The sequence below is a fragment of the Kangiella japonica genome (assembly GCF_039523535.1).
GTDB classification, from domain to species: Bacteria; Pseudomonadota; Gammaproteobacteria; order Enterobacterales; family Kangiellaceae; genus Kangiella; species Kangiella japonica.
This window is the reverse complement of record NZ_BAAAFM010000003.1, coordinates 173,015-288,357: the sequence shown is the minus strand read 5'-3', so window position 1 is coordinate 288,357 and position 115,343 is coordinate 173,015. Positions and strand designations below refer to the sequence as shown.

The 115,343-nt window shown below is 42.8% G+C and carries 98 protein-coding genes, 6 tRNA genes and 1 other RNA gene (2 of these 105 running past the window's edge); 66 read left to right on the top strand and 39 right to left on the bottom strand.

Annotation, left to right across the window (positions count from 1 at the left end; genetic code table 11):
- The 5 genes from asnB to ABD128_RS04735 all read left to right on the top strand — a co-directional run.
- Positions 1-886: the final stretch of an asparagine synthase (glutamine-hydrolyzing) gene (gene asnB, locus ABD128_RS04755; protein ID WP_343987288.1), read on the top strand. It extends 1,127 nt beyond the left edge of the window; only the last 886 of its 2,013 coding nucleotides appear in the window; the start codon falls outside the window, past its left edge; it ends in the stop codon at positions 884-886.
- Between the two features lie 188 nt (positions 887-1,074).
- Positions 1,075-2,979, top strand: coding sequence for a M12 family metallo-peptidase (locus tag ABD128_RS04750; protein WP_343987285.1), 1,905 nt, complete (start codon positions 1,075-1,077; stop codon positions 2,977-2,979).
- Positions 2,980-3,222: 243 nt separating this feature from the next.
- Positions 3,223-3,885 (top strand): 2OG-Fe(II) oxygenase, encoded by a 663-nt coding sequence (locus tag ABD128_RS04745; RefSeq protein ID WP_343987283.1) that lies wholly within the window; start codon positions 3,223-3,225, stop codon positions 3,883-3,885.
- A 229-nt stretch (positions 3,886-4,114) separates the two neighbouring features.
- Positions 4,115-4,597 (top strand): 5-(carboxyamino)imidazole ribonucleotide mutase, encoded by a 483-nt coding sequence (gene purE / locus ABD128_RS04740; RefSeq protein WP_343987280.1) that lies wholly within the window; start codon positions 4,115-4,117, stop codon positions 4,595-4,597.
- A gap of 11 nt (positions 4,598-4,608) precedes the next feature.
- Positions 4,609-5,748 (top strand): 5-(carboxyamino)imidazole ribonucleotide synthase, encoded by a 1,140-nt coding sequence (locus ABD128_RS04735; protein WP_343987277.1) that lies wholly within the window; start codon positions 4,609-4,611, stop codon positions 5,746-5,748.
- Between the two features lie 436 nt (positions 5,749-6,184).
- Here the strand turns inward: ABD128_RS04735 and ABD128_RS04730 are convergent, their stop codons facing one another.
- Genes ABD128_RS04730 through ABD128_RS04720 form a run of 3 tightly spaced genes read right to left on the bottom strand, consistent with a single transcriptional unit; the run spans position 6,185 to position 8,607 of the window.
- Positions 6,185-7,447 (bottom strand): Y-family DNA polymerase, encoded by a 1,263-nt coding sequence (locus ABD128_RS04730; protein WP_343987274.1) that lies wholly within the window; start codon positions 7,445-7,447, stop codon positions 6,185-6,187.
- Positions 7,447-7,863, bottom strand: coding sequence for a LexA family protein (locus ABD128_RS04725; protein ID WP_343987271.1), 417 nt, complete (start codon positions 7,861-7,863; stop codon positions 7,447-7,449). The genes ABD128_RS04730 and ABD128_RS04725 overlap by 1 nt, the downstream gene beginning before the upstream one ends.
- 60 nt (positions 7,864-7,923) lie before the next feature.
- Complete coding sequence (locus tag ABD128_RS04720) at positions 7,924-8,607, bottom strand: SOS response-associated peptidase family protein (RefSeq protein WP_343987268.1); 684 nt, start codon at positions 8,605-8,607, stop codon at positions 7,924-7,926.
- A 153-nt stretch (positions 8,608-8,760) separates the two neighbouring features.
- Between ABD128_RS04720 and ABD128_RS04715 the strand changes: the two genes are divergently transcribed.
- Positions 8,761-11,898, top strand: a complete 3,138-nt coding sequence (locus tag ABD128_RS04715; RefSeq protein ID WP_343987265.1) for a type ISP restriction/modification enzyme — start codon at positions 8,761-8,763, stop codon at positions 11,896-11,898.
- Between the two features lie 120 nt (positions 11,899-12,018).
- On the opposite strand, the gene ABD128_RS04710 is transcribed toward ABD128_RS04715, so the two are convergent.
- Positions 12,019-13,362, bottom strand: a complete 1,344-nt coding sequence (locus ABD128_RS04710) for a hypothetical protein (protein ID WP_343987262.1) — start codon at positions 13,360-13,362, stop codon at positions 12,019-12,021.
- A 649-nt stretch (positions 13,363-14,011) separates the two neighbouring features.
- Between ABD128_RS04710 and ABD128_RS04705 the strand changes: the two genes are divergently transcribed.
- From ABD128_RS04705 to ABD128_RS04695, 3 genes are all read left to right on the top strand, one after another.
- A complete protein-coding gene (locus tag ABD128_RS04705) occupies positions 14,012-14,575 on the top strand; it encodes a recombinase family protein (RefSeq protein WP_343987259.1) in 564 nt (187 codons plus the stop codon).
- A gap of 198 nt (positions 14,576-14,773) precedes the next feature.
- The gene (locus ABD128_RS04700) at positions 14,774-15,331 is read left to right on the top strand and encodes a hypothetical protein (protein ID WP_343987256.1); all 558 of its coding nucleotides are present in this window, start codon (positions 14,774-14,776) and stop codon (positions 15,329-15,331) included.
- Positions 15,324-16,268, top strand: a complete 945-nt coding sequence (locus ABD128_RS04695; protein ID WP_343987253.1) for a DNA-processing protein DprA — start codon at positions 15,324-15,326, stop codon at positions 16,266-16,268. Before ABD128_RS04700 ends, ABD128_RS04695 begins: the two co-directional genes overlap by 8 nt.
- Before the next feature lie 111 nt (positions 16,269-16,379).
- Here ABD128_RS04695 and ABD128_RS04690 read toward each other — a convergent pair whose 3' ends face one another.
- Positions 16,380-17,978, bottom strand: coding sequence for a site-specific integrase (locus ABD128_RS04690; protein WP_425545674.1), 1,599 nt, complete (start codon positions 17,976-17,978; stop codon positions 16,380-16,382).
- Positions 17,979-18,227: 249 nt separating this feature from the next.
- Positions 18,228-18,579, bottom strand: a transfer-messenger RNA (tmRNA) gene (ssrA, locus tag ABD128_RS04685).
- A gap of 140 nt (positions 18,580-18,719) precedes the next feature.
- On the opposite strand from ssrA, the gene ABD128_RS04680 reads away from it, so the two are divergent.
- From ABD128_RS04680 to ABD128_RS04670, 3 genes are read left to right on the top strand one after another with little or no spacing between them, the layout of a single operon-like run.
- The gene (locus ABD128_RS04680; RefSeq protein ID WP_343987248.1) at positions 18,720-19,511 is read left to right on the top strand and encodes a PP2C family protein-serine/threonine phosphatase; all 792 of its coding nucleotides are present in this window, start codon (positions 18,720-18,722) and stop codon (positions 19,509-19,511) included.
- Positions 19,512-19,523: 12 nt separating this feature from the next.
- Complete coding sequence (locus ABD128_RS04675) at positions 19,524-20,078, top strand: FHA domain-containing protein (RefSeq protein WP_343987245.1); 555 nt, start codon at positions 19,524-19,526, stop codon at positions 20,076-20,078.
- A gap of 11 nt (positions 20,079-20,089) precedes the next feature.
- A complete protein-coding gene (locus ABD128_RS04670; RefSeq protein WP_343987242.1) occupies positions 20,090-21,787 on the top strand; it encodes a serine/threonine protein kinase in 1,698 nt (565 codons plus the stop codon).
- Between the two features lie 2 nt (positions 21,788-21,789).
- Here the strand turns inward: ABD128_RS04670 and ABD128_RS04665 are convergent, their stop codons facing one another.
- Both ABD128_RS04665 and smpB read right to left on the bottom strand, forming a co-directional pair.
- Positions 21,790-22,803, bottom strand: a complete 1,014-nt coding sequence (locus tag ABD128_RS04665; protein ID WP_343987239.1) for a LysM peptidoglycan-binding domain-containing protein — start codon at positions 22,801-22,803, stop codon at positions 21,790-21,792.
- A gap of 82 nt (positions 22,804-22,885) precedes the next feature.
- Positions 22,886-23,365, bottom strand: coding sequence for an SsrA-binding protein SmpB (gene smpB, locus ABD128_RS04660; RefSeq protein ID WP_343987237.1), 480 nt, complete (start codon positions 23,363-23,365; stop codon positions 22,886-22,888).
- Positions 23,366-23,502: 137 nt separating this feature from the next.
- Between smpB and ABD128_RS04655 the strand changes: the two genes are divergently transcribed.
- The 3 genes from ABD128_RS04655 to waaA are packed head-to-tail and all read left to right on the top strand — an operon-like array spanning position 23,503 to position 25,540.
- On the top strand, positions 23,503-23,934 hold the full coding sequence (locus ABD128_RS04655) for a type II toxin-antitoxin system RatA family toxin (RefSeq protein ID WP_343987234.1): 432 nt from the start codon (positions 23,503-23,505) through the stop codon (positions 23,932-23,934).
- Positions 23,935-23,968: 34 nt separating this feature from the next.
- The gene (locus ABD128_RS04650; RefSeq protein ID WP_343987231.1) at positions 23,969-24,283 is read left to right on the top strand and encodes an RnfH family protein; all 315 of its coding nucleotides are present in this window, start codon (positions 23,969-23,971) and stop codon (positions 24,281-24,283) included.
- A complete protein-coding gene (waaA, locus tag ABD128_RS04645) occupies positions 24,284-25,540 on the top strand; it encodes a lipid IV(A) 3-deoxy-D-manno-octulosonic acid transferase (protein ID WP_343987228.1) in 1,257 nt (418 codons plus the stop codon).
- A gap of 42 nt (positions 25,541-25,582) precedes the next feature.
- Here waaA and ABD128_RS04640 read toward each other — a convergent pair whose 3' ends face one another.
- Both ABD128_RS04640 and ABD128_RS04635 read right to left on the bottom strand, forming a co-directional pair.
- Positions 25,583-26,956, bottom strand: a complete 1,374-nt coding sequence (locus ABD128_RS04640; protein ID WP_343987225.1) for a TolC family outer membrane protein — start codon at positions 26,954-26,956, stop codon at positions 25,583-25,585.
- A gap of 43 nt (positions 26,957-26,999) precedes the next feature.
- Positions 27,000-27,668, bottom strand: coding sequence for a protein-L-isoaspartate O-methyltransferase family protein (locus tag ABD128_RS04635; protein WP_343987222.1), 669 nt, complete (start codon positions 27,666-27,668; stop codon positions 27,000-27,002).
- Positions 27,669-27,883: 215 nt separating this feature from the next.
- Here ABD128_RS04635 and ABD128_RS04630 point away from each other — a divergent pair, with 215 nt between their 5' ends.
- The 5 genes from ABD128_RS04630 to parC all read left to right on the top strand — a co-directional run bounded on the left by ABD128_RS04630 (position 27,884) and on the right by parC (position 34,134).
- Positions 27,884-28,483: an NUDIX domain-containing protein gene (locus ABD128_RS04630; RefSeq protein WP_343987219.1), complete on the top strand. Its 600-nt coding sequence runs from the start codon at positions 27,884-27,886 to the stop codon at positions 28,481-28,483.
- Positions 28,484-28,488: 5 nt separating this feature from the next.
- Positions 28,489-28,944, top strand: a complete 456-nt coding sequence (locus tag ABD128_RS04625; RefSeq protein WP_343987217.1) for a DUF1249 domain-containing protein — start codon at positions 28,489-28,491, stop codon at positions 28,942-28,944.
- Positions 28,945-28,974: 30 nt separating this feature from the next.
- A complete protein-coding gene (gene cpdA, locus ABD128_RS04620; RefSeq protein ID WP_343987214.1) occupies positions 28,975-29,811 on the top strand; it encodes a 3',5'-cyclic-AMP phosphodiesterase in 837 nt (278 codons plus the stop codon).
- A gap of 157 nt (positions 29,812-29,968) precedes the next feature.
- Positions 29,969-31,864 (top strand): DNA topoisomerase IV subunit B, encoded by a 1,896-nt coding sequence (gene parE, locus ABD128_RS04615; RefSeq protein WP_343987211.1) that lies wholly within the window; start codon positions 29,969-29,971, stop codon positions 31,862-31,864.
- Between the two features lie 17 nt (positions 31,865-31,881).
- The gene (gene parC / locus ABD128_RS04610) at positions 31,882-34,134 is read left to right on the top strand and encodes a DNA topoisomerase IV subunit A (protein WP_425545673.1); all 2,253 of its coding nucleotides are present in this window, start codon (positions 31,882-31,884) and stop codon (positions 34,132-34,134) included.
- Position 34,135: 1 nt separating this feature from the next.
- Here parC and ABD128_RS04605 read toward each other — a convergent pair whose 3' ends face one another.
- Complete coding sequence (locus ABD128_RS04605) at positions 34,136-35,251, bottom strand: hypothetical protein (protein WP_343987207.1); 1,116 nt, start codon at positions 35,249-35,251, stop codon at positions 34,136-34,138.
- A 93-nt stretch (positions 35,252-35,344) separates the two neighbouring features.
- On the opposite strand from ABD128_RS04605, the gene serB reads away from it, so the two are divergent.
- Complete coding sequence (gene serB, locus ABD128_RS04600) at positions 35,345-36,277, top strand: phosphoserine phosphatase SerB (RefSeq protein WP_343987204.1); 933 nt, start codon at positions 35,345-35,347, stop codon at positions 36,275-36,277.
- Between the two features lie 59 nt (positions 36,278-36,336).
- On the opposite strand, the gene ABD128_RS04595 is transcribed toward serB, so the two are convergent.
- From ABD128_RS04595 to epmB, 3 genes are all read right to left on the bottom strand, one after another.
- Entirely contained in the window at positions 36,337-38,373 is a 2,037-nt protein-coding gene (locus ABD128_RS04595) for an EAL domain-containing protein (protein ID WP_343987201.1), read from the bottom strand.
- 173 nt (positions 38,374-38,546) lie between these two features.
- Positions 38,547-40,277 (bottom strand): hypothetical protein, encoded by a 1,731-nt coding sequence (locus ABD128_RS04590; protein ID WP_343989353.1) that lies wholly within the window; start codon positions 40,275-40,277, stop codon positions 38,547-38,549.
- A 138-nt stretch (positions 40,278-40,415) separates the two neighbouring features.
- A complete protein-coding gene (gene epmB / locus ABD128_RS04585; protein ID WP_343987198.1) occupies positions 40,416-41,456 on the bottom strand; it encodes an EF-P beta-lysylation protein EpmB in 1,041 nt (346 codons plus the stop codon).
- A 26-nt stretch (positions 41,457-41,482) separates the two neighbouring features.
- Here epmB and efp point away from each other — a divergent pair, with 26 nt between their 5' ends.
- The 3 genes from efp to epmA all read left to right on the top strand — a co-directional run bounded on the left by efp (position 41,483) and on the right by epmA (position 44,307).
- A complete protein-coding gene (gene efp, locus ABD128_RS04580; RefSeq protein WP_343987195.1) occupies positions 41,483-42,046 on the top strand; it encodes an elongation factor P in 564 nt (187 codons plus the stop codon).
- A gap of 379 nt (positions 42,047-42,425) precedes the next feature.
- Positions 42,426-43,361, top strand: a complete 936-nt coding sequence (gene pip, locus ABD128_RS04575; RefSeq protein ID WP_343987192.1) for a prolyl aminopeptidase — start codon at positions 42,426-42,428, stop codon at positions 43,359-43,361.
- Complete coding sequence (gene epmA, locus ABD128_RS04570; protein ID WP_343987190.1) at positions 43,345-44,307, top strand: EF-P lysine aminoacylase EpmA; 963 nt, start codon at positions 43,345-43,347, stop codon at positions 44,305-44,307. The genes pip and epmA overlap by 17 nt, the downstream gene beginning before the upstream one ends.
- 6 nt (positions 44,308-44,313) lie before the next feature.
- Here the strand turns inward: epmA and ABD128_RS04565 are convergent, their stop codons facing one another.
- The 4 genes from ABD128_RS04565 to ABD128_RS04550 form a co-directional block, all read right to left on the bottom strand.
- The gene (locus tag ABD128_RS04565; RefSeq protein WP_343987187.1) at positions 44,314-44,667 is read right to left on the bottom strand and encodes a hypothetical protein; all 354 of its coding nucleotides are present in this window, start codon (positions 44,665-44,667) and stop codon (positions 44,314-44,316) included.
- A gap of 242 nt (positions 44,668-44,909) precedes the next feature.
- Positions 44,910-45,287: a hypothetical protein gene (locus tag ABD128_RS04560; protein ID WP_343987184.1), complete on the bottom strand. Its 378-nt coding sequence runs from the start codon at positions 45,285-45,287 to the stop codon at positions 44,910-44,912.
- A gap of 159 nt (positions 45,288-45,446) precedes the next feature.
- Complete coding sequence (gene nudC, locus ABD128_RS04555; RefSeq protein WP_343987181.1) at positions 45,447-46,373, bottom strand: NAD(+) diphosphatase; 927 nt, start codon at positions 46,371-46,373, stop codon at positions 45,447-45,449.
- 17 nt (positions 46,374-46,390) lie between these two features.
- Positions 46,391-47,335, bottom strand: a complete 945-nt coding sequence (locus ABD128_RS04550) for a YeiH family protein (RefSeq protein WP_343987179.1) — start codon at positions 47,333-47,335, stop codon at positions 46,391-46,393.
- 254 nt (positions 47,336-47,589) lie between these two features.
- Here ABD128_RS04550 and ABD128_RS04545 point away from each other — a divergent pair, with 254 nt between their 5' ends.
- Genes ABD128_RS04545 through ABD128_RS04530 form a run of 4 tightly spaced genes read left to right on the top strand, consistent with a single transcriptional unit; the run spans position 47,590 to position 50,021 of the window.
- A complete protein-coding gene (locus ABD128_RS04545) occupies positions 47,590-47,964 on the top strand; it encodes a GntR family transcriptional regulator (RefSeq protein ID WP_110199154.1) in 375 nt (124 codons plus the stop codon).
- Positions 47,957-48,844 (top strand): ABC transporter ATP-binding protein, encoded by an 888-nt coding sequence (locus ABD128_RS04540; protein WP_343987175.1) that lies wholly within the window; start codon positions 47,957-47,959, stop codon positions 48,842-48,844. Before ABD128_RS04545 ends, ABD128_RS04540 begins: the two co-directional genes overlap by 8 nt.
- On the top strand, positions 48,841-49,800 hold the full coding sequence (locus ABD128_RS04535) for a hypothetical protein (protein WP_343987172.1): 960 nt from the start codon (positions 48,841-48,843) through the stop codon (positions 49,798-49,800). The genes ABD128_RS04540 and ABD128_RS04535 overlap by 4 nt, the downstream gene beginning before the upstream one ends.
- Before the next feature lie 32 nt (positions 49,801-49,832).
- Positions 49,833-50,021: a hypothetical protein gene (locus ABD128_RS04530; protein ID WP_343987169.1), complete on the top strand. Its 189-nt coding sequence runs from the start codon at positions 49,833-49,835 to the stop codon at positions 50,019-50,021.
- Position 50,022: 1 nt separating this feature from the next.
- Here the strand turns inward: ABD128_RS04530 and ABD128_RS04525 are convergent, their stop codons facing one another.
- Positions 50,023-50,418, bottom strand: a complete 396-nt coding sequence (locus ABD128_RS04525; protein ID WP_343987166.1) for a TetR/AcrR family transcriptional regulator C-terminal domain-containing protein — start codon at positions 50,416-50,418, stop codon at positions 50,023-50,025.
- A gap of 22 nt (positions 50,419-50,440) precedes the next feature.
- On the opposite strand from ABD128_RS04525, the gene ABD128_RS04520 reads away from it, so the two are divergent.
- From ABD128_RS04520 to ABD128_RS04470, 11 genes are all read left to right on the top strand, one after another.
- Positions 50,441-51,115, top strand: coding sequence for an MMPL family transporter (locus tag ABD128_RS04520; protein WP_343987163.1), 675 nt, complete (start codon positions 50,441-50,443; stop codon positions 51,113-51,115).
- 11 nt (positions 51,116-51,126) lie between these two features.
- Positions 51,127-51,912 carry a fatty acid desaturase family protein gene (locus ABD128_RS04515; RefSeq protein ID WP_343987160.1) on the top strand — a complete coding sequence of 262 codons (786 nt, stop codon included), beginning with the start codon at positions 51,127-51,129 and terminating at the stop codon, positions 51,910-51,912.
- Between the two features lie 18 nt (positions 51,913-51,930).
- Positions 51,931-52,311: a fatty acid desaturase gene (locus tag ABD128_RS04510; protein WP_343989351.1), complete on the top strand. Its 381-nt coding sequence runs from the start codon at positions 51,931-51,933 to the stop codon at positions 52,309-52,311.
- Between the two features lie 20 nt (positions 52,312-52,331).
- Entirely contained in the window at positions 52,332-53,117 is a 786-nt protein-coding gene (locus tag ABD128_RS04505; protein ID WP_343987157.1) for an outer membrane lipoprotein-sorting protein, read from the top strand.
- A 23-nt stretch (positions 53,118-53,140) separates the two neighbouring features.
- Positions 53,141-54,109 (top strand): beta-ketoacyl-ACP synthase III, encoded by a 969-nt coding sequence (locus tag ABD128_RS04500; RefSeq protein WP_343987154.1) that lies wholly within the window; start codon positions 53,141-53,143, stop codon positions 54,107-54,109.
- A 261-nt stretch (positions 54,110-54,370) separates the two neighbouring features.
- A complete protein-coding gene (locus ABD128_RS04495; protein ID WP_343987151.1) occupies positions 54,371-56,284 on the top strand; it encodes a DUF1302 domain-containing protein in 1,914 nt (637 codons plus the stop codon).
- An 18-nt stretch (positions 56,285-56,302) separates the two neighbouring features.
- Positions 56,303-57,679, top strand: a complete 1,377-nt coding sequence (locus ABD128_RS04490; RefSeq protein WP_343987147.1) for a DUF1329 domain-containing protein — start codon at positions 56,303-56,305, stop codon at positions 57,677-57,679.
- A gap of 63 nt (positions 57,680-57,742) precedes the next feature.
- The gene (locus ABD128_RS04485) at positions 57,743-58,756 is read left to right on the top strand and encodes a YCF48-related protein (protein WP_343987144.1); all 1,014 of its coding nucleotides are present in this window, start codon (positions 57,743-57,745) and stop codon (positions 58,754-58,756) included.
- A 12-nt stretch (positions 58,757-58,768) separates the two neighbouring features.
- Positions 58,769-61,381 (top strand): efflux RND transporter permease subunit, encoded by a 2,613-nt coding sequence (locus ABD128_RS04480; protein WP_343987141.1) that lies wholly within the window; start codon positions 58,769-58,771, stop codon positions 61,379-61,381.
- Positions 61,382-61,522: 141 nt separating this feature from the next.
- Positions 61,523-66,364 carry an NAD-glutamate dehydrogenase gene (locus ABD128_RS04475; RefSeq protein WP_343987138.1) on the top strand — a complete coding sequence of 1,614 codons (4,842 nt, stop codon included), beginning with the start codon at positions 61,523-61,525 and terminating at the stop codon, positions 66,362-66,364.
- A gap of 186 nt (positions 66,365-66,550) precedes the next feature.
- Positions 66,551-66,718: a hypothetical protein gene (locus ABD128_RS04470; RefSeq protein WP_343987135.1), complete on the top strand. Its 168-nt coding sequence runs from the start codon at positions 66,551-66,553 to the stop codon at positions 66,716-66,718.
- A gap of 41 nt (positions 66,719-66,759) precedes the next feature.
- Here ABD128_RS04470 and ABD128_RS04465 read toward each other — a convergent pair whose 3' ends face one another.
- From ABD128_RS04465 to ABD128_RS04435, 7 genes are all read right to left on the bottom strand, one after another.
- Complete coding sequence (locus ABD128_RS04465; protein WP_343987132.1) at positions 66,760-67,518, bottom strand: SDR family NAD(P)-dependent oxidoreductase; 759 nt, start codon at positions 67,516-67,518, stop codon at positions 66,760-66,762.
- A gap of 77 nt (positions 67,519-67,595) precedes the next feature.
- Positions 67,596-69,338 (bottom strand): BatD family protein, encoded by a 1,743-nt coding sequence (locus ABD128_RS04460; protein ID WP_343987129.1) that lies wholly within the window; start codon positions 69,336-69,338, stop codon positions 67,596-67,598.
- Between the two features lie 15 nt (positions 69,339-69,353).
- Positions 69,354-71,099, bottom strand: a complete 1,746-nt coding sequence (locus ABD128_RS04455; protein ID WP_343987126.1) for a tetratricopeptide repeat protein — start codon at positions 71,097-71,099, stop codon at positions 69,354-69,356.
- On the bottom strand, positions 71,092-72,102 hold the full coding sequence (locus ABD128_RS04450; protein ID WP_343987123.1) for a vWA domain-containing protein: 1,011 nt from the start codon (positions 72,100-72,102) through the stop codon (positions 71,092-71,094). The genes ABD128_RS04455 and ABD128_RS04450 overlap by 8 nt, the downstream gene beginning before the upstream one ends.
- Positions 72,095-72,709 carry a DUF4381 domain-containing protein gene (locus tag ABD128_RS04445; protein ID WP_343987120.1) on the bottom strand — a complete coding sequence of 205 codons (615 nt, stop codon included), beginning with the start codon at positions 72,707-72,709 and terminating at the stop codon, positions 72,095-72,097. The genes ABD128_RS04450 and ABD128_RS04445 overlap by 8 nt, the downstream gene beginning before the upstream one ends.
- A gap of 3 nt (positions 72,710-72,712) precedes the next feature.
- Positions 72,713-73,720 carry a DUF58 domain-containing protein gene (locus ABD128_RS04440; protein WP_343987117.1) on the bottom strand — a complete coding sequence of 336 codons (1,008 nt, stop codon included), beginning with the start codon at positions 73,718-73,720 and terminating at the stop codon, positions 72,713-72,715.
- Between the two features lie 15 nt (positions 73,721-73,735).
- Complete coding sequence (locus ABD128_RS04435; protein ID WP_110199125.1) at positions 73,736-74,695, bottom strand: AAA family ATPase; 960 nt, start codon at positions 74,693-74,695, stop codon at positions 73,736-73,738.
- 458 nt (positions 74,696-75,153) lie between these two features.
- On the opposite strand from ABD128_RS04435, the gene ABD128_RS04430 reads away from it, so the two are divergent.
- The 3 genes from ABD128_RS04430 (at position 75,154) to fadJ (ending at position 81,532) form a co-directional block, all read left to right on the top strand.
- Positions 75,154-77,817, top strand: coding sequence for a TrlF family AAA-like ATPase (locus ABD128_RS04430; protein WP_343987113.1), 2,664 nt, complete (start codon positions 75,154-75,156; stop codon positions 77,815-77,817).
- A gap of 215 nt (positions 77,818-78,032) precedes the next feature.
- A complete protein-coding gene (gene fadI, locus ABD128_RS04425) occupies positions 78,033-79,382 on the top strand; it encodes an acetyl-CoA C-acyltransferase FadI (RefSeq protein ID WP_343987111.1) in 1,350 nt (449 codons plus the stop codon).
- Positions 79,382-81,532: a fatty acid oxidation complex subunit alpha FadJ gene (gene fadJ / locus ABD128_RS04420; RefSeq protein ID WP_343987109.1), complete on the top strand. Its 2,151-nt coding sequence runs from the start codon at positions 79,382-79,384 to the stop codon at positions 81,530-81,532. Before fadI ends, fadJ begins: the two co-directional genes overlap by 1 nt.
- 164 nt (positions 81,533-81,696) lie before the next feature.
- Here the strand turns inward: fadJ and ABD128_RS04415 are convergent, their stop codons facing one another.
- The 3 genes from ABD128_RS04415 to ABD128_RS04405 form a co-directional block, all read right to left on the bottom strand.
- Positions 81,697-81,855, bottom strand: coding sequence for a hypothetical protein (locus tag ABD128_RS04415; RefSeq protein ID WP_343987106.1), 159 nt, complete (start codon positions 81,853-81,855; stop codon positions 81,697-81,699).
- A gap of 219 nt (positions 81,856-82,074) precedes the next feature.
- Positions 82,075-82,707, bottom strand: a complete 633-nt coding sequence (locus tag ABD128_RS04410; RefSeq protein WP_343987103.1) for a hypothetical protein — start codon at positions 82,705-82,707, stop codon at positions 82,075-82,077.
- A 180-nt stretch (positions 82,708-82,887) separates the two neighbouring features.
- Complete coding sequence (locus ABD128_RS04405) at positions 82,888-83,424, bottom strand: hypothetical protein (protein ID WP_343987100.1); 537 nt, start codon at positions 83,422-83,424, stop codon at positions 82,888-82,890.
- A 139-nt stretch (positions 83,425-83,563) separates the two neighbouring features.
- On the opposite strand from ABD128_RS04405, the gene ABD128_RS04400 reads away from it, so the two are divergent.
- The 7 genes from ABD128_RS04400 (at position 83,564) to ABD128_RS04370 (ending at position 91,139) form a co-directional block, all read left to right on the top strand.
- Positions 83,564-84,481 (top strand): AAA family ATPase, encoded by a 918-nt coding sequence (locus ABD128_RS04400; RefSeq protein WP_343987097.1) that lies wholly within the window; start codon positions 83,564-83,566, stop codon positions 84,479-84,481.
- Complete coding sequence (locus tag ABD128_RS04395; protein WP_343987094.1) at positions 84,481-85,422, top strand: DUF58 domain-containing protein; 942 nt, start codon at positions 84,481-84,483, stop codon at positions 85,420-85,422. Before ABD128_RS04400 ends, ABD128_RS04395 begins: the two co-directional genes overlap by 1 nt.
- 21 nt (positions 85,423-85,443) lie before the next feature.
- Positions 85,444-87,408, top strand: coding sequence for a transglutaminase TgpA family protein (locus tag ABD128_RS04390; protein ID WP_343987091.1), 1,965 nt, complete (start codon positions 85,444-85,446; stop codon positions 87,406-87,408).
- Between the two features lie 70 nt (positions 87,409-87,478).
- On the top strand, positions 87,479-88,144 hold the full coding sequence (locus tag ABD128_RS04385; protein WP_343987088.1) for a MiaE family protein: 666 nt from the start codon (positions 87,479-87,481) through the stop codon (positions 88,142-88,144).
- A 10-nt stretch (positions 88,145-88,154) separates the two neighbouring features.
- Positions 88,155-88,868, top strand: a complete 714-nt coding sequence (gene pepE, locus ABD128_RS04380) for a dipeptidase PepE (RefSeq protein ID WP_343987086.1) — start codon at positions 88,155-88,157, stop codon at positions 88,866-88,868.
- A gap of 144 nt (positions 88,869-89,012) precedes the next feature.
- Positions 89,013-90,563, top strand: coding sequence for a hypothetical protein (locus ABD128_RS04375; protein WP_343987083.1), 1,551 nt, complete (start codon positions 89,013-89,015; stop codon positions 90,561-90,563).
- Positions 90,564-90,572: 9 nt separating this feature from the next.
- Complete coding sequence (locus tag ABD128_RS04370; protein WP_343987080.1) at positions 90,573-91,139, top strand: DUF924 family protein; 567 nt, start codon at positions 90,573-90,575, stop codon at positions 91,137-91,139.
- Here the strand turns inward: ABD128_RS04370 and ABD128_RS04365 are convergent.
- The 3 genes from ABD128_RS04365 to ABD128_RS04355 all read right to left on the bottom strand — a co-directional run bounded on the left by ABD128_RS04365 (position 91,136) and on the right by ABD128_RS04355 (position 93,196).
- On the bottom strand, positions 91,136-91,852 hold the full coding sequence (locus ABD128_RS04365) for a Clp protease/crotonase-like domain-containing protein (protein WP_343987077.1): 717 nt from the start codon (positions 91,850-91,852) through the stop codon (positions 91,136-91,138). The genes ABD128_RS04370 and ABD128_RS04365 overlap by 4 nt on opposite strands.
- 34 nt (positions 91,853-91,886) lie before the next feature.
- The gene (locus ABD128_RS04360; protein ID WP_343987073.1) at positions 91,887-92,606 is read right to left on the bottom strand and encodes a UDP-2,3-diacylglucosamine diphosphatase; all 720 of its coding nucleotides are present in this window, start codon (positions 92,604-92,606) and stop codon (positions 91,887-91,889) included.
- An 83-nt stretch (positions 92,607-92,689) separates the two neighbouring features.
- The gene (locus ABD128_RS04355) at positions 92,690-93,196 is read right to left on the bottom strand and encodes a peptidylprolyl isomerase (protein WP_343987071.1); all 507 of its coding nucleotides are present in this window, start codon (positions 93,194-93,196) and stop codon (positions 92,690-92,692) included.
- A 182-nt stretch (positions 93,197-93,378) separates the two neighbouring features.
- Between ABD128_RS04355 and cysS the strand changes: the two genes are divergently transcribed.
- Positions 93,379-94,776, top strand: a complete 1,398-nt coding sequence (gene cysS, locus ABD128_RS04350; RefSeq protein WP_343987068.1) for a cysteine--tRNA ligase — start codon at positions 93,379-93,381, stop codon at positions 94,774-94,776.
- Positions 94,777-95,043: 267 nt separating this feature from the next.
- On the opposite strand, the gene ABD128_RS04345 is transcribed toward cysS, so the two are convergent.
- Positions 95,044-95,778, bottom strand: a complete 735-nt coding sequence (locus ABD128_RS04345) for a helix-turn-helix domain-containing protein (RefSeq protein WP_343987065.1) — start codon at positions 95,776-95,778, stop codon at positions 95,044-95,046.
- 130 nt (positions 95,779-95,908) lie between these two features.
- On the opposite strand from ABD128_RS04345, the gene ABD128_RS04340 reads away from it, so the two are divergent.
- From ABD128_RS04340 to ABD128_RS04330, 3 genes are read left to right on the top strand one after another with little or no spacing between them, the layout of a single operon-like run.
- The gene (locus ABD128_RS04340; RefSeq protein ID WP_343987062.1) at positions 95,909-96,529 is read left to right on the top strand and encodes a CDP-alcohol phosphatidyltransferase family protein; all 621 of its coding nucleotides are present in this window, start codon (positions 95,909-95,911) and stop codon (positions 96,527-96,529) included.
- Positions 96,530-96,557: 28 nt separating this feature from the next.
- Positions 96,558-97,517 (top strand): phosphatidate cytidylyltransferase, encoded by a 960-nt coding sequence (locus ABD128_RS04335; RefSeq protein WP_343987059.1) that lies wholly within the window; start codon positions 96,558-96,560, stop codon positions 97,515-97,517.
- Between the two features lie 10 nt (positions 97,518-97,527).
- Complete coding sequence (locus tag ABD128_RS04330; RefSeq protein ID WP_343987056.1) at positions 97,528-98,181, top strand: lysophospholipid acyltransferase family protein; 654 nt, start codon at positions 97,528-97,530, stop codon at positions 98,179-98,181.
- A 46-nt stretch (positions 98,182-98,227) separates the two neighbouring features.
- Here the strand turns inward: ABD128_RS04330 and ABD128_RS04325 are convergent, their stop codons facing one another.
- Positions 98,228-98,638 (bottom strand): hypothetical protein, encoded by a 411-nt coding sequence (locus ABD128_RS04325; RefSeq protein WP_343987053.1) that lies wholly within the window; start codon positions 98,636-98,638, stop codon positions 98,228-98,230.
- Positions 98,639-98,791: 153 nt separating this feature from the next.
- Positions 98,792-99,646 carry a bifunctional methylenetetrahydrofolate dehydrogenase/methenyltetrahydrofolate cyclohydrolase FolD gene (folD, locus tag ABD128_RS04320; RefSeq protein WP_343987051.1) on the bottom strand — a complete coding sequence of 285 codons (855 nt, stop codon included), beginning with the start codon at positions 99,644-99,646 and terminating at the stop codon, positions 98,792-98,794.
- Between the two features lie 178 nt (positions 99,647-99,824).
- Here folD and ABD128_RS04315 point away from each other — a divergent pair.
- The 7 genes from ABD128_RS04315 (at position 99,825) to ABD128_RS04285 (ending at position 104,289) form a co-directional block, all read left to right on the top strand.
- Positions 99,825-99,901, top strand: a tRNA-Pro gene (locus ABD128_RS04315).
- A 32-nt stretch (positions 99,902-99,933) separates the two neighbouring features.
- Positions 99,934-100,010: transfer RNA gene (locus ABD128_RS04310), tRNA-Arg, on the top strand.
- Between the two features lie 65 nt (positions 100,011-100,075).
- Positions 100,076-100,151: transfer RNA gene (locus ABD128_RS04305), tRNA-His, on the top strand.
- 78 nt (positions 100,152-100,229) lie between these two features.
- Positions 100,230-100,314, top strand: a tRNA-Leu gene (locus tag ABD128_RS04300).
- Positions 100,315-100,436: 122 nt separating this feature from the next.
- Positions 100,437-101,729: a trigger factor gene (tig, locus tag ABD128_RS04295; protein WP_343987048.1), complete on the top strand. Its 1,293-nt coding sequence runs from the start codon at positions 100,437-100,439 to the stop codon at positions 101,727-101,729.
- Between the two features lie 105 nt (positions 101,730-101,834).
- Entirely contained in the window at positions 101,835-102,452 is a 618-nt protein-coding gene (gene clpP, locus ABD128_RS04290) for an ATP-dependent Clp endopeptidase proteolytic subunit ClpP (protein WP_343987046.1), read from the top strand.
- Positions 102,453-102,657: 205 nt separating this feature from the next.
- Positions 102,658-104,289 (top strand): ATP translocase, encoded by a 1,632-nt coding sequence (locus ABD128_RS04285; RefSeq protein WP_343987043.1) that lies wholly within the window; start codon positions 102,658-102,660, stop codon positions 104,287-104,289.
- Positions 104,290-104,291: 2 nt separating this feature from the next.
- Here ABD128_RS04285 and ABD128_RS04280 read toward each other — a convergent pair whose 3' ends face one another.
- Complete coding sequence (locus ABD128_RS04280) at positions 104,292-106,172, bottom strand: metallophosphoesterase (protein WP_343987040.1); 1,881 nt, start codon at positions 106,170-106,172, stop codon at positions 104,292-104,294.
- Between the two features lie 348 nt (positions 106,173-106,520).
- Between ABD128_RS04280 and clpX the strand changes: the two genes are divergently transcribed.
- The 6 genes from clpX to ABD128_RS04250 all read left to right on the top strand — a co-directional run bounded on the left by clpX (position 106,521) and on the right by ABD128_RS04250 (position 112,943).
- A complete protein-coding gene (gene clpX / locus ABD128_RS04275) occupies positions 106,521-107,789 on the top strand; it encodes an ATP-dependent Clp protease ATP-binding subunit ClpX (RefSeq protein ID WP_343987037.1) in 1,269 nt (422 codons plus the stop codon).
- A gap of 78 nt (positions 107,790-107,867) precedes the next feature.
- Positions 107,868-110,270 (top strand): endopeptidase La, encoded by a 2,403-nt coding sequence (gene lon, locus ABD128_RS04270; protein ID WP_343987035.1) that lies wholly within the window; start codon positions 107,868-107,870, stop codon positions 110,268-110,270.
- A 169-nt stretch (positions 110,271-110,439) separates the two neighbouring features.
- Entirely contained in the window at positions 110,440-110,712 is a 273-nt protein-coding gene (locus ABD128_RS04265; protein ID WP_110199061.1) for an HU family DNA-binding protein, read from the top strand.
- Positions 110,713-110,724: 12 nt separating this feature from the next.
- A tRNA-Val gene (locus ABD128_RS04260) sits at positions 110,725-110,800 on the top strand.
- A 55-nt stretch (positions 110,801-110,855) separates the two neighbouring features.
- Positions 110,856-110,932: transfer RNA gene (locus ABD128_RS04255), tRNA-Asp, on the top strand.
- A 97-nt stretch (positions 110,933-111,029) separates the two neighbouring features.
- Positions 111,030-112,943: a SurA N-terminal domain-containing protein gene (locus tag ABD128_RS04250; protein WP_343987029.1), complete on the top strand. Its 1,914-nt coding sequence runs from the start codon at positions 111,030-111,032 to the stop codon at positions 112,941-112,943.
- A gap of 145 nt (positions 112,944-113,088) precedes the next feature.
- Here the strand turns inward: ABD128_RS04250 and ABD128_RS04245 are convergent, their stop codons facing one another.
- The 3 genes in view from ABD128_RS04245 to ABD128_RS04235 are tightly spaced (at most 13 nt apart) and all read right to left on the bottom strand, a layout consistent with a single transcriptional unit that may run on beyond the window.
- Positions 113,089-113,874: an ABC transporter ATP-binding protein gene (locus tag ABD128_RS04245; RefSeq protein ID WP_343987026.1), complete on the bottom strand. Its 786-nt coding sequence runs from the start codon at positions 113,872-113,874 to the stop codon at positions 113,089-113,091.
- Positions 113,874-114,851: an ABC transporter ATP-binding protein gene (locus tag ABD128_RS04240; protein WP_343987024.1), complete on the bottom strand. Its 978-nt coding sequence runs from the start codon at positions 114,849-114,851 to the stop codon at positions 113,874-113,876. Before ABD128_RS04240 ends, ABD128_RS04245 begins: the two co-directional genes overlap by 1 nt.
- 13 nt (positions 114,852-114,864) lie before the next feature.
- On the bottom strand, positions 114,865-115,343 hold the 3' portion of the coding sequence (locus tag ABD128_RS04235) for an ABC transporter permease subunit (RefSeq protein WP_343987021.1). It continues 397 nt past the right edge of the window; the window shows 479 of its 876 coding nt (coding positions 398-876); its start codon lies off the right edge, out of view — the gene reads right to left on this strand; its stop codon occupies positions 114,865-114,867.

Here is a 115,343-nt window from a genome sequence, read left to right as displayed (position 1 = left end):
GGGCAGTGATGAGTTGTTTGCGGGGTATCCTGCTTTCCGTAAAGATATGTTTCTTTATGGCTTATCCGACTTACCTGACAACTTAAGAAGTGAGTTGCAGTCTACTTTGGCCGAATCAAATGAACTTTTTAAAGGCGCTATGTTACCCCGGGAAGAATTTAAGTCCGAAGCCATTAACCAAAAAGTCGGCTTTACTCCAACCTGTATTCAAAGCTGGATGGGATGCGACGGCTTTGCGCGTAACTTAATGAATAAAGATCATCAAGCAAACATTAAGAGCTATGATGCTGGTAGCGCGATAGCTGAGCAATTTGATGAGACTCAGCTAGAAGGGCGCCATCCTCTCGATAAAGCCCAGTATGTTTGGATTAAAACAATGCTGGAAGGTCAGATTCTTACTTGGGGCGGAGATCGAGTGGACATGGCAAATTCGATGGAAGCGCGCCCTCCATTCCTAGATCACTACCTAGCAGATTACGCGGTGAATATTCCGCCACAGATGCGGATTAAAGGGCCGGTAGAAAAGTACGTTCTTAAAGAAGCGATGAAAGGGTTGCTTCCAGAAACACTTTATAAACGCCAAAAGTTTGCCTTTATGGCGCCACCGGCACACACCGACGAAAAGAAGTGGAATGCTTTAATGGAGCTGATGGAAGAGTTCGCCAGCGAGCAAAAGATTAAAGAAGCGGGGCTCATCGATTATGACGCCTTGAAGCAGATGATCGATAGCCATGCTGATCCCAGTGTGCCACGAGATCATAAAGTGCAGATGGATGCACTTTTGAACCATGTTTTGGGCGTCCAACTGTTGCACCATCATTTTGTAGAGCAAGATATTCCTAAAAAGGCTGCTGCAAAGGCTCATGAGTTGGGCTGGGCTGCGTAAATTTGAAGCTACTGTAAAAAACAAATCTTCGAAACTACAAACCAGCGCACACAATAAGGAAATAGTTAGTGCGCTGCGCTTTATTTGAATAAATCTGAGATGATCTTGAGGTCCCTTCGTTTATAATAAACAGTGCATAGGCGCAGATTTTTTGCTTTTGCTTATTACAATAAATTGAGGGGTAAATTATGAAAAAATTAATATTTGTCAGTGGCTTATTGGCGGCAGTCAATGTGCAAGCTGCCGACTTATTCGAGCCGATAGATTATCATCAACACAGTACTGTTTTTGCTGATGATCAAAAGTCACACGTCAAAAGCCATGCCGCGATGACTGTTAGAGTGGACATGTCATTCCTTGACCAACAGTATCAAACCATCCAAAACTCAGAAATGAGTACGGCCAACCAGCAGACGGTTGAGTTTCAAGTCAGCCTACCAGACGGTAGCATCCACGACATCGTCATTAATCGAGCGAATGATAATTTCGGTGAAAGTTATTCATTATTTGGTCACGTCAAAGGTCAGCCAGACTACCAAGTCGCTTTTAATACCGCAGACAGTAAAGCCTTTGCTGGAACGATTATGCTCGGTGAGACAAGCTATAAAATCACGCCAAAAAGTGATGGTGTCTCGATAGTAGAGCCTATTCTTGGCCGTGAATATGCGTGCGGTGGTGGAAAGGACAGCGGACTAGAGTATGAGCATGATTTCTCTTCGCAACTTGACTCGCAGTTTGATACTGCTGATTCCGTGAACGCTACGAGTAATGTAGATGTGATGTTGATTTATACATCGGCTGCCAAATATGGTGCTGGCTCAGAGAGTAACATTAGAGCGCTAGCACAGCAGTCAGTCGATCAAATGAACCTTTCTTTATCCAATAGCCAAGTTGATGCGAATGTAACTTTGGTCTATACCGGCGAAGTGGCTTATACAGAAACGGGTAGTGGTTATACCGATCTTGACTGGGTAACGAACAACTCAGGAGTTGCTAGTCTTAGAAACCAGTATGGCGCGGACTTGGTCGGTTTTCTCGTTGAAAACCCAGGGAATTTATGTGGTTTAGGTTGGTACATGGCGAACCCAAGCCCTAATTTTGCATCGCGCGGATTCCAAGTAACACGTCGTAACTGTATGGGCGGTTGGACTGTGGCCCATGAGTTTGGTCACAACATGGGGCTTCAACATGATGAGGCGAATGCTGGTGGAACACCTGGACCATACCAGTACAACTATGGACATATCTTAAGTAATAATTATCACACCATTATGGCTTACGGAAGCTCGTGTAACTGGTGTCCAGTGATTAATAACTTTTCAAATCCTGATATTACCTATCGAGGCGTTCCAACGGGCACAGCCTATCACAACAATGCACGTCGTTTGAACGACACCCGAGCCATTGTTGCCGGCTTCCGTGATGGTGGTGATGATGATGATCCAGTTGAGGTCATTGAACTTGAAAAAGGGCAATCAAAAAACCTAGCAATACTTGAAGCCGGTAAATCCCAAGCTTATAAAATAGTTGTTCCAAATAACGATAAAAACTTAACCATCAGTACTTCTGGCGGTAGCGGTGATGTCAGTTTATATGTCACCTACGAAGGCCGAGCTGATCAAAATAACCATGATTGTGCTAGTGAAAGTGCAGGTAGCAATAGTGAAACCTGTAGCTTTGCTGATGCTATGCGAGGCACCTATTACATAATGCTCCACGCAGAAACGACTAGCAGAAATGTGAGTATTATCGCGGATTATGGAGAAGACGATGGTGGTGACGATTATGACTACACAGAGTCGGCCTATGTGTATAGCCGTTACAGCACTATTTTCCCAAGAAACAATTACGGCTATTACTACTCACAAGCAGGAATTCATAAAGCAAAGCTAAGTAGCAGTAGCAGCAATACTGACTTTGACCTCTACTTCCAGAAATGGAATGGTCGTCAGTGGGTAACTGTAGACTCGAGCTACACGCCAAGTAACGATGAAACCATTGAGTACAATGGCTCTGCGGGATATTACCGTTGGTACGTGTATAGTTACAGTGGTTCAGCAACAGCGACACTGCAATACAGCATTCCAAAATAACGAGTTTTGACCTTAAAACTGCAAGGGTACTCCTGCTCTTGCAGTTTTATCATCCCCAGTTCAATTCTCAAGCTCCATTCTCAAGCTCCATACTGAGATCTGCCCTTGGAATCACCACTTTTTATATAATTCTTCTAAATTAAACTATAAAATAAGCAGTTCTAATTAAAGCTCATTCTCGGCACGAATCGCACTTAAGATCTTGCCGTGAGTTAACCGTTGCGAGTATTACTATTGAGCCCTGTGGATTCTAAAGCCCCAGTAAAAAGTGATTCATCTAGTGAATCCTTATACGAAACCATCACCGATGATTTGGTGCGTCAAGGTTATAGCATTAATCCCGAGGCATTACCGCCAAGCTTAGCAAATGCGCTTTATCAGCAGGTCTTAGAGCTAAATCAAGCAGAGTTTGATACCGCAGGTATTGGACGTCAGCTAGCACATACCGTGGATACTCAAGTCAGAACTGATGAAATCTGCTGGATAAACGGAAGTACCGATACCGGGCAGAACTGGCTAAATTGGGCCGGCGGCTTACGTGAATACATTAACTCTCAACTGTTTCTTGGGCTTTTTTCCTTTGAAAGCCACTTCGCGCACTACGGACCTGGTGATTTTTATAAGCGTCATCTCGATGCTTTCAAAGGTGAGTCTAACCGGTTGTTATCTTTAGTCGTTTATTTAAATCCAGACTGGAAAGAAGAAGATAAAGGCGAGCTGGTTCTTTATCGAGACGAGCATGATATGACAGGCATCAAAGTAAGTCCGACCTTTGGCACCGTTGTTGCTTTTCTCAGCGAAGATTTTCCTCATGAAGTATTGCCTGCTAAACGTGATCGATACTCGATTGCGGGTTGGTATCGGCTCAACAATAGCATCGGCAACCGAATCGACCCACCGCGGTAAAACTTTGGTATTGTGAGTCGAAACTCTTACTGACTGCATAAAAAAACAGAGATGTTTGACTCGATGGTGACTTATAAACACACAACTTCTTCATGCTTTTTATCTGGGATTTTTGTATAATGCGCAACAATTTCTTCAGCGATACCAAAATCGCTGCCGTGGCAACCCCTCGATGGACTGCCATCGCGCTGCGCTATTTTAATTTGTATTTTTCTAAAGAGGAGAGGCAATGAAAGTAGGTATTATAATGGGCTCAAAGTCAGACTGGCCTACCATGCAGCATGCAGCAGACATGCTTGATAAATTTGGCGTAGAGTATGAAACCAAAGTCGTTTCAGCACATCGCACTCCTCAATTACTCGCTGATTACGCTTCCTCTGCTGCAGAGCGCGGTATTAAAGTCATCATCGCCGGTGCTGGCGGTGCCGCACACCTTCCGGGCATGGCGGCAGCCTTTACTTCGCTGCCTGTGCTTGGTGTTCCAGTTAAGTCTAAAGCCTTAAATGGAATCGACTCATTGCTATCTATTTGTCAAATGCCAAAAGGCGTAGCGGTGGGTACACTAGCCATTGGTGATGCTGGCGCGGCAAACGCAGGCTTACTAGCAGCACAAATTTTAGGTTGCCAGCAGCCACAATTGTTAGCAAAAATCGACCAATTCCGTAGCGAGCAAACGGAAACTATTTTGGCCAACCCTAACCCAGCTGAATAGCGAGCATTAATATGCAAATGTTAGTACTTGGAGCAGGGCAGCTAGCGCGCATGATGGCGCTTGTGGCTGCCCCTTTAGATATTCATATTCGAGCTTACGACGTTACTACTAAGCAAGTATTGCATCCGGTGACCGGAGAGCGCTATGAGCAAAGCTTAGAGCAAGCTATCGAAGCGAGCGATCGTATAACAGCGGAATTTGAGCATGTGCCAACTGATGTATTGGCGCTTTGCGAGCAAAGCGGTAAATTATTCCCAAGTAAAAAAGCCATCGAGTGTGGTGGTGACCGTGCTAAAGAAAAAGCCTTGCTGGATGCCGCAGGTGTTCCAAGTGCCCCTTATGTACTAGTCACCGAGCGTCGTCACCTAGAACAGGCTATCAGCGAGCTAGGGCTGCCTTTGGTGATTAAAACCTGTCAGGCGGGATACGACGGTAAGGGCCAATGGCGCTTAAAGTCTGCCGAGCAAACTGACGACATTTGGCAGGAAATGCAGGCGTTTTTGGATAAAGATGTCGCACACAGTATTATTTGTGAAAAGATGATTCCTTTTGATCGCGAAGTGTCAGTCATTGGGGCTCGTGATATTCAAGGCAATGTAAAGGTATATCCCGTCACAGAAAATGAACACACTAATGGCGTCTTAACACTGTCAGTAGCAGGAATTGTAAATCAAGATATTCAAGCTCAAGCAGTTGATGCATACTATAAAGTTGCCGAAGCTCTGGATTATGTTGGCGTATTGGCAATCGAGTTTTTCGAAGTTAATGGCGAGTTACTGGTGAATGAAATTGCGCCAAGAGTTCATAATTCTGGTCATTGGACACAGCAGGGCACTTATTGTTGTCAGTTCGAGAATCATGTACGAGCAGTCGCAGGCTTACCAATGGGTAGCACTGATTTGTTATACCCAAGTGCGATGATTAATGTGCTTGGGCAGGACGCTATTCCTCATCAAATATTAGCAACGACAGGTGTTCGTAGCCACTGGTACGGCAAGAAAGTGAAACCCGGTCGTAAAATGGGCCACATCAATGTTAGTGCTGGTACGCTACACGAACTAGGAAAGCGTCTTAACGAACTTAGCGAGCATCTTAGTGAGCAAGATTATCCCGGTGTTAAAGCGAGAGCTAAACAGTTAGTGAGTATTTAAATCAGGCAGCAGCTTATAGTTATAATTTGCTATAGCCACAAAAAAGGTCACTAATAAGTGACCTTTTTTGTTTATTTGGTGGAGGCGGCGGGAGTCGAACCCCTTACACCTATATCCTTTAAAATCAGTCCCTTAGAGAAAGCTCTTGCTTACCTCGGGTTTAACTTGTACCAATAATTGTACCAACTTAGTACCTTCCTAACAATTGAGACAAATACTGATAACCTGTTGACACTACAAATAGGAAAACTCTATTTAACGGAATGCTATAAGGAGATATACAAGGAGAAGAACCGCACTAGTTCCGTATCTGTAGGCTTCAGCACTCTTCTTGGTAGCACCTTTCCAAACAGCAACAATGCCAACTACACTACCAGCTAGTATTATCCCTATTAGCCATAGTATGTGTGGGAGCAGTATTTCTATACCATTCATCCTATTTCACCTTAACAATATCATTCCAATTTGATGTAAAGTCCTTGCTCCGTCTCTCACTCTTCATTGACCACTTCTGGTTGAAGCCTTGAAGAGCAAACTTAGCAGTTCCCTTACCGTATTTTGCATTAATAGAGTCTACTGCCTGCATTAATTCAGGGGAAGACTTAACACTCATAAAGAAGTCCTTCTGGTGCCCCTCAGCAGTCGATAAGTCATTCAGCATGATACCAACCTTCTTGTAGAGGAACCCTTTCTTATAGATCTCCTGAAGGCCTCTCATGGCACTCTTTAAGAACACCCCAGTATGGTCTGTAGCTTCAGGTAGTGACAGCGTAATGGACTGGCAGTATTGCTTGTCTTGAGCTGAGAAAGGATTCGTTCTAATGCCTACTGTCATCGACTTAGCGAGTGAGCCTTGCTTTCTTAGTGTCTCACAGCCTCTAGTGACATGGTAAGCAATAGCCTCTCGTATTAGCTGTAGGTCATCAGTCTTATTAGAGAATGAGCGTGAACAGACAATTTGTTTCTTTGGTGGTGGACTATCCTCTAATGCAATGCAGGACTTTCCCCTTAGCTCCAATACAGTCCTCTCCATGTTCACAGAGAACATACGTTGGAGAGTCTTATAGTCAGCGTTGCGTAACTGCAAGGCGGTATGTATGCCAACCTTGTTGAGCTTCTCTGAGAGTCTACGACCTACGCCCCATATCTCACTTACAGGAAGATTCTCAAGGGCATTCTTTACCGTGTACCTAGAGTTCAACTCTAAGACCCCATTAGGCACAGCCAGAGACTTAGCGTAGTGGTTCGCTATCTTGGCTAGAGTCTTAGAGGGTGCTAAACCAATGCAGATAGGAAGCCCTAACCACTGTTGAACGGTCTTAACAATCTCTTGGTTATGCTCAATGAGGTTGGTGTGCTTAAAGCCTTCATAGAGAAGGAAGCTTTCATCAATGGAGTATTGCTCTACTTGGTCGCAGGAACGCTCAAGCACTGACACAAAGCGGTTAGACAAGTCACCATAGAGAGCGTAGTTAGACGATAACACCTGCACGTTATGCTTACGGACAATATCCTGAATCTTATGCAGAGGCGCACCCATCTTAATCCCTATAGCTTTAGCTTCATTAGAGCGAGCTACCGCACAGCCATCATTGTTGCTAAGGACAATGACAGGTCGATTTCTTAAAGCTGGGTTAAACAATCTCTCACAGGAGACATAGAAGTTATTGACGTCACAAAGGGCAAACATCTTAGACATTACAGCTTCCTGCTAATGCCAGTGACAACACCCCATACGGTTAAGTCCATCTCACCTGTAATTCTTATAGGCTCATAGTCGGGGTTGTCTGATACCAGTGTAAGTCCATCATTCATGTTGAGTCGCTTCACCGTAAACTCATTGTTAACGATGGCCACTACAACAGATCCGTGCTTAGGGCTAACTGAGCGGTCTACCACTAGGATATCATCAGGGAATATCGTGGTAGTCATAGACTCACCTTGCACACGGGCAAAGAATGTAGCCGTAGGGTTATCCACCATGATTTGGTTCAGGTCTAAGGTATCGCCTAGATACTCTTCCGCTGGGCTAGGAAAGCCAGCAGGAACCTTAGAGGTAACGATTGGTAGCTCTAATGGTGAGTTCGTAGGTGTCAGGATGGATACTTTAGCCATGCTCAAAGGTGTCTGTGAATAGACCTACTATCTTAGCAGAGTCGAGGCTAGTTTGTGGAGCTAATCAGCATCAATTATGTATGGCGTCTCAGCAGGTGTTAGGTCTCTTGCACCGTGTAGCTTCGTGGCCTCTATAGGAGTTCTTAGGGTTGGCTCTAGCAGGTCATTAAAAGCATCTATCTCAGTGAAGCCCCTATCAAGCCAAGCACTAAGGGTGTCGGGCTGGTCTAAGGGAAGCATCAGAGGTAGTGACTTCTTATGGATATTCTCTAACTTGGGATTGCCGTCAAGAGTAATGATCGATGCTGAGTAGTGAACCTCATCATTGATATACCACTCCTTGAACAAACCACCAAAAGCGATAGCTTGGCCTTCAGGTTGTAGGTAGTGATATTTCTTGTCTTGGCCTTCGATGAAGCCCGTGGCTGGAATGATACAACGAGACTCTCTGTAAGGTTTCTTAGTCAGTCTGCTTTCTCTTAGGCGAGCACTCTTGGAGTTAAACGTCTTCCACTTATAGTCGGCCTTAAGCTCACCATCGACATTCTTGAGGAGTAACCACCACTTAGCATCGACTAACTGGCGAGTACCTTCAGATGACTCATTGATGATCTGTATGCTGGAAGCTGGTACACGTATCCCTCTGGTTTCTATAGGTTCATCTATGCCTAACTGGTCTGCCAGCTTGTCAGTGAATGGACTGTTAATGACGTTGTAAGCACCGCACATAAAGTATGACTTCATCAAAGGTATACTAAGAGGTTAGCAATAGTAGCCGTAAATGTTAAATAAAAAGACTAGATGAGATGACTGAGTAAATGAAATTGAATAATACTACTTACTTCAATAATATAGACTCACATAAACAAGATATAACTAAAACTAACAGGGATATACATGTCTAACCATATTAGTGAATACATTGAAATAGTAAGAAATAGGTATAATCTAGGCCAATCGAGTGAGCATACTTTCCGTGGTGACTTAGAGCAGCTAATTAGAAGTTTAGTACCTAACGTCGATATTACTAATGAGCCTAGTAAGGTGACAGACTGCGGCAACCCAGACTATGTAATTAGTAAAGGTAAAATACCTATAGGCTTCATTGAAGCAAAAGATATAGGGAAGGACTTAAATTCAAAGGTCTACAAAGAGCAGTTCGATAGATATAAAAATGCTTTAGATAACCTAGTTATCACTGATTACCTACACTTCCAGTTTTTCCAGAATGGCTCACTCGTCCACGAAGTTAGTATTGCAGAGTTGGTTGATGGCGAGATTAAAGCATTAGAAGAAAACTTTATTCAGTTTACCAACCTGATAAGAGACTTTTGTGCCTTTATTAGTCAAACTATCAAGTCAGCAAAACGCTTAGCTGAACTTATGGCGGGCAAAGCCAGATTATTAGAGAATACTTTGGAGAATGCTGTAAGCTCTGATGATGATAACCATCAAAATACAGAGCTAAGAAGACAGTTTGAAATATTCAAGGATGTACTGATTCATGACTTAACGCCAAAGGGATTTGCGGATATCTACGCACAAACACTAGCATATGGAATGTTCGCTGCCAGACTACATGATACAAGCTTAAATGACTTTAGCAGGCAGGAAGCCTCTGAATTAATACCTAAAACGAACCCCTTTTTAAGAAGGTTATTTGAATATGTGGCAGGAGCAAATATTGATGACCGCATAAGGACAACGGTTGATAACTTAGCAGATGTGTTTAGAGCGACTAATGTAGCAGAGATTTTGAAAGATTTTGGAAAGTCAACTCAAACACAAGACCCAATAATACACTTTTATGAAACATTCCTAGCTGAATACAATCCAGCTGTAAGAAAGCAGAGAGGTGTTTGGTACACACCAGAGCCAGTTGTGAAGTTCATAATTAGAGCTGTCGATGAAATATTAAAAAAAGAATTCGAAATAAGCGATGGCTTGGCAGACACTCAAAAGACTACTATTGAAGTTGATACCCAAAACCGTGATAGAAGGACAAAAACAGGCTACGTACGAGGAGAAAAGCAGGTACATAGGGTTCAAATACTAGACCCTGCTACAGGTACAGGAACTTTCTTAGCTGAAGTTGTTAGGTTCATTTACCAAAGCAAATTTAACTCCATGGGAGGGATGTGGAGTAGCTATGTTGAAAATGAATTAATCCCTAGGTTAAATGGGTTTGAGTTGTTAATGGCTTCATATGCTATGGCACACTTAAAGTTAGACTTACTTCTAACAGATACAGGTTATATCCCTAATAACGAGAGGAGGTTTAACGTCTTTTTGACTAACTCTTTAGAGGAATACCATCCGGACACAGGGAAGCTCTTTGCAGACTGGCTGAGTAGCGAAGCAAAGGAAGCAAACTATATTAAAAGGGACACCCCTGTAATGGTTGTTGTTGGTAATCCTCCATACGCTGTAAGTAGTGTAAATAAAGGCGAATGGATTCAAGGGTTAATAGCGGATTATAAGAAGAATCTTAATGAGCGAAAAATTAACTTAGATGACGACTATATTAAGTTTATTCGTTACGGACAGCATTACATAGAAAAAAATGGAGCAGGCATACTAGCTTATATCACAAATAATAGTTTTCTTGATGGCGTAACTCATAGGCAAATGAGAAAAGACCTGCTAGAAGGCTTTGATAAGATTTATATATTAGATTTGCACGGGAACTCCCGTAAGTTAGAAACGAGTCCTGATGGCTCTGTAGATCAAAATGTATTTGATATTATGGCTGGAGTCTCGATTAATATATTCGTTAAAACTGGGGCTAAAAAGAAAAATGAACTTGGAGAAGTGTATGTTTACGATCTTTACGGAAAGCGAGATTTTAAATATGAAACACTCTCGAATGAGAATTTTAGTTCAATACGATTCGAAAAATTAGCTCCTACACCCCCCTATTATTTTTTTGTAAAAAAAGATTTCGGGAAAGCAGAGCAATATAATAACGGATTTAAACTTGATGAGTTAATGACATTTAATAACTCAGGTTTTGAGACTGCAAAAGATAAGTTTCTGGTGAAATTCACAGAAAAGGAAGCTAGAGACTTAACAGCCGACATCAATAATTTATCATTAGAGGAGTTATCTAGTAAGCATAATTTAAAATTATCTAAGGCAGAAGAGGTAAAGACAGATATAGGCAATGCCTATAATATAAAAGCCTTATACAGGCCATTTGATATTAGGTCGACTTTAATATCCCCTAATAGTAAAGGAGTAATGTTTAGACCTAGGTTCGATACAGTGAGACACCTATTAGAAGATAATATAGCCCTCCTATGTTGCAAAAGGCAGACATCATTTGATTTTCAACATATTTTTATTACAACTAATGCAGTTGAGCGATGTGCCGTTTCCCTGCAAACAGGAGAAGTGAGTTATGTATTTCCGTTATACTTGTATGAAAATAGGGCAGATAATCTCTCAGAGGAAAAGATAAAGAAGAAAATTCTAAATTTGAAATCAGATGTTACTGACAAAATATCTGAAGAGTTAGGGTTGGAGCTTTGCTCTCAAAGTAACCAAAAAATGAAATCATATACACCTTTAGACCTTATTGACTATATTTATGCAGTTTTACACTCACGTGCTTACCGTGATCAATATAAAGAGTTTTTAAAAATTGACTTCCCTAAGATACCGTACCCGAAAGATCAGCTTGTATTTTGGAGGTTAGTGAAAATTGGTAGCGCTCTACGCAAGGCTCATCTACTTGACGAAGTTTCAGTCTACTCTTTAGATATAATGTATCCAGTAAGTGGAAATAATATTGTTGAAAAAATCACTTTCAAAGAAGGTAAGGTGTATATAAACAGCACTCAGTATTTCAGTGATATACCACAGATGACTTGGGAGTTTTATATAGGTGGTTATCAGCCTGCTATAAAGTGGCTCAAAGATCGCAAAGGACGAGAGTTGAGTTTTGACGAGGTTCTGCACTACCAAAAGATAATTAAAGCACTTTCTGAAACTCAAAGGTTAATGGATGAAATCGAAAAGATAGACTTTATGTAGAGTATTTAAAAAGACAGATTAAGGCAAGTGGATACGCAGATAACCCAAAGTTCAACCTCAAGTTATCTGCTGTTCTCTAGTCAGCGATTAAAGCTACAATTATTCCAACAATGGTACTTACTAAAAGTGCGGCCACTCTTCCTCCTGTTTGTAGTTTCGTTTAAGTTTATTACTGTTGCGCTTTTTACCCATAGTACCTACAGATACTCCTAACCAAGTCTTGAATAACTCCCTCATGCGTTTACTAGGGATATAGACCGTCATTGGTTCACCTTTGCGAATACAACCTCTCCAGAGCCACTGAATCAACTGTGACAAAGCGTAGTTATCTTGAAGCGTCTTAAGTTCATCCTCTTCAAACATGCAAGAATCTCTTAGTAGGTTTATTACAGGCGGTTTCATGTAGGTATTTACCATGTAAGCCATGAACCTTTTATGTGCAAAGTCATTAGACCCTCTCATGTTCTGAGGCAACAGAGTGACCAGTTCCATTTCCTCAGGGCTCAGCTTGTTACGATCTGGCCCATGATACTTCCTGTTAATCACTTTATTGGAAAATGACTGGTGGTGGAATGTGTCTTTTAGACAGCCGTGGACAGTATATGCAATGTGTAGTTTTCTGTAGCAACTGTTATCAACTACCTGCCTAAGTTGTTTCATTGCTTTCTTTAGGTTCGCCTCTCGCTTATACCAGTTTTTACTGTAACTAGAGTCACTTCTTTGGCCATTATGTTTCCCTTCATAAATAGTTATCAGCTCCGAGAACTGTGATCCGCTAGGTTCTTTATGTGGTACTGGTTTACCATCTAATATCGAAAGTAATTGGTACTTAATGCCATGTAGTTTGAAGTAAGCCCACATCAAGCTACCTTCGAAAAGATAGGTCAAAACAGTTACCTTCTTAAACGAGGTTATAAAGTCAGGTTTTGGAGCTTCAATGAGAATACCTGTTGAGCTGAGGTAGCAATCTTTATTGCGGATAGTCCGTTCGTATTTCTGGTATCTATCAAGGAAAGGCCTTACTACCTCAACTTTATCAAGCGAACCTTGTGTATTAACTACAAGCTTACCTTCTTCAATCAACTTTGAAACGTCACGCTTTGAGATGCTCATAGGCTCTAGGATTCCCGATAGAGTCTCATCAAGGTATAACTCATAACCATATTCTCTAACATAGGCTTTAACTGCTTCATCCCACAAAGCCATGAGCTGATGAGTTGAAATGATAGACTTCCTCTCAGCCAGACAATTCTTAAGTAGCTCCAACATTGGCTTCTTAGAGCTTTTCTTTAAGTCAGATAGTGCAACTGCACCTTTGATACCTTGAGCTAATCTATCTACCTCTGATTGTCGCTCCACGCATATAATGAAAGGTGTTTTAACGCTGTTTAGATGCTCAATGATAAAAGTTGATTTACCGCTACCCATTACTGAGTCGTAAATTGATACACGTTTACTATTCAAGATAATGCTCCAAATGATTTATGTGATTTTAGTGAACACAAAGCACCTGCTTTTCACTTAAGAAAGGTCAATAAGCTTGGGGTAGGTCGTTAGAAAGGTGCTTTTGGTTTGCTACTTAAATTAAACTCGGCAAAAAAACTGCCGAAAATCCATATAAAGCATTTAGAATCAATAGCTTACAGATTGCCCCCTTAAAGAAAGAGGAACACTTCAAGTGACAACCATAAGAGAATATTAAGCTCTACTTTAAGTTGACTGTAAGTTATCTATATATTCATCTACCAAAAAGAGGAAAAGAACTAATGTTCAATACTTAAAGTCACACTTAAAGATATCTACTTATAACTATCTACCTAGAAATAACTTGTGTAGATGAACTCTAAGTTACTTCTTTAAGATGCTTATGTAGACTCAGTTATCACTAACTAAAGTTGCTTCTATGGGATAGTGGGGGTTAATTAATTTAAGGGGATAATGTGTGTTAATTAACTCTAAGAGGAGCTTTAAGTGTACTTTAAGAAAACTGCAAGTAGTCTCATTAGACTTTTGACCTATAGAGATTTTGCTGATCTAATGTAAATGAGACTGTTTTGAGACAGTTAATTAGGTGTATCAATAGAGTGTACTTAATTGAGATTATAGGAGCATTATGGAAACATTAGTTGGTTATGGTCGAGTATCTACTAAAGACCAATCGTTAGAGATTCAACAAGAAGCACTGAAAGAGTATGGGTGTACAAAGCTTTTCTTAGAGCAGAAATCAGGTGGTGCATTAAGTGACAGAGTTGAGCTTGAGAAAGCATTAGAGTACGTAAGGGAAGGTGATACTTTAGTTGTCTTTAAGCTAGACCGTTTAGCTCGCTCTATCGTGGACTTACATAACATATTAAGTCGATTAGATGAGAAAGGTGTTAAGTTCAAAAGTATCAAGGATAGCTCAGTAGATACCGCAAGTGCTCATGGTAAGTTAATGATGAATATCTTAGGATCATTCGCTGAGTTTGAGCGTGAACTAATAAGGGAAAGGCAGGCTCTAGGGATCGCTAAAGCTAAGAAGAAAGGGAAATATAATGGTAGAAAGAAATCTCTTAGTGAGGGGCGTATTAAACAGCTTAGAGATCGTTTTAAGAATAAGGCTGAGGATGAATCGGCACAGGACATAGCCAGAGAATTTGGAATCAGTAGAGCTAGCCTGTACCGTTATGTTTCTTAGTTACGGAAGAGGTTAGACTGTTCTATAAGTATTATAATCTGATCGACATAGTTCATATCATATGGGCACGGGGGAATGTAACCGTACTTTGCCCTCGGGGTGGTACTTCAGATTTTTTTGGGAAAATTCAAGTTGATAGTTCTCATAAATCATAATAGGGTTATATAAAAGAAAATAATTAGGGAAGTTACGGTAAGGATGAGAGACAGTGAACTATTGATTTACTTGCACGACTACCATAAGTACAAAGTTGGAACTCCGAAGAAGGTGAACCCAAAGTTCAGGGGCGTATCACAGCAAATCTTGAACTTCAAAGACCCTGACCACCGTCTGCACAGGCAGGCCGTTGATAAGTTTTATAGTGAGATTGAGAGTAAGCTAACAGCAGAAATCACTCCCTTTCAAAACTTTTCATTAGCAATTGTGCCTTCTCATGAAAGAAATGTGACGTCGGCTGCGATGGAGGAAATATGTAGAAGCTTGGCCACTTCCCATAAAAATATGCACTATCATGGGAACCCTTTAGTGAGGACAAGAACAATACCTAAGTTAGCAACAGGAGGCGATAGGAGTCTATTCAATCATTTAGCTTCACTGGATACACATGAGCATATCATAAGTCTTAAATTTCCATACGTTATTTTGGATGATATTGTTACAAGTGGGAATTCATTGGCAGCTTGCAAAGCTAAAATAGAGCAAGCTGGAGCAAGTATTTTAAAGGTTTTGGCTATCGGGAAAACAGTTGATGAATGATCTCTCAAAAATTAATCAAACTCTTGAAGTGCTATACCTCGCCCTTAGATCTGTTAAGCGTACTAAGCCAAGCATTATTTCTGGAGTGTTTAGAGCTATAAGTAAAGATATTTCTTCTTTAACAGAAGTGAACGACACACTTGAGAATATGGAGCTAGGTGGACACATCCTTAGTGATTATGACTGGGAAAGAGCTTTAAACATACTTCACGAACATGAATCTAGCGGCATTAGAGTTATTACCTTAAAGGATATCCTATATCCGCAATCACTGAGAGTAATAAAGGATGCCCCAACTGCAATATTCCTTAAGGGTAACGTTGAAACATTAACAAATATTCCCGGAATGGCTATTGTGGGTACAAGAAAAGCTTCAAGCAATGGCAAAGCAATAGCTCGGAGAGTTTCAGAGTTCCTAAGTGAGTGTGGTTGGACTATTGTCAGTGGACTTGCTTTAGGCATAGATGCAGAAGCACACAGAGGCTGTCTTAATAAAAATGGAGAGACCATAGCAGTATTAGCTGGGGGGTTAGACAAACCGACTCCTGCATCTAATTCGAAGCTCGGCTATGAGATTTTGGATAAAGGAGGTGCATGGTTATCCGAACACCCACTGGGGGTTCCTACCAAAAGAGAGTTCTTTGTACCTAGAAATCGGATACAGATAGGACTGTCTGTTGGCTCTCTCATTGTAGAGGCTGAAATTAAAAGTGGCTCTACTAGCCAAGCGAACTTCTGTACTGGGCAAGGTAGAGCCCTTTTTGCGATTGTACCCCACGAAGACAATAATCCTCTAAAGTTGAACTGTGCAGGGACACAAGATTTAGTAAAGAATAAAGGTGCCATACCAATCAGAACACGTGGTGACTACGAAAGACTGCTAAAGGTAATGAATAGTCACCTTGAGGAATTGGGAGGTAAAGTCAGCCAAGACTAAATTGACTTAAATTCGTTAATTGTTCCTCAACGTTTAAAACTTATTCGTACTTCTTTTTTAATGGATGCTAGGGCTATTAATCACCTCCTAGCCTACTTGCATCTCTGCAGTTTATTTAAACGGCTTGATTTCGGGGAGGTATTTCTTAAAGTCAATCTTCTCATAAACTTCAGTTAGATATTTTAAGTTAATCTCTTGACCATATGTTCCAAACGTAACATCATCTGATGAATGACCAAGGATACGTTTTAACTTATAGCCGAACTCACCCACACCGTTTGATACCATGTCTTGCAAGGTATGTCGAAATGAGTGAAAGCACTCTTTTTCCTTTTCAAAACCTAGTTTATCTTTAAGACGGTTAAACCACTTGCTAGAAGGGTCGGAACGAGTACTTTTCCCGACGGTAATATCATGAAGTAAGTAAACTTTTCCTTCCTGTTTAAGTTGGTCTATATAATCTAACAAACCCAGCTCTATAAGATGTTGGTGTATTGGTATTTCTCTTTCAGAACTTTCCGTTTTAAGCTCTAAATCCTTTAGAGAAAAAGCATAAACAGTACGGTCATTTATATGATATTCCTTTACATCACTAATTTTAAGCTGGCAAAGCTCATCTATCCTAGCACCTGTGTATAGGCCTAAAAGAGGAAGCCAGTAATGGAAATCCTTTTTGTACTCAAGTTTTGTCCAGATTGGTTGGCTAAAAAGTAAGTTTAGTTTCTCTGGGGTGAAAACCTTTCGTTTAGATTTTTTACTAACCCTTTCTTTCAACTTGAGATCTTGGAATGGGTTTTGACTTAGCTCGATTTTATCGTGCCTGATTGCCCACTGAGTAAATGAACCAAAGATTCTTAAATACTTATTAATGGTGGTGACAGACATCAAGTGATCTTTAGGAATATCTTCCAGTTGTATTATTTCCTCTATGGACAGCTCTCTGTATTCTTTGCGTTTATGCATATTAGACGGCAATTTTTGGAGTTTGTCTTTGATATCTAAAGCCGATCTCTTAGTAATAGTTTGATTTCTGTTTAGTTGGATCAGAAGCTTTAATGACTCTTTGTATCCTTCTAGAGTTTTGGCAGAACAACTTTCCTCTCTTTCCTTAGAAGCAAGAAACTCGTCAACAAGCTGCTCAAGGTCAACTTTTTGAGCAATTAAGGCTTGAGGGGGAGAGGTAGGTTGAACTGAGGAGTTAGAACTCTCAACAGTTTTACGGATTCTATTAACTAAATCTACAGCGGATTTATGATTCTCTGGTCCTCCAGCATATCTTCTAAACTTGATGTTGAATAGCGCCGACTTGAGCGTGAAGTAAGCACATCTTAAATTGGTGTAATGAGTCGATGTGCTATCAACTTGGATTCCTAGCTCATTAATGAAGTTTTCAAACTCAAGGTTGTCCTTCTCGGTATATCCTCCGCTTTCAATGGTATGCCATGCCTTATAATACTGGGAATAGTATCTCTCAGCGTAGTCAGACTTGAGCTCGCCGTAAAGCTCATAGTCAACTAGACCTGGCTCGAGTTGGATAAACCCTGTCGCTCTAATGTCGTCTTCAAAGGCTTTTAGCTCAGTTTCAAACCAATGTACTAAAAGAGATCTTTCAGAAGGGTTAATATATTCTAAGTCAATAAACACTTTTAATTGCTCTTGTAACTGTTCAATAAACTCGATATACCGAAGGGCCTTTTGTGAGGCCTTCATCTTATTATCTGTACCTAAAGAGCGCTTAACTTCTTTTCGGCCAAGGAGGGCTACTGTGCGTCTCTTTAGAGGTAATCTTAGGTAATAGGTGTTTCCCCTTAGGGTTATGTACTTGCTCAGCATTACATCTATCTCTAATTAATGAGATATGCAAAAGCTAATCAATCTAAGGGAAGTTGGTACCAGTACTTGTACCAGTTTTTGTACCAAATGTAACAAACAGGCCTGAAAGGCCCGTCATAACTGAATTGGTGGAGGCGGCGGGAGTCGAACCCGCGTCCGCGAACCCTCTGCTTTAGAATCTACATGCTTAGAACCATCTTTAAGTTAACCAGTGACGAGCCAATGGCCAGGCTTTCAATGGCGATCTCGAGGAAAGTTTAACAGTTGGCTGCCGAGCACAGTTACCTGCGAGTCCCTGTATATGACTGTCTAGCTCCTACCAAGGACGCTCAGAGTAGACAGTTAGCCTATTAAGCGGCTAAAGCGTAGTTGTCTTCGTTTGCAACTATAAGTTTTCAGCTTTGATTTTACGAGATTCGCTGAACATCTCGACATGCAACTAAAGTTTCGTAATCCACGTCGAAGCCAAATCGCCCCCATGGAACAATCCATTATAACTGATATGGGGATTGTGTATATAGGATTCAATGGTTATATTACTAAAAGTAAATTGTGGCTTGGTTAACATTCCTTTAGGAAACAAAAGGATACACTTTGTTGGCCACAGTAGGAGGGTTAATGTCACCACAAGAAAAAAATCGCATTGAATCTGCGATGATGTCCCATAAGGGCGTCGCTAGAGAAAATAATGATGATAAAGTTTACGGATCCTCAGAGTTAGGGCTTTGGTTGCTATCTGATGGGGTTGGCGGACTAAAGCAGGGCGAGCAAGCCAGTCTTTATACGGTTAAAGAAATCCGAAAGTCGATCGCTAACGGAGCCAATCTCTTTAATGCTGTCCATTCTGCACACTCAGTGATAAAAGCGTATAATCGTCATGAGGAGGAAGACCGCGGGGCAACTGTCGTGGCGGTACACTCAAAAGAAGATAGTTACGATATTGCGTGGGTAGGTGATAGTAGGGCTTACCTTTGGAATGAGATAACCGGCGAGTTATCGCAGTTAACAGAAGACCACACTTTAGTCCAAAAGCTTCTCAACGCAGGTTTAATTGAGTCGACACAAGTAAAACACCATCCAAAACGCCACGTTATTACTCAATGCTTAGGGATTGAGAATGACAACCAGCTTCATATTGGTCTTTTAAATCGTGAGTGGGATTATGGTGAGCATTTACTGTTGGCGAGTGATGGTTTGTACGATGAGCTATCCCGCACTGAGTTAACTGGGGCGTTGCGTATGCCACGCGACAACCAAGCGAAGATCGAGTATATGGTGTCGCTTGCGTGTAAGAATGGGGGGAGTGACAATGTTTCGGTTATTCTTATATCGTCTCCGGTGAAAGCACCAAAAAAGCGAAAGAAAAAAAGCTTTATCGATCAAATTAAAAAATTATTAAAAATAAATTAACGTGAGGTAAGTATGTCATCACAAGATTCGTCAAATAAAAAAGCTGAGCCAAGAAAGGGGTATCGGGAAGATAAGGCTGGGCCGCAGGGAACACTTGTTTTTGACTCGAAAGAAGTCGATCGGATGATTGCCGCAGAAATTCAAAAACTAGAAGATGATGGGACAAAAGTTCCAGCACTCTTGGCTACGACTAAACCCCACGCGGGCACTGCATTTCTACTAAGTTATGGAAAAAATGTTATTGGACGAGGTAAGGGCAATAGCGTCACGATCTATGATCCTGCAGCCTCATCCACTCATGCCCAGATAACTTACTATAGTGGTGAGTGGAAAATACTTAACTTATTATCGTCAAACGGTACTATCGTTAATGGCGAGAAAATTACTGAACGTGTTTTAACGCTAGGCGATAAAATTCAAATTGGTCATACCGAGTTTTTATTTACGCTAGTCGACTCTCCTGAAGAGGCTGAAGAAGAAGCTGCAGAAATAAACTGGACGTTAGTAGGTGCACTTGGTGTAGCCGCAGTGATTTTTATTGGCGTGCTTATCTGGTTGTTTGCATAGTTATCAAACAAATGACTAACCAATTGAAAATCGGTCGCTACGAACTTATAGAAGAAATTGGTCGTGGCGCCATGTCTGTAGTTTATCTAGCTAAAGATCCCGAAATTGGACGCTCACTTGCTATAAAGCTTCTAAAACATGAGCTCGTAGAGGAGGAAGAGTATCGCGCGCTTTTTTTGCGTGAAGCAAGAGCTGCAGGTAGTTTAAGTCACCCGGGAATCGTGACTATTTATGATGTCGGTATCTGGCAAGATAGGCCTTATATCGCCATGGAGCTTCTAGAAGGCAATAACCTTGACGAACATCTAGAAGAGCATGGGGTTTTTTCAATCGGTGACTCCCTCGAGTTGGCGCAACAATTAACGGAAGCCCTGAATTATGCTCATTCAAAGGGAGTTATCCATAGAGATATCAAGCCTGAGAATATTCTTGTTTTAGATAAAGGGAAGCGTTTTAAAATAACCGACTTTGGTATTGCTCGAGTTGAACATCAGTTTATGGAGGCTGGTGCGGAGGAGCAGGAGAAAGTCATGGGCACGCCTGCTTATATGTCTCCGGAGCAGATTTCAGGCAATGAAACGAGTTTTAAAACAGACTTGTATTCCTTAGGGGTGATCCTCTACAAGGTGACAAAAGGTGAGTTACCCTTCCAGGCTGCTAATTATGGCGCGATGATGCAGGCCGTATTACAAGATAACCCTGAACCATTAAATGCTTATTCAGAACAAGGCTTTATTTGGCAAAGCATCATTTTTAGATTGCTTCAGAAAAACCCTGATTTACGATATACCAAAACTGAAGAACTTATTGAGGAACTCGACACACTCGCTGAGGAAATAGCGCAAGAACGTAAAGGAATTTCATCGATTCGCTTTGTTTCCATGCGTGCCCGTTGGGCCGTTTCATTATCATCCTTGGTATTAGTGGTAATGGTTTTGGGGATGATTTGGGTATATAACAAGCAGAATACACTAATGAACCAGCTAGTTTATGATTATGGCAATTCAATGGTTCAGATCATTTCGAGCGAAACCGCCGAACCATTATTGTTGGACGAAGATGTAGCGTTGCAAGCAATTACCCAAGATATCGTAAATAGCTCTGAAGTTTTGTACTTATCAATTAGGGACAAGGATAACTTGGTCCAGAGCAGCAGCTTGGAGGAGCAAGTAGGGAAATTCTATAAAGCTTTCGAAGGCAGTCAAATAATAGGCGGTAAGGGTTCTAGTCGAATTTATGAAAATTTAGACAGTTTCAATCAGGAAGCATTTATATTCGATACGCCTATTATGTTCCAAGAAAAGATTATTGGCCACGCTAGTATCGCAGTAGGGCGAAGTAACTTAATAAATGCCACACGGTCATCATTGTTAACTATGATTATATGGATGTTTGTGATCATGCTGGCGGTTTTTTCAGGGGTGTACTGGCTAGCGAATAAATTCACACAAAGAATTAATAAAACACGGCAGGTCATTAAGGATATTCGATCACACGGGCAGTCGGAGTTAATTAAAATTAATGCCCATGATGAGGTCGGGCGATTACAGCAAGAAGTGAATGAGCTGACCCAGAAGCTAGCAGGCCTGACCAAAACCCAGCATATGGGATTTAAAAATAATACCGACCCTGCATTAAGTGAGCTGACAGATATTGATAAAACGCTATTAATTGATGTTGCTGATACTAGCGATAAGGCCGATCGGTAATATTATAGGTTATCGAGTTTATTCTGTAGCGCTTTCACCCGATCTTGATAAACCAAAGCTAAGTCATCATTGGGGTTAATGGCTAAAATCTTCTGCCAAAACTCTAATGCGTCATCGAGTTTTTGATTGCGATATAGACGTAGCGCCTGTTGGTGGTAGTTTTCCGATACCTTATTTCGAGTTGTTGTGAAAAGTATGTTTTCTTCAAGTGGTTTCCCCACGTTATTCCAAGCATTTAGCAGTAGCTCATAAGAATCATCAAACTGAGAACGATCCGCGTATTGCTTAGCGGTTAATAGTTGCTGCTCTGCGCGAAGTGTGGATAGCTCAGCCTCAAGCATGGCTTTATTGGCTGATGATAATGGAGTTTCACTGATTAATCCTGAAAGTAGTGCCTCGGCTTCAGCAGTGTTTTGTTGGCGTTTGTATTGCTCAGATTGACCTTTGGCTGCAACGACTAGTTTTTGCTGTAAAGACTGGCTAGTTTCAAGTTTCTCGTGGTTTAATGTCCACTGTATTGCTTGGTTGTACTCTTCCGCTTCGATTAAAGCCTCTAATTCAGGGTATGACTCTTTCGATGCGGTCGTAGATACAGTCTGGCGAGACTTGCTATGTTTGGAGTATGAGCTTTCTTTAGGAATGGTGAGTCCTTTTGTCGGAAGCTTAAGCTTTTGCCCAACGAAAATTGAGTCATTAGGAGCCAACTTATTCAGTTTCAATAACTCTGTATATCGACTAGAGGCACCTAAGTATTGCTGTGAAATGGTGCCTAGCGTATCGCCAGGGCGCACCGTATAAATATATGTATCTGATTCATCAACACCCTGATAGACCACCGGGGATGAGCTGCCCGATGACTGTGCTGGTGTAGCATCTACTATAGGAACCACAATATCGTTCCTGTCTTCCTTGAAAGAGCACCCTGCAAGAACAACTGCCGCAGTTAAAGCAAGAAGCTTAAAGCTCGATGAAAGGGTAACACTTGTGATTGATGTCGATGCTTTCAAACTATTCATTTTCCTAATAATTATTGTGAATAAACAATAGTAGCAGGAATTAAACAGAGACTCTGTTTAACTCCAATCTTTATGAACCAATTCACACACTATGCTTCATAATGCGTTCTTTTGTCTTATTCCATTCGCGTTCTTTTTCTGTTGCACGCTTATCATGCAGCTTTTTACCTTTAGCCAAGCCAATTTCAAGTTTGACTAAGGATTTTTTCCAATAGAGCTTAAGAGCAACGACGGCGTAACCTTGCTGGTCAACACCACGGAATAATTTTGCAATTTCGTGGTTATTCAGTAATAGTTTACGGGTTCTCAAAGGATCGGCAACAACGTGAGTAGAAGCGCTCAACAGTGGCGATATATGACAACCGAAAAGAAACGCCTCGCCATTTTTTAGCAACACGTAGCTCTCAGCCAAATTGACCTTGCCCGCTCGTAAACTTTTGACTTCCCAGCCCTGTAGCATCACACCAGCCTCAAAGGTTTCCTCGATGAAGTAATCGTGCCTAGCTCTTTTATTTAAAGCTATTGCGCTACTGGATGGTTTATTTTTACCTTTTTTAGCCACTCAATGAACTCTCGTTGGTGAAACTCAAAATAATCTCTGTTTAGGGATTATAGGGGGCAACGCACAGAGTCTCAATAGGTTAGGAGTTTAAAACAGGCAATGTTACAATTGCTACAAGTCAGTTTTACGATAGAGTTATGAAGACAGTTAAGCGCCAAGCCCTATTACCTTATTCTGCACAGCAGATGTTTGAATTAGTAAATGATATCGAAAAATACCCTGAGTTTTTACCAAACTGTGTTGGTGCAACTGAGCTTGAGCGCACTGAAACAGAGGTTGTAGCAAGTTTAGCCGTAGCAAAAGGCGGCTTTGAAAAGACATTTACAACAAAGAATACTAATAATCCTTATGACTCCATTGATATGAAGCTTGTTGATGGTCCTTTTAAGCATTTAGACGGACGCTGGGTATTTACCTCTTTGGACGATAAAGCCTGTAAGATTGAGCTTGAAGTTAATTTTGAGTTTTCTAATATTTTAACCAGTATGGCTTTTAGTAGTGTGTTCAATCATTTGGCGGAGTCATTTGTCGAAGCTTTTTCAAAAAGAGCCGCGGTAGTTTACGGTTAAAATGGCTCTGTGACAGAGTAAGGAGCAATTTTAGATGGACAAAAAGCTGCGTGTCGAGGTGTGTTACGCCTTGCCAGAAGAGCAGACGCTACTGGAACTTATGGTCGATAGAGGTTCGACGGTTGAAGCTGTTATCCAACAGTCCGGCATTTTGGAACTTCATCCAGACATAGATTTATCGGAAAATAAAGTAGGTGTATTCAGCAAGCTAACAACTCTAGATGCAACCCTGCATGATGGTGATAGAATCGAAATATACCGGCCGTTATTGATTGATCCGAAAGAAGTCAGAAAACAAAGAGCCTTAAAGGCAAAACAGGAAGCTGATAAAAACAAGGAAAAAAAGTAGGTGTTACGATTTATTTATACCGCGATTTATTACCTTTGTGCGCCCTTATTGTGCTTGCGTTGGGTTTATAAAAGCTTTAAGCCACCACAATATCGGGAGCCGATGCGCGAGCGCTTTGGGTTTGTTAGAAAGCAACAGAGGCCATCCATCTGGTTCCATGCGGTGTCTATGGGCGAGTCTATCGCAGCGAAAACCATTATAGAAAGACTGTTACAGCTGAAGCCAGATTTAAATATCGTGGTTACAACGACCACGCCAACGGGAGCTAAGCAAATCATTGAAGGGCTAGGAAGTAAAGTAACGCATCATTATTCTCCTTGTGATTTGCCAGGGACAATTAAGCGCTTTACCCGACGAATTCAACCTGGTGCACTGGTCATCATGGAAACTGAGTTGTGGCCAAATTGGCTTCATCACCTCAAATCTAGAGATATCCCTGTCATTCTAGCCAATGCTCGAATGTCTGAAAAGTCGGCGCAAAAATACCTTAAGTTTTCGACCTTAAGCCAGCAGATGATGAAGGCTTTCAAGTTAGTATTGCCGGTTAACGATAAAGACGCTCAGCGTTTTATTCGGTTAGGAGTCAACCCAAATCAATGTGTAACCACTGGAAACATAAAATTTGATCAGCAGTTTACATGCAATGGAGATGAGTCTTACTTTCATGGCTGGGAGGGTGACTCAAAGACGTTAGTGTGGTTAGCGGCAAGCACTCATAAAGGTGAGGATGAAATTCTGTTAAAGGCGCATCAGCAAGTCTTGCAGTCACTACCTGATGCTAAGTTAATCATTGTTCCAAGACACCCTGAGCGGTTTGATGAAGTTTCAAACTTAGTCGCCGGGCTTGGTTTTACTTATCATAGACGTTCACAACCCGATGCTTGGAATGAGCAGAATCAAGTCATGGTAGGGGACAGTATGGGCGAGCTCATGTTAGCTTATAAACTTACAGATATTGCTTTTGTTGGGGGGAGCTTAGTGCCTATTGGCGGCCACAATATGATTGAGCCAGCTTCGCTCGGCAAGCCCGTTCTATCAGGGCCTCATGTTCATAATTTCAGTGAAGTTTATCGAGAATTGGTCGGACAGGAAGGAGCAAAAACCGTAGCTACCGTTGGAGAGATTAGTGAAGCAGTGATTAGCTTGATGGTAGATGAGCAAAAAAGACAACTTATGGGACAGAAAGCCCAAGCTGTGGTTGAGCATAGTCGAGGTGCATTAGAAAAAACTGTGAATCAGCTAGAGCCTTTCTTATAAAGAGAAGCTCTAGCGTTATTGCTGGATATTTATGGCTAGAAATTAATTATTCAGTAACCATTGATTCACTTCCTCGATATCGTCTTTTGTCAAAGTTCCTACGGCTTCTTTAAGCTTCAGACCATTGATTAAATAGTCAAACTTAGCTCGACTCAGAGAGCGTTGGGCGGCATAAACCGCACGAGTTGCTTGCAAGACATCAATAATGTTTCGCGTTCCTGCCTGATAACCATCTCTTGTCGCTTCTAAGGAGCTTTGACTCGACTCTAGGACACGTGTGTTTGCATTAAACGACTGAATAGAGGCTTCGAGTGTGGCATAAGCCGAGCGGACGCTACGTTGTATTTGACGCGCGTTTTGCTCTAGTTCGTGAGTTGTACGCAGATAGTTTTGCTTTGCTTTTTCTGTTTGGGCAGTAGTTCTAAGCCCTGAAAAGATGGGGATAGAAACCGTAACTCCAGCTTGGTAGCCGTCTGTTAAATTAGATGTGTTTTGATTGACACCTAAAGTAGGGAACATTCGCTCTGTATCGCTATCGCGCTCGGAGTAGCTTACTCTTAAGTTAGCGTTCGGATAATGGTCGCTACGGTTACGCTTTACCTCGTCTCTTGCAATACGAACACTCATTTGCTGAGCTTTTAAACCAAGATTCGACTCATTAGCCACTCGTAACCAATCATCAATATTGGCCGGGCTCGGTGGCGTCATTTGGATACTATTGCCGACATCTTCAAGTTCGCTGTAGTATTGTCCAGTGACTTCACGTAAGGCCTCTTGCGCATTAATCAAGTTCGTTTCTTGGCTGATTTCATTAGCGACTGACTGATCAAAGTTCGCTTGTGCGTTCAAAAAGTCAGTGGCGTTTGCAAGTCCTGACTCATACTGTTCGCGTGTAAGATCAAGCTGTTGTTGTAAAGCTTGCTTTTCATTACGAGTAATGGCTAATGTTTCTTGTGCTGACAGCACATTAAAATAAGCTTGGGTGGTGCGAAGCATTAGGCCTTGTAGGTTTGAGGCATGAGTTAATTCAGCAGCCCTCACGCTCATTTCTGCTTGATCTAGCGCAATCCACTGACCCCAGTCGAATAACACTTGGTCAAGCTGCACTGCATAAGTCGTGGTATTCACATCACTACTAAACGGATCTGATGGACTTCCATCCAAACCTTGCCCTTCGCTGTCTGTGTCCGAGCGTGAACGACTAACGCTACCGTTAATTTGTGGCAACAAACTCGATCTTGAAATCTTATAGTCTTGTTCGGTTGCTTTTAACGAAGCCGCACTAATTTTGTATTGTGAATCGTTGTTCAGGGCGTCCTGATAGACGTCCATTAGATCTGTGGCGGCGTAGCTGACGTTGGCTAATCCGCCGAATAATGTGGCTGCTAGTAAAGTGTGGATGGTTCTTAATTTCATCAGAAATTGTCTCGTCTTGTTTTAGATATCTATTGTTTCTTGATTAAAAGTCAAATTGCGGTTTGGGTTTGCTGTTAATTAGGCTTGGAATGACCGTCTCGTATAGACTTTGAGTATGCCATTCATCTTCGCCTGTGCGAGTGATTAGCTGAGCTTGCATCGCTGGCTCGGTCCCTGTTACACAAAATAGTCGCCCGCCAATCGTTAGCTGGTTCAAATATTGTTCGGGTAACTGATAACAGCTGCCTGTTATTGCAATAACATCATAGGGTTTATGGTGGGGCCAACCATTGGCAGCATCCCCTTCTTCAAACTCAATATTTGTAAGCCCAAGCTCAGCTGTAATCTTGCTTGCGGACTCAATGAACTCTTCAATAATATCAACACTATAAACCTTATTGGCTAGGCTAGCTAAAAGCGCTGTGCAATAGCCAGTTCCAGTGCCGATTTCGAGAGCTGTATCGGTCGGCTTGATGGCTAAAGCTTGTAGCATCCTCGCTTCTTCTTTAGGCGTCATCATTATTTGACTGTGGCCAATGTTAATTTGAGTATCAGCGTAAGCTATCGACTTGTAGTCGGTGGGTACGAAACGATCACGTGCTAAACCATGGATTTTATCCAGAACACGCTGATCCAAGACATTCCAAGGCCTGATCTGCTGTTCGACCATATTGTGTCGAGCCTGCTCGAAATCGGTTGCCGCTTCTCTCATGATTCCCTCTCTTCATAATGCTCTTTTCATTAAAAAGCACTTATTGCGTGTCTCAGATGCAGATAAGTGAATTTTAATCAAGAATAGTGCAAAGAATAGTCATTTCTTATATTTCAAACAACAATCTAAGTGTAACAGATTATGAAAGGCTGTAATCTCAAAATGGTTTAAGCTACTGTAAAGAATAAGTAAAGTATTTAAAGACGAGACAAGTTATGCCCGAGTTCAGCAAAAGTGATGTTAAGTTCTTAGAGGAAGAGTCCCTATACCAAGGATTCTTTTCGATGAAAAAATACCGCTATCAGCATCGCCGTTATCAAGGTGATTGGAGCCCAGTTGTTGAAAGAGAGATTTTTGATCGTGGGAATGCGGTTGGGGTATTGCTGTATGATAAGCTGAAAGATTGCTTTGTATTAGTCGAACAGTGCCGTCCTGGTGCTTTGGTGGGCGAGAAGTCTCCGTGGTTGCTTGAGATAGTGGCGGGTATGGTTGAGGAAGGGGAGAGTGCTTCCGATGTCGCTTATCGAGAGGTGCAGGAAGAGGCTGGGTGCCAATTGATAGACTTGTTTCCAATGCCAGGATACTGGGTTAGCCCTGGCGGAACGACAGAGTATGTGGATTTATTTTTAGGATTAGTGGATAGTGATAACGTAGCAGAGTTTGCAGGGCTTGAAACCGAGCATGAGGATATTAAGGTTTTGGTCGTTAAACGCAGCGAGCTCTTGAATTTATTACAAAGTGGCCGCATCAATAACGCTATGGCCTTGATTGCGATACAATGGTTTCTGATTAACGAGACAAATTTAAACCTTTAAAGCTTATGAACCGAACTCGAAAGAAGTACATTCCAGACCTAAAGGAGTTTATGGCGTTGTGCGCGAGCAACTATGCCAAGCTTTCTCGTTTGGTTGATTCTGTTGAACTTGAGGTTGGTCAGGGCTTTAATCTCGAGATTGATAAGCAACCCAATCTATCAATTTCACTAGAACAGAAAAGCAAGCACACCGCGACCTATAAACTGCTTCAAGACGAAAAAACTATCAGTTTAAAACGTCAGTATTTGGTGCGAATGTACCATGATGCCAAGGTGGCAGAGGTGTTGTCTGGACTAAATCAAGGGATGTTGCCGCCAGTCTATCCGTACCCCAATAAGTTAATGAAGCAACCGGATGAAAAAATCCAATTAAACCGTTTTTTGTCTGAATGGTTAAGTTTTTGCTTAGAATTTGGGCAACCTCACAGTTTGGATAGGACACAATTGGTGTTTTTTGATTAGAATACGCGCGATAATAGGTTGAGTCATTAATTGGGGAATGTTTTGAATAAAGAGCAATCTCGTCTTTTTATCGGGCGAAACACAATGAAAGTATTGCATATTTCAGATCCTCATCTGTTCGCAGATGATTCCTCGACTCTGCTTGGCGTAAACACCGAAGAAAGTTTGAAGGCGGTTCTAAGCGATGTAGAGCAGCGTCAAATCAACCCCGACATTATTATAGTAACCGGTGATATTTCCCAAGATTACACGCCACAATCTTACCAAAAGTTTGTCGACTATTTATCAGGATTTAATAAGCCCGTGTTGAGCTTGGCCGGTAATCATGATGAAAAGTCACAACTTAAACGTTATCTCTCAAACAAACCATTTTCTACGACCGAGCAGCTTATTACAGAAAATTGGCAATTACTCATGCTGAACAGTCATGTACCAGGGAAAGTTCATGGACATATCAGCGATGAAGAATTGCAGTGGCTTGAGTCTTGCTTGGTTGAGAACAGCGATTTACCAACAATGATTTTTACTCACCATCATCCAGTGCCGGTGGGTTGTGATTGGCTGGATAAAATTGGTATTGATAACGGACATCAGTTAGTTGATCTGCTGTCGAGACATCCACAAGTGAAGCAGTGTGCTTTTGGCCACGTCCATCAAATAAGTGACACGCTACATAAGAACGTATGGTATCGTTCAGTTCCTTCTACTTGCGTTCAATTTAAGAAACATTCGTCAGATTTTTGTGCAAGTCATGAAAAACCAGGTTATAACCTTTATCACTGCTCAGGTAATGGACAAATTAAAGTGGAAAGTTTCCGTGCCGATAGTTATCTCCCATCAGTCAATATGGCTATATCTGGCTATTAATTAACCATTCCCTGACTTCGCGACATCTCCAATCTAGCATTTCAACATTTTACTTGCACAATCAGATCGCGCTTTATAGGATAAGGCGTGATAACAATTATAGATTCATCCAACTCAAAATCAAAAAGAAATAACGAGCTTATGGCAAAGAACCCCTATGGCAAATAATAAGTATACCGCTGATGATATTGAAGTCCTTAGCGGCTTAGACCCTGTTAAAAAACGCCCTGGCATGTACACCGATACCTCACGCCCGAACCATCTAGGGCAAGAGGTTATTGATAATAGTGTGGATGAGGCTCTGGCGGGGCACGCAAAACTCATCCAAGTGGTGCTACACGAAGACAACTCTTTAGAAATTAGTGATGATGGTCGCGGTATGCCAGTGGATATCCACCCTGAAGAAGGGATTCCTGGTGTTGAACTTATCATGAGTAAACTGCACGCTGGCGGTAAATTTTCCAATAAAAATTATCAATTTTCAGGTGGTTTGCACGGCGTTGGTATCTCAGTCGTAAACGCACTGTCGAAGCGTGTTGAGGTTACCGTTAAACGTGACTCTAAGCAGTATGCTATGGCGTTTGAAAATGGGCTAAAAGTATCTGATTTAGAGGTTGTTGGAGAAATTGGCAAACGTAACACTGGAACAACGGTGAAGTTTTGGCCTGACTCAACATATTTTGATAGCGCTAAATTTTCAGTTTCAAAACTTAAACATCTGCTAAAAGCCAAAGCAATATTGTGCCCGGGTCTTAAAGTGGTTTTTGAAAACAAAGCCAGTAAGGAAAAGGACGAGTGGCACTATGAGGATGGTTTAACTGATTATCTTTTAGAACAAGCTGTTGATTATGAAAAGTTACCAGAAGAACCTTTTGTTGGATCGTTTGCAGGTGAAACAGAGGCTGTTGATTGGGCTTTCTTCTGGATGCCCGAGGGTGGTGAATGCTTAGCCGAGAGCTACGTTAACTTGATTCCAACAGCCCAAGGAGGTACTCACGTTAATGGTATGCGTAACGGTTTGCTTGAGGCAATGCGTGAGTTTTGTGAGTTTCGAAACCTATTACCACGAGGTGTAAAGCTTACTGCCGACGATATTTGGGATCGCATTAGTTACGTTCTGTCAGTCAAGCTGGATGATCCTCAATTTTCAGGACAGACTAAAGAGCGCTTATCTTCACGCCAGTGTGCGACCTTTGTTGCGGGTGTGGTTAAAGATGCCTTTAGTCTATGGCTAAACCAACACTCGGTAGTTGGGGATGCGTTGGCTGAGAGAGCTATCAGTAATGCCCACAAAAGAATGCGAGCGAGTAAAAAAGTAGTGCGAAAAAAGGTCACACAAGGACCTGCATTACCTGGCAAGCTGGCTGATTGTGTCGGGCAAGACAGTATGCGTGGTGAGCTCTTCCTGGTCGAGGGTGACTCAGCGGGAGGCTCAGCTAAGCAAGCTCGGGATAAAGAGTTCCAAGCGATAATGCCGCTACGTGGTAAAATTCTTAACACCTGGGAAGTCGAACCGGAGCAAATTCTGGGTTCGCAGGAGGTGCATGATATTTCAGTTGCGATTGGATTAGATCCTAATACTGATGATTTATCCAAGTTACGTTATGGCAAGATCTGTATTCTTGCGGATGCGGATTCAGATGGTTTGCATATTGCCACTTTGTTGTGTGCCTTATTTGTTCGTCACTTTAAACCGCTGGTTAAAGCAGGTCATGTTTATGTGGCGATGCCACCTCTTTATCGAATCGATATTGGGAAAGAAGTATTTTACGCACTTGACGAAGACGAGAAGCAGGGAATTGTCGATCGCATTCAGGCCGAAAAGAAGCGCGGTAAGATCCAAGTGACGCGCTTTAAGGGATTGGGTGAGATGAACCCTAAGCAGTTACGAGAAACCACCATGGCGCCAGAGACTCGACGGTTGATTCAGTTGACCCTTGAAAGCGGTGATAACTCGGAGCAGGTCATGGATATGTTGTTGTCCAAAAAGCGTTCCGCCGATCGTAAAAGTTGGTTGGAAGAAAAAGGCAATAAAGCCGAAATTGATGTTTAAAAGAGTAGTGAGTTAACGTGGAAGAAATAGATTACGAAGGCATTGAGAAGAAATCTTTAGCTGAGTTTACCGAAGAGGCGTACTTAAACTACTCCATGTACGTCATTATGGATCGTGCTTTGCCACATATTGGCGATGGTTTAAAACCAGTGCAAAGACGAATTGTCTATGCGATGAGCGAGCTAGGCTTAAAGGCTACTTCAAAGTATAAAAAGTCGGCACGTACAGTAGGTGACGTGCTCGGTAAGTTTCACCCACATGGTGATTCAGCTTGTTATGAAGCCATGGTACTAATGGCACAGCCCTTTTCATATCGCTACCCATTGGTTGATGGGCAAGGAAACTGGGGGGCTCCTGACGACCCTAAGTCTTTTGCCGCCATGCGTTATACCGAATCGCGCCTAGCAAAGTATGCCGAAGTATTATTGCATGAGGTGTCGCAAGGAACGGTAGATTGGATTCCTAACTTTGATGGAACCATGAAGGAACCCAAAGTTCTACCGGCTAGAGTTCCCAACCTATTATTAAACGGTACTACGGGTATTGCTGTCGGTATGGCGACTGATGTGCCACCGCATAACCTAACTGAAGTGGCTAATGCTTGTATCCACATGTTGGATAACCCAAAAGCCACGGTTGAAGATTTGATGGAATTTGTCGAAGGACCTGATTACCCGACAGATGCTGAGATAATTACTTCTAGAGCCGATATTTTAGAAATGTATCAAAAGGGACGTGGTTCGATTCGAATGCGCGCACATTTTGAAAAAGAAGACGGCGAAATTGTTATCACTGCTCTACCACATCAGGCTTCAGGTTCTAAGATTCTAGAGCAAATTGCTAGTCAGATGCAGGCTAAAAAATTACCTATGGTCAGTGACCTGCGAGATGAGTCAGACCACGAGAACCCTACGCGTTTAGTCGTTGTGCCTCGCTCGAATCGTGTGGATACTGACGAGTTAATGAAGCATTTATTCGCGACGACTGATCTTGAGAAAACTTATCGCGTTAATATGAATATGATTGGTCTTGATGGTCGCCCGCAGGTTAAAAACTTGCAGATTTTCGTCAAAGAGTGGCTTGATTATCGTCTTGAAACGGTGCGCCGTCGATTACAGTATCGCTTAGATAAGGTGATGGATCGTTTGCACATTTTAGACGGTTTATTAATTGCTTACCTAAACATTGATGAAGTCATTCATATTATAAGAACAGAAGATAAACCTAAGCCAAAGTTGATCGAACGTTTCAAGATTTCAGAGACCCAAGCTGAGGCGATACTAGAGCTCAAGTTACGACATTTAGCGAAACTCGAAGAAATGAAGATTCGAGGCGAACAGAACGAACTAGAAGATGAAGCTGATTGGTTACAGATGACATTAGGCTCAAAGCAGAGAATGAGAACTGTGGTCAAAAAAGAACTGAAGGAAGTTATTGAAGACCATGGCGACGAACGTCGTTCACCGATTGTTGAGCGCGAGGAAGCTAAAGCACTATCAGAAACGGATCTCATGCCAACGGAGCCTGTGACTGTTGTGTTGTCGGAAAAAGGGTGGGTACGCTGCGCTAAGGGGCATGACATTGATGCCGCAGGGATGAACTACCGATCCGGAGACTCTTTCCTCGATGCCTCTCAAGGTAAAAGTAATCAGTACGCAGTGTTCTTGGACTCTACCGGGAGGAGTTTCTCTCTTTTGGCAAACACACTGCCTTCGGCAAGAGGTTTAGGTGAGCCTGTTACAGGGCGTGTAAACCCTATAGCTGGGGCCGAGTTTTTAGCTACCATCATGGGCGAAGATGACGATAAGTTTTTATTTGCTTCTGACGCAGGCTATGGCTTTATAGCAAAATTTAGCGATCTGGTATCAAAAACTAAAAATGGTAAAGCATTTTTGAACTTACCATCAGGCGCTAAGGTCATGAAGCCAAAGCGAATCCCTAAAGAGGGAGAGCTATACTGTGTAGCAGTTTCTAACGAAGGCAGAATGCTTGTCTTTAAGCTCGAAGACCTGCCAGAGTTAGCTAAGGGTAAAGGCAATAAAATTATCAGTATCCCAGCCGCTAGAGCTAAAATTCGTGAAGAGTTTGTTGTTTCTGTTGCTGTGGTAGCTGCTGATGATAGCCTTGTGATCTACTCTGGAAAGCGTCACCTAACGCTTAAACCAAGAGATTTAGAGCACTACCGTGGCGAACGCGGACGCCGAGGAAGTAAACTGCCGCGAGGTTTCCAGCGCGTAGACTCTATGAGCGTTGAGGGGCAGGAGTCATAGATTAGACATCACTTAAATATCGTACCTGACGTTCGATCACACTTTTTTGTTCGGCGTCGGGTGCTTTTAATCTACACAACTCAACAACAATGCCATCTTCCAGTTCTATATCAATCACCTTTTCGGCGCTCCAATTATAATCACTACCAGTCTCGATAAGGTTTTTCTCAAACCAAATCCCCGAGTCAATAATATCAAAGAAGGTCTGATAAATTTCTTCGCCAAAGTTAAGCCTATGGACAATGATTTTTGGCTCTAGCTGTAACTGGTTAAGGCAGTTATGTAACGCATATAAAGGGTTCTGATTCATCGGGGAATATTCCAGTCTTAACCCCAAGGTAAGCAAGTTATTATCAAACTGTGTAACGAAGAAACCGTTTTGAGGTAACCAACGGTTAAGTACTCTAAGCAATGTATTGGTTGATTGTTGATTTAGTCTCTCCCATCTTGCTTTTATGATTAAAGAGCTGATTGCCGGGGTATTCTCATGGTCTTTTTTTCGTCGAATGAGGCTTTTAATAAGTTGAACATTCGATTCCATGGATTGGTAGTTTCTAGCTTTATTTTGCGGTTTTTTTGTAGAAGGTGAAAACCACTGTTTGGCATACAGCAAGGTCACTAGTATTAGCCAAATTAAAGCACCGAAAATCCATATAAGCTCAGGAGTTAGCCAGAAATTATTGTCGTAATTTGGTAAAATATCACTGTTCGAAAAATAAACAATAAGGTAGCCGTTATAGTTCCCATCAAACGCTATATTGGCAATAACAGGTTGACTTTGTCCATCAAAAACTTCTCCGCTTTGGTAGATTAACTCTCCATTTCGTCGGTATATAGAAAGCTTAGTTACGGCATTGTCGGATTGTAATTGTTGCCCTACGGTGGAAAGGGTATCTGTATCTTCATCTTCTATCAGGTGACCTAAAAATGAGGCGCTAGCATTTGCCAGTCCTTGACTGTATTCTACTGTGAACTCTTGAGCGTGATAGTCTCTGACGGCTAAGGTCCACGAATAAACGAGAAAGCAAAGAGCCACGATCACTGCCGCCGAAGAGACAGTGACAGGTAATTTGACTGCTTGCATTGATGCGCTGTATTTGTTTTTATCGGTTTTCACTGGAATATTTTAGGCTCTTATTTAAAGCTAATATATCATAGTTTGGAGTGCTTAAAAGCAATCTAAGCTATATCAAAATGTAAGGTTTAATAGATGTCAATCGAGAAACACTGTACAGCGCTGCTGTTTTCAATATCGCCACAGAATAAAGACAGAATAGAACAAGCGTTTAACAATCATAAAAAACTGATGTCGCACGCTGAACTATCGGCCCCTACTCAGGTAGTAGACGGTAATTTGAAACATTATTCGTCATGTTTTCGAATGAGCCTTAGGAGCCGTGATACCGATTTTAATTTACTCCTGATGCGTCAGGCTTTTGACGATTTTGCGACTGAAATTGAGGCCGACTATTATTTTTTCGTAGAAGGAGAGGTGAGGGGTAGACCTAAGTTTGCAGTGTTTGATATGGATTCCACACTGATCCCGATGGAAGTCATTGATGAGCTCGCTGCTGAGTTTGGGGTTAAGGATAAAGTGGCAGACATCACTGAAGAAGCGATGCGTGGAGAGCTGGATTTCAATCAAAGCTTCGAGAAGCGCTTGTCGATTCTGTCTGGTATGCCAAGAAAGGCAGTAGAGTCTGTGCAGCAACGAATAAGCCTTAATCCTGGTGTCAAAGCATTAACTTCTTATTTAATTGACTCGGGGGCTGAGATTGGTATTGCTTCAGGAGGATTTAAGGACTTTGCACGCCAGATCGGTGAGCAGTTGGGCGTGCATGAAATAAAAGCCAATGCATTAGACTTTAATGAAAAAGACGAATTGACAGGTAAGGCCAACTTTCCAATAGTCAACGCTGAGCTAAAAGCTAGAACGTTAACTGAGTGGGCTGAGAGCAGAGGCCTCAAGCTCAATGAAACCATGGCTGTTGGCGATGGTGCTAACGATTGGCTAATGCTAAAAAGCGCAGGATTTGGAGTAGCATATAAAGCAAAGGATTACTTAAAATATAGAGCCGACTGTGTACTTCAATTTGCTGAAATGGATGGGCTGATTGATATACTTAAAATCGTTACAAAATAAATTAAATCACAAAAAAGCCCCTATTTAGGGGCTTTTAGATTTAGTTCGTTCCCAAAAGCTTAGAAATCACTATCCGCAAAATCATAGTTTAACTTCGGTATCGGCTTCGATACATAATTCCCCATTACAAAGTCAACGCCTAGTGGCCAAATTTGAGCTAGTGTTGAGGCATCCTCTAGGTTAGAAATAATGGTTTTGGCTTGTATTTCAGCTGAAGCTCTTACAATGGATTGCACTTTATCAGCTCCATGCTCTTTCAATGTGTCGATAAAGTTTGGGGCCATCGCCACATATTGAGGAGCTATAGATCTAACCAACTCGGTATTATCATTTTCAACTCCAGATAAACAAAGAGGAATTCCATTTTTCTTAAGAGCATCACGAAGCTCTAGAACCTTTTTATAGTAGGTTTGTGCCATATGACTTTTTACGGTCATCACGATATTGCCACTATCAATGCCTGCGGCAGTGACTAGCTTTTCAAGCCAAGCCTCAAGGTCGTCGCGCATTAAAGTATTTGGGCTCAAGGCAAGGAAAAGTTTATTGTTGTTACCAGTTTCTTTGTCTTTTACTAGAACTTTCAAAGCATGCTTTAACGTAACTTTATCAATTTCTGCGTCCATTCCAACTTTTTCGAAGATTGGGAAAATATGCTCGCCTAATCCCCAAGTACCATCACTAAGTTGGTAGCGGAAGTAACACATATACTGTTTGCTCGAGCTTCCTTTTAAACTCATCATTGGTTGGTAGAAAAGAGTCATTTTGCTTTCATCACGAGCGTTCGTGAACTCTTCAAAAATCTTTCGCTCATCTTCATCCAACAAGCTATCAATAGAAGGGTTAAAAATTTGGAAACTATTCCCCCCTTTTTCCTGGATATTATGAGCAACAGTTGTGGCGTGTAGGAGTATTTTCCCAGGCTCTAGTTCGTGCCCCGTGCATGGTACTCCACCTATACTCAAAGTAACCTTTAGAGTTTGGCCGGATATTTCGAATAATTGTTTTTCGATATCCTTGATTAAAAACTTAGGCAGTTCTGTTGGTGGTTTATTGGTGTCAGCATCTAAAATTGCAAAACTACTATCGCTAATTCGACCAATGACAACAGTGCTGTGACATTTATCGTGTAACCAATGTGATACATCCTTGAGTAAAACATCACAATCAGCGATACCGAATTGGTTTCGATAGCTAGCAAAATTGTCTATTTCGATAAAGTACAGTGCTGAGTCTAAATCTTTTTGTCTACTGGTTTCTACGGCCTTGGTTAGATGCTCTATGAAAGCCGGTCTATTTAAAGCTCCAGTGACTTGATCTTGCTTGCTCATTTCCTTGAGTTTCTGCATCAGTTCTTGCTGATCTCCGATATCGCGAACTAATAGCTGTACACACTCTTCGTCATCGTATATGGCTGAGCTGATAATAAAGTCAGCTTCAAACTCTTCACCCGATGCAGTTTTGCCTTTAATTAATTCGCTCACTTCAGTACCATCTTGTGACTGACGCTTAAGCAAGGCACGGATTTTATCTTTCTCTTCGTCGGCAACAATATCCATGATAGTCATGACAATAATTTCATCTTCTTCGTAACCAAAACGTTTGATATAAGATGGATTGGTATAAATATGCATACCCTCGTGGATATATGCAATCGCATCTTTTGAGCTATCAAGTAAGAGCTCATTGCGCTTGTTGGTCTCGTAAACAATTTTGTTGGCTTGTTCTAGCGACTGCAGTGATTCAACTAACTTCTGGTCACGCTTAACGATCATTGCGAGCAGATCTAAAGCCCCTGCTGGTATGCAATCCTTCAACCCTAGTGCTAGCATTTCAAAGCGCTTCTCATCACTGTAATCGTTTGTTAAAAGAACAGCCGGCACAGCAATAGGCTGGTTTTTGAGTTGCTTTAAAGCCTGTTTAATAGGTAAGTTGTCCAGCTCATCAATAAACAGAGCTTGTTGCCAGTGCTTAAGCTCTATTGCATCTTTGAGTTGCTCACTGTCGGAGATTACCTGATGCCGAATGGGGAGCCCCATGTTTTTTAAATGGCTTGATACCTGTTCGCTATCGTTAGGCGAAGAGGAAAAAATGAGCATGTTTATAGGAGATTTCTTAACCTTTTCTTTCATCATTGCCGTCTATTCGTTAATTATTGGTTTTAATAGAAATAGTCTAACGCCATTGCTATCAACTTGCTGTAACTAAGCCACAAATCTTACAATAATAAACCGTTTAAGAATCTGCAACCCTAGTTAGATAAAGTGTTAGTTTATTTCCGGCTAAACTGAAATTGTATAAAATTGTCCGTTTCAATAATTTTTTTGTTTAGCTCTATTTTAAATTCATCCTCCGGAGTCATAATGGCAACTGTCTGCCCTGAACGGTAGCCAAGCGGAGGTAGTATAATAGTAGCATCAATTCCGACATTGGGCATATCAGGTAAGTACAATCCATTATGATGATATGCTGGTTTAGCGTAGTCCCAGTCAAGGGTCGCCCTAACGGGGGTTGCCTCTGGGGCAATGATTTCAACGCCTATTAGGAATATAGAGTTCTTGTGCCACCTATTCCATCGAATCATGCCAAGGTTATATTGCTCATCGGAGCCTTTAATATTCTTAATAGTGATTAGCTCATTTGCTTCGGCGTATGTAGACGGTGCTTTTTCGAAGCCCAAACAGAACCCAGCGGGACTTACATCTCGAACCATTCCCTTAGACCACTGGTATCGAGGTTTAGTTTTAATTTCCTTGAAGGGTTTATCTTCTTTCTGATGCTTTTTTTCCTCGTCGCTTAATGGTTTGTATATTGAAGCAAAGGCATCCTGTGGTTTTTCATGTCCCATATTTAGGCTTAAGCTAGAACTTTTTGAGCGACTCTTCCACACAAAACTGTGCTGACTATCGTCTTCTTGTTCAAGCTGTAAAGAGTCAGACTCGATACTGAGAGGCTTACGCTTGTTTTGCCCAAAGAAACGCTGGTGAACTTCAGAACCTAACTTTTCAACCAAGAAATGATGCGAAGCAGCCAACCCAACACACACTTCTGTGTTTACTTGTGAGTTCATGCGGATAAAGTTTCGATTAAACTGTTTACTCCAATGAGTAATTAAGTGCTCTGTAAGTTCATGCTCCAACTCAATGCTTGCCGGTTTTTTTGTAAAGCGACTAAAAAAACCACCAGATTCATTTTTCAGATGGCGTTCTAAGGCTTCTGCAGGAGCTTGTAAATTGATACCTACAACCCTTTGTTCTTCTTGTTCAATGGAATTTATAGGTTGAGGAGGGATATCACTATCCGGTAAATAAGCAAATAAACAGCCTTCTGTATGATTGGGCTGTAGCTCAGCAAGCTCAGCAAGCTCCTCTATTTCACTGTAAATATCATTGATCTCGCCATGCTTTAGCTGGTAGGGGTTGGACAGTGGCAAAATAAGATTCATAAGCAGTTGTTTCTTGATTGTGCCTAATGAAACTGAATCTTTTTTTAATTTATGTTCTAGCAAATCGTTTTTTTCAGCCAGCTTGAAAATGATATTTTGCTGAATCCACAGCTTTTTCCCTACAGTCTTATAAAGCTGATATCTCTGTAACTGGATAAACCCTTGGAACTGAAGACTGTTAGCGCAGGCTGCAGGCAATATTGTGTGCTTGTATTTTTCAAATGCAGTAACGTCTGAATGCAGGTCTTCTATAATCGTGTTAAAGCCAAAAATGGTTTCAGAGGCAATTGCATGAACCAACTCAGAAGCTGACTGCAATTTTTGTGAATATTTTAAAGGGCTATGAATATAGACGGAAGCAAGCGAGTTTAAAGTATTGAGACATGTTGGCTTGAGCGCTTCTAAAATTTGGAGACGGGTTTTGGGCGGCAAAGGTGACTGGTTAAGGTCGTATAGATAGTGAAAAATTTTCGAAGCGGTTTCACCGATATCCGCAATCGGTAAATTGTCTATCCACTGTTTTGCTGTTTTGACTGTTGCTGGAATATCAGCAACCATCACATCGTTTTTAACCCTAACGGTTAACCCCAACTGTCCTTTCGTTAGCGCCATTGTCGTCTCCTTTAAATATGGCATCCGACTGATACTTCATCTTAGCGAAAAGCAATCCTTGGCGCTAGTGGTTTTTGTCTTAAGTTATTGATTCGTATTGCTTATATCAATCCACGATTTATTTGGCTCGCCGGCTTCTTCACGTACCAATTTAGGGACTAAGAAACCCGCCAATTTAGCTTGTAGTTGTTGCATTATTTTTATGGCATGGCTTTCGTCGGTGTCAAAGTGGTGCGCACCATGAACTTTGTCTAATAAATGCAGATAATAGGGAAGTATATTGCACTCGAATAATTTTTCGCTAAGTTCTGCTAACGTGTTGCTATTGTCATTGATTTGACGCAATAACACGGATTGGTTAAGCAGGGTGATGCCGGCGGAGTGTAAGCGCTGCATGGCGAGACTCACCAAATCATCAATTTCATTTGGGTGGTTAATATGCGTCACAAGCACGCATTGAAAACGACTCTGGCTTAGGGTGCTAACCAACTGTGAGGTAACTCTTTGTGGAATGACAATGGGTAAACGAGTGTGGATTCTAAGCCTTTTAATGTGCTTAACGTCCTCTAACATGCTGATAAAGTCATGCAAATAGCTGTCTGTAACCGCTAAAGGGTCGCCTCCGCTTAAGATGACCTCGTTAATTTCTGGGTGTTTGGTCAGGTATTCTAGAATATCATCCCAGTTCGCTTTACCAAGTTGGTTATCAGCGTATGGAAATTCACGTCTAAAACAGTAGCGACAGTTGATGGCGCAGGCTGTGGCGAGCATCACCAAAACGCGGCTTTTGTATTTATGAAGCAATCCGGGCAGGGCGCTATCGTGCTCACCAAGAGGATCTTTGCTATAGCCCATGACTTGCTGGTTTTCTTCGGTAACAGGCAGCACTTGTCTCAACAAAGGATCATAGGGATTGCCGCGTTGCATACGTTCGACAAACGGAAGCGGCACTCGCTGTTGGAACGGGTGTTCGAGCAAAACCGAGTCCGACATAGCGTCAATATCGATATTTAGGTGCTCAAGTAACTCTTTTGGCGACGAAAAAGCACTAGAAAGTAACTTTTTCCACTCATTGTCCTGCCAATAAGAGTCGTTTCGCGTTAAAATCTTCACGTTTTGAATCATAATATATCAAGTTTTTAGAGGAACTCATGGGAACAATTACTACAAACGACCTACGCAATGGTACCAAACTGATACTCGATGGCGAACCATGCACGGTTGTTGATAACCAGTTTGTTCGACCAGGTAAAGGCCAAGCATTTAGTAAAACCAAGGTATTATACTTACTAACTGGGCGAACTGTTGAGAAAACTTTCAAATCAGGCGAAAGCATCGAAACCGCAGACGTCATCGATACGGAAATGGAATATATCTATAACGATGGTGAGTTTTGGTACTTCATGGACGCTAACACATTCGAGCAAGTGCAAGCAGACGCGAATGCGGTTGGTGAAGCCAAAAATTACTTGATTGAGCAAGATAAGTGCCAAGTAACGCTTTGGAATGGCAGCCCAATCTCAGTAACGCCGCCAAACTTCGTTGTATTAGAAGTAACAGATACAGATCCAGGTTTACGTGGCGATACCTCAAGCGGTGGCTCAAAGCCAGCGACCATGCACACAGGTGCGGTTGTTAAAGTGCCTTTGTTTGTGAATATTGGCGATAAGCTTAAAGTAGATACGCGTTCTGGGGAATACGTTTCACGCGCCTAGCTTTTTAAATTCTCGCTATACTGCGTTACGTTGCTTTTTGAAAATGCTCACTTAGCTGATCTAAGCTCCGCGTTTCAAAAAGCAACAAGCCTTGTCCAGCAAGAATTTCCCTGCGCTAGATAGGTATGCTGGGTCTGGCTTCGTGTCTAAACAAACCTGATGCCTCGTTCAAGCAAATTTTATCTCCATTAGGGGCATGGGGTTTTGCTCCGCATTTCAAAGAATAATGTAGTTGCGAGCCTGTGAAGCAGGCGCGGAAATCTTGTGGAAGCGATTGTGGGGTAAACAGATGTATTTAAACGTAGGGTGCGTCGTGACGCACATTGATATAATCCTCTAACATTATTTTGTGCGTGATAACGTACCTAAGACGTTGCCTATGAAGCTCCTTAATGTTGAAAACCATTTTCTTGATATTTCCGAACTGCACAGAGTTCATGTTATTGAGGCTGGGAATCGGCAAGGCCCTTGTGTTGTCTTTATGCACGGTGGGCCTGGTGCAGGAGTTAACGAAAAGCTGATTAATTATATCGATTGTGAGTATTTCCATGTTCTACTCATAGACCAACGTGGGTGCGGACAAAGTTTGCCTCTTGGTGAGTTGCGAGATAACACTCTCACGTCGTTAATTTCTGATGTCGAGGTGGTGCGTGAGCATTTCGGTATTAATAGTTGGTGGGTAACAGGTGGAAGCTGGGGAAGTTTTTTAGCCCTTAATTATGCGGTTAAGCATCGCGACTGTGTAAAAGGATTAATTGTTAGAGGGTGTTTTCTTGGTAGGCAATGGGAACTTGACTGGCTTTACGCTCCTGATGGGGCGTCAAGGTACTATCCAGAGGTTTGGCAGCTGTTTGTCGAGAATTGCCCACGCAAAACTCGGACAGAAATTCTGGCATTTTATATGGAACGGTTAACATCTTCTGATGAGGCTGAGCGTTGGGATGCAGCAAAACGTTGGTTGGCTTGGGCGTCCATTTCTATGGGGGATATCACTACGCTTGTAGCTGAATCACAGAGCGACAGCCTGATAGCAAAAGCTACCATCATGTGCCATTATTTATCTAATGATTGTTTTTCGCGGGATAGTGAACATCTACTTACTCAGTTAACAACTATGGATAATATCCCGATTTGGATTGCACATGGTAGGCTTGATGTGATTTGTCCTCCAAAAACAGCTTGGGAACTGTCCCAAGTGCATGACAATACCTACTTGACCTTACTGGACGGTGTTGGTCACTCTCCAGCTGACACCTCCATTTGTGACGCTTTGAGGGACTGTTTCGAGAAAATCAAGAATGATAATCAAGTCTAACTGGAAACCAACCGCTTCAATTGAAACCTTAAAAGCGCGCGCTAAGATAATGGCGCGGGTTAGAGAGTTTTTTGCTGAGCGGGATATCTTAGAAGTAGAAACCCCTTTGTTAAGCCGTTATGGCGTGACTGATCGTTTTATGAAGTCGTTTAAAGTAAACGATTACATGGGAAGCGAGGGGTATCTCCAGACATCACCTGAGTATGCCATGAAGCGTTTGTTAGCAGCGGGCTCAGGCTCTATTTATCAGATCTGCAAAACCTTCCGTCAGGATGAGTTTGGTTCGCGGCATAATCCAGAGTTCACCATGTTAGAGTGGTACGTCGAGGGCTATGAACATCACCAATTAATGACACAAGTGTTTGATTTAATGAATACTTTGTCGGAAAAAGAGTTAACGCCAGTCAAGCTAAGTTATCAAGAGGCGTTTGAGCGGTACTTGCAGATTGACCCTTTAACCATAGAAAATTCGGAGCTTTGCAAGCTGAGTCATGAGCTTTTAGGGGATTTGCCAAAGGACTTAGAGCGTGATGACTATTTAGCTTTATTGTTTGAGGATCAGATCGAGCGACAATTAGGGCTTGGGCAAGAGGTTTGTTTCATTCATAGCTATCCAGCTAGCCAAGCTGCATTAGCGAAACTGGACTCTCAAGATCCTCGGGTTGCTTGTCGTTTTGAGGTCTATTGGCATGGGGTTGAGTTAGCTAACGGGTTTTATGAGTTGACCGATCCAGCTGAGCAACGAGAGCGATTTGAAAAAGATAACGCTTGGCGCCAAAGGGATGGCGAGCCATTAATGTCAATTGATACGAACTTTATAGCAGCGTTAGAGCGGGGTCTTCCACGCTGCTCAGGAGTCGCGCTGGGCATCGATCGTTTGGTCATGATTCTTCTAGCACTGCCAGAAATTAAGGACGTTATCACCTTTCCCGCAGATAGAGCCTAAGTGCGGTTAAGCGGCTGATGAGGAAATTTCAAGCTCTACATCGGTTTCTCGCTCTAATGCCTTCAATATTTTATTGAAGGTCGTATGATCTGCCATGGCAACGAAGCTCCTTCCATCTTTCAGCTTGGCCAAGAAAATAACCTTACCCTTACTCGTGCTTTCAAGTAACTCTTTAGATGTGTCATTAATATCAAGTAGTGATTGATAATGGCTTTGATGATTACTTAGGAAGTCAATTTGTTGTGCTGGAACTGTCTCACATAAGTAGTGATTTTCGTCACCAGGTAAGGTGAAGTTTCGGATAGTAAAGCGTCCTGTGCCAGTGGGAAAACTTCCAGCTATGACAGTAAATTTTGACATATTTTTAACCTCATCAATCCTTCAATAATAAATAATCCCTAAAACCTATTTATAATCATTAAGTTATGTGTTGCTGATGGTTAAAGGGCATCTCTTATTGTTTTAGCTGAGTCAAAAATACCAGTCAATTGAAAACCGCTTTAAAAGGTAGGGAATGAGACAAGGTTATAACTTTTTTCAAATATGACTTGCTGTAACGCTTTAAACTCTTGATATTTAAAGCGTTTGTGCATTGAATCTGTTTAAGCGCTATTACCTATAAACGTAGAGTTTGAATTTTTCAGTTTAGCAACCGAACTTTTCATCTTATGGTATGTAGTACTATCAGCCTCTGCGATAAAGCGTCTTTCATCGGATAGTCGAACCATGAAAATGACATCATTTTCATCAGCGATACGGAGTTTTTCTTCTAGCTCTAACTGGATTTCCTCTGCTAACGCTTTGTCTTTATTTAAAAGTAGCGCCATTTTTGGATTTGCAGTATTAATGAACTCTATCTGACTGATGCTAACGGTTTCACACAAGTAGTGATTCTCATCACCAGGAAGAGTTAAATTACGGAAAGTAAAGTAACCGGTCCCTCTTGGAAAATCTCCTGCTAAGATCGTAATCTTTGACATAGCTGTTTCCTTTATCCATGTTGTTTCATCACATTCACTTTAAATAAAGTGAGAATATTCCTTCAACTCTTAACTTATTGTTTATTTTTTAATCGCTACTTATATTTCTACTCCAAAGTGTGATGCAATTCAAGTTTTTGCTTCTCGAAATTGTAAATTTTAGCATGAGGTGCATTTAAGCCATTGATTTATAAGCTCTCTCGATATTGAAAAAACCGATGGAAGCTCAAGTTCCTGACGCTCTGTAAGAATCCTGATGTCGTCTCGGGTGAACCATTTAGCGTTTTCTAACTCTTTATCTCGTAATTGAATATCATAATCTTGGGTTTCTGCTGTAAAACCAACCATTAATGATTGTGGGAATGGCCAAGGTTGAGATTTGAAATAATTGATATTCTTGAGTCTTAGTCCTGTTTCTTCGAAACCCTCTCGAGCTACGGCTTGCTCAAGGGTTTCTCCGGGTTCGACAAATCCTGCAATTACAGAGTAACGGTGTTCTGGCCACGAGGTTTGTCTGCCCAACAGAATTTTGTCGTTATTGGTAATGGCGCATATAACTGCGCTATCGGTACGTGGGAAGTGTTCCTGCTGACAACTCTTGTTAGAGCAGGTGCGCACGAACCCTGCTTTATTTGAATAGGTCTCGCTGCCACAATAACCACAAAACTGATGGGTATTGTGCCAGTGCTCCATGGCTATCGCCACATTACACAAATAGGAGTCTTCGGCGGGTAGCGACTTAAAAAGCTCTCTCAATCCTAATAGTTCAATTGCTGACTCAGGCGTTGCTGCTTTTAATTGGTCGAGTGAGGATTCGTCTTTTAAGCGGTAGGTGAAGAAGTGCTCACTATTCTTTTCACCAAGATAAATAAGGTGTTTTTGTTCCAAGGAGCCGAAAATGTCAACTAATTCTGAGTAGCTTTGCCAGTGGGGGATATAAGTCTCTTCGCGGCTTCGTGTCGCAATGGTTTGTCTATAAACAGGTAAATAATGAGCCTGTTCACTTTGCCATATTCTATTGATGAAAGTGTCATGATGACGAATATCACCATGACGGTTCAGGGGGCTCACTTGAAAAGCAAACATAGTCTAGAATTAATCCTTTAAAAGAAGTTAAACACCACCAATAAGGTCGCTACAGATAATAATAGCCATAAGATTAAACCAAGTAGCATGGCTTTAATAGGGATGGCTTTTATGGTCGCCTTATTAAGGCTGGTACCCATCCACAAAAGACTGAGCGCGAACAAATTTTTAGCAGCATCTTTGACGTAAGGAGTTACGGACTCCAAGGGGATAAAGCTACCAATAGCGCTAGCCAATAAGAAAAAGACGATAAACAGTGGAATTGCTAGTTTAAATTTTCCAGAGCTAACGGCGAAAGAAGCGATAATGGCGACCGGTATAATCCACAAGGCGCGAGCAAGCTTCGCGGTGGTGGCGACCTCAAGAGCCTCTTCGCCATAGACAGAAGCTGCCCCTACAACACTGCTGGTGTCATGAATACCAAGCGCAGCCCAAATACCAAATTGTTGCTGACTGAGTTCAAGCCAATGCCCAATAGCAGGGTATATAAAAAGTGCCACGGCGTTTAATAAAAAAACCACAGCCAGCGAAATGACCATCTGCTTTTGGTCAGCTTTTATCGATGAACCAACTGCTGCTATAGCACTACCGCCACAGATTGCAGTCCCTGAGCTGATAAGCCAGCTTTGGTGGTTATCGAGCTTAAACAGTCTACCGAGCAGTAAACCAACGATAATTGCGGTGGAAATGACACTGACAGTGAGCCAGAAGCTATCACCAGCATTGCTCACAAGATCGCCAAAGGGCAGGGTAAAGCCGAGCAAGACAATGGCGACTTTGAGTAATAAGCCGGCCCATGAGCCCACGGGTAGCTTGTGAGCTCCAGAAAAGAACCAACCCCAAACTAAACCTGCGGCAAGGGCGTAACTCGCTGGCAATAATCCAACGATGCATAACACGGTTAATGTAAGCAATATTAGGTTAGCGGTGTACTGTAAGTGTTTATTGCTGTGTAGGGTCATAGCTTATATTAGAAACTCTTAAACTTAGGCGCACAGTTTACGCTTCTGTTACTGGATATTCATCCTCTAAATGCTCTGCCGAGTAAAAATAATATAAAAAATGCTTTACTGCTTAGGTGTGATATGTAAGTATAACACCATATCGGTATGGCACGGTGCTAGATTACTTTAGTGATACAGCGTTGTACTGACACTTAGACAGGCTGAAATCCCTTAAGAAGGGAGTTTGGCTGAGATGAAAAGGTAACGATGGTATGCAAATACAGTGGGATGACTCACAGCCAATCTACCTCCAGCTGAGAGATCGTGTGCAGAACATGATTCTCGAAGGGAATTTAGTAGAAGGTGAAGCTTTGCCTTCGGTAAGAACGGTGTCGGCAGAATATCAGCTGAATCCAATTACTGTTTCCAAAGCTTACCAACTATTAGTGGATGATCAGTTGGCGGTGAAAAAGAGAGGATTGGGTATGTTTGTGGTCGATGGAGCAAAAGAAAAGTTATTGCAGCAGGAGCGCGAAGTGTTTCTAACAACAGAATTACCAGCGCTTCTAAGAAAATTAAAACGTTTACACATTACAAAAGAAGAGTTGCTGGAAGCACTCGATAAAGGGGAGTCTGAAAATGACTAATGTGATATCTGCTAACAACGTCAATAAGTCTTACGGCAACTTTAAAGCGTTGAGCAATGTAAATTTTGAGCTCGGAAAAGGTCGAATCCTTGGTTTGATTGGTCCAAATGGTGCCGGTAAAACCACGCTGCTAAAAGCAGTATTAGGGTTAACCACTTACTCTGGTGACTTAAAAGTTCTGGGTTTAGATCCGCATAAACAACGCGACGAGTTAATGAAGCGAGTCTGCTTCGTGGCTGACGTTGCAGTATTACCACGTTGGATAAAGGTGAGTCAGGCGATTGATTTTGTCGAAGGAGTGCACCCAAAGTTCAACCGTGAGCTGTGCGAAAAATACCTGTCGGAAACTAAGATTAAGCGCGAGAGTAAGGTCAAAGCATTATCTAAAGGCATGGTGGCGCAGCTACACTTGGCTTTGATTATGGCCATCGATGCGGATTTATTGATTCTGGATGAGCCGACGCTAGGCCTCGATATTTTATACAGAAAGTCGTTTTACGAGACACTACTGAATGATTATTTCGATTCCGAAAGAACCATAATTATCACCACGCACCAAGTTGAGGAAATCGAGCATATTCTGAGCGATTTAGTCTTTATACAAGATGGTCAGATCGTACTTGATGACAGTATGGACGCGGTAGGCCAGTCATACTTTGAAGTCATGGTAGAAAAAGAATTTGAAGAAGCTGCACTGGCGCTAAACCCTATGAATGTACGCGAAGTATTCGGCCAAAAAGTGTGTTTATTTAATGGCGTCGAGCGTTCCAAGTTAGAAGAAATGGGGAAAGTGAGAAAGCCAAGCGTAGCGGACTTATTTGTTGCCAAAATGAGGGGCGAAGCTAAAAGCCAGGCGACTGCGGAAGGAGAAGTGGCATGAATACATTCGTAACTTTATTAAAACGTGAATACTGGGAAAGCAAAACCAGCTTTTTATGGGTGCCGCTTGTCATCACAGGGATTTCAGTGTTTACAGCATTACTAGGATTGATAATAGCCTCCACAGGCAGTATTCAAACTGCTGAGTTCGGATCACATGATTTGGGCAACTTATTTAAATTGTATGACGTTTCGGTAGATGCAGATGTAAAGGCTTTCGCAACCCAAAGCGCACTCTATTCAGGCGTTTATAGCTACTACATGGTGTTAGCGATTGTCGGTTTTTTCTACTGCTTAGGTGCTTTATACGATGACCGCAAAGACAAAAGTATTTTGTTCTGGAAGTCGATGCCAGTTTCTGACTCACAAACAGTGCTGTCGAAGCTCGCCTCAGTAACATTGGTTGCACCCTTTATATATTGGTTAATTATCATCGGGACTAACTTGTTGATGCTAATTATTGGAACTGTGTTTGCATGGCTATCTGGCGTGGACGCTTGGAGTGCCTTGTGGGCAAACTCAGGCTTCTTTAAGGTTGCGATGTATCAGTTTGCCGCTCTATACATGGCAATGCTTTGGGCTATTCCATTCGTGGGTTATTTACTACTAATCTCTAGTTGGACAAAAAAGGTTCCGTTTCTGGTGGCGACTGTACCTCCGGTATTGGTCATTATCGCGGAAGGTATGATTTTTAAAACTGCCAGCGTCGCAACATTTTTCGGTGAAAAAATGTTCGGTGTGGTGCAGGCTTTAGTAGCACCTTTTAATACCTTGGCTAGGGAATACGCGCAGAAAAGTGCAAAAATGGAGGGTGACATTCCAATTTTTGATGAGTTTAAGTTCCTTTCTTTTGGCCAGCAGTTTCAGGACACCGGCTTTTGGACAGGATTGATCCTTGGCGCGGCAATGATTGTAGCCGCAATTTATATCCGCCGCTTCCGTGACGAAGCATTCTAAATAAATGCACAAAAGTAAATAGGGAGGTACTTATGACGTATAACAGGAAAGCAACTAAGCGTGTAAGTCAGATCTGTTTGTACATCGCAATTGCTACGATAGGTTATACTGTTGCTGCAAAGCTAAACCGCGTGCAGCCAGAAGTGGGTGTGCTTAATAGCTTAGAAGCTGTTGAGTCTATCCACAAAGGGATTAAAAATATCTTTGTGAAACTGGGTTAGACTAACGTCTGACCCAGTGCATGAGTCCTGACACAGATTCGTCTGCGATGGACTCAAGCTCATCTTCACTAAAGTGGACTTTCAGCTTAAGAAGCAAAGGCCAAAGAACACGTTCTTTAAGGATACCAAAGAAAACCTCAGCGGCTACATCTGCCTTTTTAATTACATCCTCATCAAAGGTAAACTCAGACAATAGCTTGGTTAAAGACTGCATGAGTGGAATTTTAACGTATTGTAAAAAGTTAATCGGAACTTGTGGGTGGTGTTCAGCTTCTGAGATGATCACTCTAAACAGCGCTACCGTATCAGGCTGAACTAAAATTTGGACAATTCTTTGTGCAAACTTTCTTAAACGCTCCTCTGGTGAACCCGACATATTGTCAATATCAGCAACCAAGTTTGTGATCCGTACCAGTAATATGGATTCGCAAGAATTGCTGTCATTAGAACGTCGTGCGAGAGAATGGCTAACTGAGCATGCGCCACAAAGTATGTTTAGCGAAGCGGCTAGCACAAGCATCCTTTTTGCCAATATCTCAAAAAGAAATATACAAGCTCTACTCAGTGGAACCCTAATTGCTTTAGCGTTGATTTCTACTCTCCTGATTGCACCGTTACGAAGTGTGAAGTTTGGTGCTATGAGTTTAATTCCAAATTTACTGCCCGCACTATTGGGCTTTGGAATTTGGGGATTACTTGTTGGTCAGGTTGGTTTAGCTATCTCGATTGTTGTTGGCATGACTTTGGGGATCGTTGTAGATGATACGGTCCACTTTTTAAGCAAGTATTTGCATTACCGAAGAAAGCGTGGGATGAGCACTCCTGAAGCTGTCAAAGAAACCATTATTACAGTTGGGCCTGCTTTATTTGGAACAACGATTATCTTAGCCAGTGGCTTTACGATGCTAGCGACTTCTGGTTTTGAAATTAACTCGCAAATGGGTGCGTTAACTGCGATCACTATCGTTATTGCATTTGTTGGCGATTTTTTCTTATTACCTTGCTTGATGATGTTATTTGACCGTTCGACTATTAAAGTTAGAGATCAGGAAACTGTAGTTAAAGCCAAGCCATTAACAGAAACCGGAAACTAACGGATTAAATCATGAAAGATTATTTTAAATACAGTTATTTACTACTGGTGTTTATGCCGTTGACAGCTGTTTGTGTGTTAGCGGGAGGCTGGTGGAGTTTGGTCGCACCAAATGCTGTGATTCTATTTCACTTAATTTATGACAATGTATCATCGCCAGATATCCAGACACGTCCTATAAAGTATAAAGGCATATTAAACTTCATGCTTTACATGCATTTGCCTGCATCGCTAGGGTTGGTCTTTATACTGGTTTGGCAATCAGCGCCGGGTGACTTTTTAGGTCTAGGTGCTTGGTTAACAGAGTTGACGTCGATTGAGTTGTTAAAAGCTCACAACGATATGAGCCTAAGTCAGTTACTTTCTGCAGCGTTCGCCGTGGGCTTCATACTGAGCACTAATACATTGGTAGGACACGAATTAGTTCATCGTACTAGTCACAAACTCTCCATGTTTGTTGGACGATGGCTATTAGCTATTGTTGGTGATGCTCAGTTTTCGATCTCGCATGTTTACGCTCACCATCTTAATGTCGCTACTCATGAAGATGCAGCGACTGCTCGCCGTGGAGAGTCGCTTTATGCCTTCTTTATCCGATCGAGCTTTGGTCAGTATCAAGAGTCGTGGGAGATTGAGAAACGCCGATTAAAGAATCGCGGAACATCTATTCTGTCGTTAAGAAACCGAGTGTTAAGTGGAATTGCGATGACGCTTTTGATTGCAGTTTGCATCATTTTGATTGCGGGTTGGATGGGTTTTTTACTCTACACAGTTCTATTGCTCACCTCAAAATTCTGATTTGAAACGGTCAACTATATTGAACATTATGGGCTACTTAGAGAAAAGGGAACCAAGGTTGAGCCTAAGCATAGCTGGGATTGTAATACGCGAGCAGCGTCTTATGTTTTGTATAACTTGAGCCGTCACTCGGATCATCACGCAAGTGCAACAACGCCATTTTGGGAGCTCAAAGCTCACCCCAATGTAATGGAACTAAAGTACGGCTATATCGCACATATGATGTTAGCAATGATTCCACCTTTATGGCACCAGTACACGGCACCAAAGCTTGCTTTCTGGGACCTACACTTAGCGTCCGAAGCTGAGCTGGAGTTAGCAAAGCAGTCAAATAAAAGTAGTGGTAAGCACTTTATGAATCAAAATGCTTCAGCACAACTTGCTGAAGAAAATAAATAATAAATCAAACAGGAGTTGGTATGAGATTGATTAGTACAGTAGTTGCGTTGATGTTAGCTGTCAGCGCAGGTTCATTATTCGCCGAAACGGATAAGAATAAAGGTATTGAAATCATGACTGAAGTGGATGTTCGTGATGAGGGATTTGAAGATTTTTCAGCACAAATCTCCATGGTTTTAGAAGACAATAATGGCAATAAAAGTACGCGCTTAATGGAAGTTAAAAACTTAGAGGTTAAGAATGATGGAGATAAGAGGTTACTTGTGTTTAAGGAGCCTAGTGACGTTTCTGGGACTGCCTTGCTCACTTACTCACATATTCTTGAAGATGATGAACAGTGGTTATATTTGCCTGCTTTAAAGCGTGTTAAACGAATTTCATCCAGTAATAAGTCAGGGCCTTTTGTGGGTAGTGAGTTTGCATATGAAGATATGTTGTCACAAGAAGTCGAGAAGTATGAGTATGTATTTCTTGGTGAAGAGAACTTTAAAGGTCTAGAGTGTTTTATCGTGGAGCGAAAGCCTCGGTACAAGAACTCTGGCTACAACAAGCACAAGGTATGGATCGATAAAAAACATTTCCGTTACCAAAAAATTGAATACTTTGATCATCAGGACTCACACCTAAAAACTTTAGTTCTTACAGACTACGAGCAGTTCTTAAATAAGTTTTGGCGAGCTAAAGAGATGGTGATGACGAATCATCAAACACAAAAAAGTACTGCCATGTATTGGAAGCGTTTTTCTTTTAGTAATGGTTACAGCGATAGTGATTTTACAAAAAGTGTTTTAAAAAGAAGCCGCTAGGCAGTACTGATAGGGATAGAATTGTGCAGTTATACAGTAAAATTAGTGGAATAGGGAGTTATGTGCCTGAGAATGTGGTGTCGAATCATATGCTGGAGCAAACTCTAGATACGAGCCACGAGTGGATTGTAGCTCGAACAGGTATTGAGGAAAGACGAATTTCCTCTGATGTAGAGTCATCGGCTTATATGGCAATTGAAGCCGCGAGGAAAGCAATAGAAACTGCAGGTATTAGTCTTGAAGAAATAGACATGGTAGTAGTGGGGACCACCACATCTACTTATGTTATGCCTAGCACTGCATGCGAGGTCGCTGCGGGGTTGGGCATTTCTGGAGCTACAGCTTTTGATGTGGCGGCTGCATGCTCTGGTTTTATCTACGCCGTAAGTGTTGCTGATAAGTTTATTCGGTGCGGAGAAGCTCGGTGTGTGTTAACCATCGGTGTAGATCGCTATTCAAGATTATGCAACCCGGAAGATCGTAATACTAGCATCTTGTTTGGTGACGGTGCGGGCGCAGCGATCATTAAGCTTAGTGATACCCCAGGAATTGAGTACACCGAGCTAGGCTCCGATGGTGGTAAAAGTAATATCTTAACTGTAAAAAATAAGGAACGCCTTCCTTATATTAAGGAAGGGGATAACGCTTACTTGCAGATGGATGGGCAAGATGTTTTTAAAAGTGCTGTAAGTAAGTTTGTAGAACTTATTGAAAGAGTCCAAATAAAAAAAGGGATCCATATGGATGATATCGACATGTTAATCCCGCACCAGGCCAATATTCGTATTATCAATTCGGTGGCAAAGAGGTATAAATTGCCTCAAGCTAAAGTATTTTTAAATGTGCAAAAGTATGGAAACACTTCTGCCGCATCTGTTGTATTGGCACTGGATGAAGCCATGCAAAGCGGCCAAGTAAAAGAGGGCAGTCGTGTTCTTATGATTGCTTTTGGAGGTGGCCTGACTTGGGGGAGTGTTTTAGCTACTTTATAAAGATATATGCTGTTGGACATTTCTTATCGAAGATAATGTTCAGCGGTGATTAATGTTGTTCCTTTATAATCAAACTTAGATAATTTTCATATCCAAATTATTGAATTTGGACGTCTAAATCCTTCTCACTGTTATATTTCTTGCTTAAAAGTAGAAATTATTGATAGTATGCCAATTAACAAGTGGTATGACGTCTTATGGAAAGCCGCTTCCGAATAATGTAATAAACAGTTAATTCCTGTCGATGGGGGAAGGAATTGTATGAATAGTAATAAATCTATTATGACCTTATCTAAGATTGCCGTTGGCGTATCTTTAGCGTTAGCCGCCACTGCATCTAATGCTGTGGGTTGGGACAGTGAGAATTTTGAGTATAACTTAGACACCACTATCTCAGTCGGCGCCAGTATGCGTGTTGAAGAGCGTGATCGTGCGCTCGTTGGTAAAGCTAACCTTTACCAGCAAGAAACAGGCCAGTCAGTGACCAGTCTATACGGTTCAGGGATCGTTCCAGACGGTGCTTGGTCGAATAACTCCGATGACGGTAATTTAAACTTCAATAAAGGCGATTTCTTCTCTCAAGTAATCAAAGGTACGCACGAATTCGATATGCGCCATAAAGATGGCGACTACGGTGTTTTTGCACGTGGACTTTGGTATTACGATCGTGTCCTAATGGACAAAGAAATGCGCTTCCGTGACCTAGATACCTATCCAAGCGGTGCTTATGCTGCTGGCGAAACGACCAGTAGAAAAGAGCAAGGCTATGACGCACGTATGCTAGATGCGTATGTGTGGAGCACTTGGTATCCAAGCGACACAAGCGTAGTTCAAGCTCGTTTAGGTGAGCAGGTTGTAAGCTGGGGTGAAAGTACTTTCATTCAGCACAGCTTGTCTGAGGCAAACGCCGTTGATTTAAGAACCTTAAGAAATCCAGGCGCAGAATTAAAGGAAGCCTTTATTCCTTCAAAAATGTTGTGGGCTTCGGCTGAGTGGATTGGCGAAGCGGGTAATAGCTGGACTCTAGAAGGTTTCTATCAGTTTGAGTGGGAACCTGTTCGTACTGATGAGCCGGGTACTTATTTTGCTACTCGTGACTTCTTAGGTTTAAAAGGTTCTGAAGTACACCTAGGTTTCGCACAGTTCCCAGAAGGCCAACCTGGCACTGTAGCTATCCGTAAAGATTCTCGTACTGCTGACGACGATGGACAGTATGGTGTGAAGTTTGGTTATTTCACTGAAATGGGCACCGAATTAGGTTTCTATTACATGAATTACCACAACCGTCGTCCGATTATTTCTGCTAACGCAGCCGATAATACCGGTACAGTTTACGGTTTCTTGGAATACCCAGAAGATATTCAAATGCTTGGTATGAGCTTTAATACAGCGACAGACGGTGGCGTTTCGGTTGCTGGTGAAATCTCTTATCGTATCGATGAACCACTTCAAGTTGATGATGTCGAACTCTTGTTTGCGACTCTAGAGCCAATTGGTCAAATTCCAAGCGGTACGAGTCAGGTTGCGAATGGTCATGGTTTAGGTGACGAAATTTCAGGTTATCGACTGCATGACACTATTCAGGCGCAAATGACCTTTACCAACTTGTTAGGTTCAATGTGGGGCTCGGATCAAACCGTATTCCTACTAGAAGTTGGTCTAAACCAAATTTTAGATATGCCTGAAAAGAGTGTTCTACGCTATGAAGCGGAAGGTACTTTCCGTTCAGGCAACCCAGACCGAGCTGTCGATGCGAATGGTAATGGTACTGTTGGTGGTATGTTTGAACTAGCACCCCCTGGTAGCACACCCTGTGGATTTACTAATCCTAGCAACGGACAGCGTGTAACGACCGAGTGTGAAGGCAATTCAACAGGTTTTGCTGATGATTTCTCTTGGGGTTACCGTCTAGCGATGCGCTGGGAATATAACGATGCCTTTAAAGGTTGGAACATGAAACCGCGTTTGGTATTCCAACATGATGTGAAAGGTAATACTCCTGCGCCAATTTCGAACTTCTTAGAAGATCGTAAGTCTCTTGCTATAGGCACGAGCTTTGATTACCAAAGTCGTTGGAAAGTTGATTTCGCATACAACGCATTCTTTGGCGCTGGAAAAAGAAACTTAATTGCTGACCGTGATTATGTTTCAGCAGCACTAAGTTACTCATTCTAATAAGGGTATTAACAGTTTATGGCTAAGATAATGAATAAATGGTTATTAGCGAGCGCAGTCGCTTCAGTACTCTTTTCTGGTGCGGCAACTGCAAAAGTTTCACAGGAAAAGGCGGCAGAGCTTGGAGGGGATGTCTATACTCCGATGGGCTCTGAGCGCGCAGGTAATGAAGACGGCTCTATCCCAGCTTGGACTGGCGGTATCCAGGAATTACCGGAAGGGTATGAAGTCGGTGATCATCACCCTGACCCATTTGCGGATGATGAAATATCATTTACGATTAACGCTTCAAACTATAAAGAGTATGAGGATTTTCTAACGGTAGGTCAGGTTGCCCTGTTTAAAACGTACCCAGAGAACTTCAAAATGCACGTTTATCCAACACGCCGATCAGCATCATTCCCACAGCATGTTTATGATGCGATTAAAGCGAATGCTTCTAAAGCTGAGTTAGTGCAGGGTGGTAACGGTATTAAAGGCGCTTCGATTGGTGTTCCATTCCCATTCCCACAAAGTGGGCTTGAGTTGATTTGGAACTCATTGACACGTTACCGCGGTGTTTCTGTTATGCGTAAGGTTGCTCAAGCAGCACCGCTACCAGACGGCGACTATGTATTGGTTAAACTTGAAGACCAGTTGCACCATATCTATAACGAACCTGGCATGACGCCAGAGAAGTTAGCTGAAGGAAACGTTCTATTCTTGTTCCGCCAGACCGTTAGCGCACCAGCCCGATTAGCCGGTACAGCTTTGTTGGTCCACGAAACAATGGATCAGGTGAAAGAGCCACGTAAAGCTTGGACTTATAACCCAGGTCAACGCCGTGTTCGTCGTGCACCTAACGTAGCCTATGACGCACCAGGTACTGCTTCTGATGGTTTAAGAACCACCGATGATTTCGATATGTTCAACGGTGCTCCAGACAGATACAACTGGACTATCAAAGGCAAGAAGGAAGTTTATATCCCATATAACAACTATAAACTTCACTCTGACGAAGTTGAGTACGATGAAATCATAAAACCAGGTGTTATCAACTCTGACTTAGTTCGTTATGAGAAGCACCGTGTGTGGGTTTTAGAAGCCGATATTAAAGATGACACGCGTCACCAGTATGGTAAGCGTGTGTTCTATATCGATGAAGACAGCTACCAAATCGTAGCTGAAGAGATGTACGATCAACGTGGTGAATTATGGCGCGTAGCACAAGCTTACCCGATTAATTACTACGAAGTACCAACTCTTTGGTCAACTTTGGAAACTTACTACGACTTGCCATCAGGTCGATATCTAGTGATTGGTTTAGATAACCAAGAAGAAATGTATGATTTCGAAGTTAAGTACAACGCGTCACACTTTACGCCTTCAGCGTTACGACGTATTGGTCGTCGATAAAACATCCATCAGCGGCCGGGCTCCCCGGCCGCTTTGCCTTAAATGTCTAGAAAATTCAAAACAATGAAAAATGTCCTTCAAACTCTAATAATTAGTTTAGTCATTCTAGCGGCACCTATTTCTAAAGGTGAACCTGCTGTAATTGCACCCAAAGCTGTAGAATCTCTTTTACTTGATATTGTGAAAGTAAGTGACCAAAGGTTACTTACGGTTGGCCAGCGAGGTCATATCTTGATCTCGGAAGATCAAAACCAAAACTGGCGACAGGTTGAGGTTCCAGTTAGTGTAAATTTAACAGCTGTTGATTTTCTTGATGAAAATCATGGTGTTGCCGTTGGTTTTGATCAAACGATTTTACTAACACAAGATGCTGGCGAAACTTGGACGGTCAGCCATCAGGAAGTATCGAATCTACAGCCAGCCTTATTTAGTGTCATTTATACCTCAAAAGATACTATCACTGCAGTTGGGTCTTACGGATTGTATTTAGAGACTGAAGATGGCGGTAAAAGTTGGGAAAACCGTCAGATTGATAGTTTGAGTGATGTTTATGATGGATTTAGTCACTTTTATGACATTGAAAGACTCACGGCAGATACATGGTATATCGCTGGTGAGAAGTATATTGCTGAAGCCGATGAATATGGCGATGAATTTAGCAAAGGCATGATTGCAGTCACCAAAGACGGTGGCAAAACTTGGGATAAAGTAAACTCTCCTTATGAAGGCTCATTTTTCGGGATATCTGTAAAAGCTAACGACATTTATGTTTATGGCTTGCGTGGTAACTTGTTCCATTCAAAAGATGGTGGCTCCAGTTGGAACAAGGTTCCATTAGGAGTACAAGCAGGATTACACGACATGATAATAACCGATGCTGGAAATCTTGTTTTAGTCGGTACAGGTGGTGTCATGATTGAGAAATCCGCTACAAATACCAAAGCTGCAAAAGTGAGCAAGCGTCCTGACCTCAAAGGAAGAGCAGCGTTGATCGAAGTAGCTGATGAACAGTTTATTATTGTTGGCGAAGGTGGCGTGAGTTCATCGTCGCAAGTTGAAAATAAAGCACAACAGTAGAAGGTTAATAAAATGTCAAAAAATAAATTAGAGCCTTTAGTAAAGTCTTTGCTTTTTTCTAAGCGCGGGTTATGGGTCGCAGTATTCGTCATTATTACCGCCATTATGGCTTACTTCATGTCTCAACTGAGAATTGATGCAAGTTTCGAAAAAAATATCCCTTTAAAGCATGAATACATGCAGACTTATCTTGAGTACCAGGAAGAGTTCGGCGGTGCGAATCGAGTCTTTGTTGCCTTAGAGTCTAAGGATGGCGAGATATTTAACGAAGAGTTTTTTGAAGCTCTTAGAATTGCCGACGATCGTGTTGAAGGTATTGAGGGTGTTAACCAGTCTCAAGTTCAGTCGCTGTATTCGCCTTCGGTTCGATACATTGAAGCGAGTGAGCAAGGTCTTGAGGGTGGGCCTGTTATTCCGCCTGAGTTTGAACAGGCTGACAAAGCCGAAGCTTTCGATCAAGTAAAAGAGAATATCTTAAAAGCTGGAATTCGAGGTCGATTAGTCTCTAATAACTTCAAATCAGCAATGATATCGGCGCAATTATTTTCCGAGTATAACGATCCTAAAGCAGAACTAAAGTTAGATGCTAATGGTCAAGCTATCTCGCAAATGGTTCAAACCGACTACGTAAAAGTAGCCCATCAGCTTGAAGACTTACGCCGTGAAATCGAAGCGAAGTACCCTAATATCGAAGTCCATATCATTGGCTTTGCAAAAATGATTGGCGATGTGAGCGATGGCGCTGGAAATGTTATCTTTTTCTTCCTGATTGCATTTTTAATCACAGCCTTGCTGGTTTTCTGGTATTCGCGCTCAGTTAAACTGACTTTATTGCCATTATTAACGTCAAGTGTTGCAGTGGTATGGCAATTAGGTATCTTGACTGCGCTTGGATACGGTATCGACCCTATGTCGATCCTCATACCTTTCTTAATCTTCGCCATTGGTGTTAGCCATGGTGTGCAGATGATTAACGGGGTACAGCATAATGTAGGTAAAGGTTTTAAAGTTTATGATGCAGCTATTGCGGCATGTGCAGGCTTAATTGTTCCTGGTGGAGTGGCTCTATTAAGTGACACTATTGGTTTCTTAACCTTACAGTTAATTGAAATCGACATTATTCGCGAACTTGCTATTACAGCGAGTATTGGTGTCGCGGTTTTAATCCTAACTAACTTAATTTTACTGCCGCTACTGATTTCTTACACCAGCTTCTCCGACTCCTTCGTAAAAGGCGTTCAAAAGCGTGAAAAGTCCCATGAAGTGTTATGGCACAAGCTGAGCGTGTTTGCTAAGCGCCCAATGGCTTTGATAGTCGTCATTGTAGGTGTCGTACTTGGTTTAGTCGGTTACTGGGGCTCGCAAAACATGAAAGTCGGCGATCTTCACGCCGGTGCTCCAGCTTTGAAGCAAAACTCGACTTATAACCTCGACACTAAGTTTGTCACAGAAGAATACTCGATTGGTACTGACGTGATTTCGATCTTAGCGGAAACACAGACCGACGGTTGTACCTATTACAATATTATGGCGACCATTGACGATTTCCAGTGGCAGCTAGCAAATGTAAAGGGTGTTCAATCCACATTGAGCCTTCCGCAAGTGTCGAAAGTCGTGAATGGCTTGTTAAGTGAAGGTAATCTTAAGTGGAAGGTGTTGCCGAAAGACGAAGCGGTATTGCCTTATACTATTGCGCGTGTCGAGACTAGCACTGGCTTACTCAACTCAGGCTGTAGCGTGATGCCGGTAATGATATTCCTAAACGATCACAAAGCCGAAACTATTGAGCGTGTGGTCGAGTCTGCAAAAAGCTTCCAATCGGAATATCTAGCAAAAGAAAAAGCAGCAGTATATGGCATTGTTAAAGGAGCTGTTTCTGAGGAAAATACTGAATCATTGCAGCAAATACTCGATCCATTGCTAGATGAGTACAGTCAGCTTGATTACGGCGAAAACTCAGAGCGCCCGACTTTAGAAGCTTTCTTAGATGAAAAGTTAGCTGATTCAGATGCAATAGAAGAGAGTCAGTTGAAGGCCGTAACATCGGCACTTAAAGCTGAATTGCCTGATAGTGGCTTTAAACCCGTTAAATTCCGTTTAGCAACAGGCGCCGTTGGCGTAATGGCTGCAACTAACGAAGCCGTTGAAGCGGCACAAGTTCCAATGATGATCTGGGTATACTTAGCGGTTACATTGCTTTGTTTAATCAGTTTCCGTTCGGTTCGAGGAACTATCTGTGTGGTATTACCGCTAGTCGTTGTTTCGTTACTGGCGCAAGCTTTGATGACATGGCTCGAAATCGGCCTGACAGTGGCCACATTGCCAGTAATTGCACTGGGTGTAGGTATTGGTGTGGATTACGGTATTTATATCTTCTCGCGCATGGTTGGATTCATACGTGAAGGTCGCTCCGTCTCAGAGGCATATTTTGAGACCTTAAAGTTAACGGGTAACGCTGTATTGTTCACCGGTTTAACCTTAGCGATTGGCGTAAGTACTTGGATTTTATCAGCTTTACAATACCAGGCAGACATGGGAATCATGCTGACATTTATGTTCTTAGTGAATATGTTAGGCGCAATTTTCTTATTACCTGCACTAGCCTGTTTATTATACAGACGTTAAAGACAGCTTAACTGGTAGAAGCAGTTGAAAAAAAGGCATCTTAATGCAAATTAAGGTGCCATTTCTTATCCAAATGTCCTAGAATTGGGTAACGTTAAAAAACGTTATTTAACCCATATTTTTTTATTCTTGGACAGGACAATGGCCGGTGTAAATAACTCTTCAAATTTGTTGGAGAACGTCCAACAACTCTCTGAAAAGCAATATTCTAAGCAACAAGCTGAGCTTGTTAAACAATTCTCCTCATTAATATACTCAAGCGTCTCTGAAGATGAGTTTAGTGAGCGCAGTCCCACACAGTTTTTTAACTCCATATCGAGTCTTTGGAACTTTATCCAGGATTTCGATGGAGCCAGCAAAGTAAGAGTTTTTAATCCCGACAAGAAAGACGATGGTTGGGAGTCTCGCTATACAGTCATTGAGATAAATCACCGTGACATTCCGTTTTTGGTTGATTCTATTCGTATGGAACTTAACAGGCATGGTATTGATGTGCATTTACACATTCATGTACCGATGTTTATTAAGCGTACAAAAACGGGCCGCATCTCGAAAGTCGACGTGTCTTATGACAAATGCAGTTCGGAAGGCGAAAACATTGAAACGCCAATGTACCTTGAAGTTGACCGTTTAATCGATGCTGACGAAATGCAGCGCATCGAGAAAGACTTGGTGCGTATTTTAGGCGATGTTAGAGCGACTGTTTCTGACTGGAAGCCAATGCGTCAAAAGATGATCGATGTCATTGCTGAACTTGAAAATGACCCGCCGCCATTACGTGAAGATCGTATTGAAGAAACCGTTAACTTTTTACAGTGGGTAAAAGAGAACCATTTCGTTATGATGGGCGCTCGAACCTACGATCTTAAGAAAAATAAAGATAATGAGTATTACTTAAAATCAGTTAAAGGCTCAGGTCTTGGTATTTTAGGTGATGAGCAGAAATATTCTGAGTATTATCTTGCCCGTTCTCCAAAAGGCGCGCAAAAACTTGCCTTATCGAACGAGCATATTTTGGTATTAACCAAAACCAGCACTTTATCAACAGTTCATCGCTCAAGCCATATCGACTATATCGGTGTGAAGCGTTTTAACGACAAGGGTGAAGTGATTGGTGAGCACCGCTTCTTTGGCTTGTTTACCTCAGCCGCGTATAACATGGATCCCCAAAACATTCCGGTTCTACGTAAGAAAATTAACAATGTTCTTACTGAGTCGAAACTTAAGCCGGGTGGTCATGACTACAAGGCTTTAAGAAATATTCTGGAAACCTATCCACGAGATGAGTTATTCCAAATTCCAACTTTAAAGCTTTTAGACATCGTGCTTGGTATTTTACATATTCAAGAGCGTCGTCAAGTTAGAGCTTTTGTACGTCGCGATCCTTTCGGTCGTTACTTTTCAGTATTGACCTTTGTGCCTCGTGATACGTATAACACCCGTATCCGCTTGAAGATGACGGACATTTTGTCAGAAACCTTCGATAGTAAAGGTGAAATTGAGTTTACGACGTATTTCTCAGAGTCCAACTTGGTTAGAACGCACTTCCGTGTACCTGTGGAAAATACAGAATCCATTAAGTATGACCTTGACGAGTTACAGGAGAAGCTGGAAGAAGCAACGCTGACCTGGGAAGAAATGCTGACTGATGAAATTAACAAGCGTTACGATGGCGAAGAAGCTGCGGTTTTATTAAGAAAGTACCGAAAGGCATTCGCACCAAGCTTCCAGAATCAGCAAAGCGTAAACTCAGCAATGATCGATATCGAAAATATCGAGAACTTGAGTGACGATTGGCCACTAGGTATGTTCCTGTATCGTTCGGGAGACGATCAGTCTTTACGTTTCAAGCTTTACCATAAAGACACACCTATGCCGCTATCTGCGGTAATGCCCATGTTGGAAAATATGGGGTTGACCGTGATTGATGAAACGCCTTATGAAGTGTCTTCAGAGTTACTAGGTGAGTATCGTATTCTTGACTTCGATGTTCGCTATGATGAAGCAGAAATCGATGTCGAAGAGGTTAGAGACAACTTCCATAAAGCATTCGCTAAAGCTTGGTATAAACAAAGTGAAAACGATGGTTTTAACCGCTTAATTCTAGCTGCGGGTTTGGATTGGCGCCAGGTAGCCGTATTGCGCGCTTACGCAAAATACATGTGGCAAATTAACTTTACCTTTAGCCAGGTTTATATTGAGCAGACACTTTCTCAATATCCGAAGTTGGCGACTGGCTTGTATGAATTGTTCGACTTGAAGTTTAATCCTGCCGAAGAGTTTAGTCAGCGCAAGTATGCGTTGAAGAAAAGCCAATTATTAAAAGATGTTCAAACCGTTGAAAGCCTCGATCAAGATAAGATCATCAATAAATATATTGAGATGATTGAAGCAACGTTACGCACTAACTTCTATCAAGCTGATGAAAACGGTAAAGACAAATCGTATATTTCATTCAAGCTGAATCCAAGCGTCATTACAGACATGCCTAAGCCTGTCTTAATGTATGAAATATTCGTTTACTCACCACGTATCGAGGGTGTACACCTTCGTGGCGGTAAAGTAGCTCGTGGTGGCCTGCGCTGGTCAGATCGCCGTGAAGATTATCGTACGGAAGTATTAGGCTTGGTTAAGGCGCAACAAGTTAAGAACTCAGTAATCGTACCTGTCGGTGCTAAAGGCGGATTTGTCTGTAAACAACTTCCGACAACTGGTGGACGTGAAGCTTTCTTCGCCGAAGGTGTTGAGTGCTATAAAATCTTCATTCGCGCTTTACTAGACATTACAGACAACTATGTCAATGACAAGCTTGTTCATCCTAGAGATGTCGTTATTCACGATGATGAAGATCCGTATTTAGTTGTTGCAGCAGATAAAGGTACCGCTACTTTCTCCGATATCGCAAACGGCATCTCAGAAGAGTATGGCCACTGGTTAGGCGATGCGTTTGCTTCTGGTGGTAGTAATGGTTATGACCATAAAGGTATGGGTATTACTGCTCGTGGTGCTTGGGAGTCAGTGAAAAGGCACTTCCGTGAGATTGGCATTGATTGTCAGAACGAAGACTTTACGGTAGTAGCTTGTGGTGATATGTCAGGTGACGTATTCGGTAACGGTATGTTGCTTTCGAAGCATATTAGACTGCAAGTAGCATTCAACCACATGCACATCTTCGTCGACCCGAATCCGGATGCTGCAACTAGTTATAAAGAACGTGAGCGCCTATTCAACCTTCCTCGCTCAGGCTGGAATGATTATAACGCCGAGTTGATTTCTAAAGGTGGAGGGGTTTTTGAGAAAAGTGCGAAGAAGATTGATTTAACGCCTGAAATGCAAGAAATGTTAGGGGTTAAAGTTAAGTCTCTGTCACCAACGGAATTCATTAATGCTGCCTTGAAAATGAAGGCTGATTTATTCTGGAACGGTGGTATCGGAACTTACGTTAAATCAAGTAAAGAAACACACCTAGAAGTAGGCGATAAAGCGAATGATGCTGTGCGTGTTGACGGTAAAGACATGCAGGTAAAAGTCATTGGTGAAGGTGGTAACTTAGGATGTACACACCTAGGTCGTATCGAATATATGCAACACGGTGGCCGTGCAAACGCTGACTTTATCGATAACGCGGGTGGTGTGAACTGCTCGGATAACGAAGTTAATATTAAGATTTTGCTCAATGGTGTCGTCGCTACTGGTGACCTAACTCAAGAGCGCCGCAATGATTTATTAGCTCGTATGACTGATGATGTTGCCGATATAGTCATTAAAGACAACTATCGTCAAGCGCAGTCGATTAGCGTTACCGAAACTCGTGCACCGACCATGGTCAAAGAGCATATGCGCTTTATCCACGGTTTAGAAAAATCGATAGGACTTGATCGTGCGTTAGAGTATTTGCCGACTGATGAAGAGCTTATCGAAAGAGAAGCGAATGGCAAGGGACTAACTCGTGCTGAATTAGCTGTTTTATTAGCTTATGGCAAGATGGAGCTAAAAGATGCACTGCGTATTCCAGCCGTAACCGAAAACAGCTACTTTGAAAGCTACTTGGTAGAATATTTCCCAAAACCGCTTCGCAAAAAGTATCTTGAGCAAATGCTGAAGCATCCGCTAAAAGATGAAATCATCTCTATGTGTTTAGCTAACGAGATGGTTAACCTCATGGGTACTAACTTTGTCTTCCGTGTTATCGACGAAGTGGGTGCTAACATTGGCGAGGTTGCGCAGTGTTATGTTATGGCGAAGGAAACGTTCCAACTCACTGCGTTATTTGAAAGCATTGAAGCTCTGGACAATAAGATCCCAGCTGGTGTACAGACTAAAATGATGTTCCAAGCGCGACGTATCGTACGCCGTGCGACCCGCTGGTTCGTGCGCAACCGCAGAAAAGATCAGTCGATTGAAGAAGTTGTTAAGTTCTTCAGTAAAGGCGTTGCTGAGTTGCAGAAGAGTGTTCACAAGACACTTGAAGCGAAAGAAGCTAAAGGTATCGAGAAGGAAGTGCAAGAGCTGGTTGATCAGGGCGTCCCTGAGAAGCTTGCTAGACAGGTTAGTTACCTAAGTACTATGTTCTCAGCAATGGACATTATTGAGCTGGCTACGCAGTATGAGTTGCCGATTCTGACAGTAGCTGAGGTCTATTATAAATTGGGTGCTGAAGTTGAATTGCATTGGTTCTTGAACCAGATCATTGCCCAACCAGTGGGGAACCACTGGCAAGCATTTGCACGTTCAGCGTTCCGTGAGGAGCTTGATAACCAGCAACGTGATTTGATTGAGGCTGTTTTACCACTGACCTCAAACTTTAAAACGCCTGAGAAGCGAATCGAACACTTCCTAGCGGAGCATGAAGACTTGTTATTACGCTGGCGTGAAATGGTTACTGATTTTAAACAAAGCAACAGCCATGAGTTTGCCAAGTTCTCGGTTGCACTACGAGAGTTGCAGATTTTGGTTCAACGCAGCCAACGTTTGATTAAGTAATTGATTTTAAAGTTTTAAAGTCATATAGGCCCGGTTTGTCCGGGCCTTTTTTATGGCTAAATATAAGTTATTGATGCGCAAAAATATCAATTGCCATAATTCGTCATAATTTATTCATTGCAACTTCAGAATCCTTTGTTCTACTAGACTCATTACAAAGACATAAAGCATTAACAGGAGTTAGCAATGTGCGTATTAATAGTACCGGATGAAATGAAGCAATCGAAAGAGTACAACCAAGTTTTTGAAAACTACATGAAAGATCAGCAAAAGGAACGTGCGGAAATTGTTGCTGAGGAACGTGTTCAAGATCGCTCGTTTTTGAGTATGGTAAAAAAAAGCACCAAACTATAAGCTGGTGCTTTTTTATTGTATAGCGCTACGACTGAGAAGCGCTATTGGAGCCTAGCGGCAGCATCTAAACGAATGGTTGTGCCGTTAAGGTAAGCATTCTCAGTAATATGCTGAACTAGCTTTGCGTATTCCTCGGTAGTACCAAAGCGTGACGGGTTCGGAATACCAGCAGCAATTTGTTCGCATACTTCAGGCGTAATCTTTTCCATCATTGGCGTTTCGAAAACACCTGGTGCAACCGCCATTACACGCACCTTAATTCGTGCAAACTCACGTGCCAGTGGTAATACCATGCCCACGATAGCTGACTTAGTCGCTGAATAGGCTGTCTGGCCTATCTGGCCTTCGTAAGCGGCGATAGAAGCAGTATGGATAATAACACCACGTTCACCATTTACTTCATCGTTCTCTTGCATATGGCGAGAAGCCGCGCGAGTTAACAAGAAGCTTCCTAATAGATTGATATCAACAACTTTTTGAAAGTAGTCCGCAGGCATAGGGCCTTTTTTGCTATGGATCAGGCCAGCGCCTAAAATACCAGCACAGCTTACGGCTAGGTTAATCCCGCCCATAAACTCAGCGGCTTTATCGGCAGCACTGTCTACATCTTGCTCTTTACTGATATCAGTTTTAATGAATATGGCGTTTTCACCAAGTTCTTTGGCTACGTCGTTACCTTGTTCTTCGTTAATATCCAGTAGTGCAACTTTTCCGCCGTGGGCGATAACGTGCTTTGCTGTGGCTAAACCTAGCCCAGAAGCGCCACCACTAATTAAAGCTTTAGCTTGTGAGAAATCCATAGTAATACCTATGTTCTGATGGTCGAAATTTTAGGTTGAGCATTGTACCAACCCTTGTTAAACATGCCAATCGGCGCTTAATCGCGCGACTCGTAAAGGCCCGGTAATCCTTGGCTGTTATCAATATTTTTATCCAGCTGCAAACTAGGCAATAATCGAACCAAGTCTTGTCCGCTCCACGGTTTTTGGTAGTCGGCTGCATATAGGGCCTGTTGAAGATCTTGAAGCTCGTTAGCGAGTGGATCTTGTCCAGTTTGGCGACAAAACTTCTCAAGTTGGACAATGTTTGTAACTTGGCTGACGTCTGACTGGCTGTTTAACCAGTTATTTAAGCGTTTCTCGGTAGCCTTTGCATTATTTGCCGCTGCACTTTTTATAATGTTTTTTAGCTGAGAGGGTGTGTCGTCCATCGTTCGAGAGTGTGTGTTTTGAGACGTATCATCGCTAGCTACTAAATTTCTGTTTCGTTTAAAAAACCAAAGTAATAGCGTAGCTATCCAAACAAATGCCAATACAAAACTAGCATACTTCCAGTAATCGTTGTCTTGAGTCGTTTCCATAGCTTGCGAATCAGCACTATCGTTTGGATTTGTTGTTTGTTCCATGGCAGTTTCTTGACTCTCAGGAACTACGGCTTGTTGAGTATTTTGCGTAACCTGTTTTTGGCTTCTAGCAACCTGGATCGTTTTCGCTTCTAATGTAGCGAATTCTTGTTGATCAGATTCTACATTCCACCAAGGGATTTTGATTTCAGGCAAGCTGATTTCACCCGCCTTGCTCGGAATAACCACGACTTTTTCTAAGTGGTAACTATTAACACCAAAGCGATTAAATCGCTGGTGATACTGTGGAGTATCTCGATAAATAGTAATACCGTCTTGCTCAGGAAAGGTCACTGTAGGCAGCTGAGTTTTGAGTAAGCCCGAGCCTTTAATGATGAAATCTAACTGTGCTGGCTCACCGACAGTAAAGGTTTGATTATTCGGTTGCCATTCTGCCTTGAGCTCTAAGCCTGAGGCCGGAAGCCAGGGTTCGGCAGCACCCTCAGGCTTTGCCTTAACTTTAACAGTGTACTTCTGCGTGCTTAAACTGATCGGCTTTAATTGTGAGCGCTTCCAAGGGGAGCTGTTATTGTTATCGTCCAAAATCGTAGCACTATAAGTGATAGGCTCGATAACCATCTCACCACTTTGTTGTGGGAAAATTGCGTAGCGCTGCTCTATAACACGGAAACTTTTATCGTTTTTAATAAAGTTAAAGGTCTTATTATCCCCTAGTTGCTCAACTAAGGCATTGGTCACGCGAATAGGGGTGATGTTTTGATTCCTAGTGACCACAGAGCGATAAATACGCACTGTAAAAATCAGCTGTTGCTGAACGTAAACTTCTTCGTCACTGAGGTTCGCTCTAAGTTTAATTTTAGCGCTGTCCGGATTATCAAAACCAGATTCCTCAGGCAGGATGCGAATAGTGAAAGGTTTAGAGCGTTCAGCACCAATATTTAACGCTGGAATGGTAAAAGTTCCAGCGTTCTCTGCCAGTAGCTCAAAATCCCACCCCATTTGTGAGCGGTATTGGCCGTTGATAATAATGCTGTTATTAAACTCTTGGCGAGTTCGAACTTGGATGTCGTCGGGTAGAAAATCTAGGTTAATGCCGGCGTTTAAAGTAGCAGGATCTTCAACCTGTACCCGTAGAAAAAACGTTTCGTGGGCTCGTATTTCCGAGCGATCGAGTGTTAGGGTTATTTTGGCGAAAGCCGGCCCTGAAAACACTAGCAGTGACAGTAAAATCAATAAAGAACTTAGAATTCTATTCATTGTATTCATATACTCTTACCAATTCTTTTCGACATGCTGATTGCGTCCACGGCGTTGGTACTCACGGTACATCTTACGTCTTAATAGGCCACCTGGATCATCAGGCAGGCGACGCAACCACTGCTCCATCTCTTGATCTTTCTCTTCTTCTTTAAACTGCTCTTTGAGCTGCTCTTCAGTTAACTCGGGCTTTTGCTGTTCTTGCTCTTGCTTTTGTTGCTGCTCAGAATCTTGTTGCTGTTGTTCGCTGTCTTGATCAGACTCTTGATCGTTTTCTTGATCCGATTGTTGTTGCTCGGAGTCTTGCTGCTGATCATTCTGCTCAGCGTCACCATCTTGATTCTGGTTTTGCTGTTCCTGTTGCTGCTCTTGTTGTTGCTTCGCTTGTTCGACAACGCCTCTATTATACTCTGCATCTTGGTGGTCGGGATCTTGCTTTAATGCTTGCTCATAAGCTTCGATAGCTTGCTCGTACTCGCCTTGAAGGGCTAGGGCATTACCTTTGTTATACCAATCATCAGCCTGTAGAACATCTTCGGGTAACTGCTTTAATAGTTTTTCCGACGCATCATAACTGCCCATGCGGTATGCCGCTTGGGCTTTCCAACGAGGGTCTTTAAACTTTCTATAAGCTTCTTCTGGGTTATCTTTATCAAGTAGCTTTTTAGCTTGCTGGTTATCGTTAAGGAAAAGCTTCTCTAGAGGATTTGCTTGCGCAGTTGGTGTGGTCAACCCCATGAAGGTGAATAGACATAGACAGCCAAGTAAAGCACGATGTTTAAAGCTCAACAAAGCCAAGGGTAGCAATAAAATAATCAGCCAGTAGCCAAGATCAAACCAGTCGTCAGCAAACTTGTTCTCCTGCTGCTCGGAGTCAGTGTTAGTGCTGGTCGCCTGAACCATTAGTTGTACATCGCTGTTATCGGCAGTAACTGGAGTCAACAAGGCATCATTCTCTCGCGCAAAGGCCTCTAGCTTGGAGTAGTCGAGCTGAGGGATGACCACATTGCCGTTTTGATCTTTGAGAAAGCCTTTCTCGTTCGAGAGTTTTATCGGGGCGCCTTCTTCGGTTCCTAGCGCTAACACGGTAACTTGGTACGGCGTACCTTCTAACTGCTCGGTAATGGCCTCAAGGTTTTCTTCTTCCGCACCATCGGTAAACCAAAGGATTTTTCCTTGGGCTAACCCAGTGCTGTCTAATAAGTCGATAGCTTTTTCAAAACCTAATTCAGGGCGGCTACCAAGCAGCGGCATAATGTTTGTCGATAAGGCGCCTAAAAGGTTTTCAATGGTATCTTTGTCGCTCGTAAGTGGGCTTAAAATAAAGCCATCGCCAGCATAAACCACTAATCCCGTTAGCCCTTCGTTGTGTAGCTTTAAGTAATCTTTAATTTTATATTTCGCGCGCTCTAAGCGACTCGGTTTTATATCGTCAGCGTCCATGGAGTAGGACATATCGAGCAATATAACTTGCGTGGCTTTACTCGAAAAAACCGGTTGTGGGGTTTTCTTCCAAGTAGGGCCTGCTAAGGCGAGGCAAGCGATAATCCAAAACACTAACAGAAGAAACGGTAAATGTTTGCGGGTTTTACCAGCATCAGAGCGAGGCATTATCCATTCGAGTAGATGCGGATCGATAATCGCCGCCCAGCCTTGACGCTGTTGGCTAATCCTGCGATAGAGCCAGAACAGAAACGCCGCAGGGATAATTAACAATAATGCCCAGGGGCGTATAAAGTGGAAAAGGCTCAAATCAGGCATTATTGACCTCCGTCCGCTGTTCTAGACGCGATACCAAAATTTGATATAAGACTTTCGCAAAGCTCAGTAACAATACGATTAGTAGCGGAAAATAAAACAGTGCTTTACTTGGGCGATAACTTTGGTCCATATCTTCCACTGGCTCTAATTCATCCAGTTTGGCGTAAATTTTTTCCAACTCTTCGGTGTTGCGCGCACGAAAATACTGGCCGCCCGTTTTCTCGGCCACTGCCGTTAAGGTGGCTTCGTCTAATTCTTTTGACGGATTTATTGTACGATCGCCGAAAAAGCTATTTCTAACCACCATTCTATCCGCGCCAACACCAAGGGTATAAATGGTGACGCCTGCGTGCTCGGCAAGTTCCGCGGCCTGGAGGGGATTGAGAACGCCTGTATTATTTTGCCCATCAGTCAGCAAAATTAGCACACGATTTTTTGCGCTACGATCTTTAAGCTGTTTTACTGCTAAGCCGATGCTGTCGCCAATAGCGGTTCTTGACGAACCCGCCAAACCGATTTCGGTTTCATCCAGCATGATTTGCACTGTTTTTAAATCAAACGTCAGTGGCGTTTGTAGATAAGCCTGCTCACCAAAGAGTATCAAGCCTAACCTGTCGCCATCACGTCGTTTAATAAACTCTTTCATAATGGCTTTAACGGCCACTAAACGGTTGACAGCTTGGTTGTTTAGCTCCATGTCCTCCATCTCCATCGAACCAGAGATATCAATGCTGACCATTAAATCACGCCCGCTACTAGTCAGTGGAACGGGATCGCCAACCCAAGTAGGGCGCGCCACGGCAAAGACTAAAAGAGTCCACAGTAAAAAGTTGTACCAAGGAAATTTGCCTTTAACTTTTTTGCCTTGCTCGCGCTGCATTTTCCAGTAGAGGTACAGAGGCGCGCGCAGAGCTTGTTGGCGTTGCTTACGTTCTTCAAGCCACCAAATAAGCAAGGGGAGCGGTAACAGCAATAACAACCAAGGCCACTGAAACTCAAACATCTGAGCTCTCCTTGACCGTGCTCTTGACGGTATCCTTGGTGTTAGATCGTGTTTGATACTGGTTAAGCCATTGTTTGGCTTGCTCAGGCAAACCTTCGGCCCACTGAGTCACTTCATTTAATATGGCGTCTTTATCGAGCGTTTCGCTGTAGCTCGCGGGCTTATAGGGCAAGTCGACAAAAGCATTGATCGTTTGCTCGCTGAGTGTCTGTTTATTGAGTGACTGTTTGCTGGTCGCCTGCAAGAAAGCTTGCCACTCCTGCTGGCTCATACGACCGATCTTGTCTTCTGGTACATAACACAAGCTTAAACGGCGCATAAGGTTATGACTTTTCGCTAACCAGCGACTTTCTTTGTTAGTTTGTTTTAACTGTTTTAGTTCTTTAACCGCCAAGCGAACGTAACGATAGTGACGTTTCTTAAGAATGGCCTTGATGATAAATAGCGCCGCAATAAGCACAACTAAAGCAATAATAATCCACCAGCCGGGCGCTAGTGGCCACCAACTAACAGGCTCGGGTTGGTGTATATCTCGTAGCTGCTCTAGTAATTGTGCAGTTTGAGTTTCTTGCGTGCTGGTGGCGAGTAATGATAGTTGCGTGAGCATAATTTATAGCCCCGCTGCTTGATTGTTTAGCGCTTTGCTATTTAAAGACTTGTTATTTAAAGCCGGGTCGAGCGATAAATCGGTAATCGAATCTTCGGTGCTACACAGTCTAAAAGCCGATTGCGATTGCGTAAAATAGTTAGCAACTTGCGCCACGCGCTGTTCGAAGCTGTCTTTATGACGTTGCATGTCTCGGCGGTTGTCGGCATCAATACGAATATGGCTTAAACCGTCGGTTAAAGTGTATTGGCCAGGCAATGGAATAGTCGATTCGAGCGGATCAGCAATCATCACGCCATAAATATCATTATGTTGCGCTAGATAGGTTAAATGCTGTTGGCACTCGCTATTGAGATTCATAAAGTCACTAAAGATATAAATCAGACTGCCGCCTTTAACCAAATGGCGTAATCGCAACAAAGTATCGCGAAGGGCGTTTTGGTTGACCTCAAAACTAGAGTGTTCTTGGTAAATCGCCTCGAGACGCTGATTATGCAGCTCCATCATTTGTTGCAACAAGCGTAAACCATTCTGGCGGCGATTCGAGGGTTTGAGTTCTAAATGATCATTGGCCGTACTGAATAATCCCGCTACTCGATTACCACTATTAAAAGCCGCCCAAAAAGCACGCGCCGAATGTAAGCAGGCTAAAGTCGATTTAAAACGATTCTTGGAGCCGAAGAACATGGTGTCCTGTAAATCCGTCACGATATACACCGGACGCTCGCGTTCTTCTTGGAAAATTTTAGTGTGCACCTTGCCCGTACGCGCCGTCACGCGCCAGTCGATAGTGCGAATGTCGTCGCCAGCCTGATACTGGCGAACCTCGGAAAACTCCATACCGCGACCTTTAAAAGGCGACAGGTGCCCACCGACAAGATGTGCGCGTGTTTTCTTATGCGGTAATGGAATACTTTCTTTAGCCCAATACTGACAGGCAATAAGCTGCTCCAAGCTCAGCTCGATGCTGTGCTCGCGTGCTTGTTGGGCAGTAACACTATATTCAGTCATCGACACACTAATCGTTTACGGTGTTGGAACTAAGTCAATAAGCTTAGTGATGACATCATTGGTGCTGATGCCTTCGGCTTCAGCTTGGTAACTTAAAATAATACGATGGCGCAGAATTTCCGGCAATATAGCCTGAATATCGCTCGGCGTCACATAATCGCGGTTGTCGAGCCAAGCATGGGCGCGGGCACAGCGGTCGAGCGCAATAGTGGCACGAGGGCTGGCACCATATTCAATATAGCTCGCAAGCTCAGGCGCATGTTGCTCAGGCGCACGAGTGGCAATAATTAACTGGATTAAATACTGCTCAACTTCCGGTGCCATGTGAACCGTTAAGACTTCTTTGCGCGCCGCGAATAGCGACTCTTGGCTGATGCTCAAGGCTTGTGGTGGCTCGCCAGAAAGCGCTTCTTGTCGATTTACCGCTAAAATCTGAGCTTCAGCGTCATGATTCGGGTAATTCACCTCAACGTGCATCAAGAAACGATCCAACTGCGCTTCAGGCAGCGGATAAGTACCTTCCTGCTCGATAGGGTTCTGCGTCGCCATGACTAAGAAGAACGGCGGTAGCTCGAAACTCTCGCGCCCCACGGTAATTTGGCGCTCAGCCATAGCCTCTAATAAAGCCGACTGAACTTTGGCCGGTGCACGGTTGATTTCATCGGCAAGAATAAAGTTATGGAAAAGAGGGCCTTTCTGGAAGTGGAAACTGCCGTCTTGAGGACGATAAATCTCAGTACCGGTTAAATCCGCCGGTAACAAATCTGGAGTAAACTGAACGCGGTGGAAACTACCTTCCATCGCCGTCGAAAGCTCCTTAATCGCACGAGTTTTCGCTAAACCCGGCGCACCTTCCACCAGCAAATGACCATCCGCCAAAGTAGCGATAATCATCCTATGCACCAAGCTCTCTTGGCCAATAATGCGTGATTGTAGAAACTCATCAAGCTGAATAAATTGTTCTTTTATACTCATGATTGCCTTCGTGCACGAAAAAGTGTGTTCAATGTAATAGATCTGTAGGCAGTTTTGTATCAAAAAACCATAAAAAGTTGCAACTAATTGTTACCCGTTGACAGAATAAGTCCATATAACCTCAATTCAGGACCCTATATCACCCCGAGGAGCTCTAAAAAGTAAGCCACTTTATAGCGGTTTTGACTCTACTCTTAGCTTCGAGTAGTCTTTACTTTAACGGAAACGGATAAATTAAGAATACGAGGAACTCGTCAATAGGAAGAACTCATTAGGAAAGTTAGCCTTTTAGAGTAGTAATTATAATTATATATAAACCAATTAATTATAAACAAATACAGGAATTCCTAAGCTATTAATTTATTCCGGCAGAAACGAAATTTTGCAATCCCCATTTGGCTCAAAAAGAGAGCTAATACTATTGTAGTTTATTGATACTGCGTATTTAGGAGAAAACTTTGAATATTACCTTCAACAATGGAGCGCAGTTTATTCGAGCTGACCTTCACATACATTCTTACGGAAAAGACTCAGGTTCTTTTGACGTTAATGATCAAGATATGACGCCTGAAAGAATTGTGGATACAGCAATAGATTCCAATCTGCAAATAATAAGCATTACAGATCACAACGAAATTCTAAATAGTAAGGCAGCAATTGATTATGCCGAAGACAAGGATTTATTTGTGGTGCCAGGAATTGAAGTTAGCACAACACAAGGGCACCTTCTTATATATTTTCCAAGCTTCCAAGAGTTGAGGTCGTTTCATGGGAAGCTCACTATTTCGGAAGACAAAGAGCGTTGCTCACAGGGTATCGTTGAGTGCTTAAACTTAGCTTCTCAGTTCAATGGTTTTGGAATCCTTGCACATATTGAGTTGGATTCTGGTTTTGAAAAGACAGTAGTACGGTTTAATTCTCAAATGGACGATATTTTCTGCCACCCAGCTTTGCTTGCTCTTGAAATAAGTAGAAAAGCTAGTTATGAGCTTTATACAGATGAAGATTCCGATAGTAATCGATTGGCTTTAGTAAAAGAGCGAAGAAAAAGGCTTAATCTCCATGATGATATAATACTCCCTAAAGTCATGTCCTCTGATTCACACTCAATAAATAAGCTTGGAACAAACGCAGAAGGAAATAAGAAGCTAACACGTTTCAAAGTTGATGAATTGAGCTTTCAGGCACTCCGCATTGCTTTGATGTACTATGAATCTAGAGTTCGTATTGAAGATGTAATTCCTGAACAGGTTCCAAAATTTGTCAAAATTGAGATTAAGGGAGGGCTGCTAGATGATCAGTTTATTGATTTCAGTAGTAACCTAAGTTGCATAATAGGAGGCAGGGGGACTGGAAAGTCAACATTGATGGAGTCTATTCGCGTGGCATCAGGGAATGATTCCTCGAAGGATGTCGTTGATAGCGACGTATGGCCCGATGATATTAGTTTGTTTTATGAAGATGAAACTGGAAAAGTAATTGAATTTCGACGATCCAAAAATGGTTATGCATTCAATCATACGGATGGAGATGATGGCCTCCAAAGAGTTCCTATGGAATGTTATGGGCAAAGTGAAACAGCCGATACAATAAAGAACAGTGATGAAGAGCCTCAAAATCTGCTTGATTTTCTTGATGGTTTTTTGGAAATCGAGCATTTAAAGTTAGAAGATGCAAATGTCTGCGAATTGCTGCTTGAAAACCAGAGCACTCTAGGGAAGTTGCGAATTGAGGTTGCAGCAATAAAAGATACTGAACGGCAACTAAATTCTTTAAAGGAGAAACAATTGCGGCTAGAACAAGACAGAGTTGGCGATCTTGTTAAGCATCAAGTAGCTTTAGTGAAAGAGAAGGGTTTAAGGGAAGATCTAATAGAACAGCTAAATAAACTTACTAAAAGCTATCGAAAGGTTCTTAAGGATTCAACGCTATTTGAATACTTTGATGAATTTTCTGATGATGAAATCATTGTAGGAAAAGACCAGATAGCCGAAGTAAAGAAGCTGGTTAATGAGTTTTCTGAAATTGTGTCAGGTAAATCTGATGAGTTAAACGTCGCCTTAGAAGAAAAAATTGGTCTTCTTAAAATTCAACTCGAATCATGGAAGTCCAAAGAGTCCGAAATTCAACAACAGATTGATGATAAAAAGTCGGAGTTAGAAAAAGCAGGGATTCCTTTTGATATTGGCAAAATTAATCAGATAGCTAAAGATCTTGAGTATTATAAGAAGCGTCTTAGGAAGCTCCAGGCCGACCAGGTTGAGCTGAGTAAAAAAGAGAATGAAAGAGATGAGCTACTGAAACAGCGTGTTGAGCTGAAGAAAAGTATTTATAAAGAACGATATTCTTTTGGTACACGGATCAACAATAATTTAAAAAACTCAGTTGATGGGTTATTTGTTTCTGCAAAATTCACCGAAGGTGGTTACTCGCCAAGATTCGAGGAACTTCTCAAGCAAATGATGGGCTGGAGAACCTCCCAGGTTAAAAGGTCAGAAATTATAGCGTCTAAGATGTCACCAATAGTCTTTTCTTCAGAGGTTAAGCGTCGTCGAAAGTCTAAATTTGCAAAGATTTTTGATGAGAATGGCTACCGAGTGTTTCCAGATGAAGATATAGAACGAATATTTGACCTGGTCGGAGAGAATAACTCATATGAGGACTTCCAAGCGCTTTCATACGAAGACAGGCCACACATTTTGGTGACCAAAGTAGTAGAGGTAGACGGTCATACAAGGAATATCTCTAAGTCAATATCCAAGTTGTCATTAGGTCAGCAGCAGTCAATTATTCTGGCAATTCTTATTCAATCTAAAAACAATATTCCACTGTTAATAGATCAGCCTGAAGACAACCTAGACAGCGAATTTGTTTACAAAACTATTGTTGCAAACCTAAAGAAAATAAAAGAAACAAGACAGGTAATAATCGTCACGCACAATGCAAATATTGCAGTTCTGGGCGATGCAGAATTAATTATCCCTTTGCGAAGCACAAGTGATAAGACATCGATTGTAAGTCGAGGCTCGATCGATAGGAAATCTATACAGAAAGATTGCTGTGCAATCCTCGAAGGAGGAGAAAGAGCATTTTTGCAGAGGCAGAGTATATATTCTTTATAGACTTACTGGAATTAATGGCGTCAGAGTACATCACACTGCAAATATTCAAGCTGTGCTTACAGTTCATTAAACCTCATAGGCGCTTCGGCGCCTTTTTTGGTTGGGAGACTGTTTGTCGATATTTAGTTATTGGAAAAGGTATAAATTCAAACGAGTGTTTGAAATATCCTAGTGATTAGGTAGAATCAAGGTAGAACATTTTATTAGGAGTTATCATGAGCGAGACAACTGCTTCCAATTCCGAGAAGAGTAGTACAGCTAAGAAGACCACTCGCGCGACGAAACAAGATCGCGTTGCTATCGTTTCTGGGCTTAGAACGCCATTTGCTAAGCAGGCGAGTCATTTCAGAGGCATTAATGCGATTGAGCTTGGCAAGATGGTGGTTAATGAGCTGATCCAAAAGACTGAGCTTGATCCTAAGCTGATTGAGCGTGTGGTTTTTGGTCAGGTGGTGATTTTGCCTGAAGCGCCTAATATTGCCCGTGAAATCGTCTTGGGTACGCCAATGAACGTGCACACCGATGCTTATTCTGTGTCGCGCGCTTGTGCCACGAGTTTCCAGAGTGTGGCGAGTTTGGCGGAATCGATAATGGTTGGTGACGTTGAGGTGGGTGTTGCTGGTGGTGCTGATTCATCTTCGGTGGTGCCTATCGGAGTTAGTAAAGCCTTGTCTTTGGCGTTGGTGGATTTGCAGAAAGCGAAAACGATGGGGCAGAAGCTATCTATCCTGAAAAAACTTCGAATTAAAGATTTAACGCCGGTTCCGCCTGCGATTAAGGAATATTCGACGGGATTAACCATGGGCCAGAACGCCGAGCAAATGGCGCGCGACCGTGGTATTACTCGTCAGGAACAAGACGAACTCGCGCATCGCTCGCATACGCTAGCCGCTAAGGCGTGGGAAGAGGGCTTGCTTGATGATGAAGTGATGACTGCTTATGCTGAGCCTTATACCAAAGAGCCGTTACAGCGCGACAACATTGTGCGTTTCGATTCAACGCTTGAGGGCTATGCCAAATTACGTCCAGCCTTCGATCGTAAGTACGGCACTATTACAGCCGCTAACTCGACACCCTTAAGCGACGGTGCTTCTGCGGTGATTTTGATGAAAGAATCAAAAGCTAAAGCGCTTGGCTATGAGCCATTAGGCTACATCAAAAGCTATGCGTTCGCAGCGATTGAAGCGGATCATGACATGTTAATGGGGCCTTCATACGCTACGCCACTAGCCTTGAAAAAAGCGAAGTTAAAGCTGAAAGATTTAGATCTGATTGATATGCACGAAGCTTTTGCGGCACAGACGATTTCCAATATGCGTGCTTTCGAGTCGACTCAGTTTGCTAAAGAGAAACTCGGTCAGCGCACTAAGATTGGTGAAATTGATATGGATAAATTTAACGTACTTGGTGGTTCTTTGGCTTATGGTCATCCCTTCGCAGCTACCGGTACGCGAATGATCACGCAGACGTTACGCGAATTAAAACGTCGTGGCGGTGGCCTAGGTTTAACCACGGCGTGTGCCGCTGGCGGGATTGGTGCTGCAATGATTTTGGAGGTTGAATAATGTCGGATAATACATTCTTTACATTTGAGCAGCAGGACGATGGTATTGCCGTCATCTCAATCGATTTGCCGAATGAGTCGCAAAACGTCTTAAAGATGGAGTTCATCGCAGAGCTTGAGCCTGTGATTGAGCAAATTAAAAATGATAGCTCTATCAAGGGCTTAATCATTAAAAGTGGCAAAGAAGGCAGCTTTATTGCTGGCGCCGACATTACTATGTTTGGCAAGGTTGATACGGCGGAAGACGCTGAGCAACTTTCTTTAACTGGCCACAAATTCTTCAATGCTTTAGAAAAGCTGAATAAGCCAGTGGTTGCAGCGATTCATGGCGCTTGTTTGGGCGGTGGTTTGGAATTAGCGCTCGCGTGTAGCGGACGTGTGATTTCAGATAGCCCAAAAACAAAGCTTGGCTTGCCAGAAGTACAGCTTGGCGTCTTGCCTGGCGGTGGTGGAACCCAGCGTTTACCACGCTTAATCGGTATCGCGCCTTCGTTGGACATGATGCTGACGGGTAAGCAACTATTCCCAAAGCAAGCTAAGAAGCTTGGTTTAGTCGATGAAGTAGTGCCACAGGCTAACTTGATGAAAGCGGCCTTAAAGCGTATTCAAGAATTACGCAAAGGCGTCGAGAAGAAAACGCCAATTAGCAGTTACTTTAGCGCAAAAGGCTTCCAGAAGCTGGTTTTAGAGTCTAATCCGTTTGGACGCAACATTATCTTTGATCAGGCGCGTAAGACCGTCGCTAAGAAAACCAAAGGTAACTATCCGGCGCCAAACAAAATTATCGAGTGTGTCGAGAAAGGCATGTCGCAAGGCATGGAAGCGGGCTTAGCGATTGAAGCGCGTAATTTCGGCCAGTTGGTGGTGTCTGATGAAGCTAAAGCGTTAATCAGTGTGTTCTTCGCGACCACTGAGCTGAAGAAAGATAATGGCGTCGATTCTGACGCAGAGCCGGCTGACATTCGTAAAGTGGGCGTGCTGGGTGGTGGTCTAATGGGCTCTGGCATTGCTTATGTGTCAGTGGACAAGGCTAAGAAACAAGTTCGAATTAAAGACGTTAAGCCAGAGGGCGTGAACGGTGCTTTGAATTACTCTTGGAATATCATTTCTAAGAAGATGAAGAAGCGTATTATCAGTCCTTCAGAAGCACGTCATACCATGTCGCATTTAACGGGCAGTACGGATTATTCGGGCTTCAAAGACGCAGATATTATTATTGAAGCGGTGTTTGAAGACTTAGAGCTTAAGCATCAGATGGTTAAAGATGTGGAAGAGCATTGCTCAAAAGACACTATTTTCGCCACTAATACTTCGTCAATTCCGATTTCCAAGATTGCAGAAGGCGCTGCTCAGCCTGAGAAAGTCATTGGTTTGCATTACTTCTCGCCTGTGGAGAAGATGCCATTGGTCGAAATTATCACCACTGACAAGACCGAAGACTGGGTAACGGCGACCTGTGTTGAGCTGGCTAAGAAGCAAGGCAAAACACCTATCGTGGTTAATGATGGTGCTGGTTTCTATGTAAACCGTATTTTAGCGCCTTACATCAATGAAGCGGGTATCTTGCTTAGCGAAGGCGTGGCTATCGAGAAGTTGGATAAAGCGATGGTTAAAGCGGGCTTCCCTGTGGGCCCAATTAGCTTACTTGATCAGGTGGGTATCGACGTTGCGACTAAAGTTGCACCAATTCTGGAAGATGCCTTTGGTGAGCGTATGTCGACGCCGAAAGCCTTCGAGAAGTTGAAAGCTGATAATCGCAAGGGTAAGAAGAATAAGCGTGGTTTCTATAAATACGATGGTAAGTCTAAGGGCAAAGAAGTCGACGAAAGCGTTTATTCAGTGCTTGGCGTCAGCCCAGACAAGCATATCGAAGCTAACGAAATTGCCGAGCGTGGCTTATTAATCATGGCTAACGAAGCGGCGCGTTGTTTAGACGATGGCATAATCCGAAGCGCGCGCGATGGTGATATTGGTGCAATTTTCGGAATTGGCTTCCCACCATTCCACGGAGGCCCATTCCGCTATATGGATAAACTGGGCATCGACAAAGTCGTCGAGCGCTTAGAGCATTACCAGAAGTTGCATGGTGATCGCTTTGCACCTGCTGATATCTTAGTGAAAATGAAGGATAACTCGGAAACGTTTCATTAGAAGTGTTCTAGTTTAGACGTTTTGAATGGTTAAACGTCGATAATAAAAAGCCCTGAAGCTGTATGGTTTCAGGGCTTTTTTATGAAAACGAGTAGTAGAGTACAAAATTCAGATAAAAATAAAGGTGGCAAAGCCACCTTCAAAGTTCTATAGGGAGAACTGAATTAATCAAAGATTCTTTTTAGTAGAGGCTTCGCTAAAATTGTTAAGACTACAGCACCCAATAACTCTTTGTTTTGCTGGGCAACTTCCCATATCATGGGCTCGTTTAACAAAAACTTAATGCCTACCACAGCAAGAATGACAGCAAGCACATACTTCATGATTTACACCTCAACCTTTGCAATTGGAACTTATGATTTACGACTGTCTAAAATTTTAACAGTTACAAAAAAAGGTTCTGTGGCATAAGTCTCACAGAACCTTGATATAGTGTGAACAAGTTTGCAATTGGTGAAGTTTAGCGTCAGCTTTATTTACATACAGGCCAAACCTCAGAAGTTAGTCGTAACTAACTCCCTAAGCCTCTGATTTTATGCATATTAGAGGTTGTAGCGGAAATCAAAGCCTGAGGTTAGGCCAGTGATTTCTTGAGACGCTTTAACGCCAAACGACCAGTTTTTTGACAAGTAATAACGTCCTTCTAAGCCGTAAGTCGTTGAATTTGAATCTTCATGGTTCGCTTCGTCAACATAGTCAGAGTAATCGAAGTCTTTATAACCGGCGAAGAGCTTGTATTCCCAGTTAGTGGATAAACGCCCACGGAAACCTAGATTCACTAAAAAGCCGTCTTCGTCGTTGCCGTAAGTCGATTGATCAATAATGCCGTCACCATCAAACTTGGCATAACCCGCTTCCATAAAGAAGTCGTCGGTACGCGTTGATGGTACGTGAAAGCCGAAGACCATAGAGTATTCTTTCGCGGTTACATTGCCTTTATTGCCAGCAGCCCAGACATCGGCAGACTGGGATTGTAAAGACGCTGCTATATACCAGGTTTCGTCAAAGGCTTGTGAGATATTGAACTGGTAACCAGTTTTATCGCTAGTGAGTTCGCCTTCACTGTGGATGTAGCCAAAATCTACATAGTCATAGCGAATTTTATCGTTAGCTTGGACCGAGCTGCTGGCGATTGTCGCTAGCGCCACGGCTGTTGAAATAAGTGTTTTTTTCATTGTTTTCTGTTTTGCTTTGATGCCTAAAATTTGTGCTAGTGTACTATAAAGCTTTCTCTTGAGAAACTAAGCCTTTACACAAAGCTAATGTAAGTCTGGCTTTGCAGTGTGCCAGGTAAAGAAAAGGCCGCATTACGCGGCCTTTCTTGCTCTCTATGGACAGCTCTTAGAAACCAGCTCTTAGAAGCTATAACGGAAGTTAGCACCATAGTGGTTGTCTAACTCGTCATCATTACCGATTTCAACACCAACAGACATGTTACGGTTGAAGTGGTAACGACCTTCGATTGTTAGGTCAGTTGACTCAAGTACGTCTGAGTACTGAGCATAACCACCTAGTTCGAAGTTCTGGCTCGCCATGCCACGGAAACCCGCTAGCGCGTTGAAGCCTGAATCATCGAATCCACCAATTTCATAGTCTTCGAAACCAGCTTCTGCAACGAAATCAACTGAGTTGTTGATTGGCGTATGGAAACCGACGTTTAAACGAATGCGATCAACGTCTGTATCACCAACGTTAGTTTCAGCTTTCATTATCTCAGCTTTACCATACCAGTTTTGGTTAAAAGACATAGCGCCTTCGAACTCTACACCGTCAAACTGATCGTCATAATCCTGAATACCACCCTGCACGTAATCGTAGCTAACGCCATTCGCCATTGCTAAACTAGAAGAAAGGGCGATACTTGTTGCGATAAATACTTTTTTAAGTGACATTGTCGTCTCCTCATAATTCTTGTTAAATAATGCAACTGTATTATGGTTCAAGTAAACTGAATTAAGACTGAATTAAAAATTTATAGTCTCGTATTTATGAGAACTTTCTCACAAAACCTTGTATAAAATAAGGAATCACATGAATTCATCGATTTTGCCGGTTTTAGAGCAACTTAATAAAGTGTTATTGGGTAAACCTTACCAAGTAAAATTAGCAGTTGTTTGTTTATTAGCCAAAGGTCATTTGTTAATAGAAGATTTACCTGGAATGGGCAAGACCACTTTAGGGCAGGCGATGGCGAAAGTGTTTGGTTTGGACTTTCAAAGAATTCAGTTTACGAGTGATATTCTGCCCGCAGACATTGTTGGCGCTAATATTTTCGATCGCGAGAAGTCAGCATTCGAATTTCACCCAGGCCCAGTTTTTGCGCAACTGGTTTTGGCTGATGAAATTAACCGCGCCACGCCAAAAGCGCAAAGCGCTTTGCTCGAAGCTATGGAAGAGCAGCAGGTCACGGTCGAAGGTAGTACGTATGAGTTACCTTCGCCATTTTTTGTTATCGCGACGCAAAACCCTACGCATCAAATTGGTACTTACCCTTTGCCAGAATCGCAACTCGATCGCTTCCTCTTTAAGATCAGTTTAGGCTACCCTGATGCTGCTTTGGAGAAGGTTTTGCTGAAAGGAGAGTCGGGGCGAACTAAGATGCCTTCGCTTCAATCCTTGCTTGATCTTGAAACGTTAAAGCAGCTACAAGAAACGGTAGCGGGACTAACGGTTACTGATCATTTATTACAGTATGTGATGGATCTGATTCAGGCCACGCGACAAAGTCCTGATTTTGCTCATGGGCTTTCGCCTCGTGCGGGCTTAGCTATCGTTAGTGCGGCTAAAGCTTGGGCTTTTGTCGATGGGCGTGATTATGTCTTGCCAGAAGATATACAGCAGGTTTTTGTCGCTTCTGCGCGCCACCGATTGCAGTCGATTAAAACCTCGTCGACCTCGACCATTGAGTTAATCGAAGAATTAATTAACGATGTGCCTGTGCCTGCCTAATGATTAAATCGGCAAAGAAAACATTTTTCAGCTGGGTCGATAAACGGTTACCTTTACAAGTAGCGACGTTATTGAAGCAGAAGAACATTTATATCTTACCTACCCGTTATGGTTGGTTGATGCTGGGTATTTTGGTTCTGATCTTAGTGGCCTCGACAAACTACCAAAACAACATGGGTTTTATGGCGGGGTTTATCCTCTTGGCGGTGGGGCTGCTCTCCGTTTTTTATACTTTCCGTAATTTAAAAGGCCTAGAAGTTCGCTGTCATAAATCCGGCTCTGTGTTCGCTACTGAAGATGCTACGCTGAATGTGCAGTTAGTGAATAACACCCAAGGTCAGCGTTTCGCCATTGGCGTCGGCCTGACCAAGAAAAGCGTGAGTTATGTCGATGTCGAGGCGGAGTCTAAATCGCTAGCGACCATTAGCCTAGAGACACAGCGACGTGGTTACATGCCGGTTCCGAGGGTGGTCTGTTCGACTATTTTTCCTTTTGGTATTTTTGAAGCTTGGTCCTGGGTACGTTCGCCTTACCAAATTCTGGTCTACCCAAAACCAATTCCATGCCCCGAGCCTTTGATCACAACCAACACGGGTATCGACGAAGGACAAGCGCGTGAAAAAGGCGCTGAAGATTTTCATAATTTGCGCGACTATCAAGCGGGAGATCCGATCAAGCAGGTGATGTGGAAGGCTTATGCCCGAGAGCGTGGCTTGTTAAGCAAGGAGTTCGAAGATTATGTGGGCGAGCAGCAAACCTTAAGTTGGGATAGCGTCGCGCATTATGAAAAAGAACTCGCTATTTCATATTTAACTGACGCGGTTTTGGCCGCTGAAAAAAGTCAGCAGGTTTATGGCCTTAAGCTTCCTCAAGAAGCGATTGCCATGGGGCAGGGGCCGGAACATTTGCACAAATGCCTAAAGTCATTGGCTTTACTTTAGCGGAACGGGATCTAGAAGTTTATGAACGTTAAACAATTACCCATTAGTCGCCAAGGCATTATCCCTTTGCTAATCGCTATTCAGGCTTTGGTGCTTTTGCCTTTGTGGTTTTATATACCCGTCTGGATTAGCGCCTTAACCATAGTCCTATTATTGGCTAAGTACGTCATGTATCGACGCGATGCGACGCCACCTCGTTGGGTGTTGCTAATTGTTGTTCTGCTGTGTGTCGGTGGTGTATTCCTGCAGTTTAAAACCCTTAACGGTCGCGATGCAGGGATTGGCTTAATCAGCTTGATGTATGCCTTTAAGTTGCTAGAGGCACGAAGCTATCGCGATGCAGCCTTAATTTTATTTATCTCCTTCTTTATATTAGTCACCGCGTTTTTCTATAGCGAAGCGATATGGATGGGGTTTTACCTATTGATAGGCGTGCTATCCATTCTAGTCGGGTTAGTCGCGCTTAACAGTCCTCGCGGCTTTCAAGGGCTGGCTGGTCTTGGCAAGATCTCAGGAGTGACTCTGCTTCAGGCCATCCCTATCATGATATTGCTATTTCTATTTTTCCCAAGAAGTGCGTCGCCGCTATGGTCAATGCCGTCGGATAATCAAGCGGGTAGCGGTATTGACGATACCATGAGCCCCGGTAGTATCGGCGTTCTGCACACTTTTGATGATATTGCGTTTCGAGTCGATTTCGAGGGCAAGGTACCGCCACGCTCTGAAATGTATTGGCGTGGATTGGTGCTATCACAATTTGATGGCTTTACTTGGTTTAAGGAGCGCCATACCCCAGTTAGAGAAGACCTCGAACTGCCGATGACGCCGACCTATCAATATAAAGTGCAAATGGAGCCGAACAATCGTAACTGGATTTTTGGCTTGGAAGAGCTCGCCGAAGCACCAAAAGGAGCCTACCTCTTTAGCGACCACACATGGTTAAGGCGTCGCCAAATCACGCAGCGCTTTATTTACTCGGCGCAAGCTTATGATATCGACTTTAGTGGACAGTCATTAAGCGAGAATCAGCTTGAGCGTACATTGCAACTTCCCCGAAATAGTAATACGGACACGCGGGAGTGGGCTGCAGAGCAACGCCAGAAACATACCAGTGACGAAGCTTTTATCCGCTGGATTTTGTCTTATATCCACCAGAATCAGTACCGTTATACGCTTACGCCAAGAGTTATTGAAGTTGATACCATTGATGGTTTTTGGTTCGACACACAGGAGGGCTTCTGTGAACATTATGCCGGAGCTTTTGTATATATTATGCGCTCCGCGGGCATTCCGGCTAGAGTCGTTGCGGGTTATCAAGGCGCCGAGTATAACCCTTATGGTGATTACTATATTGTGCGCCAGTCGGATGCACACGCTTGGACCGAAGTGTGGTTAGAGGGCGAAGGTTGGCGTCGTATCGATCCAACGGCGGCTATCCATCCATCAAGAGTTGAAGAGGATTTACGGGGTTCAGCGAGCTCAAGGGATGGTTGGTTTGAAGAGTTTGGTAGCGATATGGGCTTCGGTGCACCGGAAGGGTTGTTGCAAAATTTAGCCTTGCGCTGGGATGCGATTCAGTCTTTCTGGAGCGAAACCGTAATGGGTTATAGTCGTGATATGCAGTTTAGTTGGTTACGTAAACTGGGGATCGAGCGTCATCAGTACCGCTATTTAGGTTATGGCCTTTTGGCGACCATTATTTTAGCAGGCTTTATCTTTGGCTATTTAGTGCTTAGAGGCGCGCAAAAGCTAGAGCCGGTGACAAAGCATTACTTGCGTTTACTCAAGAAATTACAGAAGCTTGGTATTCCGTGCGATAGAAATATGGGCCCCAAAGATGTTCTGAAACTGACACGCGATAGCTCACAAAAGGTTTACTCGCGAGCTGCGCCTGCCCTAAAGACCTATATTGAAATTCGCTATCAGCAACAAGAGGTTAGCGCTGAATTGCTTAAACGCTTTAAGCAGCAAGTGTCGAAAGTGTAAGCCAACTGACAAGGCTGAGCTTAGCCGTTATAATGTGCGACCTTAAATTAATACCTGTTTGGCAAACTCGATGGCACACAACTTGGCAGAAAAGCGCGCTGAGAAAAGCGTTGATATTACTCCAATCCAGCAATTTCTTTATTGTGAAACACCAACAGCATGGTTGGAGTATGCGGTTACGGATTTAGAAACGCTGCTTATCGATCACGCGCACTGTGAGAAAAAAGCGGCTGCCACAGCGGTAAAGCTGATGTTTAGCTACCCAGAGCGCATTGAGTTACTGAAAAAACTGTCGCAGTTGATCCGCGAAGAAGTGTTGCACTTTGAGCAAGTGCTTGAATTTATTGAGCAACAGGGCATTAAATATCGCGGGATTAAGCCGTCGCGCTACGCCGCTGGTTTGCATCAGTTCGCCTCGAAAGACGACCCTCAGCGCTTAATCGATAGCTTGATTATTGGTGGGATTATCGAAGCTCGTTCTTGCGAACGGTTTCATGCGTTAGTGCCATACCTTAAAGACTCACACCCTGAGTTAGCCAAATATTACCGTTTCTTGCTGAAGTCTGAATCACGTCATTTCATGGACTATATTGATTTAGCCAAGCAGTATTCTAAACATCCGATTGATGAGCGCTTGGATTTCTTTTTACAAAAAGAGAAAGGGCTGATCGAAACACCCGATCCCTTGTTCCGCTTTCATTCAGGCGTTCCTCAGTCGAATAATTCTTTAAATTAAAAGGTTTGTTATGTCGGATAAAAAATTGTTGTTACTGAGCTCTTCTCGCGAAGGCCAAACGGATTATTTGGAGCATGCGTTACCTTTAATTGATGGCTTTTTAGATAAGAGCATCAAAAATGTCCTGTTTATCCCTTATGCGGGATTTGCTATGGGCTACGATAAATACGAAGACAAAGTGAATCAGCCATTCCAAACTATAGGAAAAAAAGTCACTTCGATTCATCGCTTCGACGATCCTGTAAAAGCGGTAGAAGAAGCTGATGCTATAGCGATTGGCGGTGGTAATACTTTCCATCTGCTGAAAGAACTGTATGACAATGAGTTGATTGATGCTATTCGTAAGCGCGTTGATCAGGGCATGCCATACATGGGCTGGAGCGCAGGCTCGAACGTTGCCGGCTTAACCATCTGCACTACGAACGATATGCCGATTGTAGAGCCACGAAGCTTCAATGCATTGGCCTTGGTAAACTTCCAAATTAATCCTCATTACACTGACTACCAGCCGCCAAACCATAATGGCGAAACACGTGCCGAGCGAATTTTTGAGTACGTGCGAGCGAATCCGCACCGTTATGTGGTCGGAACTCGAGAAGGAACGGCGCTACAACTAAAGGACAATAAGCTGACTTTAGTGGGCAACAAACCAGGGCTTGTTTTCCGCGATGGCGAAAAGACTCGCCCAATCCAATGCAACACTGACATAAGCTGGCTACTTTAGTTGCAAATATGACTTAAGTGGTTGGATTTGTTGATAAAATTCTTCCTTCATCAGCCTAAATAGACTAGTGTTAAATGACTATGGATGGTGAAAAAAGAGGTTATTCCATCCATGGTATAACCTATAGCACTGAAGGAGACATTCATGAAGAACACATTATTGGGGCTGGCGACAATTGCGATCGCTAGCGCCTCAGGAACTTTGATCGCAAAGGATTCATCATCACCATCCTCACACCATAGCGACAAAATAGTAGGGAAAGCACCTTTCGTTACCCTCACTGCCCAGAACTTAGACCAAGCGAACACACCGATCCACCCCTTTATCAACTCAGCATTACCCAATCCACCCAAAAACGTTTACAGCGGCAACTTGTTTCAATTGCGCCACGACTACCCGAGTAGCGCTGCAGAGGTAAAAAATCCGGCTTGGAAAGCGGTAACCAACAATGGTCGTATTACACAGCAAAATGCTATGGCTTATGTTGAAGCGCTAAAAAGCTACGTTTCAGACGATATGCGTAAACTGATTTATAACTATGATCAGTGGAACGCCAGCCAAGAACCTTGGTGGGAATCGATTTGGTTAGGAACTGAGCGCGAGCCGATTTATGGTTTTTATGTAGGCTCTGGCTTTCCTGCCGAGACGCTAACCGATCAGAAGTTAGACTTAACGACCTATGTATTGACTTTGTACGATAAGACTGCGGCCGCAACCTTAGGCAATATTTGGGGGACTAGCCTAAAAAGTGCTTATAACCCCAACATTACAAACCCTGGCGCGCAGTATGCGGAAGGCAGCGTGATTGTTAAGTTTGCATTTGTGACCCCTTGTGGTGCGGATTGGGCGCCTATGGAGGGCACAGCATCGGTGCCAATTTATGCGCCATTGAACGAAAGTAATGGTTCGGGCAATAACCCTGATACTTCTAAATGTCCTAATAATGGCTCAGCTGGCTCCACGGCCGATCCGAGTCTGACTAATATTTACATGATGCAGTTTGATATCATCGTAAAAGATAGCCAAGCTGCTCCTGAAACCGGTTGGGTATTCTCGACCTTAGTGTATGACAAAGATGCGCCGGGTAAAGATGCTTGGGAAAAGATGGTTCCTCTTGGCGCTACCTGGGGGAACAATCCTGATGTGATTAATCTATCGAGCGACGCTCTAACGCCTCCGGCAAAAGTGAATACTCAATTATCACAAAACTGGATTAACATGAACTCGCCAGAATATGCGCGTTCAACATTGGGTTGGGATGGCCGTTTATCTGGCCCTAACGATGGCGCCGTAGTAACGCCAGCATGGGCAGGCAGTCATTATTACCCGAAAGGATTGTCTAGTGCAGGGTGCTTGGCTTGTCACAGTTCCGCGCAATACAATCCGAAGAGTGTCAGCACTAACCAGCCGAACATGGTATCGTTTTTACTACCAAGCACGACGCAGCCACCACAGGTTATCAATGCGCCACTATCAAGCACAAATCAGGCTTTAGTGTTGAACGAGCCGGGTTCGAAGGACTGGATGAAGTGGTTCCAAAGTCGCGCCGGAGATGTGCCGATGGATTCTGGGCAGGTTTCTCTTGATTACGATATGGTCACTGCTTTCAAGGCAATCCCAATGTGGCAGGCTGCTTTACAAGCAATGGAGCGTGAAGATGCTGCTAAAGCTTCTTTAACCCGAAAAGCTCAATAAGGAGCAACGATGTCCTATGAAGAACTAACAGCTGAGGTTATCAACTTTTGGTTCGGTGCGCCTGACTCTGCGGAGTTGGGCGCTGATCGTGCTATTTGGTTCGATTCAAACCCTGCCTTCGATGAGGAAATTCGACAGCGCTTTGGCCAAGCGAATCAGCTAGCAGGCGAGGACAAGTTAGATGCCATGATGGATAGTCAGCAGGGCTCCTTGGCTTTGATCATTCTGCTGGATCAGTTTTCACGTAATATTTATCGAGGAAAGGCGGAAGCCTTTGCCAATGATGCGAAAGCCGTTGAAGTGGCGCAAAACGTACTTGATAAAGGTTTTGATCAGGGGCTGCTTACTGTGCAAAGGAAGTTCCTCTATTTGCCTTTTGAGCATGCAGAAGATCTAGCGCTGCAAGACCAAAGCGTTGAGCTGTTCGTGAAACTGGGTGACAGTAACTCTATCAGTCATGCGCTGTGCCACCGCGATCAAATTATACGATTCGGGCGGTTTCCAGGAAGAAATGATGCCTTAGGCAGGAAAAGCACTTTGGCCGAGCAAAGCTTTTTAGAACAACCGTTTTGTTAGTTAGGTTTAAATGATGTTAAATCATTTAGATCAACTTCCACTCGTATTACCTTTAAATGGGGGCGGTGCTTGCGCCACTCCCATACTCCATCGAGTAGTTGGATATTGGTCAGCCCAAATTTCGTCATATCTTCAAGCGAGTAATCGTAACCCTCGGTTTCATTAAAGTAGTGATATAAAAAGGTCCAAGCGTTGAATTCCTTATGACCATACTCTGCTAGCATCGGGTGGACACTAATTTTTTTATAAAAGGTATTTTCAGCAATTCGAAAGTCTACAGCAAACTGTTCTCCAAGCTCCACTAATTCATTCACATCCTCTTGATATGAATTGCCATGCCAAATTAATGCAGAGTCCTTATATAAATATTTAGTCTTACCAGCAGGAAATACATAGTTAGCGCATGAAGAAGCGCAGCCTTTGTCCACAATAACGTCAAACTGATTATCAAAGACCCAGTTGCCGAGCCTTATACCTTCCATGACATCGCCGCCATTGCTGGTGATTTTTAGCTTGATGGGTTTTTTGGGTAGGGATTTGTAGAGCTCAAAAGTGCGTTGGTTAGCGTCTTTATTGATACCGCCGTCGTAGTGCAGAACATTGTTATCGTCGACAAAGACTTTGGTTTCAGGCTCTGGAGCGTCATCACTTTGGGGCGTTGCACAGGCCGACACCAAAAAGAAGCTGGTTAGAAGGAGTAATCGACAAAGCATACAAACTTCCTTGTTAGTAGTTAGATAGAGATGTTTAGATCGAGAAATAATGCTCAGTTATTGAATCATCCACAACGGTGAGGTAATGACCTTTCTCACCCCAGTCGCTTAGCACAATACGCTGGCAATGTTTGCCATCCACTTCAATGTCATGGAAGTCTGGGCGGTGTGTATGGCCATGAATCAGTATTTTGGCATCGCTTTTTTGTAGAGCTTCTTCTACAGCCTGTGGATGTACGTCTGTAATGGCGCTGGCTTTGTTTTCTTGAGCTTGGCGACTTTTGGCGCGCAGGTCCGCAGCAATGCCTCGACGCACTTCGAGCGGTTGCGACAGTAACTGCTGTTGCCATTGCTCTGAGCGCACCATTTCACGGAACTGCATGTATTCTTTATCATCCCAGCAGAGGCTGTCACCATGCATCATGATGGCTTTTTTATCGCCTAGCTGAATAGGATGAACTTCCTCGAGTAATTCGCCACCTGTTTTCTGGGCGAACGTATCGCCGAGTAAAAAGTCACGATTACCATGTTGGAAATACAGTTTCTTTCCAGTGTCCGAATAAGCTTTAAATTTCTGGATAGTGGATTCTACAAAGGCAGAATCATCATCATCGCCAATCCAGCTTTCGTACAGATCACCCAAAACGTAAAGTCTATCGAATTGAGGCGCTATTTCGTCCATAAAATGCTCGAAAAGCGCCGTCAAATCAGGGCGCTCTTCGCAAAGGTGTAAGTCGGATATGATGTGTATCATAGTTACTCGTCTATTTTGTCATCCTGATGTGAGCAAGGGGAATCCCTTTGTTCATATCAGAATGACAATATGTGGAGAGGTTTTTAGCTTTTAACTTCAGCTTTAGTAATTAAGACCGTTTCTGTAGGAACGTCTTGATGCATGCTGTAGCTACCTGTTGGTACGTCTTTAATCGCATTAACCACGTCCATGCCTTCTGTCACTTTGCCAAACACACAATAACCCCAGCCACTCGGCGACTCACTTTTGAAGTTTAGGAAGTCATTGTTATTTACATTGATGAAGAACTGGCTGGACGCAGAATGTGGCTCCATAGTTCTGGCCATGGCGATGGTGCCAATATCGTTACTTAAGCCATTGTTTGCTTCGTTAGCAATAGGCGATTTCGATTCTTTTTGCTCCATGTCAGGGGTAAAACCACCGCCTTGAATCATGAAGTTAGGAATGACTCGATGGAAAATAGTCCCGTCATAATGGCCTTCTTCAACATAGCTCAAAAAGTTTTTAACCGTTTCAGGAGCTTTTTCAGGGTAAAGTTCAAGCGTGATGTCACCGTGGTTAGTTGAAAAAGTTACTACAGGGTTACTCATGGAATATCCTCAAAATTAATGATTTAGCCTTGTTTAAGCTAGCCTGGAAGTCATTAGCTCGTTACAATTAGCAACGGAATCCCAAGGCTGTTTGTCGCACATGATACTTTTTTTGGTATTAAATTGCGATTTTATTAGAAAATAGTCAAAAATTGGAATAATTGAACAAGAGATTAATCAATATGTTGCAGATTTATAACAACCTAACTCGTCAAAAAGAAACCTTTAGGCCCTTAGAAGATGGCAAGGTGTCTATGTATGTCTGTGGAGTGACGGTTTATGATCTGTGCCATATTGGTCACGCCAGAACTTACGCGGCCTTCGACGTTATTAATCGTTATCTAAAATATAAAGGTTTCGAGGTGAACTATGTGCGCAATATTACCGATATTGATGACAAGATCATCAATCGCGCCAATGAAACGGGCCAAGCGTTTGAAGACGTGACTGCTAAATTCATCGAAGAGATGTATCACGATTTCGATGCTATTGGCTTGCAGCGCCCAGATGTTGAACCTCGCGCTACCGAAACCATGGCTGAAATCATCGAAATGAACCAAACCCTGATTGAAAAGGGTGCGGCTTATGCCACTGAAGACGGCGATGTCTATTTCCATGTGCCAGCCTACGAAGATTACGGAAAATTGAGCCGCCAAGATTTGTCACAGCTAAACGCCGGCGAGCGTATTGATGTGCGTGACTCGAAAAAAGATCCAATGGACTTCGCGTTGTGGAAGTCGGCAAAACTAGGCGAGCCATCGTGGGATTCGCCGTGGGGTAAAGGCCGCCCGGGTTGGCACATCGAATGTTCAGCCATGAGCAAAAAAAGCTTAGGCGAAACCTTTGATATTCATGGTGGTGGTTCGGATTTACAGTTCCCGCACCATGAAAACGAAATTGCACAGTCTGAATGCGCTAACGGTTGTACCTTTGCCAATACTTGGATTCATACGGGTATGGTGCAGGTCGATAAAGAGAAGATGTCTAAATCATTGGGCAACTTCTTTACTATTCGCGATGTTCTTAAGCAATATCGTGCCGAATCGGTGCGTTATTTCTTAATGAGTGGTCATTACCGCAGCCAATTAAGTTATACGCAGGCCAATATCGAATCTGCTGATGCTAGCTTGGAGCGCTTATATACGTCACTACGTGGCGTAGATTTATCGGCCGCGACTTCAGACAGCTACGACATCATGGAAAAAGCTCAAGCGGCGTTTATTAAAGCCATGGACGATGATTTTAACGTGCCAGAAGCGATGCCTGTATTGTTCGACCTAGCGAAAGAAGTTAACCGCTTAAAAGCTAATGATATGCCAAAAGCAGCAACCATCGCCGTTAAATTGAAAGAGCTAGCCGGTGTTTTAAGCTTGCTACAACAAGATCCTGAAGAGTTTTTAAAGTCTGGAGCTGGGGACAGCGATGTATCGGACGAAGAAATTGATACTCTAATTCAAGATCGCCTACAAGCTCGCGCTGATAAAAACTGGGCACTTGCTGATAAAATTCGTGACAAGCTCCATGCGCTTAATATTGAGCTTGAAGATGGAGCGGGTGGTACAAGCTGGCGTAGGAAGTAGCCTACTGTATTGATGATGTTCCTTTTCTTGCACTTATAGGTATTTCCTATGGTCATTTGTCCAAGAAAAGGAACCAAAATAAAGACACCCCCTATTATTAAGGTTATGCAAGCATAACTACCTGAGTTACAAATCAGCTATTTACGCACCGCGAAATACAGACTCCCAGTCTGAATTTCACTATTCAAAACATCCGTGTTTTGAATTGCTATATCTGTTTTGAAACTCAGCTTAATTTAATGGGGCTCGAAAAGCTCAAAGCGCATGTTACCGTCTTAAATCATTAAACACTGATAACTCCCAGTTTCGTAAACCTACCACTAAACTGGTGCCTTTCTTTTCCTCTAGCGCTAAATCTTTGTCTTGGCTGAGTTGATGCCTATAAGCTGTGCCGAGTTCTTCGATCAGGGTTTGGATTTTTTTATTGGAGTCGTCGCTGAGCATTCCTGAGATAAATAGTATCTTTTCTGTGGGGTTTTCAAATCGTGAGTTGAAAAATTCACTTTGGATGTGTTCTGCGAAGAATTTGCGCACTGGGCCGTCGCTTTGCCATTTAAAATGGGGGCTGACTCGTTTTCGAATTCGGTTGTTGGGTAGCAATTCAATAAAGTTAATTTTATCCAGCTTGGCGAGGTATTGAATCAATTGATGCTCAGTAAATTGGTAGCGCGCTAGCATATCCTCAAAGGTCCAGTCGGATAAACAGAGCTGTGCTACCAATAACAATTTAAAATCCGTAATCAGCTCTTTTTCTTGCTCTAAGGTCAATTCTGAGATTTTGTGTTGCTGACTTTGGGCGTTTTGAGCCAGCTGTAAAATATCCATGTGAAGTAGGTTGCAAATAGCCTCTAAACGCACAAGAGACAGTTTGTTTTGTGAGAACATGCGTTTAACATTGGCTTCGCTCATGGATAAGTGCGCGGCCAAATCTTTATAAGTGATGTTTTGGCTGCGTAAATGACGTTTTAAGGTTTCGATTAATTGGCTGGTTTGTCGGCTCATCAGGATTCCGTTGGGATTTAAAGAAAAGTATAGCTATACGATACTAAAAGTTTATCTGGTAGCGACTATAACATAAAAGGTGGCGTCTAAGTCGTCTGTATGGGAATTTAGCACTATCGCAGTGCAATAAATGCTCGGTAAGAGCTTAAAAGGACTCAATATGATTTCAGTGTATCAACTCAAACCTAAGTTCCAGCAAATGTTACGACCATTAACTAATGGTTTAGCTAAAGCGGGTGTTACCGCGAATCAAGTTACGGTGTTTGCGATGTTACTCAGTATCGCCACTGGTGGCGTGATTTTATGGCAGCAATCGTTGCTGTGGTTTTACTTGCTCCCTGCCGTTCTATTCCTGCGTATGGCGCTAAATGCTATCGATGGCCTGTTGGCGCGTGAACACAACCAAAAGTCTAAACTCGGCGCTTACCTTAACGAGTTAGGCGACGTAGTGTCAGATGTGGCTTTGTTATTACCACTGTTTATATTGCCAAGCGTTTCGCCGTGGTTAGTGGGGGCATTTATCTTTATGGCGATGTTGGTCGAGTTTGTTGGTGTCGTCGCGCCAATGGTCGGCAGGGAGCGTCAGTATCAAGGTCCCATGGGGAAAAGCGATCGCGCTTTAGTCTTAGGGTTATTAGGGATTATTTTGCCTTTATGGCCAATAGTTGTTGAGTATTTGAATTATGGATTGGTTGTTTTAGTGGCTTTGTCGGTGTTCACAATGGTGAACAGAATCAAAGCAGCGCTTTAATAACGATAAGAATATTAAGGAGAAAACCATGTTATTTGATTTCGAAAGTATGCGTACAGTGACCCAGGTCTTTATGTTTTTATTAGCGGGTTTGTCGCTCGCGACGGTTATAGGCTGGGCACTATCGCTAAAAAATAAGCAAAAAGATTATACCGAGTTAAAGCAACGTATTAATTCATGGTGGATCATGATTGGTATTTTTGGCCTAGCGTTATTGATGGGGCCGTTAGTAACAGTTTTGCTATTCGCCATGCTTAGCTTTATTGCGCTGAAAGAGTATTTCTCGATGACGCCGACACGCTTGGTCGACCGCAAAGTATTGTTCTGGGCTTATTTAACGATTCCTTTGCAGTACTATTGGATCGCTACTGGTTGGTACGGCATGTTTATTATCTTTATCCCAGTTTATGCCTTTCTGTTCATTCCTTTTCGCATGGTACTGGCAGGCGACACCAAAAATTATTTACGCGCGGTGGGCAATATTCACTGGGGCTTGATGCTAACAGTATTCACGCTAAGCCACTTGGCGTATTTAGTGATGTTGCCGAGCGAAGGCGAGTATCAATCGTTAACCATGTCTGGCGATGGTGCTGCTTTGTTGCTATACCTAGTGATGCTAACGCAGCTCAACGATGTGGCGCAGTATGTGTGGGGAAAGCTGATGGGAACGACGCCTATTGCGCCGACTATTAGTCCGAATAAAACGCGCGAGGGCTTGATTGGTGGTGTTATCACTACGGGTGTTTTAGCCATGATATTGGCGGTCTTATTAACGCCGATGATCTGGTGGCAGGGGTTGTTAGTTGGCTTGGGTATCGGTATTGCGGGCTTTATTGGTGATGTTTCTTTGTCGGCGATTAAACGTGATATCGGCATTAAAGATTCTGGACAGTTAATCCCTGGGCATGGCGGTATCTTAGATCGTCTCGACAGCTTAACGTTTACTGCTCCACTATTCTTCCACGTCATGCGTTATTTCTACTTCTAGGGAGGGTTTAATGATGAAGTACATAAATTTGGCACTGCGTTGGTTATTCTTCGCCTTAATTATTAAGCCAATTGTGAAAATCGTGATTGGCCTGCGCTATCAAAACACGCCCATTCTACCGCAGGATGGGCCGGCACTTTTGATTGCTAACCATAACAGCCACTTAGATACGATGGTGCTCATTTCATTATTACCACTAAAAATATTGCACAAAGTTCAACCTGTCGCTGCCGCAGATTATTTTCTGAAAAATAAATTCATGGCTTGGTTTGCGTTAAACATCATTGGAATTTTACCTATCGAGCGCCAAGGCAAAGACAAAAGTGTTGATCCGGTAGGGCAGTGCGCGGAAGCATTAAACAAAGGAAAGATTTTGATTTTCTTCCCAGAGGGCTCACGCGGTGAACCTGAGAAAATGACGGACTTAAAATATGGCATGGTCAAGCTTGCTGAAAAGTGCCCTAAAGTACCGATTTACCCTGTTTACATGCACGGGCTTGGTAAAACCTTACCAAAAGGCGATGCGCTGTTTGTCCCCTTCTTTTGCGACGTGGTGTTTTCAGAACCTATGACCTATGAAAATAGTCAGGAGTCTTTTTATGGCGAAGTGAAAAAGCGATTCGCAGATATGCAAGGCTCAGTAAAGCTACCAAAGTGGGACTAGTGAGATCCCACTTTGGTAAATAGATAGCGTGCTTTAAAGGTTTAAATTAAAGAATTAAGGCTAAGAAAGCACAAACAGCCAATGCGATGCCTAGCGGTATTTGAATCGAAACTAACTTTCGGGCCGCTTGAGCGCCTTTTTCTTGGGCGGTTTCATTTTTTGACAGTAATTTTTCAGACAATAATGCGTAGGACAGAATAAAGCCGACCAGAATCATCAAGATTTGCATGATTAGGTCGAATAAGCCTGCGGAATATTTAATCATGGCGCCGAGGTGTGGCAGGCTATGAAATAAAAACGAATAAAGGCCAACGACCAGAAGGATAACGCCAATTACCCCTTGGTAGGGTGTGAGTTTGCCGAGTGCTTGCCCGGCATCTTTGGATTTTTGAGCGATTAGACTCGAAGCAGCGAGTAAGCCGCCAACGATAGCTAGTAACTTGATTATAACGTCCATATTTACCCCTATACTTAGAATTTATAAGGTAAAGACTAACGCAAGTTATTGAACTCAAATAGATTATTAGTGGGAAGTGGTGATGCAGTTCACGCTATTTTATGGTGAAAATGGGCTGGCTGAGAAAACCAGCCCACATAAAGCTTTAAGGTATTAGTCGTGCAGGTGCTCGCAAGCGAATAAGGTATTGCTCATCAGCATAGCTACAGTCATCGGGCCAACGCCGCCCGGAACAGGGGTAATCCATGAAGCACGTTCTTTTGCGACCTCAAACTCTACGTCACCAGCTAACTTACCATTATCTAAACGGTTAATCCCTACATCAATAACAATAGCGCCTGGCTTGATCCATTCGCCTTTAACCATGTTAGGAATACCAACGCCAACAACCACGATGTCTGCCTCAGACACTTTTTTCGCTAGATCCTTAGTTTTGCTGTGCGTAAAAGTCACAGTGCAGCGTTCCATTAACAGTTCTAGGCCCATTGGACGGCCAACAATGTTGGAAACACCGACTACAACAGCATCTTTGCCGATAAGGTCAATACCGGTTTCTTTTAGCATGACCATCACGCCATAAGGCGTGCAAGGACGCATGGTTGGCATTTTTTGTGCTAAACGGCCCATATTATAAGGGTGGAAACCATCAACATCTTTATCTGCTTTGATTCGCTCAAGAATGACGTTTGAATCTAAATGCTCTGGTAATGGAAGTTGTACTAAAATTCCATCGATAGCAGGGTCGTCATTGAGTAAATCTATCTGTTCTAATAAAGCTTCTTGTGTGGTATCTTCTTCCATCACAATCTTACGAGAAATGAAGCCAACTTTTTCACAAGCTTCTACTTTCTTGTTAACATAGATTTGAGACGCGGGATCAATTCCCACTAGAATTACCGCTAACCCCGGTGCTCGTAGGCCTTTATCGAGGCGAGCCTTTACTTTAAGGGCTAATTCGTCTTTTACTTTGGCTGAGATGGCTTTGCCATCAAGAATTTGAGCAGTCATGCTGATTAAATTCAAATGGTTGTTTGAAAGGCGATATTGTCGCAATAATAGACAACTTACTCAATGCTTTTGTAGAAGTTTGAAGTTTTAGTAAAAAAGGCGATAAAAAGTGTTGACGGGTATGGGGGAAATCAGTAATATGCGCGTCTCGCAGGGGCAAGCCCCTTGAGACAAAATTCGGAGATTAGCGCAGTCTGGTAGCGCGCCTGCTTTGGGTGCAGGATGTCGGGGGTTCAAATCCCTCATCTCCGACCAATTATTTCTCGCCTCGACGTCAGGATAAACATGCGTCCGTAGCTCAGTCGGATAGAGCAACGGCCTTCTAAGCCGTGGGTCGCAGGTTCGAATCCTGCCGGACGCGCCATTATTGTCGGGCAGTATGCTCGCTAATAATTTCGAGCGGCCGAGTCGGGGGAGAGTAGGTTGATGGTGGGCGTAGCTCAGTTGGTAGAGCCCCGGATTGTGATTCCGGTTGTCGTGGGTTCAAATCCCATCGTCCACCCCAGATTCTTGTAAACCAGCATTTACGCTGAGCAGGAATTACAATATGGTTCGATGAGGGCTCAGGGCCCGCAGTCAAAACGCGAGAGTGGTGGAATTGGTAGACACGCTGGATTTAGGTTCCAGTGCCGCGAGGCGTGAGAGTTCGAGTCTCTCCTTTCGCACCATCTTTTTGCTAGGTTTATAAAAACTAGTATTAAAAAGATGGTCCTCCCTTATAGTCTTCATCTGAAAACCTGGTCATATATTATTAATAGCTATGAAATAATAGCCTATCGGAGATCAGCGAATGCAAGTTTCAGTTGAAGCGAATAACGGTCTAGAAAGAAAATTAGTGATCGATGTACCTGCCGAAAACATTGACGGTGCAGTACAAAAACGCCTACAGGAAATGACACGTACCGTTAAAATGAACGGTTTCCGTCCTGGTAAGGTTCCTTTCAAAGTAGTTCAAAAGCGTTATGGCAATGCTGTTCGTCAGGAAGTTCTTGGTGAAGTGATGCAACGTCATTATTTTGAAGCTGTTCAAAAAGAAGAATTAACGCCTGCTGGCTACCCTCAACTTGAACTTATTGAGAACAAAGATGGTGCAAACCTTAAGTTCTCAGCAACTTTTGAAGTGTATCCAGAAGTTGAAGTTGCCGATCTTTCAGATTTAGAAATCGAAAAACCTACATCAGAAGTTAGCGATGAAGATCTATCAAACATGATGGATACTTTACGTGAGCAACGCGCTTCATGGGTTGAAGTTAAGCGTAAAGCTAAAGAAGGTGACCAAGTTGTCATCGACTTTAAGGGCTTTATCGATGGTGAAGCATTCCAAGGTGGCGAAGCTAAGCAGTTCCCACTTGAAATTGGTGCTGGCAACATGATTCCAGGCTTTGAAGAGCAATTAGTTGGCGCTTCTGCTGATAGCGATATCGAAGTAAAAGTGACTTTCCCAGAAGACTACCACGTTGAAGATTTGAAAGGTAAAGAAGCAACTTTCGAAACTCACGTACATGTTGTTAATAAGAAAGAACTTCCAACTGCTACTGAATTAGCTGAGCAATTAGGCGCTGAAGATTTAGCGGCCCTAAAAGCGGACGTTAAGAAAAACATGGAGCGTGAACTTCGCAATGCTGTAAAAGCACGCGTTAAAGGCGCTGTAATGGAGCAGTTAGTCGCTAAGCATGAATTTGATATGCCTAAAGCAATGATTGATCAAGAAATCGATCGTATGCGTCAAGAAATGGCACAGCAAATGAACGCTCCGAAAGGTGAAACTCCTGATCTTCCAGCTAACCTATTCGAAGAGCAAGCTTCGCGTCGCGTTAAGCTAGGTCTAGTAGTAGCTGAAATCATTAAGTCTGAGGCGTTAAAAGCGGACGAAGAAAAAGTTCGTGCACAAGTTGAAGACTTGGCTTCAGTTTATGAAGAACCTCAAGAAGTTATCGATTGGTACTATGGCGACCCACAACGTTTACGTGAAGTTGAGTCATTAGTACTAGAAGACTCTGTGGTTGACTTGGTGCTAGAAAAAGCTAAAGTAACCGAGAAAGCCGTAAAGTTTGACGAGATGCTAAACACTAACAAACAGTAAGTTTAAGCGTCAGTCACATCATTCATAAGAAGCGGATTTTATCCGCTTCTTTTGTTTTGGGCATTGATATAATCTATTGCCTCTAACATAAGGAATCGTCTTAATATGAGCAAATTTGAACAACCGATCAGTAATGCTTTAATTCCAATGGTTGTAGAGCAAACGTCGCGTGGCGAACGCTCTTATGATATTTACTCGCGTCTATTAAAAGAGCGTGTCATCTTTTGTGTTGGCCCTGTAGAAGATAATATGGCGAACTCTATTGTCGCTCAAATGTTATTCTTGGAGTCTGACAATCCTGATAAAGATATTTACCTTTACATTAACTCGCCAGGTGGCGTGGTAACTGCTGGTATGGGGATTTATGACACTATGCAGTTTATCCGTCCTGACGTTTCTACGGTTTGTGTCGGTCAAGCAGCTAGTATGGGAGCTTTACTATTAGCTGGTGGTGCTGCAGGCAAGCGTCATTGCCTTCCTAACTCACGTATGATGATTCATCAGCCTTTGGGTGGATTCCAAGGTCAGGCGTCAGATATCGCGATTCATGCTCAGGAAATTTATGAGATGAAGAAGCGTCTAAACGGTATTTTGGCGCATCACTGTGATAAGCCAATTGAGGAAGTCGAGAAAGATACTGATCGTGATAACTTCTTATCAGCTGAAGAAGCCGTGAAATACGGCTTAGTCGACTCGATTATTAATTCGCGAAAGCAAGATTAACCAAAGTTCCTTATAGTTATTTATATACCAAGCCACCTAGGTCAGCTAAGCCTTAGGTGGCTTAGCTCTTGTTAATAAACCCTTTCCCTTTGACCCCTTTCCGTTCTATTCTAGTCTTAGAATAAAGTTTCATTAAAAGTCTCATACAATAAAGCCGTAGGTTTGCGCCTTCGAAAGTAAGCTTAATGCTTGCTTGGAGTTTTATATGGGTAGTCACCAGCAATATAGTTTTATAGAGCGCTGTTTATCTCGCTTTGCGTGGGTGCGTGCTGGCGAGGGCAAGGCCATATTACTAATGTTTTTTAGCCTATTTTCACTGATGACCTCATATTATCTACTCAAAGTTATTCGAGATCCTTTAATCCTTTCCGACGGCAGCGCTGAACTGAAAAGCTATACAACAGCTGCACAAGCGACAGTTTTACTACTGGTTATTCCGCTATTTAATCGCTTTTATTACCGCTATTCATGCCAACATGACAAGTCACTTTTTTTGCGACGGGTGCTACTCTTTTTCGTAATTAACTTATTACTCTTTATTGTTGCTGCCCAGCTTTCCATTCCTATTGGGATCGTATTTTATATCTGGCTCGGTATCTATAGTGTCACTGTGGTCGCTTTATTTTGGGCTTTCTGTGCAGATTGTTTTAACGCTATGAGTGGTAGGCGGCTGTTTGCGATAATTGCAGTCGGTGGTACCAGCGGCGCTTGGGCTGGCGCGAAGCTTGGGGGGTATCTCTTTCCGCTGATTGGTGTGGTTGGCCTGATGGTGTTGTCAGCTATACTGTTGATTGCTTTAAATTTTCTCTCGCAACTAAGCTTCCGTGCTATTCCTGTCTGCTCACGAGCTGAGGGTGCTAGTCCCTCGTTAGTCGCTAACCCCGCATGGTGGAGGGGCCTGTCTCGGTTTGCCCAAAACCGTTATTTGCTATTAATTGCGCTGTTTATTCTTCTTTTCAACTGGGTAAATTCAGTAGGAGAATATGTTTTGGCTAAGTTTGTGATTGCGCAGTCAAAGCAGGTAGCAGCTCGTGGTAGTTACGAAGAACAGCTTTTTATGACGGAATTCTACTCAGATTACATCGCATGGTTCACCTTGATAGGTTTGTTATTGCAAGTATTTGTGGTAGCACGGCTATTTCGCTGGATTGGTGTTGGCGCTTCTATCGTTATTTTACCGACTATTATGGTGATAAATTATAGTCTGATTTTATTTTTTCCATTTTTTGCGGTCGTTAAGTGGGCTTTAGTGGCCGAAAACAGCGTTAATTATTCTATCCAAAATACCAGTCGCCATGCTTTGTTTTTGCCAGTTTCACGCGAAGATAAGTACCTTAGCAAAAACACCATGGACACGTTTTTCTATCGTTTTGGTGATTTAATGTACGGCGCAAGTGTTGCCGTTGGAGTAAACTTTTTCGGTTTAGGCACCTTTGAATTTATAACCTTTAATGCCCTTTTAGCAGGTTTGTGTTGCTGGACAGCGCTAGCCATTCGTAAGCGTTACAAGGCACAGTATGGTGAAATCGACGAAGGGCATGCGCCTGTGTTAACAGCTGTACTCAAGTCAGAGACTATCAAGGCAGGAAAGCGAAGCGTTTTAACGGTATCTGATAAAACGTTCACTGAACCTGATGCTGGTGACTTTATTCGCTACCAAATTCGGGGGGCTAATGGACAAAAACTGCCTTCGTGGTGTGAGTTTGATCCGCAACTAATGACTTTATCGCTCACTCCGCCTAAAGGGCAGCGGCAAAAGCTCAAGCTTGAACTTATTGCCAGTGACTTTTCGGGGTACCAAGTTAGTACCCCTTGGAACATTACAATTAAAGCATAGCCTTAGGGTAGGCGCTGAAGGATTTTGTCTCTTCTAGTGAGTAGGGAGCTAATTTGTTTCTTGTGCAGAATATCTCCCAGCAATTGCTGTAATTTCTCAGAGTCTAAAGATTCCAGTTTAGCTCTAAAGATGGGTGACAAGTAATTAGGCATAGGTCTTGAGTATTCAGGAAGACTGATTTTTGAGCGAAAAGCTCGACTGTGGTCGATTAGCCACAAGAAACCGTTGTCCTTGTCATACAATCGGTTACCAGTGTTGCGGTCATCGTTAAAAATCAGCCAATCGAATATGTGCATAATATCTTCTGAGTCTTGTGTGCTACAGAAGCTGTATAGAGACTCGCCTGTCTCGATCATTTCAGTTCGCGTGATTGAGTTTTCCACCCAGTACTGCAAAATCCCAGGTTTACCGTCAAAACGATATTCCATGGTGAATGGCACCATAAATAAGCCCAGCTGTCGGTCGATTTTATAAGCGGCCAAATCATAGATATATCGATCAGCCAAGTTGCCAAGACGGCGTTGCCATGGCCTATTTTGCATTTGTGGGTCGCTATCTAAATATTTGAAAATAGCGTGATGACGCTTGCCGTTTAATTCAAAGGTCAGTTTTATTGGTTTGCTATAAAAATCATCAAGTGGTTTGGAGTTCACTACTTTGGCATCTTGGTAAAAGTTGGCTAAGTATTCATCGCTCAAACCTTTAGGGTATAAGGGTTTTCGAACGGGATCGGGGAGCGGGGTGTTCGCTTCTGGATTATCAATATTCACCACACTGAGGTTGTCATCATCAATCACCACGGCGCTTGGGTGGCCTGAGTAGTGGGTACGTAGCATGCCTGTATCGAGTAAAATAAGTTTATTAGCAAATCTTGAACGCACCAAGCGACTTTGGTCGGGAGTGTGGCCCACTAAGAGCTGCTTCGACTTAAAATGCCTCAAAGCTTGATCGAGAACTTTTTGTTCAGAATAAGCATGGCAATAGACGTTGCCCCGATACCAGATGGGCCCGAAAGTGGTCAGCATTATGGAGTCTGCGACCTCGAGAAACTTCTCTGCTTTTTTACGCATACTGCGCGTGTTCAGTGAGCGAGATTTGATTTGACCATCGAGCAGGGCTTGGAGCACCTGCTTTCGCTCGCCTTTGCTGAAATAATGCTTGAAAAGGCCGGCATCGATAAAGTCGTGATATAAAGTAGCATACTGGGTTAAATCATATCGAAAGCGCTGGTTGAGCTCTGGTTCACTTAGTCCAAGGTCAAGTAGTTGTTGAGAGATACCGCCATGAACAAACGTTCGGCCATTCACCGTGCGTATCACGTCTTTGCTTAAGAGCCAGCGACCGTAATAACCATCGGGCGAGAAGGCTTCGACCAGTCCAAAGTAACCCGGTGGGTAAAGCTGGTGAAAAACATCTTTACTCGCGTTATTATCATCTCGACGTGAGTATTGTAAGAAGTCTTTGTAGACTTTATTGCGGTAAGACGAGGACTCCTCTGGGATAAAAGCAGCAAACTCTTCGTCAGCAACATACCGCAGATCGGGCATAATATTCATGGCTTCGTGATTACCGAGTAAGGCGACCACTTCGCCACCGGCCTCGACTGCTTCTTTTTCCAGGCGAATCCATAAATCTAACACCTTACGGGACTCAGGCCCTCGATCTAGGTTATCACCGATAATAACGAGGGTATCTGTGTTTCCTGTCCATTTAAGCTGGTTATTAAGCACATCGCTGTGCTTTAAAACTTTAATTAAATCATGATAAGCACCATGAACGTCTGTAACTGCAACCGTTCTTTCTGCTAAAGAAACACATGGGTAGCTAAAAATTGTCACAAAAAACAAGCTGAAAGCTAGATGTGTAAGGGCTCTGATTTTCATGGTTAAGGCACTTCAAGAAACATCAATCAAGTATATCATAGACAATCCTATAGCAACTTAATCAGCGAATTTAAAGCCGGTTAATTGAGTTGATGAAAATTGACTAAAATTAGAGCTGTTATGGCCTTGCGAGGCTTTTTTCTTTTGTTGCTTTAAGATATTTGGTACTGTTAGGTTATAGGAAGCTGATTTTGTCAGTGTTGTGGCTAGCAAAGCTCCATTCACACTTGAAAAATCAACAATCAGCCTCATTTCATCATTTAGAGAAATCTGGCTTTGCACGATTAGGTGTAAAAAGCATAAATAAAGCCCGCCGAAATATCTAAAGGCGCCTGCTTGAGGTAGAAGATGAGTAACGAAAACTCCGACGACAAAACACTCTATTGTTCATTTTGTGGCAAAAGTCAGCATGAAGTAAAAAAGCTGATTGCAGGGCCACGCGTGTTTATTTGTAACGAATGTGTCGATTTATGTAACGACATCATCATAGAAGAAATACAAGAAATTGCCTCAAAAGAAGCAAAAGAAAAATTACCAAAACCGAGAGAAATTGCTGAATTTCTTGAGCAATATGTCATTGGTCAAGAAGCTGCTAAAAAGGTCCTATCGGTTGCGGTTTATAACCACTATAAACGTCTAGAGCATGAGCCACATTCGAGTGAGCATCAAGATGTAGAGCTAGGTAAAAGTAACATTCTTCTTATTGGCCCTACGGGTAGCGGTAAAACCTTATTGGCTGAAACGCTAGCTCGTATGTTGGATGTACCATTTACCATGGCTGACGCGACGACATTAACCGAAGCGGGTTATGTTGGTGAAGATGTTGAGAATATTATCCAAAAGCTTCTACAGAAGTGTGATTATGATGTAGAGAAAGCTGAGCGCGGAATTGTTTATATCGATGAAATCGATAAAATTTCTCGCAAGTCAGACAATCCGTCGATTACCCGCGATGTGTCTGGTGAAGGTGTGCAGCAGGCTTTACTCAAGCTGATCGAAGGTACCGTCGCTTCGGTACCGCCTCAAGGTGGTCGTAAGCATCCACAGCAAGAATTTTTACAGGTCAACACAGGTAGCATTCTGTTTATCTGTGGTGGAGCCTTTGCTGGGCTAGAGAAAGTGATTCAAGAAAGAACCGAGAAGGGCGGTATTGGCTTTGGTGCTGATGTTAAAGAAGTTAGCGACGGCGTTAAAGTTGGCGAGTTACTGCAAAAAGTTGAGCCGGATGACTTGGTTAAGTTTGGATTAATTCCTGAATTTATTGGTCGATTACCTATTTTGACCACCTTACAGGAGTTGGACGAAACGGCTTTAGTTCGAATTTTGACTGAGCCAAAGAACGCTTTAACGAAGCAATACAGCAAGTTATTCTCGCTTGAGAATGTTGATTTAGAATTCCGTCAAGACGCTCTAACGGCCATTGCACACAAGGCTATGGCTCGTCGCACGGGAGCTCGAGGATTACGTTCTATACTTGAAGAAATTTTATTAGACACCATGTATGACTTACCTTCGTTAGAAGGTGTAAGCAAAGTTTGTATTGATGGTGCCGTCGTAAAAGGCGAAGCAGATCCACTATTGATTTACGATAATCAATCTAAAGCAGCATCAGAATAAGAATCTACGATGGACTGTGTGCTTTAAAGGCGCGCAGTCCAATACACTGATTTTATAAATCCCAGGAAAATTGAATTCATGCCATTAGAAACGAAACAACTTCCATTGTTACCACTGCGTGATGTGGTGGTGTTCCCACACATGGTTATTCCGCTTTTTGTTGGGCGAGAGAAATCTATCCTAGCGTTAGAGGAAGCAACTAACGGCGATAAGCAAGTAATGTTAGTGGCGCAAAAGGAAGCCACTGAAGACATGCCTGACACTGATCAGGTTTATGACTACGGTTGTGTGGCAACGATTTTGCAAATGCTGAAGTTGCCAGATGGTAATGTCAAAGTATTAGTCGAAGGTGTTCAACGAGCTAAAGTTGAGAGCTATGTTGAAACCGACCCAATGTTTATTTCAGAAGTCAGTTTTATTGAGCCACAAGCAGGTCAAGAAGATCAAGAAGACGCTTTAGCTCGAGCTGCGTTAAATAGCTTTGATAAATACGTAAAACTGAATAAAAAAATACCAAGCGAAATTCTTACGACCTTAGCTGGGATTGAAAATCCCAGCCGTTTGGCCGATAGCATTGCCGCTCACATGTCTTTGAAAATAGAAGATAAGCAAGAGATTCTGCAGATGGAGTCAGTGGTTGAGCGCCTCGAGCACTTGATGAGCAAAATGGAAAGCGAGATGGACTTGCTGGAAGTCGAAAAGCGCATCCGTGGTCGTGTTAAGAATCAAATGGAGAAAAACCAACGCGAGTACTATTTGAATGAGCAAATAAAAGCGATTCAAAAAGAACTCGGCGATGGCGAAGAGACTGCTTCGGAGCATGAAGAGCTTGCGAAAAAGATTGAAGAAGCCGGCATGAGCAAAGAAGCTAAGGAAAAGGCTGAGGCTGAGCTGAAAAAGTTAAAAATGATGTCACCGATGTCCGCGGAAGCTACTGTTGTCCGCGGTTATATCGACTGGTTATTGGGCGTTCCGTGGAAAAAACGCAGTCGTGTAAAGCACGACTTGGTTAAAGCTGAAGAAGTGCTTGATGAAGATCATTATGGCTTAGAAAAAATCAAAGACCGCATTTTGGAATACTTAGCGGTTCAGCAACGCGTAAAGAAATTAAAGGGCCCTGTGCTTTGTTTAGTAGGACCTCCTGGCGTGGGTAAAACTTCGCTAGGTCAGTCGATCGCAAGGGCTACAGGTCGTAAATATACTCGCATGGCCTTGGGTGGCGTGCGTGATGAAGCCGAAATTCGTGGTCACAGACGTACTTATATCGGTGCTATGCCGGGTAAGTTGATGCAACGCATGAGTAAAGTCGGGGTTAAAAACCCATTATTCTTGTTGGATGAAATCGATAAGATGGCTATGGATATGCGTGGCGATCCGTCCTCGGCCTTGCTCGAAGTGCTTGATCCTGAGCAAAACCATACTTTTAGTGACCATTACCTTGAAGTCGATTACGACTTATCTGAGGTGATGTTCATTGCGACTTCAAACTCGATGAATATCCCAGCACCGTTGCTTGATCGCATGGAGGTTATTCGCATCCCAGGTTATACCGAGGATGAAAAAGTTGAAATCGCAAAGCGCTACCTATTGCCAAAGCAGATTAAAAATGCCGGCTTGAAGAAGGGTGAGCTAGAACTGACAGAAGATGCCATTCGTAGCATTATTCGCTATTACACGCGCGAATCAGGTGTACGTAACTTAGAGCGTGAAATATCGAAAGTTTGTCGTAAAACTGTGAAAGAACAGTTATTAGCGAAAAAAGCTAAGAAAACGGTAAAAGTTAGTGCTGAAAATATTACCAAATACTTAGGTGTTCAGCGCCATGACTATGGGCGTGCAGGCGAGAGCAACAAAGTAGGGCAGGTAACAGGTCTAGCCTGGACCTCCGTTGGCGGTGAACTGTTAACGATTGAGTCGGTAGTGGTTAAGGGTAAAGGCAAGCCTGTGTTTACAGGGCAACTTGGCGATGTCATGAAAGAGTCGATTCAAGCGGCCATGACGGTGGTTAGAAGCCGTTGTTTAGCCCTAGGCATAGAACCAGACTTTTATGAAACTAAAGACCTGCACATCCACGTACCAGAAGGTGCTACACCAAAAGATGGACCAAGCGCCGGTATTGGCATGTGTACAGCTCTAATTTCTAGTTTGACGGATATACCGGTTAGAAAAGATGTGGCTATGACAGGCGAAATTACTCTGCGTGGCGAAGTGCTTCCTATCGGTGGTCTTAAAGAAAAGTTATTAGCGGCTCACAGGGGCGGTATTAAAACAGTAATTATTCCAAAAGAGAACGAACGAAACCTTGAAGATATTCCGAAGAATATCAAACAGGATTTAGAAATTATTGCTGTTAAATGGATTGATGAAGTGATCGATATTGCACTAGAAAGACTTCCGGAACCGATTACAAAAGCGGTAGAAGCGAAGCCTAAAGCCAGTACTTCAAAGCAGGAAGAACCGAACAAAATTCAACCACATTAGGCGTGAAATGCAGAAAACTAGAGACTTTTAGCGATATTGGTCTAAATTATCTTGACAGTTTTCATTGTGAGTTGATATAACAGAGCACCTTGAGTTAAGCATAAAAACTCTAAGAAATGCAGTAAACTTTTAAACCACAGATTTTCTAAAAAATTAAAGGGGAAAGTGAGTGAACAAGTCAGAATTAATTGATGCTATCGCAGCAGGCGCAGACATTTCAAAAGCAGCAGCGGGTCGTGCATTAGACTCAATGCTAGAAGCAGTAACAGATTCATTGCAAAAAGGTGAAGGTGTTTCTCTAGTTGGTTTTGGTACTTTCTCTGTAAAAGAGCGTGCAGCTCGTACAGGTCGTAACCCAAAGACTGGCGAAACTATCCAAATCAAAGCTGCAAAAGTTCCTGGTTTTAAAGCTGGTAAAGCGCTTAAAGACGCGGTAAACTAAGCGCCGATTTTTGGGTGGTTAGCTCAGTTGGGAGAGCATCGCCCTTACAAGGCGAGGGTCACTGGTTCGAGCCCAGTACCACCCACCAAGTCTTTCACCACAAGTTTAGATATGAATTATTGTGGTGAGGACTTTAAAAATTCGGAGCGGTAGTTCAGTTGGTTAGAATACCGGCCTGTCACGCCGGGGGTCGCGGGTTCGAGTCCCGTCCGCTCCGCCATCTTTTAAGCGCGCCTTTAGGGCGCGTTTTTTATAACTGGCAAATAAACTTGTTATAAATACAAAGTAATAGATTAAACACAAAAGGTATTTCACCCATGATGTTGGAAAGAATTCAGCAGAGTATGCAGAGTCCAATAATGAAAGCGGTAATGTTTGTCATTATTGTGTTTTTCATTGGTGCGGGCTACTTCGGCGCTAATATGTTTGGCGGCGATCCAAACCGAATAGCGGAAGTTGATGGTGTTTCTATCAGTAGCGAAAAAGTTCAGCGTGAAATAGACATGATGCGCCAACGTGATGGTGAAAGCTTTGAAAAGCGTTACCCAACAGAAGCGAGCCGTGCACAACTTAGAAGCTCAATAGAGCAGCAGTTAATTGATAATGAAGTTGTGACTGCGGGTATCGCTAGAGCTGGCTTCACTGCGTCAGAAGAGCAAGTTAAACATTGGTTGCGTACTAACGAAAACTTCCAAGTGAGTGGTGAGTACTCGCCTGAGCGAGTTCGAAGTATAATGCAACAGAACGGTTTAACAGAAAGTCGTTTGCAAGAAATAGGGCGTGAAGAGATCGCACGTCAACAGCTTCAGAATGGTTTGCAATCAACCAGTTTCGCGTTAGATCACGAAGTTGAAACCTTATATCGTTTACAAGAGCAAACACGTGATGTTCGTGTGCTACGAGTTCCTTTAGCAAAGTTTTCTGAAAACCTGACGTTTGATGATGAAGTTGTAGAAGAGTATTACCAGCAGAATCAAGCTCGTTTTATGCAGCCTGAGCAGGTTAACCTACGCTATGTACGTTTGTCAGCGGACTTATTGCTCGAACAAAAGAAAGCTGAAGTTACTGATGAAGAAGTCGAAGCTTATTATGAACAGCAAAAATCGAATTACTTGGATCCAGCCGAAATACAAGTGGCGCATATCTTAATTGAAAACTCTGTCGACAACGCTGAAGAAAAGGCGAAAGATTTATTAGCGCGGATTCAGTCTGGCGCAGACTTTGCTCAATTAGCAGAAGAGCACTCTAGCGATACTTTCAGTGCCGAAGATGGTGGTAAACTTGATTGGGTAGACGCTCAAGAGCAGAGTGAAGAGTCTGCCGGTACTGGTTGGGCTCCTGAGTTCGAAAAAGCAGCCTTAGCTTTAGAGAATAAAGGTGATATCAGTGGCGTTGTAGAAACCTCGTTCGGCTATCATATCTTAAAGCTTATTGACCGTCGTGAAGGTAAAACAACCCCGCTCTCTGAGGTGCGTGAAGAAATCGTCGCTAAGTTAGCAGAAGAGAAAGCAGATGAAGAGTTCTACTCGAAAGAAACAAAACTAAATGACGTTTTGTTTGAGTACGGCAACGATATCGAGCTATTCGCAGAGCAAGCCGGTTTAGAAGTAAAAGAAACAGGCGTCTTTACGCGTTCTACAGCAACAGGTGTAGCGGCTAACCCAGCACTATTAGAAAAAGCATTTAGTGCAAAAGTAATTGATTCAAGCGAAGTCAGTGACAAAATCGAGCTAGGCAGCAAAGATATCGTTTACGTAACTGCAAAAGTTTACAAAGCAGAAGCGGTTAAGCCGTTAGAAGAAGTTAAGCCTCAAATTATCACAGCCTTAACAAAAGAGAAGGCAGCTCAAGATGCTGAGGAATTTGCCAATAATGTTTTAAATAGTCTCGAAAATGGTGATTCAGCAGAAGAGTTACTCCTAGAGGAAGAGCTTACTTGGATAGAGAACTCAGCCCTAAAGCGCCGTGACTCAGCAATGGATTTTGCACTAGTGTCTGCGGTTTACGAATTACCTGCTCCAGAGGGTGATGAGTCGTCTTACCGTGTGAAGCCATTATTTAATGGTGACTATGCTGTGATTGAGCTTAGAGGTGTTAACTATCCTGACTTTTCAGCAATTGATGAAGCTACTAAAACTCAGTTAGAGCAAACAGCAAAAAGCTTAGCTACTCAATCAGATTCTGCTAATTTGGTAGAATATTTCAAAACAACGGTTGAAGTTAGTCGATAGCTGTGTGTTTTATGTTTCGAAAAAAATAGCCGCTTTTAGCGGCTATTTTTTTGACAGGAATTAATATTAGATCCTGAGTGACCGTCGATTTAATGCATCAGTTATGTTGAGGCTTCGAGTTGAAGCTTTGAGTAAAAGCCCATCGTTACACAGGTTTCTTATAACCTGCTGACGCATTGAGTAATTCCAGTGTGTATTTAGATTTCGGTTGACTAAATACATCTGAAACTGGTCCATACTCTTCTTGAGTACCATTGTTGAGTACTAAGACTTTATTACTAAAGTGTTGCACTAATCCTAAATCATGTGAGATGAAGACATAAGCTAAGTCGAGCTGATCTTGTAAGTCTAGTAATAAGTTTATTATTTGTGCTTGAACCGAGACATCTAAAGATGAAACGGGCTCGTCAGCCACAATTACCTTTGGCCGTAATAACAGTGCTCGGGCAATACCGATGCGTTGTCTTTGACCGCCGGAAAAAGTGTGTGGGTATCGTTTTGCGTATTCTGGTCGTAAACCAACCATTTCTAATACTTCTGCAATGCGATCATTTCGCTGAGTTGCATTATAGTTAGTGCCGTTTCTTAGTGGCTCTTCAAGGCTTTGGTGAATAGTAATTCGCGGGTTTAGTGATGCAGAAGCATCTTGAAATATCATCCTGATATTTTTGAACCATTCAAACTTATGCTTTTTGTTTAGGATGTTCTTGCCTTCAAAATATAGTTGTCCACTATCAGGGCTTTCCGCACCTACAAGAATTCGCGCGAGAGTGGATTTGCCAGAGCCAGATTCACCAACAACCGCAAGGGTTTGCCCAGGATTTAAACTAAAGCTAACACCGTGTAAAACCTCTAGCTGACTTTGTTTTAGTGGGTTGTTAGAAACCCTATAGCTTTTTGTCAGGCTTTTAGCTGAAAACAAATTAGGCATTAGCTATCGTCCTCAATTAATGGAAAGTGACAGCGGACTTTACGACCCTTTAAGGTTCGTAACTCCGGAGCTTGTACACACTTCCTGTTAGCATATGGGCAGCGAGGCCCTAGATAGCAGCCTACCGGTAAATGATCAAGCGAAGGCGTGCTACCTTTGAGGTTAAAGAGTCTGCGCCCTTTGCGGTAGTGCATGCCGTAATGTGGCACACTGTTCAATAGAGCTTTAGTGTAGGGATGGTAGGGCTGACTGAGCAATTTGTAAGTACGCCCCGATTCGACGATTTGGCCGCCATACATAACGTACACTTTGTCTGTGGTTTCGGACAAAATTGAAAAGTCATGTGTAATCAGCATTAAAGCCATATTGTGCTCTTCGTTTAGCTTTAACAATAAATCCAAGATTTGAGACTGAACCGTTACATCAAGTGCGGTTGTGGGCTCATCAGCAATTAAAAGCTTGGGCTCGCAAGCAAGCGCCATGGCAATCATGACACGTTGATTTAAGCCCCCTGATAATTGATGAGGATATTCTTTATAGCGCCTTTTGCCATCAATAATGCCCACTTGTAGCAGCAGTTCTTGAGCTTTTTCATAGCGCTGCTTTCTAGTACCACCACTGTGAAAACGGATGGTTTCATCGAGTTGATAACCTATCGTCAGTGACGGGTTAAGGCTAGACGTAGGCTCCTGGAAAATAATCGATATGTTATTACTAATTAGTTTTTGTCGCTCACCGGCACTCATGCGTGTGAGATCATGACCATCGAGATTAAACAAATCCGCACGCATAGTGGCGGCTGGGGACAATAAGCCCGCTATAGCAAGAGCCATGACGCTTTTCCCTGAGCCGGACTCTCCTATCACGCCTTGAACTTGGCCTGCGTTTATCGATATCTTGGCACGATCGACGGCAGGGATAATGCCATTATCAGTCTGAAAATCGACACTTAAGTTTTCTACTTGCAATAAACCCATTATTCGAAATACCTTATCGATTTAACCGAGGATCGAGTGCATCTCGGATACCGTCACCGACCAAGTTTATGGATAGTACGGTAAGGAAAATAGCTAACCCTGGAAGTGTCATTGTCCAAGGCGCAAATTGTATGAAAGCCCTCGACTCCGACAACATGGTTCCCCATTCAGCCATTGGTGGCTGCGCACCTAAACCTAAAAAGCCTAGTGCAGCAATATCCAGCAATGCGGTTGAGAAACTGAAGGTTAATTGTACCGTAAGTGCTGGAGTAATGTTGGGCCACACGTGGTGGCTCAATAAGCGTTGCGAACTAGCACCATCAAGTCTAGCCGCCATGACATAATCATTATTTAATTCGTCACTGATAGAAGACTGGGTAATTCGAACAAACTGCGGGATTAAAACAATAACTACTGCATAAATTGCATTTGGGAGTCCAGGACCGATGATGGCGACAATCGCAATCGCCAACAACAATGATGGAAAAGAGA

Coding starts and splice junctions, on each gene's coding strand:
- ABD128_RS04750 (WP_343987285.1), top strand. CDS start 1,075: ATGAAAAAATTAATATTTGTCAGTGGCTTATTGGCGGCAGTCAATGTG.
- purE (WP_343987280.1), top strand. CDS start 4,115: ATGAAAGTAGGTATTATAATGGGCTCAAAGTCAGACTGGCCTACCATG.
- ABD128_RS04735 (WP_343987277.1), top strand. CDS start 4,609: ATGCAAATGTTAGTACTTGGAGCAGGGCAGCTAGCGCGCATGATGGCG.
- ABD128_RS04730 (WP_343987274.1), bottom strand. CDS start 7,447: ATGTCTAAGATGTTTGCCCTTTGTGACGTCAATAACTTCTATGTCTCC.
- ABD128_RS04725 (WP_343987271.1), bottom strand. CDS start 7,863: ATGGCTAAAGTATCCATCCTGACACCTACGAACTCACCATTAGAGCTA.
- ABD128_RS04720 (WP_343987268.1), bottom strand. CDS start 8,607: ATGAAGTCATACTTTATGTGCGGTGCTTACAACGTCATTAACAGTCCA.
- ABD128_RS04715 (WP_343987265.1), top strand. CDS start 8,761: ATGTCTAACCATATTAGTGAATACATTGAAATAGTAAGAAATAGGTAT.
- ABD128_RS04705 (WP_343987259.1), top strand. CDS start 14,012: ATGGAAACATTAGTTGGTTATGGTCGAGTATCTACTAAAGACCAATCG.
- ABD128_RS04700 (WP_343987256.1), top strand. CDS start 14,774: ATGAGAGACAGTGAACTATTGATTTACTTGCACGACTACCATAAGTAC.
- ABD128_RS04695 (WP_343987253.1), top strand. CDS start 15,324: ATGAATGATCTCTCAAAAATTAATCAAACTCTTGAAGTGCTATACCTC.
- ABD128_RS04690 (WP_425545674.1), bottom strand. CDS start 17,978: ATGAAGGCCTCACAAAAGGCCCTTCGGTATATCGAGTTTATTGAACAG.
- ABD128_RS04680 (WP_343987248.1), top strand. CDS start 18,720: ATGTCACCACAAGAAAAAAATCGCATTGAATCTGCGATGATGTCCCAT.
- ABD128_RS04675 (WP_343987245.1), top strand. CDS start 19,524: ATGTCATCACAAGATTCGTCAAATAAAAAAGCTGAGCCAAGAAAGGGG.
- ABD128_RS04670 (WP_343987242.1), top strand. CDS start 20,090: ATGACTAACCAATTGAAAATCGGTCGCTACGAACTTATAGAAGAAATT.
- ABD128_RS04665 (WP_343987239.1), bottom strand. CDS start 22,803: ATGAATAGTTTGAAAGCATCGACATCAATCACAAGTGTTACCCTTTCA.
- ABD128_RS04655 (WP_343987234.1), top strand. CDS start 23,503: ATGAAGACAGTTAAGCGCCAAGCCCTATTACCTTATTCTGCACAGCAG.
- ABD128_RS04650 (WP_343987231.1), top strand. CDS start 23,969: ATGGACAAAAAGCTGCGTGTCGAGGTGTGTTACGCCTTGCCAGAAGAG.
- ABD128_RS04640 (WP_343987225.1), bottom strand. CDS start 26,956: ATGAAATTAAGAACCATCCACACTTTACTAGCAGCCACATTATTCGGC.
- ABD128_RS04635 (WP_343987222.1), bottom strand. CDS start 27,668: ATGAGAGAAGCGGCAACCGATTTCGAGCAGGCTCGACACAATATGGTC.
- ABD128_RS04630 (WP_343987219.1), top strand. CDS start 27,884: ATGCCCGAGTTCAGCAAAAGTGATGTTAAGTTCTTAGAGGAAGAGTCC.
- ABD128_RS04625 (WP_343987217.1), top strand. CDS start 28,489: ATGAACCGAACTCGAAAGAAGTACATTCCAGACCTAAAGGAGTTTATG.
- parE (WP_343987211.1), top strand. CDS start 29,969: ATGGCAAATAATAAGTATACCGCTGATGATATTGAAGTCCTTAGCGGC.
- serB (WP_343987204.1), top strand. CDS start 35,345: ATGTCAATCGAGAAACACTGTACAGCGCTGCTGTTTTCAATATCGCCA.
- ABD128_RS04595 (WP_343987201.1), bottom strand. CDS start 38,373: ATGCTCATTTTTTCCTCTTCGCCTAACGATAGCGAACAGGTATCAAGC.
- ABD128_RS04590 (WP_343989353.1), bottom strand. CDS start 40,277: ATGGTTGCTGATATTCCAGCAACAGTCAAAACAGCAAAACAGTGGATA.
- epmB (WP_343987198.1), bottom strand. CDS start 41,456: ATGATTCAAAACGTGAAGATTTTAACGCGAAACGACTCTTATTGGCAG.
- efp (WP_343987195.1), top strand. CDS start 41,483: ATGGGAACAATTACTACAAACGACCTACGCAATGGTACCAAACTGATA.
- pip (WP_343987192.1), top strand. CDS start 42,426: ATGAAGCTCCTTAATGTTGAAAACCATTTTCTTGATATTTCCGAACTG.
- epmA (WP_343987190.1), top strand. CDS start 43,345: ATGATAATCAAGTCTAACTGGAAACCAACCGCTTCAATTGAAACCTTA.
- ABD128_RS04565 (WP_343987187.1), bottom strand. CDS start 44,667: ATGTCAAAATTTACTGTCATAGCTGGAAGTTTTCCCACTGGCACAGGA.
- ABD128_RS04560 (WP_343987184.1), bottom strand. CDS start 45,287: ATGTCAAAGATTACGATCTTAGCAGGAGATTTTCCAAGAGGGACCGGT.
- nudC (WP_343987181.1), bottom strand. CDS start 46,373: ATGTTTGCTTTTCAAGTGAGCCCCCTGAACCGTCATGGTGATATTCGT.
- ABD128_RS04550 (WP_343987179.1), bottom strand. CDS start 47,335: ATGACCCTACACAGCAATAAACACTTACAGTACACCGCTAACCTAATA.
- ABD128_RS04545 (WP_110199154.1), top strand. CDS start 47,590: ATGCAAATACAGTGGGATGACTCACAGCCAATCTACCTCCAGCTGAGA.
- ABD128_RS04540 (WP_343987175.1), top strand. CDS start 47,957: ATGACTAATGTGATATCTGCTAACAACGTCAATAAGTCTTACGGCAAC.
- ABD128_RS04535 (WP_343987172.1), top strand. CDS start 48,841: ATGAATACATTCGTAACTTTATTAAAACGTGAATACTGGGAAAGCAAA.
- ABD128_RS04530 (WP_343987169.1), top strand. CDS start 49,833: ATGACGTATAACAGGAAAGCAACTAAGCGTGTAAGTCAGATCTGTTTG.
- ABD128_RS04520 (WP_343987163.1), top strand. CDS start 50,441: ATGGATTCGCAAGAATTGCTGTCATTAGAACGTCGTGCGAGAGAATGG.
- ABD128_RS04515 (WP_343987160.1), top strand. CDS start 51,127: ATGAAAGATTATTTTAAATACAGTTATTTACTACTGGTGTTTATGCCG.
- ABD128_RS04505 (WP_343987157.1), top strand. CDS start 52,332: ATGAGATTGATTAGTACAGTAGTTGCGTTGATGTTAGCTGTCAGCGCA.
- ABD128_RS04495 (WP_343987151.1), top strand. CDS start 54,371: ATGAATAGTAATAAATCTATTATGACCTTATCTAAGATTGCCGTTGGC.
- ABD128_RS04490 (WP_343987147.1), top strand. CDS start 56,303: ATGGCTAAGATAATGAATAAATGGTTATTAGCGAGCGCAGTCGCTTCA.
- ABD128_RS04485 (WP_343987144.1), top strand. CDS start 57,743: ATGAAAAATGTCCTTCAAACTCTAATAATTAGTTTAGTCATTCTAGCG.
- ABD128_RS04480 (WP_343987141.1), top strand. CDS start 58,769: ATGTCAAAAAATAAATTAGAGCCTTTAGTAAAGTCTTTGCTTTTTTCT.
- ABD128_RS04475 (WP_343987138.1), top strand. CDS start 61,523: ATGGCCGGTGTAAATAACTCTTCAAATTTGTTGGAGAACGTCCAACAA.
- ABD128_RS04470 (WP_343987135.1), top strand. CDS start 66,551: ATGTGCGTATTAATAGTACCGGATGAAATGAAGCAATCGAAAGAGTAC.
- ABD128_RS04465 (WP_343987132.1), bottom strand. CDS start 67,518: ATGGATTTCTCACAAGCTAAAGCTTTAATTAGTGGTGGCGCTTCTGGG.
- ABD128_RS04460 (WP_343987129.1), bottom strand. CDS start 69,338: ATGAATAGAATTCTAAGTTCTTTATTGATTTTACTGTCACTGCTAGTG.
- ABD128_RS04455 (WP_343987126.1), bottom strand. CDS start 71,099: ATGCCTGATTTGAGCCTTTTCCACTTTATACGCCCCTGGGCATTATTG.
- ABD128_RS04450 (WP_343987123.1), bottom strand. CDS start 72,102: ATGTTTGAGTTTCAGTGGCCTTGGTTGTTATTGCTGTTACCGCTCCCC.
- ABD128_RS04445 (WP_343987120.1), bottom strand. CDS start 72,709: ATGCTCACGCAACTATCATTACTCGCCACCAGCACGCAAGAAACTCAA.
- ABD128_RS04440 (WP_343987117.1), bottom strand. CDS start 73,720: ATGACTGAATATAGTGTTACTGCCCAACAAGCACGCGAGCACAGCATC.
- ABD128_RS04435 (WP_110199125.1), bottom strand. CDS start 74,695: ATGAGTATAAAAGAACAATTTATTCAGCTTGATGAGTTTCTACAATCA.
- fadI (WP_343987111.1), top strand. CDS start 78,033: ATGAGCGAGACAACTGCTTCCAATTCCGAGAAGAGTAGTACAGCTAAG.
- fadJ (WP_343987109.1), top strand. CDS start 79,382: ATGTCGGATAATACATTCTTTACATTTGAGCAGCAGGACGATGGTATT.
- ABD128_RS04415 (WP_343987106.1), bottom strand. CDS start 81,855: ATGAAGTATGTGCTTGCTGTCATTCTTGCTGTGGTAGGCATTAAGTTT.
- ABD128_RS04410 (WP_343987103.1), bottom strand. CDS start 82,707: ATGAAAAAAACACTTATTTCAACAGCCGTGGCGCTAGCGACAATCGCC.
- ABD128_RS04405 (WP_343987100.1), bottom strand. CDS start 83,424: ATGTCACTTAAAAAAGTATTTATCGCAACAAGTATCGCCCTTTCTTCT.
- ABD128_RS04400 (WP_343987097.1), top strand. CDS start 83,564: ATGAATTCATCGATTTTGCCGGTTTTAGAGCAACTTAATAAAGTGTTA.
- ABD128_RS04395 (WP_343987094.1), top strand. CDS start 84,481: ATGATTAAATCGGCAAAGAAAACATTTTTCAGCTGGGTCGATAAACGG.
- ABD128_RS04390 (WP_343987091.1), top strand. CDS start 85,444: ATGAACGTTAAACAATTACCCATTAGTCGCCAAGGCATTATCCCTTTG.
- ABD128_RS04385 (WP_343987088.1), top strand. CDS start 87,479: ATGGCACACAACTTGGCAGAAAAGCGCGCTGAGAAAAGCGTTGATATT.
- pepE (WP_343987086.1), top strand. CDS start 88,155: ATGTCGGATAAAAAATTGTTGTTACTGAGCTCTTCTCGCGAAGGCCAA.
- ABD128_RS04375 (WP_343987083.1), top strand. CDS start 89,013: ATGAAGAACACATTATTGGGGCTGGCGACAATTGCGATCGCTAGCGCC.
- ABD128_RS04370 (WP_343987080.1), top strand. CDS start 90,573: ATGTCCTATGAAGAACTAACAGCTGAGGTTATCAACTTTTGGTTCGGT.
- ABD128_RS04365 (WP_343987077.1), bottom strand. CDS start 91,852: ATGCTTTGTCGATTACTCCTTCTAACCAGCTTCTTTTTGGTGTCGGCC.
- ABD128_RS04360 (WP_343987073.1), bottom strand. CDS start 92,606: ATGATACACATCATATCCGACTTACACCTTTGCGAAGAGCGCCCTGAT.
- ABD128_RS04355 (WP_343987071.1), bottom strand. CDS start 93,196: ATGAGTAACCCTGTAGTAACTTTTTCAACTAACCACGGTGACATCACG.
- cysS (WP_343987068.1), top strand. CDS start 93,379: ATGTTGCAGATTTATAACAACCTAACTCGTCAAAAAGAAACCTTTAGG.
- ABD128_RS04345 (WP_343987065.1), bottom strand. CDS start 95,778: ATGAGCCGACAAACCAGCCAATTAATCGAAACCTTAAAACGTCATTTA.
- ABD128_RS04340 (WP_343987062.1), top strand. CDS start 95,909: ATGCTCGGTAAGAGCTTAAAAGGACTCAATATGATTTCAGTGTATCAA.
- ABD128_RS04335 (WP_343987059.1), top strand. CDS start 96,558: ATGTTATTTGATTTCGAAAGTATGCGTACAGTGACCCAGGTCTTTATG.
- ABD128_RS04330 (WP_343987056.1), top strand. CDS start 97,528: ATGATGAAGTACATAAATTTGGCACTGCGTTGGTTATTCTTCGCCTTA.
- ABD128_RS04325 (WP_343987053.1), bottom strand. CDS start 98,638: ATGGACGTTATAATCAAGTTACTAGCTATCGTTGGCGGCTTACTCGCT.
- folD (WP_343987051.1), bottom strand. CDS start 99,646: ATGACTGCTCAAATTCTTGATGGCAAAGCCATCTCAGCCAAAGTAAAA.
- tig (WP_343987048.1), top strand. CDS start 100,437: ATGCAAGTTTCAGTTGAAGCGAATAACGGTCTAGAAAGAAAATTAGTG.
- clpP (WP_343987046.1), top strand. CDS start 101,835: ATGAGCAAATTTGAACAACCGATCAGTAATGCTTTAATTCCAATGGTT.
- ABD128_RS04285 (WP_343987043.1), top strand. CDS start 102,658: ATGGGTAGTCACCAGCAATATAGTTTTATAGAGCGCTGTTTATCTCGC.
- ABD128_RS04280 (WP_343987040.1), bottom strand. CDS start 106,172: ATGAAAATCAGAGCCCTTACACATCTAGCTTTCAGCTTGTTTTTTGTG.
- clpX (WP_343987037.1), top strand. CDS start 106,521: ATGAGTAACGAAAACTCCGACGACAAAACACTCTATTGTTCATTTTGT.
- lon (WP_343987035.1), top strand. CDS start 107,868: ATGCCATTAGAAACGAAACAACTTCCATTGTTACCACTGCGTGATGTG.
- ABD128_RS04250 (WP_343987029.1), top strand. CDS start 111,030: ATGATGTTGGAAAGAATTCAGCAGAGTATGCAGAGTCCAATAATGAAA.
- ABD128_RS04245 (WP_343987026.1), bottom strand. CDS start 113,874: ATGCCTAATTTGTTTTCAGCTAAAAGCCTGACAAAAAGCTATAGGGTT.
- ABD128_RS04240 (WP_343987024.1), bottom strand. CDS start 114,851: ATGGGTTTATTGCAAGTAGAAAACTTAAGTGTCGATTTTCAGACTGAT.